The sequence below is a fragment of the Ideonella sp. genome (assembly GCF_041914305.1).
GTDB lineage: Bacteria > Pseudomonadota > Gammaproteobacteria > Burkholderiales > Burkholderiaceae_C > Ideonella.
Map to the genome: position 1 here is coordinate 55987 of NZ_JAYSDQ010000018.1, position 106314 is coordinate 162300.

General features: G+C 69.7%; 88 protein-coding genes (1 of these 88 only partly in view). 52 read left to right on the plus strand and 36 right to left on the minus strand.

Annotated elements, in window-relative coordinates; all coding sequences use genetic code 11:
* The 3 genes from ACE3SG_RS21810 to ACE3SG_RS21820 form a co-directional block, all read left to right on the plus strand.
* Nucleotides 1-557: the 3' portion of an MFS transporter gene (locus tag ACE3SG_RS21810; RefSeq protein WP_374568327.1), read on the plus strand. Its footprint begins 697 nt before the window's first position; only the last 557 of its 1254 coding nucleotides appear in the window; its start codon lies off the left edge, out of view; the stop codon is at nucleotides 555-557.
* Between the two features lie 211 nt (nucleotides 558-768).
* Nucleotides 769-3603 carry a di-heme oxidoredictase family protein gene (locus tag ACE3SG_RS21815; protein ID WP_374568328.1) on the plus strand — a complete coding sequence of 945 codons (2835 nt, stop codon included), beginning with the start codon at nucleotides 769-771 and terminating at the stop codon, nucleotides 3601-3603.
* A gap of 31 nt (nucleotides 3604-3634) precedes the next feature.
* Nucleotides 3635-4570, plus strand: coding sequence for a hypothetical protein (locus tag ACE3SG_RS21820; protein ID WP_374568329.1), 936 nt, complete (start codon nucleotides 3635-3637; stop codon nucleotides 4568-4570).
* Nucleotides 4571-4655: 85 nt separating this feature from the next.
* On the opposite strand, the gene ACE3SG_RS21825 is transcribed toward ACE3SG_RS21820, so the two are convergent.
* Nucleotides 4656-5813, minus strand: a complete 1158-nt coding sequence (locus tag ACE3SG_RS21825) for an FG-GAP repeat domain-containing protein (RefSeq protein WP_374568330.1) — start codon at nucleotides 5811-5813, stop codon at nucleotides 4656-4658.
* A 196-nt stretch (nucleotides 5814-6009) separates the two neighbouring features.
* On the opposite strand from ACE3SG_RS21825, the gene ACE3SG_RS21830 reads away from it, so the two are divergent.
* The 12 genes from ACE3SG_RS21830 to ACE3SG_RS21885 all read left to right on the plus strand — a co-directional run bounded on the left by ACE3SG_RS21830 (nucleotide 6010) and on the right by ACE3SG_RS21885 (nucleotide 20780).
* Entirely contained in the window at nucleotides 6010-6699 is a 690-nt protein-coding gene (locus ACE3SG_RS21830; RefSeq protein ID WP_374568331.1) for a TetR/AcrR family transcriptional regulator, read from the plus strand.
* Nucleotides 6696-7655, plus strand: coding sequence for an HlyD family secretion protein (locus ACE3SG_RS21835; protein ID WP_374568332.1), 960 nt, complete (start codon nucleotides 6696-6698; stop codon nucleotides 7653-7655). Before ACE3SG_RS21830 ends, ACE3SG_RS21835 begins: the two co-directional genes overlap by 4 nt.
* On the plus strand, nucleotides 7652-8590 hold the full coding sequence (locus ACE3SG_RS21840) for an ABC transporter ATP-binding protein (RefSeq protein ID WP_374568333.1): 939 nt from the start codon (nucleotides 7652-7654) through the stop codon (nucleotides 8588-8590). The genes ACE3SG_RS21835 and ACE3SG_RS21840 overlap by 4 nt, the downstream gene beginning before the upstream one ends.
* 18 nt (nucleotides 8591-8608) lie before the next feature.
* On the plus strand, nucleotides 8609-9745 hold the full coding sequence (locus ACE3SG_RS21845) for an ABC transporter permease (RefSeq protein WP_374568334.1): 1137 nt from the start codon (nucleotides 8609-8611) through the stop codon (nucleotides 9743-9745).
* A 49-nt stretch (nucleotides 9746-9794) separates the two neighbouring features.
* Nucleotides 9795-10325, plus strand: coding sequence for an ECF-type sigma factor (locus ACE3SG_RS21850; protein WP_374568335.1), 531 nt, complete (start codon nucleotides 9795-9797; stop codon nucleotides 10323-10325).
* Nucleotides 10326-10386: 61 nt separating this feature from the next.
* Nucleotides 10387-13272 carry a protein kinase gene (locus ACE3SG_RS21855; RefSeq protein ID WP_374568336.1) on the plus strand — a complete coding sequence of 962 codons (2886 nt, stop codon included), beginning with the start codon at nucleotides 10387-10389 and terminating at the stop codon, nucleotides 13270-13272.
* A 99-nt stretch (nucleotides 13273-13371) separates the two neighbouring features.
* Complete coding sequence (locus tag ACE3SG_RS21860; RefSeq protein WP_374568337.1) at nucleotides 13372-14913, plus strand: hypothetical protein; 1542 nt, start codon at nucleotides 13372-13374, stop codon at nucleotides 14911-14913.
* Between the two features lie 208 nt (nucleotides 14914-15121).
* Complete coding sequence (locus tag ACE3SG_RS21865) at nucleotides 15122-17110, plus strand: serine hydrolase (protein WP_374568338.1); 1989 nt, start codon at nucleotides 15122-15124, stop codon at nucleotides 17108-17110.
* 142 nt (nucleotides 17111-17252) lie between these two features.
* Nucleotides 17253-18527, plus strand: coding sequence for an aspartate aminotransferase family protein (locus tag ACE3SG_RS21870; protein WP_374568339.1), 1275 nt, complete (start codon nucleotides 17253-17255; stop codon nucleotides 18525-18527).
* A gap of 38 nt (nucleotides 18528-18565) precedes the next feature.
* Nucleotides 18566-19282 (plus strand): TetR/AcrR family transcriptional regulator, encoded by a 717-nt coding sequence (locus tag ACE3SG_RS21875; protein WP_374568340.1) that lies wholly within the window; start codon nucleotides 18566-18568, stop codon nucleotides 19280-19282.
* A gap of 148 nt (nucleotides 19283-19430) precedes the next feature.
* A complete protein-coding gene (locus ACE3SG_RS21880) occupies nucleotides 19431-19889 on the plus strand; it encodes a universal stress protein (protein ID WP_374568341.1) in 459 nt (152 codons plus the stop codon).
* A gap of 96 nt (nucleotides 19890-19985) precedes the next feature.
* Nucleotides 19986-20780, plus strand: a complete 795-nt coding sequence (locus tag ACE3SG_RS21885; RefSeq protein WP_374568342.1) for a ParA family protein — start codon at nucleotides 19986-19988, stop codon at nucleotides 20778-20780.
* Nucleotides 20781-20789: 9 nt separating this feature from the next.
* Here ACE3SG_RS21885 and ACE3SG_RS21890 read toward each other — a convergent pair whose 3' ends face one another.
* Complete coding sequence (locus ACE3SG_RS21890) at nucleotides 20790-21494, minus strand: hypothetical protein (protein ID WP_374568343.1); 705 nt, start codon at nucleotides 21492-21494, stop codon at nucleotides 20790-20792.
* Nucleotides 21476-21901, minus strand: coding sequence for a pyridoxamine 5'-phosphate oxidase family protein (locus tag ACE3SG_RS21895; RefSeq protein WP_374568344.1), 426 nt, complete (start codon nucleotides 21899-21901; stop codon nucleotides 21476-21478). The genes ACE3SG_RS21890 and ACE3SG_RS21895 overlap by 19 nt, the downstream gene beginning before the upstream one ends.
* A gap of 226 nt (nucleotides 21902-22127) precedes the next feature.
* Here ACE3SG_RS21895 and ACE3SG_RS21900 point away from each other — a divergent pair, with 226 nt between their 5' ends.
* From ACE3SG_RS21900 to ACE3SG_RS21915, 4 genes are all read left to right on the plus strand, one after another.
* Entirely contained in the window at nucleotides 22128-22709 is a 582-nt protein-coding gene (locus tag ACE3SG_RS21900) for a TetR/AcrR family transcriptional regulator (RefSeq protein WP_374568345.1), read from the plus strand.
* 27 nt (nucleotides 22710-22736) lie between these two features.
* On the plus strand, nucleotides 22737-23585 hold the full coding sequence (locus tag ACE3SG_RS21905) for an alpha/beta fold hydrolase (protein ID WP_374568346.1): 849 nt from the start codon (nucleotides 22737-22739) through the stop codon (nucleotides 23583-23585).
* Nucleotides 23582-24802, plus strand: coding sequence for an FAD-dependent oxidoreductase (locus ACE3SG_RS21910; RefSeq protein WP_374568347.1), 1221 nt, complete (start codon nucleotides 23582-23584; stop codon nucleotides 24800-24802). Before ACE3SG_RS21905 ends, ACE3SG_RS21910 begins: the two co-directional genes overlap by 4 nt.
* 85 nt (nucleotides 24803-24887) lie before the next feature.
* Nucleotides 24888-25298, plus strand: a complete 411-nt coding sequence (locus tag ACE3SG_RS21915; RefSeq protein ID WP_329720582.1) for a heme-binding protein — start codon at nucleotides 24888-24890, stop codon at nucleotides 25296-25298.
* 102 nt (nucleotides 25299-25400) lie between these two features.
* Here the strand turns inward: ACE3SG_RS21915 and ACE3SG_RS21920 are convergent, their stop codons facing one another.
* The 8 genes from ACE3SG_RS21920 to ACE3SG_RS21955 all read right to left on the minus strand — a co-directional run bounded on the left by ACE3SG_RS21920 (nucleotide 25401) and on the right by ACE3SG_RS21955 (nucleotide 34201).
* Complete coding sequence (locus tag ACE3SG_RS21920) at nucleotides 25401-27683, minus strand: putative bifunctional diguanylate cyclase/phosphodiesterase (RefSeq protein WP_374568348.1); 2283 nt, start codon at nucleotides 27681-27683, stop codon at nucleotides 25401-25403.
* Nucleotides 27684-27876: 193 nt separating this feature from the next.
* Nucleotides 27877-28845: a tRNA dihydrouridine synthase gene (locus tag ACE3SG_RS21925; RefSeq protein ID WP_374568349.1), complete on the minus strand. Its 969-nt coding sequence runs from the start codon at nucleotides 28843-28845 to the stop codon at nucleotides 27877-27879.
* 14 nt (nucleotides 28846-28859) lie between these two features.
* Nucleotides 28860-29366 carry a DinB family protein gene (locus tag ACE3SG_RS21930; RefSeq protein ID WP_374568350.1) on the minus strand — a complete coding sequence of 169 codons (507 nt, stop codon included), beginning with the start codon at nucleotides 29364-29366 and terminating at the stop codon, nucleotides 28860-28862.
* A 76-nt stretch (nucleotides 29367-29442) separates the two neighbouring features.
* A complete protein-coding gene (locus ACE3SG_RS21935; protein ID WP_374568351.1) occupies nucleotides 29443-30315 on the minus strand; it encodes a class I SAM-dependent methyltransferase in 873 nt (290 codons plus the stop codon).
* 44 nt (nucleotides 30316-30359) lie between these two features.
* Nucleotides 30360-31412, minus strand: a complete 1053-nt coding sequence (locus ACE3SG_RS21940; RefSeq protein WP_374568352.1) for a MerR family transcriptional regulator — start codon at nucleotides 31410-31412, stop codon at nucleotides 30360-30362.
* 40 nt (nucleotides 31413-31452) lie between these two features.
* Nucleotides 31453-32409: a DMT family transporter gene (locus ACE3SG_RS21945; protein WP_374568353.1), complete on the minus strand. Its 957-nt coding sequence runs from the start codon at nucleotides 32407-32409 to the stop codon at nucleotides 31453-31455.
* 82 nt (nucleotides 32410-32491) lie between these two features.
* Nucleotides 32492-33325: an AraC family transcriptional regulator gene (locus tag ACE3SG_RS21950; RefSeq protein WP_374568354.1), complete on the minus strand. Its 834-nt coding sequence runs from the start codon at nucleotides 33323-33325 to the stop codon at nucleotides 32492-32494.
* A 39-nt stretch (nucleotides 33326-33364) separates the two neighbouring features.
* Nucleotides 33365-34201, minus strand: a complete 837-nt coding sequence (locus ACE3SG_RS21955) for a heparin lyase I family protein (protein ID WP_374568355.1) — start codon at nucleotides 34199-34201, stop codon at nucleotides 33365-33367.
* A gap of 322 nt (nucleotides 34202-34523) precedes the next feature.
* Here ACE3SG_RS21955 and ACE3SG_RS21960 point away from each other — a divergent pair, with 322 nt between their 5' ends.
* Nucleotides 34524-35690 carry an alkane 1-monooxygenase gene (locus ACE3SG_RS21960; protein WP_374568411.1) on the plus strand — a complete coding sequence of 389 codons (1167 nt, stop codon included), beginning with the start codon at nucleotides 34524-34526 and terminating at the stop codon, nucleotides 35688-35690.
* Between the two features lie 52 nt (nucleotides 35691-35742).
* Here ACE3SG_RS21960 and ACE3SG_RS21965 read toward each other — a convergent pair whose 3' ends face one another.
* The gene (locus tag ACE3SG_RS21965) at nucleotides 35743-35967 is read right to left on the minus strand and encodes a hypothetical protein (RefSeq protein WP_374568356.1); all 225 of its coding nucleotides are present in this window, start codon (nucleotides 35965-35967) and stop codon (nucleotides 35743-35745) included.
* Nucleotides 35968-36087: 120 nt separating this feature from the next.
* On the minus strand, nucleotides 36088-37008 hold the full coding sequence (locus ACE3SG_RS21970; RefSeq protein WP_374568357.1) for a DUF808 domain-containing protein: 921 nt from the start codon (nucleotides 37006-37008) through the stop codon (nucleotides 36088-36090).
* A gap of 161 nt (nucleotides 37009-37169) precedes the next feature.
* Between ACE3SG_RS21970 and ACE3SG_RS21975 the strand changes: the two genes are divergently transcribed.
* From ACE3SG_RS21975 to ACE3SG_RS21995, 5 genes are all read left to right on the plus strand, one after another.
* Nucleotides 37170-39251, plus strand: a complete 2082-nt coding sequence (locus ACE3SG_RS21975; protein WP_374568358.1) for a prolyl oligopeptidase family serine peptidase — start codon at nucleotides 37170-37172, stop codon at nucleotides 39249-39251.
* Between the two features lie 185 nt (nucleotides 39252-39436).
* The gene (locus tag ACE3SG_RS21980; RefSeq protein ID WP_374568359.1) at nucleotides 39437-40324 is read left to right on the plus strand and encodes a hypothetical protein; all 888 of its coding nucleotides are present in this window, start codon (nucleotides 39437-39439) and stop codon (nucleotides 40322-40324) included.
* A 3-nt stretch (nucleotides 40325-40327) separates the two neighbouring features.
* Nucleotides 40328-41518 carry a hypothetical protein gene (locus ACE3SG_RS21985; RefSeq protein WP_374568360.1) on the plus strand — a complete coding sequence of 397 codons (1191 nt, stop codon included), beginning with the start codon at nucleotides 40328-40330 and terminating at the stop codon, nucleotides 41516-41518.
* 54 nt (nucleotides 41519-41572) lie between these two features.
* The gene (locus tag ACE3SG_RS21990; protein ID WP_374568361.1) at nucleotides 41573-42049 is read left to right on the plus strand and encodes a DUF4440 domain-containing protein; all 477 of its coding nucleotides are present in this window, start codon (nucleotides 41573-41575) and stop codon (nucleotides 42047-42049) included.
* 39 nt (nucleotides 42050-42088) lie between these two features.
* Nucleotides 42089-42661 carry a peroxiredoxin gene (locus ACE3SG_RS21995; RefSeq protein ID WP_374568362.1) on the plus strand — a complete coding sequence of 191 codons (573 nt, stop codon included), beginning with the start codon at nucleotides 42089-42091 and terminating at the stop codon, nucleotides 42659-42661.
* A gap of 211 nt (nucleotides 42662-42872) precedes the next feature.
* Here the strand turns inward: ACE3SG_RS21995 and ACE3SG_RS22000 are convergent, their stop codons facing one another.
* Both ACE3SG_RS22000 and rsgA read right to left on the minus strand, forming a co-directional pair.
* Nucleotides 42873-43883 carry a hypothetical protein gene (locus ACE3SG_RS22000; protein ID WP_374568363.1) on the minus strand — a complete coding sequence of 337 codons (1011 nt, stop codon included), beginning with the start codon at nucleotides 43881-43883 and terminating at the stop codon, nucleotides 42873-42875.
* Between the two features lie 208 nt (nucleotides 43884-44091).
* Nucleotides 44092-45162 (minus strand): ribosome small subunit-dependent GTPase A, encoded by a 1071-nt coding sequence (gene rsgA / locus ACE3SG_RS22005; RefSeq protein ID WP_374568364.1) that lies wholly within the window; start codon nucleotides 45160-45162, stop codon nucleotides 44092-44094.
* A gap of 354 nt (nucleotides 45163-45516) precedes the next feature.
* Between rsgA and ACE3SG_RS22010 the strand changes: the two genes are divergently transcribed.
* Complete coding sequence (locus tag ACE3SG_RS22010; RefSeq protein ID WP_374568365.1) at nucleotides 45517-45747, plus strand: RNA-binding S4 domain-containing protein; 231 nt, start codon at nucleotides 45517-45519, stop codon at nucleotides 45745-45747.
* A gap of 11 nt (nucleotides 45748-45758) precedes the next feature.
* Here ACE3SG_RS22010 and ACE3SG_RS22015 read toward each other — a convergent pair whose 3' ends face one another.
* On the minus strand, nucleotides 45759-47990 hold the full coding sequence (locus ACE3SG_RS22015) for a TonB-dependent receptor plug domain-containing protein (RefSeq protein ID WP_374568366.1): 2232 nt from the start codon (nucleotides 47988-47990) through the stop codon (nucleotides 45759-45761).
* A gap of 356 nt (nucleotides 47991-48346) precedes the next feature.
* On the opposite strand from ACE3SG_RS22015, the gene ACE3SG_RS22020 reads away from it, so the two are divergent.
* A complete protein-coding gene (locus ACE3SG_RS22020) occupies nucleotides 48347-49972 on the plus strand; it encodes a DEAD/DEAH box helicase (protein ID WP_374568367.1) in 1626 nt (541 codons plus the stop codon).
* Here ACE3SG_RS22020 and ACE3SG_RS22025 read toward each other — a convergent pair.
* Nucleotides 49882-51969: a M3 family metallopeptidase gene (locus tag ACE3SG_RS22025; RefSeq protein WP_374568368.1), complete on the minus strand. Its 2088-nt coding sequence runs from the start codon at nucleotides 51967-51969 to the stop codon at nucleotides 49882-49884. The two genes, ACE3SG_RS22020 and ACE3SG_RS22025, sit on opposite strands and share 91 nt — an antisense overlap.
* Before the next feature lie 125 nt (nucleotides 51970-52094).
* Between ACE3SG_RS22025 and ACE3SG_RS22030 the strand changes: the two genes are divergently transcribed.
* The 4 genes from ACE3SG_RS22030 (at nucleotide 52095) to ACE3SG_RS22045 (ending at nucleotide 57271) form a co-directional block, all read left to right on the plus strand.
* On the plus strand, nucleotides 52095-53192 hold the full coding sequence (locus ACE3SG_RS22030; RefSeq protein WP_374568369.1) for an oxidoreductase: 1098 nt from the start codon (nucleotides 52095-52097) through the stop codon (nucleotides 53190-53192).
* Nucleotides 53193-53307: 115 nt separating this feature from the next.
* Complete coding sequence (locus ACE3SG_RS22035; protein WP_374568370.1) at nucleotides 53308-53874, plus strand: YaeQ family protein; 567 nt, start codon at nucleotides 53308-53310, stop codon at nucleotides 53872-53874.
* 126 nt (nucleotides 53875-54000) lie between these two features.
* Complete coding sequence (locus tag ACE3SG_RS22040) at nucleotides 54001-56145, plus strand: prolyl oligopeptidase family protein (protein WP_374568371.1); 2145 nt, start codon at nucleotides 54001-54003, stop codon at nucleotides 56143-56145.
* Nucleotides 56146-56338: 193 nt separating this feature from the next.
* The gene (locus ACE3SG_RS22045; protein ID WP_374568372.1) at nucleotides 56339-57271 is read left to right on the plus strand and encodes a glutaminase; all 933 of its coding nucleotides are present in this window, start codon (nucleotides 56339-56341) and stop codon (nucleotides 57269-57271) included.
* 21 nt (nucleotides 57272-57292) lie between these two features.
* On the opposite strand, the gene ACE3SG_RS22050 is transcribed toward ACE3SG_RS22045, so the two are convergent.
* The 3 genes from ACE3SG_RS22050 to ACE3SG_RS22060 form a co-directional block, all read right to left on the minus strand.
* Entirely contained in the window at nucleotides 57293-58633 is a 1341-nt protein-coding gene (locus ACE3SG_RS22050; RefSeq protein WP_374568373.1) for a hypothetical protein, read from the minus strand.
* Nucleotides 58634-58739: 106 nt separating this feature from the next.
* Entirely contained in the window at nucleotides 58740-60476 is a 1737-nt protein-coding gene (locus ACE3SG_RS22055; protein WP_374568374.1) for a choice-of-anchor Q domain-containing protein, read from the minus strand.
* A 109-nt stretch (nucleotides 60477-60585) separates the two neighbouring features.
* The gene (locus ACE3SG_RS22060; protein WP_374568375.1) at nucleotides 60586-62280 is read right to left on the minus strand and encodes a long-chain fatty acid--CoA ligase; all 1695 of its coding nucleotides are present in this window, start codon (nucleotides 62278-62280) and stop codon (nucleotides 60586-60588) included.
* Between the two features lie 199 nt (nucleotides 62281-62479).
* Here ACE3SG_RS22060 and ACE3SG_RS22065 point away from each other — a divergent pair, with 199 nt between their 5' ends.
* The 3 genes from ACE3SG_RS22065 (at nucleotide 62480) to ACE3SG_RS22075 (ending at nucleotide 66038) form a co-directional block, all read left to right on the plus strand.
* Entirely contained in the window at nucleotides 62480-63019 is a 540-nt protein-coding gene (locus ACE3SG_RS22065; RefSeq protein WP_374568376.1) for a hypothetical protein, read from the plus strand.
* A gap of 76 nt (nucleotides 63020-63095) precedes the next feature.
* Nucleotides 63096-63629, plus strand: a complete 534-nt coding sequence (locus ACE3SG_RS22070; RefSeq protein WP_374568377.1) for a molybdopterin-dependent oxidoreductase — start codon at nucleotides 63096-63098, stop codon at nucleotides 63627-63629.
* A gap of 69 nt (nucleotides 63630-63698) precedes the next feature.
* Complete coding sequence (locus tag ACE3SG_RS22075; protein WP_374568378.1) at nucleotides 63699-66038, plus strand: ATP-binding protein; 2340 nt, start codon at nucleotides 63699-63701, stop codon at nucleotides 66036-66038.
* Nucleotides 66039-66066: 28 nt separating this feature from the next.
* Here ACE3SG_RS22075 and murB read toward each other — a convergent pair whose 3' ends face one another.
* Entirely contained in the window at nucleotides 66067-67101 is a 1035-nt protein-coding gene (gene murB / locus ACE3SG_RS22080) for a UDP-N-acetylmuramate dehydrogenase (RefSeq protein ID WP_374568379.1), read from the minus strand.
* Between the two features lie 120 nt (nucleotides 67102-67221).
* Between murB and ACE3SG_RS22085 the strand changes: the two genes are divergently transcribed.
* The 6 genes from ACE3SG_RS22085 to ACE3SG_RS22110 all read left to right on the plus strand — a co-directional run bounded on the left by ACE3SG_RS22085 (nucleotide 67222) and on the right by ACE3SG_RS22110 (nucleotide 72134).
* A complete protein-coding gene (locus ACE3SG_RS22085) occupies nucleotides 67222-67722 on the plus strand; it encodes a YajQ family cyclic di-GMP-binding protein (RefSeq protein WP_374568380.1) in 501 nt (166 codons plus the stop codon).
* A 10-nt stretch (nucleotides 67723-67732) separates the two neighbouring features.
* Nucleotides 67733-68404 (plus strand): TIGR02281 family clan AA aspartic protease, encoded by a 672-nt coding sequence (locus ACE3SG_RS22090; protein ID WP_374568381.1) that lies wholly within the window; start codon nucleotides 67733-67735, stop codon nucleotides 68402-68404.
* Between the two features lie 52 nt (nucleotides 68405-68456).
* Nucleotides 68457-68927, plus strand: a complete 471-nt coding sequence (locus tag ACE3SG_RS22095; RefSeq protein WP_374568382.1) for a hypothetical protein — start codon at nucleotides 68457-68459, stop codon at nucleotides 68925-68927.
* 152 nt (nucleotides 68928-69079) lie between these two features.
* Complete coding sequence (locus ACE3SG_RS22100; RefSeq protein ID WP_374568383.1) at nucleotides 69080-70282, plus strand: acyl-CoA dehydrogenase family protein; 1203 nt, start codon at nucleotides 69080-69082, stop codon at nucleotides 70280-70282.
* A gap of 11 nt (nucleotides 70283-70293) precedes the next feature.
* Nucleotides 70294-71427, plus strand: a complete 1134-nt coding sequence (locus ACE3SG_RS22105) for an acyl-CoA dehydrogenase family protein (protein ID WP_374568384.1) — start codon at nucleotides 70294-70296, stop codon at nucleotides 71425-71427.
* A 134-nt stretch (nucleotides 71428-71561) separates the two neighbouring features.
* Nucleotides 71562-72134, plus strand: coding sequence for a cold shock domain-containing protein (locus ACE3SG_RS22110; RefSeq protein WP_374568385.1), 573 nt, complete (start codon nucleotides 71562-71564; stop codon nucleotides 72132-72134).
* A gap of 28 nt (nucleotides 72135-72162) precedes the next feature.
* Here ACE3SG_RS22110 and ACE3SG_RS22115 read toward each other — a convergent pair whose 3' ends face one another.
* Nucleotides 72163-74136 (minus strand): sensor histidine kinase, encoded by a 1974-nt coding sequence (locus ACE3SG_RS22115; protein ID WP_374568386.1) that lies wholly within the window; start codon nucleotides 74134-74136, stop codon nucleotides 72163-72165.
* Between the two features lie 77 nt (nucleotides 74137-74213).
* On the opposite strand from ACE3SG_RS22115, the gene ACE3SG_RS22120 reads away from it, so the two are divergent.
* On the plus strand, nucleotides 74214-75350 hold the full coding sequence (locus tag ACE3SG_RS22120) for a hypothetical protein (RefSeq protein WP_374568387.1): 1137 nt from the start codon (nucleotides 74214-74216) through the stop codon (nucleotides 75348-75350).
* Between the two features lie 35 nt (nucleotides 75351-75385).
* On the opposite strand, the gene ACE3SG_RS22125 is transcribed toward ACE3SG_RS22120, so the two are convergent.
* Together ACE3SG_RS22125 and ACE3SG_RS22130 are read right to left on the minus strand one after the other, a co-directional pair.
* Nucleotides 75386-75592 (minus strand): YjfB family protein, encoded by a 207-nt coding sequence (locus tag ACE3SG_RS22125; protein ID WP_374568388.1) that lies wholly within the window; start codon nucleotides 75590-75592, stop codon nucleotides 75386-75388.
* A gap of 79 nt (nucleotides 75593-75671) precedes the next feature.
* Nucleotides 75672-75896, minus strand: a complete 225-nt coding sequence (locus ACE3SG_RS22130; protein ID WP_374568389.1) for a DUF3606 domain-containing protein — start codon at nucleotides 75894-75896, stop codon at nucleotides 75672-75674.
* A 114-nt stretch (nucleotides 75897-76010) separates the two neighbouring features.
* Between ACE3SG_RS22130 and ACE3SG_RS22135 the strand changes: the two genes are divergently transcribed.
* Nucleotides 76011-77171 (plus strand): HPP family protein, encoded by a 1161-nt coding sequence (locus ACE3SG_RS22135; RefSeq protein ID WP_374568390.1) that lies wholly within the window; start codon nucleotides 76011-76013, stop codon nucleotides 77169-77171.
* A gap of 188 nt (nucleotides 77172-77359) precedes the next feature.
* Nucleotides 77360-80179 carry a transporter substrate-binding domain-containing protein gene (locus ACE3SG_RS22140; protein WP_374568391.1) on the plus strand — a complete coding sequence of 940 codons (2820 nt, stop codon included), beginning with the start codon at nucleotides 77360-77362 and terminating at the stop codon, nucleotides 80177-80179.
* Between the two features lie 15 nt (nucleotides 80180-80194).
* Here ACE3SG_RS22140 and ACE3SG_RS22145 read toward each other — a convergent pair whose 3' ends face one another.
* The 6 genes from ACE3SG_RS22145 to ACE3SG_RS22170 all read right to left on the minus strand — a co-directional run bounded on the left by ACE3SG_RS22145 (nucleotide 80195) and on the right by ACE3SG_RS22170 (nucleotide 86757).
* Nucleotides 80195-81199: a LacI family DNA-binding transcriptional regulator gene (locus ACE3SG_RS22145; protein ID WP_374568392.1), complete on the minus strand. Its 1005-nt coding sequence runs from the start codon at nucleotides 81197-81199 to the stop codon at nucleotides 80195-80197.
* Between the two features lie 68 nt (nucleotides 81200-81267).
* Nucleotides 81268-82314 (minus strand): ABC transporter ATP-binding protein, encoded by a 1047-nt coding sequence (locus ACE3SG_RS22150; protein ID WP_374568412.1) that lies wholly within the window; start codon nucleotides 82312-82314, stop codon nucleotides 81268-81270.
* 38 nt (nucleotides 82315-82352) lie between these two features.
* Nucleotides 82353-83237 (minus strand): carbohydrate ABC transporter permease, encoded by an 885-nt coding sequence (locus ACE3SG_RS22155; RefSeq protein WP_374568393.1) that lies wholly within the window; start codon nucleotides 83235-83237, stop codon nucleotides 82353-82355.
* A 23-nt stretch (nucleotides 83238-83260) separates the two neighbouring features.
* Entirely contained in the window at nucleotides 83261-84163 is a 903-nt protein-coding gene (locus ACE3SG_RS22160) for a carbohydrate ABC transporter permease (RefSeq protein WP_374568394.1), read from the minus strand.
* A 15-nt stretch (nucleotides 84164-84178) separates the two neighbouring features.
* A complete protein-coding gene (locus ACE3SG_RS22165) occupies nucleotides 84179-85411 on the minus strand; it encodes an ABC transporter substrate-binding protein (protein ID WP_374568395.1) in 1233 nt (410 codons plus the stop codon).
* Between the two features lie 29 nt (nucleotides 85412-85440).
* The gene (locus ACE3SG_RS22170; RefSeq protein ID WP_374568413.1) at nucleotides 85441-86757 is read right to left on the minus strand and encodes a GH1 family beta-glucosidase; all 1317 of its coding nucleotides are present in this window, start codon (nucleotides 86755-86757) and stop codon (nucleotides 85441-85443) included.
* Between the two features lie 286 nt (nucleotides 86758-87043).
* Between ACE3SG_RS22170 and ACE3SG_RS22175 the strand changes: the two genes are divergently transcribed.
* Entirely contained in the window at nucleotides 87044-90256 is a 3213-nt protein-coding gene (locus ACE3SG_RS22175) for an exo 1,3/1,4-beta-D-glucan glucohydrolase (protein WP_374568396.1), read from the plus strand.
* 37 nt (nucleotides 90257-90293) lie between these two features.
* On the opposite strand, the gene ACE3SG_RS22180 is transcribed toward ACE3SG_RS22175, so the two are convergent.
* Complete coding sequence (locus ACE3SG_RS22180; protein ID WP_374568397.1) at nucleotides 90294-91466, minus strand: hypothetical protein; 1173 nt, start codon at nucleotides 91464-91466, stop codon at nucleotides 90294-90296.
* Between the two features lie 55 nt (nucleotides 91467-91521).
* Complete coding sequence (locus ACE3SG_RS22185) at nucleotides 91522-93117, minus strand: flavin monoamine oxidase family protein (protein ID WP_374568398.1); 1596 nt, start codon at nucleotides 93115-93117, stop codon at nucleotides 91522-91524.
* An 82-nt stretch (nucleotides 93118-93199) separates the two neighbouring features.
* Between ACE3SG_RS22185 and ACE3SG_RS22190 the strand changes: the two genes are divergently transcribed.
* Nucleotides 93200-94543, plus strand: coding sequence for a lytic murein transglycosylase (locus ACE3SG_RS22190; RefSeq protein WP_374568399.1), 1344 nt, complete (start codon nucleotides 93200-93202; stop codon nucleotides 94541-94543).
* Here the strand turns inward: ACE3SG_RS22190 and ACE3SG_RS22195 are convergent.
* Together ACE3SG_RS22195 and ACE3SG_RS22200 are read right to left on the minus strand one after the other, a co-directional pair.
* Nucleotides 94510-95172, minus strand: coding sequence for a CAP domain-containing protein (locus tag ACE3SG_RS22195; RefSeq protein WP_374568400.1), 663 nt, complete (start codon nucleotides 95170-95172; stop codon nucleotides 94510-94512). The two genes, ACE3SG_RS22190 and ACE3SG_RS22195, sit on opposite strands and share 34 nt — an antisense overlap.
* A 164-nt stretch (nucleotides 95173-95336) precedes the next feature.
* Nucleotides 95337-96512, minus strand: a complete 1176-nt coding sequence (locus ACE3SG_RS22200) for a sialidase family protein (RefSeq protein WP_374568401.1) — start codon at nucleotides 96510-96512, stop codon at nucleotides 95337-95339.
* Nucleotides 96513-96865: 353 nt separating this feature from the next.
* Between ACE3SG_RS22200 and ACE3SG_RS22205 the strand changes: the two genes are divergently transcribed.
* Nucleotides 96866-97498, plus strand: coding sequence for a hypothetical protein (locus ACE3SG_RS22205; RefSeq protein WP_374568402.1), 633 nt, complete (start codon nucleotides 96866-96868; stop codon nucleotides 97496-97498).
* Between the two features lie 15 nt (nucleotides 97499-97513).
* Here ACE3SG_RS22205 and ACE3SG_RS22210 read toward each other — a convergent pair whose 3' ends face one another.
* Nucleotides 97514-98680, minus strand: coding sequence for a PAS domain-containing sensor histidine kinase (locus ACE3SG_RS22210; protein ID WP_374568403.1), 1167 nt, complete (start codon nucleotides 98678-98680; stop codon nucleotides 97514-97516).
* On the minus strand, nucleotides 98670-99236 hold the full coding sequence (locus tag ACE3SG_RS22215; RefSeq protein ID WP_374568404.1) for a response regulator: 567 nt from the start codon (nucleotides 99234-99236) through the stop codon (nucleotides 98670-98672). The genes ACE3SG_RS22210 and ACE3SG_RS22215 overlap by 11 nt, the downstream gene beginning before the upstream one ends.
* Before the next feature lie 104 nt (nucleotides 99237-99340).
* Here ACE3SG_RS22215 and ACE3SG_RS22220 point away from each other — a divergent pair, with 104 nt between their 5' ends.
* From ACE3SG_RS22220 to ACE3SG_RS22245, 6 genes are all read left to right on the plus strand, one after another.
* Nucleotides 99341-100600 (plus strand): efflux RND transporter periplasmic adaptor subunit, encoded by a 1260-nt coding sequence (locus ACE3SG_RS22220; RefSeq protein ID WP_374568405.1) that lies wholly within the window; start codon nucleotides 99341-99343, stop codon nucleotides 100598-100600.
* A complete protein-coding gene (locus ACE3SG_RS22225) occupies nucleotides 100597-101283 on the plus strand; it encodes an ABC transporter ATP-binding protein (protein ID WP_374568406.1) in 687 nt (228 codons plus the stop codon). Before ACE3SG_RS22220 ends, ACE3SG_RS22225 begins: the two co-directional genes overlap by 4 nt.
* Nucleotides 101280-103718: an FtsX-like permease family protein gene (locus ACE3SG_RS22230; protein ID WP_374568407.1), complete on the plus strand. Its 2439-nt coding sequence runs from the start codon at nucleotides 101280-101282 to the stop codon at nucleotides 103716-103718. The genes ACE3SG_RS22225 and ACE3SG_RS22230 overlap by 4 nt, the downstream gene beginning before the upstream one ends.
* On the plus strand, nucleotides 103715-105253 hold the full coding sequence (locus tag ACE3SG_RS22235) for a hypothetical protein (protein ID WP_374568408.1): 1539 nt from the start codon (nucleotides 103715-103717) through the stop codon (nucleotides 105251-105253). Before ACE3SG_RS22230 ends, ACE3SG_RS22235 begins: the two co-directional genes overlap by 4 nt.
* Before the next feature lie 44 nt (nucleotides 105254-105297).
* The gene (locus ACE3SG_RS22240; protein WP_374568409.1) at nucleotides 105298-105927 is read left to right on the plus strand and encodes a MotA/TolQ/ExbB proton channel family protein; all 630 of its coding nucleotides are present in this window, start codon (nucleotides 105298-105300) and stop codon (nucleotides 105925-105927) included.
* Nucleotide 105928: 1 nt separating this feature from the next.
* The coding region (locus ACE3SG_RS22245; RefSeq protein ID WP_374568410.1) for an ExbD/TolR family protein at nucleotides 105929-106314 on the plus strand (386 nt) is incomplete at its 3' end.

Below are 106314 nucleotides of genomic sequence, written 5' to 3' on the forward strand. Positions count from 1 at the left end.
TCGTGGCGATGGCCTTCGCCTTCCCGGTGGCGCTGTTCCCGGCCATGGCCGCGGCCGATGGGCGCACCGAGTCGGTCGGCTGGCTGCTGTCGGCGATGTCGGTCGGCGCACTGGCCATCGGCCTGTTCAGCGGCTGGACCGGCAAGGTCACGCGCCACGGCCGCGCGGCCGTCATCGCGGCGGCGGTGTGGGCGCTGGGCATCGTGGCCCTGGGCTTCGCACCCAGCCTGATGTGGGGCCTGGCATGCCTGGCCGCGGCCGGCGCGGCCGACATGGTCAGCGGCGTGTTCCGCGGCACGATCTGGAACCAGACCATCCCCAACACCCTGCGCGGCCGGCTGGCCGGCATCGAGATGATCAGCTACCTGACCGGCCCGCTGATCGGCAACACACGCGCCGGCTTCATGGCCGACGCCTGGGGCGTGTCGCCCGCCATCTGGATCGGCGGGGTCATCTGCCTCGTCGGCGTCATCGCAACGGGCTTCGCGCTGCCGCGGTTCTGGGCTTATCGCAGCAGCACGGCGCAGGCCACGGCGGCGGACACCGTGGCCGCTTAGAAGTCCGTGGCAGGGGCTCAGGCGTCCTCGACCTGGTCGTGGCCTTTGCGAGAAATCGTAAGCGCCTTGCGACCTGCGCTTCACGCGGAGCCACCGGTTCGCCGCACCGCACCTTCGGAAACATTGCTTTACACCTCAGCGCCCGGCAGAGGCGTCAGAGCCTTCACCATCGGCGGCGAATTAGAACCGTTTCCAAAATGAGGAGTCCAGCATGTCGACTGAACGCGGCCCAGGTGCCGCTCGACGCACGGCAGCCGCCCATACGGCGGCCATCGTTCTTGCAGCGTCGCTCGTTGCATGCGGCGGCGGTGGCGAAGACCAAAGCGCCACGGACCAGAGCGAGGCCGACGCGGGTCGTGCCACGGCTCTCGCGGTCGGCGACTCGGCCCAGGCCGGCGATGCCGATCAAGCGAGCGAGCAGGTCGAAGCCAAGGGCCCTGGCGTGCCCATCAAGCCGGTGAAAGCCACCGCGTCGGGGCACGACGGGAACATGGTGCCGGGCAACGCCATCGATGGCAACCTGAGCACGCGTTGGGCCGGCAACAACGCCGACAAAGCGTGGATCCAGTTCGACTTCGGCAAGAAGGTCGAGCTGGGCTACTTGAAGCTGACCTGGGAGAACGCCTACGGCAAGGCCTACACGCTGCAGGTGTCCGACGACGGCGTGAAATGGAAAGACCTGCGCAAGCAGACGGCCGGCACCGGCGGCATCGAGGAGTACTTCAACCTCGGCGTGACGAACCGCTATCTGCGCCTGCAAGGCGTGACCCGCGGCACGCAGTACCCGTACTCGCTCTACGAGGTGGAGTTCAAGACGCCGGGCAGCGACAACACGCTGCCGAAGCTGGCCACCTCGGCCACGGACGTGCCCAAGACGGACGCCTACGTGCCGATGCTGCCGCTGAAGCAGCCGCCGCAGGAGTCAACCCAGTTCACGCTGGCAGACGGCACGCTCGTCACCCGCTTCGGCGTCGTGGGCCGCAGCCGCCACGCCCGCGAGCGCGGCGAAGACTGGAACGAGATCGGCTACGGGCCCAACGAGACCGTCGACGGCGCGGGCAACCCCGTGGACAAAGGGCCGGGCGCCTACCTGAACTTCGTCCCCAACTACTTCAAGAACCGCAGCTGGGGCGTCGAGATCATCGACAACAGCCGCGTCGCGGGCGTCACGAAACCGACCTTGCGCGTGAACCAGTACTACCAGCAGGCCCAGCTGGCCGGCGGCCACTCGTTCTTCCGCGGCTTCGACCGCCCGGGTGTCACCGGCTATGGCTGGATGGCGTCGGGCCAGTTGGTCGACCCCGACCTCTACGGCACCGGCCGGGCCGATTGCCCCGTCGTGGCCAAGCCGCCCAATGGCAAGCTGCTCAATGACAGTGGCCTGAACGACGGCTGCAGCGTGACGTTGGACAACTACCCCGGCCACGCCGACCTCAGCCCCGACGCCAACGGTGTGCTCGTTCCGAATGGGCAGACCATCCCTGCGCGAGCCCTGGTGGCCGGGGACGTGATCGAGTTCACCCCGTCGTTCTTCTCCACGCGTGAAGCCATGGGCTCGGACCTGGGCGGCCTGCGCTACTACACCACGGAGCTGACCTACGTGATGGGCACGGGCCTGCGTCCCTGGTATGGGGTGCAGCCGCGCTTGATGAACGCGCCGCTGCCCAGCGAAACGCTGCAAGGCGGGATCGGCTCGGTCTCGTACGACTACGCCGACAACGGCGCCTACATGTTCCAGCAGCAGCAGAACAACATCGGCATGCAGAACATGCAGCGCTTCGTGGACGGCCGGCGACTGCTGCACACGAACATGCGCACCGGCGAGCACAACGAGCCGGGCAACGACCGCTACGACCCCGCCATCGGCCTGCTGGGGCCGCGCTTCAACCAAAGCTCGTGCTTTGGTTGCCACGTCAACAACGGCCGCAGCCCTGCGCCGTCTGAAATCGGCCAGAAGCTCGACCACATGGCCCTGCGTGCGGCCATGCTCAATGCCGAAGGCAAGCAAGTGCCCCACGACCGTTACGGCGCGGCCGTGCAGATGAACGCGGCCTCTAGCGACGGCAAGCCGCAAGATTGGGGCACGGGTGTGCGGGTGAAGAGCTTCACCAACAAGGAGGTCTTGCTGGCAGACGGCACGAAGGTGGTGTTGCGCCAGCCGTTGATCGAGTTCGATGGCGACAAGCCGGCCATCTTCTCGCTGCGGGCGGCCATGCCGCTGATCGGCGGCGGCTTGCTCGAATCGGTGCTCGAGTCCGACATCCTGTCTCGCGTGCGCCAGACGCCCGACGCCGATGGCGTGAAGGGCCAGGCCAACTTCGTCTACGACCCCGAGACGGGCGACGTGCGGCTCGGCCGCTTCGGCTGGAAGGCCTCGAAGGTGAGCCTGCGCCACCAGGCCGCCAGCGCACTGCTGGACGACATGTCGGTCACTTCGCCGCTCTACCCCAGCCGCGACTGCCTGGCCGGCCCCGACACCTGCAAGACAGGAAAGCCCGATCACGGTGTCTCCGCCGAAGAGCTGCAGAAGATCGAGCAGTACCTGCAATTGCTGGCCGTGCCGGCCCAGCGCAGCCTGGTCAGCGGATTCCCGAAGGGCGTCTCGCCGCTCAAGGACCTGGATGTCAACCCCAAGCAGGTGGCCGCCGGAGCCAAGCTGTTCAGCAACACCTTGCGCTGCACCTCCTGCCACGTCGCCGAAATGAAGACTGGCAAGGGCCACCTGATGGAAGAGCTTCGCAGCCAGACCATCAAGCCGTATTCGGACTTGTTGCTGCATGACATGGGCTCGGACCTGGCCGACAACTACACCGAAGGCCGGGCCAAGGGAAACATGTGGCGCACGCCGCCGTTGTGGGGCATCGGCTACACCGACCGCGCGATGGAAGGCCAAGGCACGGTGGGCTACCTGCACGACGGCCGCGCACGCAACCTCACCGAGGCCGTGATGTGGCACGGCGGTGAAGCCACCGCTTCACGCCAGCGCTTCGCCGCCTTGTCCGCCGCGGATCGCGCAGCGCTGATGGCCTTCCTGCGTTCGCTTTGAACGGCGCGCCAAAGTCATGCAGCGCAGATGAGTGCTTGCGCATCGTCCCCCATCCAATCTGGAGAATGCGATGAAGTCATTGGTTGTGATGCTCCCGCTCCTGGCGTCGGCTTTTCTTTCTGCCTCGGCTCCGGGCGCAGCCTCGGCGGCCGCCAACCCAGAGGGCTTCACCGGCGTCTTCGGCGGCGGCCCGCTGTACATCGTCTCGAAGGGCGCTCCGGCCAACATCACCGAGTTGCAGAACTCCGGCTTCACTGAAGTCATCGTCTGGAGCGTCGAAGTCAAGACCAACGGTGATCTCAACCTGAACGGCGAGTTTCCGCTGACCTCCAACGGCGCCTACGTGGGCGGCCAGACCTACCCCGACTTCGCGTCGGACATGGCGCGCCTCAAGCAAGGCAAAGTCCGGCGCGTGACGTTCAGCATCGGCTCGTCCAATTTTGGAGACTGGCAAAACGTCGCCGCGCTCGTGCGCAGCCAGGGCACCGGGCCCGACAGCATCCTCTACAAGACCTTTGCCGCGCTCAAGGCCGCGATCCCGGCCATCGACGCCATCGACTTCGACGACGAGAACAGCTTCGATCTCCCCACCACGGTGAAATTCGGCGTCATGTTGGGGAAGCTGGGCTACCACGTGATGCCCGACCCGTACTTCAACGCCGCCTACTGGACGCAGGTCGTCTCGCAGATCAACGCGAAGCGGCCCGGCACCGTGGATGGTGTGCACCTGCAGACTTACGCTGGGGGCTCCGGCAACAGCCCGTGCCATGGCTGGGACTTCGGCAGCGTGCCGGTCTTCCCGTACGTGTGGGACCGCGACAAGACGCCCAAGCAGACGTATCAGCAGATGGATGCCTGGCATACCGAATGCGGCATCGTTGGCGGCGGCCTTTGGCTGTACGACGACTTCGTCGGCACCGGCGAAGCCGCGCAGTACGCCAAGGCCGTGAACCGCGGCGTCAAATAGGGGCATCAACGCGCGTTCACCCCGTGTCGGGTCCATTGCGGCCCGTCGCAATGACAGTTATTTGCGGGACAGGACACTAGAAGCGTCAGTCCGGTGACCAGGTGAGCACGTAGTTCGGCCCGGGCTTCTTGCTGCCGCCGTTCACCAGCAGGACCTTGTCGCCGTCCAGCGTCTGCACCTCGTGGCCGCAGCCGTCGTAGTCCTGCGTCAGCTGACCCTTGTCCCACAGGCCGTTCTGGTTGCCCCAGAACACAACGTCGGCGGCCAGGTCGTGCTGCGTGCTCTTGCAGCTCTTGTCGGCCAGCGCGACATAGATGTCAGGTCGACCATCGTGGTTGAAGTCGCCCACCGTCAGCGATTTGCCGGGCTTCGGCAGCTTGCCTTCGAAGAGTCGACTCTCGAAGAACAGGCCGTCGCCGCTGTTCAACCAGACTTCCACCGTGCTGCCATCGACCAGCGAGATCAGGTCCAACTTGCCGTCCTGGTTCAAATCTTTCAGCTGGGCCCAGATCCAATGCTTGCCCACCAGCGCCGGTGACATGAGCGCCTTGAAGTCGCCGGTTTGGTTGTTGAGAAAGAGTCGGGACGGGCCGTCGTCATTGCAGACCAGCAGGTCATCCCAGCCATCGCCGTTGATGTCGCCCTTGGCGACGCAACCCCAGCCGAGAGAGCCGGTGGCAATGGTCTGCACCTCATCGAAGTGCTGACCTTTCCGGCTGACGAACACGCGGTTGATGCTTTCGTTGCCGCCCGCGTGCTGTTCGTTGGTCAGGTAGATGTCGGGCCAGCCGTCGTGGTTGAAGTCGAAGAAGATCGGGCGGCGGCCGCTGCCGTAGCGGTCCTCCGCGCCGTTGTGGGCCATCTTCGCGAAGGTGCCGTCGACCTGCTGCATCCACAGCTCATTGGGGCCCGAGCCCGTGCCTTTGTCGGCGCCGACCGCGCAGTAGAAGTCCATCCGCCCGTCGCGATTGACATCGCCCGCGTCGCAGTCGTGCCGATCCACATGCGGTAGGACTTGCGGTGAGGCCACGTAGCCGCTGGGCGTCCAGTTCCAGATGCGGTCGTGCTCGTCGTGGCCGGTGATGAATACATCGTCGTGGCCGTCGCCGTTGTAGTCGGCCACCGCCGTCCCCCAGCCTTTGGAGGTTTCGATGTACTGGGCTTGGTAGGGCGCGGGCGCGAAGCCGGCGACCAATGCCAGCGAAACGATGCCCAACGCCAAGCGCGTGATTCTGTGCTTCATGCTTGCCTCCGTTGAAATCCCAAGCCTTTTGCTTGAGCGGCAGCATGCCACCGCATTGATGGGCGTCGGCAAGCGACCGCGGCGGCTTTGTGACGAAGCCTTTCCGGCGCCGAGACGCGGCGCGGCGCCGTCAGGCCAAGCACCGCGCCGCGGGCAGGGTCTTGTCATTTACTGGTCACTCGACCAATAATGCCCCATGCCCCGCCCTTCCCAAGGCATCGACCAGGCCCTGCTGCGCAGTGGCCTCGCCCTGCTGCCCCAGCTCGGCTGCGCCGGCCTGTCGGTGCGGCGGGTGGCTGAGCACGCGGGGGTGAACCCCGCGATGTTTCACTACCACTTCGGCAACAAGGCCGCGTTCTTGCAGGCGGTGCTGCAGCAGCTGTACGAGCAGATGTTTGCCCAGTTGTCGGCCGGTGCCAGCCGCGATGGGCCGGTGCTGGACAGGTTGCATGCCACGCTCGTCACGCTGGCCGGCTTCGTGCGCAAGCACCATGTGCTGGTCGGCCGGCTGGCCATCGATGCGGCCAATGGCGAGGCGGTGGTGCACGACTTCGTGCGCGCCAACGCGCCGCGCCACCTGGGCTTGCTGATGCAGCTGATGGCCGAGGCCGAGGCTGCCGGTGTGCTGCTGCCGGCGCCTCCACTGCAGCGCTTCGTGTTCTTGATGGGGGCGGTGCTGGCGCCGATGCTGGTCGCGCCCGCGGTGGCGGCGCTGGGCGTGGCGCCGGCCCTCGTCGGCACGGCGGTGCAGGCCCAGGTGTTGAGCGACGAAGCGATCGAGCAACGGGTTCGGCTCGCCTTGGGGGCATGGCGCGTCACCCCCACCGCATCCACCGCACCCATCGCATCCACTGCACGCGCCGCACGGCCGAGGAAGAAGACATGAATCGATTGCCCACCCGCGTGGCCGTGCTCGGCGCCCTGGCGCTGCTGGGCGCCTGCAAGGCACCCGCCGAATCGGGCTGGTCGGGCTATGCGGAGGGCGACTACGTCTACCTCGCGGCGCCGGTAGCGGGCACCTTGAAGACCTTGTCGGTTCAGGCCGGGCAACAGGTGGCCGTCGGCGCGCCGCTGTTTGCGCTGGACGCGGCGCCCGAGCAGGCCGCGCGTGCCGAGGCCGACGCGCGTGTGCTGGCCGCGCAGGCGCAAGCCGCCAACACCACCAAGGGCCGCCGCGCCGACGAGGTGGCGGTGGTGCGCGCGCAGCTCGCGCAGGCGCGGGCCCTGGCCGCGCGGGCCGAGACCGAATGGCAGCGCCAGAAGGCCCTGGTCGACCAGAGCTTCGTCAGCCAGTCGCGGCTGGACGACGCCACCACGGCCCGCACGCAGGCGCGCGACCGCGTCGCCGAGCTCGAAGCCAGCCTGCGCGTGGCCACCCTGCCCGCCCGTGCAGACGAGCGCGACAGCGCCGCGGCGCAGGTCGAGGCCGCCAAGCAGTCGCGTCAGCAACTGGCCTGGCGCGAGCAGCAAACGGTGCAGGCCGCCCCCACCGCCGGCCTGGTGGCCGACACCTACTGGCGCGTTGGCGAATACGTGCCGGCGGGCCAGCCGGTGGTCTCGCTGCTGCCGCCCGAGGCGCGCAAGGCCCGTTTCTACGTGCCCGAGGCCGCGCTGGGCGGGCTGAAGATCGGCCAGGCGGTGAGCCTGCATTGCGACGGCTGCGGCGCCCCAATCGCGGCGCAGATCAGCCGCATCGCCACGCAGCCCGAATACACGCCGCCGGTCATCTACTCGAACACGCAGCGCACGAAGCTGGTGTTCATGGTCGAGGCGCGGCCGGCACCGGCCGACGCGACACGGCTGCACCCCGGGCAACCGCTGGACGTGAAGCCCGTCAAATGAGTGATCTGGCGATCGACGTCAAGGGCCTGACCAAGCGCTACGACGGCCGCGCGGTCGTCGACAACGTGGCGCTGCAGTTGGGCACCGGCCGCATCTGCGGCTTTCTCGGCCCCAACGGCAGCGGCAAGACGACCACCATCCGCATGCTGTGCGGGCTGCTGACGCCCGACGCCGGAGAAGGCACCTGCCTCGGGCTGGACCTGAAGCGTGGCGCCTTGCAGATCAAGCGCCAGGTCGGCTACATGACGCAGAAGTTCGGCCTGTACGAAGACCTGTCGATCCGCCAGAACCTGGACTTCGTCGCGCGCCTGTTCGAGCTGGACCAGCGGCCCAAGCGCGTCGACGCTGCGCTGGAACGGCTGGGCCTGGCCACGCGGGCGCAGCAGCTGGCCGGCTCGCTCTCGGGCGGCTGGAAGCAGCGGCTCGCGCTGGCCGCCTGCCTGCTGCACGAGCCCCGCCTGCTGTTGCTGGACGAGCCCACCGCCGGTGTCGACCCCAAGGCGCGGCGCGAGTTCTGGGACGAGATCCACCGCCTGGCCGCCGAGGGCATCACCGTGCTGGTCTCGACGCACTACATGGACGAGGCCGAGCGCTGCCACGAGCTCGCCTACATCGCCTACGGCAAGCTGCTGGCGCGAGGCACCGAGAGCCAGATCATCGAGCAGGCCAGGCTGACGGTGTGGGCCGTGCAGGCCGAGAACGACCCGGCCGCCTTGACCGCGCTGCTCGAGCCGATGAAGGCCGCGCCCGGCGTGTTGAGCGTGGCCGCCTTCGGCAGCGCGGTGCATGTGGCGGGGCAGGACGCGGCCTTGGTCGAGGCCGCGATCGCGCCGTTCCGCGACCGTGCCGGCCTGCGCTGGACACGCACCGACGCGAACCTCGAAGACGTGTTCATCAGCCTGATCGGCCAGGCGCCCGACAACTTCAAGGCATGAAGCCAGGAGACCGGTGACATGAGCGCGCGCTTCTCCTGGGCCCGGATGCTGGCGATCTTCTTGAAAGAGTTCCAGCAGATGCTGCGCGACCGGCCGACCTTCGGCATGGCGGTGGGCGTGCCGATCATCCAGCTGGTGCTGTTCGGCTACGCGATAAACACCGACCCGCGGGGCCTGCCGACCGCGCTGGTCAGTGTCGACAGCGGCCCGCAGGCGCGCGAGCTGGTGGCCACCTTGCAGAACACCGGCTACTTCCGCATCAGCGCCCAGCCCGCGAACGAAGCCGAGGGTGAAGAGCTGCTGGCGCGCGGCGACGTGCAATTCCTGGTCGTGATACCGCCCGACTTTTCTCGCCGGCTGATCCGCGGCGAACGGCCGGCGCTACTGGTCAGCGTGGATGCCACCGACCCCTCGGCCTCGGGCAACGCGCTGGCGGCGTTGGCGGCCCTGGCGCCGCGCGCGCTGCCCACGTCGCTGGCCGGCCCGCCGGCCGCCCTGGCACCGAAAGAGCCGCCGTTCGACCTGCGCGTGCACCGCCGCTACAACCCCGAAGGGCTGGCGCGCTACAACATCGTGCCGGGCTTGATCGGCACCATCCTGACGATGACGATGGTGATGCTGACGGGCCTGGCGATGACGCGCGAGCGCGAGCGCGGCACGATGGAGAACCTGCTCGCCACGCCGGTGCGGCCGATCGAGGTGATGCTGGGCAAGATCCTGCCGTACATCGTGATCGGCTACATCCAGCTCGGCGTGATCCTGGGCGCCTCGGCGCTGCTGTTCGAGGTGCCGATGGTCGGCAGCCTGACGCTGCTGATGGCGATGATCGGCGTGTTCATGCTGGCCAACCTGGGCGTGGGCTTCACCTTCTCGACCCTGGCCAAGAACCAGCTGCAGGCGCTGCAGATGACGTTCTTCTTCTTCCTGCCGTCGATCCTGCTGTCGGGCTTCATGTTCCCGTTTCGCGGCATGCCGGGCTGGGCCCAGGCGATCGGCGAGACGCTGCCGCTGACGCACTTCCTGCGCATCGTGCGCGGCATCCTGCTCAAGGGCAACGGCGCGGTCGAGCTGCTGCCCGAGCTGTGGCCGATGCTGGCCTTTCTGGCCGTGGCCGGGGCTGTCGCCTTGAAACGGTACCGGCAAACCCTCGACTGAGTCGATTCCGACGCATTTCGTCACACCGCGCTGGCATACTGCCCGCGAGATGTTGGACCCCAATGCCCCGGCGCCGGACACCGCTGACGAGTTGTTCCGGATGATGTACCAGGACCTGCGCCGCCTGGCCAGTTCTCGCCTGCGCCGCAGCGAGAACATCACGATGCTCGACACCACCGCGCTGGTGCACGAGTCTTACCTGCGCTTTCAGCACCAGAGCGATCTGGGCGGCATGTCGCAGGGCCAGTTCCTGGCCTATGCGGCCCGCGTGATGCGCTTCGTGGTGATCGATTTCGTGCGCCAGCGCCACGCCGAGCGCCGCGGTGGCGACCAGCTGCACGTGACGCTGAACACCGAGGTCGCCGAGTCGGTCTCGATCAAGGACGACGACGTGATCCGCATCCACGAGGCGATCGAAGAGCTGGCCCAGGTCGACGACCGGCTGGCGCGCATCGTCGAGATGCGCTGCTTCGCCGGGCTGGACGAGCTGGCCATCGCGCAGGCGCTGGGCATCACCGACCGCACCGTGCGGCGCGATTGGCAGAAGGCCCGGCTGCTGCTGAAGGCCGTGCTGCAGTGATGGGCGCGCCGGCACCCGCTGCCCGGCGCCGATCGAGCTTCTTGACCTCTGGAGCTTCGCGGTGACCCTGCCCCGCGCCGAACTCGCCCGCCTGTCCCAGCTGCTGGACCAGGCGCTGGACCTGCCCCGCGGCGAACGCGCCGCCTGGCTGGCCGGCCTGGGCGAAGCCGATGCCACGCTGCGCCCGCAGTTGGAGGCGATGCTGGCCGACGCCGAAGACGAGACCACCGGCGGCGCCGCCGCCGGCATCGGCCTGCTCGGCGTGCTCGATGCGATGCCCGGCCTGGCCGGCATGGCCGCCGAGGCGCGCCTGGCCGAGGCCGACCCCGGCCTGCGCCAGGTCGGCCCGTATTGCCTGCTGCGCCCGCTGGGCCACGGCGGCATGGGCACGGTGTGGCTGGCCGAGCGGGTCGACGGCGCGCTGCAGCGCGCGGTGGCGCTGAAGCTGCCGCACACCTCGTCGCTGCAGCAACCCAGCCTGGCCCACCGCTTCGAGCGCGAGCGCGACATCCTCGCGGCGCTCGAACACCCGCACATCGCGCGGCTGTACGACGCCGGCGCCACCGAGTCGGGCCAGCCCTACCTGGCGCTGGAATACGTCGAAGGCCAGCCGATCACCACCTACTGCGACGAGAAGCAGCTGCCGCTGCGCGCGCGGGTCGACCTGTTCCTGCAGGTGCTCGAAGCCATCCAGTACGCCCACGCGCGGCTGGTGGTGCACCGCGACCTGAAGCCGTCGAACATCTTCGTGACCCACGATGGGCAGGTCAGGCTGCTGGACTTCGGCATCGCCACCTTGCTGGACGAAGGCGACACGCCGCGCACCCACGCCGCCACCGAGTGGGCGCATGCACCGATGACGCCCGACTACGCCTCGCCCGAGCAGATCGCGCACCAGCCGATCGGCACCGCGTCCGATGTCTACTCGCTCGGCGTGGTGTTCTACGAGCTGGTCACCGGCCAGCGGCCTTACCGCCTGCCGCGCGACACCCGCGGCGCGCTCGAAGACGCGATCCTCGGCGTCGACCCCACCAAGCCCAGCCGCATGCCGACCACCGAGACCGCCGCCGCCCAGCGCGCGCTGCACCCGGCCGGCCTGCGGCGCCAGCTGCGCGGCGACCTCGACAACATCGCGCTGATGGCGCTGCGCAAGAACCCGGCCGAGCGCTACCCGTCGGCCGAGGCCTTCAAGCAAGACCTGAAGCGCTGGCTGCGCAACAAGCCGGTCCACGCCCACCCGGGCACCTGGTGGTACCGCATGCGCAAGTTCGTGCAGCGCCACAAGCTGCCGGTGGCGGCCACCGCGCTCGCCGGTGCCGGCATGCTGGCCGGGCTGACGGTGGCGGTGGACCAGGCCGCCATCGCCCGCCGTGAAAGCCAGCGCACGAAGGCCGTGCAAGCCTTTCTGGTCGGCCTGTTCAACGAGGCCGACCCGGCCCGCGCCCAGGGCCGCGAGCTCACGGTGCGCGACCTGCTGGCGCGCGGCGAGCGCGAGCTGCAGGCCAAGCTGGGGGCCGAGCCCGACCTCAACGCCGCGCTGAGCGGCGTGCTGATCGACATCTACGACAAGCTGGGCGACAACAAGCCGGCGCTGCCGCTGGCCGAAGCGCGGCGCGACCTGATGGTGCGCAGCCACGGCGAGGGCAGCCTCGAGCATGCGCGCGCGCTGGTCACGCTGGGCCAGGTGCACAAGCAGCTGGGCCACAAAGAAACGTCGATGACGCTTCTGAAGCAGGCGCGGTCGATGCTGCTGGCCCACGAGCCCGCCGACAGCGCCGACGTGCTGCAGGTGGACCTGGGCGTGGCCGACAACCTGCTCGACCTGAACCAGCACGAGCAGGGCCGCGCGCTGCTGCAAAGCCTGCTGCCGACCGTCGTCAAGGTGCACGGGCCCGACAGCTACGAAGAGGCGCTGACCCGCGTGCGCCTGGCCACATCGCTGGCCAGCACCGGCCACAAGGACGAAGCCACCAAGGCATTGCAGGCGATGGCCCCGCTGCTCGACAAGGACTGGGTGACCGAGGGCATGGGGGCCGCCGAGCTGCGCGCCGACGTGGGCTTCACGCAGTGGCAGATGCGCCTGTTCCCCGAAGCGATCAGGTCGCTGGAGAAGGCCGTCGCCGAAATCGACCGCCTGGCTGGCCGCTACAACATCCAGTCGATCCTGGCCAGCCGCACCCTCGGCATGGCCTACATGGACAGCGGCAACTACCTGCGGGCCGACGAGGTCTTCACCAGCAACATCGAGCGTTCGAAGAAGGTCTATGGCCCCGAGGACAGCGAGACCGCACTGAACCTGTCGTTCCGCGTGATGACGGCAAACCGCGTCGGCGACAGCGAAGGCGCCGAGGAGCAGGCGCGTGAATCGGTTCGACTGGCGCAGGCCCAAGGCTCGTCGCTGTCGGCGTCCGAAGTGCGCGGCTTCATCCGCCGCTACGGCTCGGCACTGATCATGAACAACAAGCCGGCCGAAGCGCTGCGCTGGTTCGACCAGCTGTCGGCGCAGGAGCTCGCCGCCGGCCAGAAGGACACCCGCCACGCGGCCACGCTGATGCTGCGCGCCGGTGCATTGAATGCGCTGGGCCGTGGCCAGGAGGCTGCCGCAGCGGGCGAGGAATCGATCACCGCCTGGCGCGAATCCGGCGCCTCGCTGGGCTCGACCGGCCAGGTGGGCCTGGCGCGCGCGCAGCTGAACACCGCACTGGGCTGGCTGACGGCGGGCGAGCCGGCCAAGGCGGGGCCGCTGATCGACAGCGCCGAAAAGCTGCTGCGCGAGCACCACACCGCCCCGCATCCCGAGCAGCAGCTCGCCTCGCTCGCGCGCGCGCAGTGGCTGCGCGCCACGGGGCATCCGGCCGACGCCGATGCGCTCGAACGCCAGGCGCGTGCCCGCTACCGAGAGCTCGCCGGCGCCGACGCCCCGCTGCCGCTGCGCGTCGTTCTCTGACGGCGGCGTGCCGACTGGCGTGCGGGCGCCACACACCGCCCGCACCTGTTGCAAGCCTGCATTGCCCGCCGCGCCGGGGGCCCACAGAATGCCGGCCCCATGCGACACACCACCCTCCATCCCCTGCTCGCCGGATCCGCCGCGCTCGCGCTGACCCTGGCTCTCCCATCCACCAGCCACGCCAACGATGGCCGCAACCGCTATGAGAGCGGCGTCCCTGCCGAGCTGGTGCACCTGCATGCGCCGGTGTCGGCCCAGGCCGGCTTTCGCGTGCTCGCCAGTGACATGCCCGGCGGCGCCGATGGTGACCCGCGTTTTCGCTGGGCCACTCGCCCCGCCGTGGCGTTGACACGGTTGGCCGCGCGCCGCACGGTCGAGGCGCTGGGCACCAGCCCGTACCCGCTCGCGATCTTCGACCTGACCTCCGAGAACGCCGACACGCCGATCGAATTCGGGCCCGAGGGGCCGCGCGGCAGGCACCCCGGCGGCTCGCACGACGGCGGCTACAACCTCGACCTGGGCTACTACCTGACAAGCGAGCAAGGCCGCGTCGAGACGCCCGACCCTGCCGCCTGCACCGACCACTTCCGCCCCGGCACGCCAGCGGGCGCCACGCCGGTCGAAGACGACATCTGCCACGGCCCCGCGGACCGGCTGGACACCGACCGCCAGGCGCTGTTCATGCTCGAACTCGTGCGCAGGCACAGCGAGCGCTTCGACGGTGAGTTGCTCGAAGCGATCGGCATCGACGCCCAGGTGCGGCTCAAGGTGCTGGCGCGCGCCAACGAATGGGCGCGTGCCAAGCGCTTCGGTGTGACCGCGGCGCGCGTGGCCGAGATGGAGCGATTGTTCGCCTCCAGCCCCTACGAGGGCTGGGCCCATTCGCACCACCACCACATCCACGTACGCCTGCTGCCGATGGACCCGGGCGGCCGGCACTCTGCGCACCTGACCGCGCTGGTGCAAGAGGACCGGGCGCTCGAAGCGCGCCTGCTGGCGCAGCCGGGTGCCGAGCCGGGCGCGGCGGCCGATGGTTGCACGCTGGTGACCGAGTTGGCGTCCCAGGCCCTGGCGAGATCGCTGGACCTGCAGATCGTCGGCACCGAGCCGCGCTGCCTGCTGGCCGGTGCGGGCCAGCCCAAGCCCGCGGGCGCCGCGCTGAAGGGCCTGCGCTTTCGCGTCAACGGCGGCGACTGGGCCGCGCCGGAAGACCCGCTGGCGCCGATGCACCACGTGGTGGACGCGCCGGCGAGCCCGACCTTCTCGACCCTGGTCGCCGAAGCCGAGCTGACCTTTGCCGACGGCCACCAGCGCATCCTCAAGCGCACCGTCGCACTGCCGGCGCAACCGGCATGGCTGCGCGTGCGGGTCGATGCCTCGCACTTCGTCGGCCATGCGCGCACCGAGGGCAGCCAGATGCTGCTGTCGCTCGAGCACCCGCCGGTCGACGCGGTGCTGGTCGATCACATCGACTTCCTCGTCCGCCGCCAAGGTGCGGCAGCACCCGAGCGCGTGAAGGCCGACCCGAAGCAAGCCTCGGTGCCGGTGTCGGTGCAGGACGCGGCCACGGTCGAATCGGTCGAAGCGGAAGTGGGGCTGTCGCGGCGGGTGCGCCTGCGCGTGCCGGTCTTCGTACGCTGAGCGGGCGGGGCCTGCGGGGGCGGGGCTGAGCTGGGGTCTGGGCGGCGAGGGGTGGCCAGCCCCCCCCAAACGAGGGGCCTAACCGTAGGGGGTTCGGCGTGTCCGGTGGCGACGTGGCGTCACGAATTGTTAGGTAGGGCCGCACGAAACAACGCATCGGCTCCCACCCTCAACCCCCGCAGTTCAATCAAGACATCTGGAGAGACACATGAAGACCCGCTTCAACCAGCCCCGCCCGACCCTGCTGCTGGCCGCCCTGGCCGCTGCCGCCGGCCTGATGGCACAAGGCATCGCCCGCGCCCAGGATGCCGACGAGATGGCCCTCGACGACCAGTCGATGGTGCAACCCGAATCGCTGGACACCAGCGCGCTGACCGATGACCACTCGGTCAACACCCCGACCGGCTGGTGGACGTACACCGGCGTCACCGCCGACCAGATCGGCACCTACATCAACCAGAACAATGCCCGCCTGACGGACATCGAGGTCTACTCGGTCACCAGCGGCGTGCCGCGCTTCTCGGTGCGCATGGTGGCCAACAGCGGCGCCTACGCGGTGCCGGGCTGGTGGTGGTACTACGGCCTGACGGCAGCGCAGGTCACGTCCTACGTCAACGCCAACAACGGCCGCCTGATCGAGGTCGAGCCGTACGACATCGGCGGCGGCGTGATCCGTTTCGCCGTGGTGATGGTGTCCAACACCGCCGGTGCGGCGCGCGCCTGGAGCTACCTGATGGGGGTCAGCTCGGCGCAGATCACCGACCACATCAACAGCTCCGGCCACCGGATGATCGACATCGACAGCTACACCGAAGGTGGCGTCAAGAAGTACACCGCGGCCTTCGTCGCCAACACCGGCACCGATGCGAAGAGCTGGCAATGGTGGATCAACCAGACCCCGGCCTCGATCGCCAGCAAGGTCGCCTCGTTCAAGGGCCGCATCGTCAAGCTCGAGCGCCAGTCGAACGGCACCTACAACTTCATCCAGGTCAAGAACACCGGCAGCGACGCCTCGGCCTGGTGGTACCAGTACGGCTTCGGCTCGATGGCCGACCTGAACAACTACGGCCTGCAAGTCGCCTCGCGTCCGATCGACATCACGACCTATGTCGACGGCAACGGTGCGCGCCGCTACGACGCGGTCTTCATCGACAACGCCAACGCCTCGACCCGCCGCATGCGTGACCTGCTGGGCAAGACCTTCCTGGACGGCAGCGGCAACCCGACCAAGGGCATCTTCGAGTCGTACCTGAAGCAGGTCAACGGCTCGGTCAAGGTCGACCTGAACGGTGGCCGCCGCGCCGAAACCGCCAGCTCGCTGAAGTCGCTGCACCTGCTGCACTCGATGAAGCAGGTCCAGCTGGGCCTGGACACGCTGCCCTCGGCCTTCACGTACTACGAGTACGACATGAACGCCGGCAAGGACGCCTGCCCGGATCCGTCCAAGGAAACGGCCGCCAACAAGCGCACCAACTACAACTTCGAAACCGGCCTGGACGAGATGATGCGCATCTCCGACAACCGCACGACGCGCGGCACCGTGCTGCGCTACGGCGGCACCTTCACGCCGTTCAACAGCACGGCCACCGCCTCGGGCCTGACCGGCACGACGCTGCGCCACAACATCGGCTGCGCCTACTGGAACTTCACGACCGGCAAGTACGACCCGACGAACCGCCGCAACGACACCACCGCCGCCGACCTGGCCCACATCTACGAAGGCGTGTGGAACTCGACGCTGCTGAACAACACGAACTCGGCGCGCAGCGAGTTCCTCGAGTCGGCCAACCCCGGCACCGGCGCCAGCGCCGCGCTGCAGGCCATCATCAACGACGAAGCCGCCAAGCAGGGCAAGTCGGCGGTCGCCGCGCAGTTCGGCTCGCTGATCAAGACCTGGGGCAAGGGCGGCAGCTACGGCACCTGCCTGCCGGACGCCAACGGCGCCTGCGGCCAGAAGGTGATCATCCGCTCGGGCACCGGCATCATCGAGCTGCCGGTCAAGAGCCGCACCGGTGCCACCACCTACCGTGACTTCGTCTTCGGCCGCCTGATCTCGGACACCCCGGTGCCGTGCTGGGAAGACTACGACACCCCGGGCACCAACTGCCAGGCCGACGTGGACTTCACCAACGCCTACAACACCGGCGCCAACGAGCTGTACCGCGACGAGATCCGCGACGCGCTGAAGACCTGGTAATTCGACAACGACAGTTTCTCGCTCCTCCCAACCGATTGCGCCCGGCCCTGCCGGGCGCTTTTTTTCGTCTTGGCGCTGCCAGCTTGTACACCGTACAATGAATTCATGAACGATGGCCAACCATGCCATCCGGGAGAGCGCCATGGACCTTGCCGACCGCCTGGGCGCGCTGCGCAGCGCCTTCGTTGCCCGCCACCCGGCCAGTGCCGCCCAGTACGAAACCGCCTGCGCCCACCTGCCCGGCGGCAACACCCGCTCGGTGCTGTACTACGAGCCTTTCCCGCTGGCCATCGTCAGGGGCCAAGGTGCCCGGCTGTGGGACGCCGACGGCCACGAATACACCGACCTGCTGGGTGAATTCACCGCCGGCATCTACGGCCACTCCAACCCGGTGATCCGCGCCGCCATCGACGCCGCGCTGGACCAGGGCATCAACCTGTCGGGCCACAACCTGCTCGAGAGCCGGCTTGCCGGGCTGGTCAGCGCGCGCATCACGTCGATGCAGCGGCTGCGCTTCACCAACTCGGGCACCGAGGCCAACCTGATGGCGCTGGCCGCCGCGATCGCCTTCACCGGCCGGCGCAAGGTGCTGGTCTTCAAGGGCGGCTACCACGGCGGCGTACTCAGCTTTGCCAACGGTGGTGGCTCACCGATCAACGTGCCGCACGAGTTCATCGTCAGCCGCTACAACGACCTGGCCCACGCCCGCGCGCTGATCGACGACAACGCCGCCCACCTGGCCGCCATCCTGGTCGAGCCGATGCAGGGCGCCAGCGGCTGCATTCCCGGCGAGCCCGATTTCCTGCGCGGCCTGCGCGACGCGGCCCACACCGTGGGTGCGATGCTGATCTTCGACGAGGTGATGTCTTCGCGCCTGTCGCCGGGCGGGCGGCAACAGCTGTTGGGCATCACGCCCGACCTGACCACGGTGGGCAAGTACATCGGCGGCGGCATGTCGTTCGGCGCCTTCGGCGGCCGGGCCGACGTGATGGCGCTGTTCGACCCACGCCGCCCCGGCCACCTGCCGCACGCTGGCACCTTCAACAACAACGTGCTGTCGATGTCGGCCGGCATCGCGGGGCTGAGCCAGCTCTACACCCCCGAGGCCGCCGTGGCGCTGAACCAGCGCGGCGACGCGTTGCGCGAGCGCCTGAACGCGCTGTGCCGCGCGCACGGCGCCGAGCTGCAGTTCACCGGCCTGGGCTCGCTGATGAACGTGCACGCCACGGCCCGGCCCATCCGCAACGTCGAAGACCTGCCGACCGATGGCCAGCCGCTGCGCGACGCCTTCTTCTTCCACCTGCTGGAGCAAGGCTTCTACACCGCGCGGCGCGGCTTCATCAGCCTGTCGCTGCCGTTGACCGACGCTGACCTGGACCGCTTCGTTCAAGTGGTCGAGCGCTTCGTCGTCGCCTGAACGAAATGGCTGGTCTCGCCGCGGCGGCCAAACGGCCGGTGAAGAAGCCTGTTGTCGCCGCGAAGGAGCCGGCCGCGCCGGCGCTGAGTGGCGAGCGCATCGTCGAGGCGGCGCTGGCGCAGATCACCGAGCGTGGGGTCGAGCGCTTCAGCCTGCGCGATGTGGCGCGCGTGCTCGGCGTCTACCCCACGGCGGTGTACTGGTACTTTCGCAGCCGCAACGAGCTGCTGGCGGCCGTCTGTGCCCATGCGCAGCGCGACATCGTGCCGCCGCCGCGCCAAGGCGACTGGCAGGCCTGGCTGCGCGAGCTGTTCCGGCGCTACCGCCGCGCGATGCTGCACCAGCCGCACCTGGCGCAGCTGGTGGGCGCGCAGATGTTGTCCAACGCCAGCCTCGACCTGACGCTGGTCGACAGCATCCTGCACATGCTGCAGCAGGCCGGTTGCCCCGACGATCACATCGTCGACCTGTACAACGCGGTGGTCGCGGGGCTGTGCGGCTTTGCCACGCTCGAGCTGGCGCCACTGCCCGCCGAAGACCCCGACGGCTGGGCCGCCGACCTGCAGCGGCGTGTGCGCCAGATCCCGGCGATCGAGCACCCGGTGCTGGCCCGCCACCTGCCGCGCATGGCCGACCACGCGTTCATCCTGCGCTGGACGCCGGGCCAGCAGCGGCCGCTGGACAGCGGCTTCGAGGCCTATGTCGAGGTCTTCGTGGCCGGCTTGGCGGCGCGCATCGCCCAGGCCCGCACCTGACGAGCGAGCTTGACGCCATCTCTTGTGGTGGCCTCGGCGCAGGCCTATGATGGTTTGGCAGACCGCCCGATGCCGGACCGGTCGGTTCGAGGGATACGAGAAGGCGATGAGCCCCAAGGCGCGCCCGGCACATCGAACCGGAGTTGTCATGATGTTCAAACACATCCTGCTGCCCACCGACGGTTCCCGGTTGTCCGAGATCGCCATCTTCAACGGCATTGAACTGGCGCGCCAGCATGGCGCGCGCGTCACCGGCCTGCACGCCATGCCGGAGTTCCACCTGCTCAGCTACCGCGCCGCCGCGATCGACGAGACGCGCGACCACTTCGCCCAGGACGCGCAGGACCACGCCCAGCGCTACCTGGACTTCGTGCGCCGCACGGCCGAAGAGGCCCGCGTCGAGTGCGCCACCGTCTCGGAGTTGAGCGACCACCCGCACGACGCGATCTGCAAGGCCGCTCGCCGCCTGGGCTGCGACCTGATCCTGATGGCTTCGCACGGCAAGCGGGGGCTGATCAGCGCGTTGCTCGGCAGTGAGACCCAGCGGGTGCTGGCGCACAGTGAGGTGCCGGTGCTGGTCTGGCGCGCGCCGCCGGCGAGTCCGTAGCAGCCGCTGTTGTCGCGGCGCAGCACGACCCGGCTACCGGGTGGTGGTGACTTGTTTGTGCGGTGCACAATCAAGCCTCATCCCTCGGAGCCTGCCATGCGTCGTGTCGTGTTCAACCAAAAAGGTGGTGTCGGCAAGTCGACGATCACCTGCAACCTGGCTGCCATCGGTGCGGCCGCCGGCCAGCGCACGCTGGTGGTCGACCTCGACCCGCAGGGCAACTCGACCCGCTACCTGCTCGGCGCCGACACCGACGCGCTCGAAGGCGGCGTGGCCGATTTCTTCGACCAAACGCTGAAGTTCAGCGTACGCGCCAAGACCACCGACGACTACATCGTCGAGACGCCGTTCGACAACCTGCACCTGCTGCCCTCGCAGCCCGAGCTCGAAGAGCTGCACTCCAAGCTCGAATCGCGCTACAAGATCTACAAGCTGCGTGACGCGCTGGCCGCGCTGGACGACCAGTACGACGCGATCTGGATCGACACGCCGCCAGCGCTGAACTTCTACACCCGCTCGGCGCTGATCGCCGCCGAGGGCTGCCTGATCCCGTTCGACTGCGACGATTTCTCGCGCCGCGCGCTGTACGCGCTGATGGACAACGTGCAGGAGATCCAGGCCGACCACAACCCGGCGCTGAAGGTCGAGGGCATCGTCGTCAACCAGTTCCAGCCGCGCGCCAACCTGCCGCAGCGCACCGTGCAAGAGCTGGTCGACGAAGGGCTGCCGGTGCTGCAGCCCTACCTCGGCGCGAGCGTGAAGGTGAAAGAGTCGCACGAACGCGCGCTGCCGATGATCCACCTCGACGCGCGCCACAAGCTGACGCAGGAGTTCGTGGCCCTGCACGCGGCGCTGAACTCGGCGCCTGCCCCGAAGAAGCGCCGCGGCTGACGCCTTCTTTCAGCGGCGGTCGCGCCACCCCACCCAGCCCCAGCCTGCCAGCGCCAGCACCAGCAGCGTCACCGCGCCCCCGGTCGCCTGCGGCAGGCCCCAGCCCATCAGGCCTGCGCCACCGGCCACGACGCCCAGCATGCCGGCCAGGCCCATCAGCGGGCCCCAGCCGCGCGGCCGACCACCCGGCGCCCAGGCCAGCGCCAGCCCACTCAAGCCGCCGACGAAGGTGCCCATGTGGAACAGCGCGTCGAACAGGGCGCGGGCGCCGGCGTAGGCCGCGGCGGCGTCGGGGCCGCCCAGCGCCAGCGGCGGCAAGACCTGGCCGACCAGCGTATCGACGACCAGGAACACCAGCCCGACGATCGCCAGCGCGTACCAGCCCGCCGCGGTCTGGGCGGGTTGCCCGCGCCGCTGCGCCAGCATCAAACCGGCCACCGCCAGCACCACGTCGCCCGGCATGCCGGCCCAGCTGGCCAGCAGCATCCAGCCGGCCGCGGCGGGGGTGGCGGCGCGCGCGGCGTCGAAGCTCGCCGCACCGGCCGGCATCGCCGCCAGCGGGCCGGCCAATGCGTAGCCGACGCAGGTGACCAGCACCATCAGGGCGCCGATCAGCAGCAACAGGTAGGCGGCGTGGCCGGCTGTGGCGGCGGGGGCTTCAGCCACCCGGTGCGCCGAGAGCGCGGTGTTCAACGTCAGGCGGGCTGAGTCCATGTTTCGGCCTCCGGTTGGTGGATGGTGCGCAGCTCGATCCGCCTCGGCCGGATCACCACCACGCTGTACAGCGGGCTGTCGACGCTGCTGACGTGGGCCTTCAGGCCGTCGAACCAGAAGGCCTCGCGCTCTTCGGCGCTGGTCGACACCTCGGCCTCGCCGTCGATCTGCAGCCAGCGTTCGCTGCGCGGGTCCGTTGCGCCCAGCGTGGCGTGCACGCTGGGCTGGGCCGCGATGTGGCCGACCTTGCGCGAGTTGAGGTGGGTGGCGAATCGCAGGGTCAAGGTCTCGTCGAGCCGGCCCACGACGGGCCGCACCCAGGGCAGGCCGCGCTCATCGAGCGTGGCGATGTGGATCAGCTGCAGCCGCTGGCCCAGCTCGAAGATGCGTTGTTCCAGATCGGTCATCGTTGAAGCCCTTGGTGAACAGAGCGGGTAAGGATCAGGTTAAGTTAACGTCGATAACATACGGTCAAATGTTATGGTTGTCAACATGAGCCGCCGACAGCCGCCCTCGCCCCCGATCACCAAAACGACGAAGCCGGCCCGACCAGCCACTCCCGCTCGAAAGGCGGCCGCGAAAACAATCCCCGACAAGCCGGCCTACCACCACGGCGACCTGGCACGTGCCTTGGTGCGCTCGGCCACCGCGTTGATTCAGCAAGGTGGGCCCGGCGCCCTGACCTTGCGCGAAGCGGCGCGCCTGGCCGGCGTCAGCGTGGCGGCGCCCTACCGCCACTTCGCCGACCGCGAGGCCTTGCTCGCGGCCGTGCTGGCCGAAGGCTTCGACGGCCTGGCCGAGCACACCGACCGCGCGCGGCGCCAGGCACCCGATGCATTGGCCGCCCTGCGTGCGGTGGGCCTGGCTTATGTCGAGTTCGCCGTCGCCAACCCGTCGGTCTACCGGCTGATGTTCGGGCCCGAGTGCGACAAGCAGGCGCACCCCGGCCTGATGGCGTCGGGCCAGCGGGCGTATGGCGTGCTGGTGCAGGCCGTGCGCGACGCACAGGCCGCGGGCGCCGTCCAGCCGGGCCCGCCCGAAGTGGTGGCGCTGGCGGGCTGGTCGATCTGCCACGGCCTTGCATCACTGCACGCCGACGGCCTGCTCGAAGGCCGCCTGCCGTTGACGGTGGCCCAGGCCGCCCAGCATCTGGTGGATATGCTGTTGGCCGGCGCGGCGCTGCCGCCACCCAAGGCAGCGGCCCGGCGCCGCTGACGCTGTTCAACCTCGCTCGGAGAACCCATGCGCATCGAGATCGCCCCTGGCGTGCGCCTGTTTGTCGACATCGACGGCTTCGGCCTGGTGCCCGATGGCCCGGCCATGCGCGACAAGCCCACGCTGGTGCTGCTGCACGGCGGCCCCGGTTTCGACCACACCGGCTTCAAGCCGGCGTTCTCGCAGCTGGCCGACATCGCGCAGATCGTCACCTACGACCACCGCGGCCACGGCCGCAGCGACCCGCGCCCGGTCGACGAGTGGACGCTGGACACCTGGGCCGACGACGTGGTGCGGCTGTGCGACGCGTTGGGCATCGACCAGCCGATCGTGCTCGGCCAGTCGTTCGGCGGCTTCGTCGCCCAGCGCTACCTGGCGCGTCACCCGGGCCACCCGGCCAAGGTGGTGCTGTCGTCGACCTCGCCGGCCTTCAACCTGGCGCGCAAGCTGCCGGTGTTCGAGCGCCTGGGCGGGCCGGCGGCGCGCGAGTTGGCCGAGACCTTCTGGCGCCACCCCACCGAAGCCAACACCGAGCAGTACCTGCGCGAGTTGCACCCGCTGTACAACACCCGCCCACCCGCCAGCGCAGACGGCCGGCAGAGGGCGCGCTACCGCCTGGACATCCTGCGCCACTTCATCGTCCACGAAATGCACGGCATGGACCTGGCCCCCGGCCTGGCCGCCGCGCGCTGCCCGGTGCTGGTGATGGCCGGCGCGCACGACCCCGTGTGCCCACCGGCCGACAGCGCCGACATCGCCGCCGCGCTGCCCACCGGCCTGGCCGAGCTGCAGGTCTACCCCGACAGCGGCCACGGCGCCTGGCGCGACGAGCCCGAGGCCGCGTTCGCGGCGCTGCGGCGCTTCATCCTCGCGTGACGGCAGTTTCGCGGCGCATCGCGATCGTCGGCCTGGGCACCGCCGGCCAGGCGGCGGCGATCGCGCTCGGCCGCCAGGCGCCCGACGCCGAGATCACCGTCTTCGAGCAGGCCGGCAACCCCGGCCCGGCCGGCGCCGGCTTTCTGCTGCAACCGACCGGGCAGGCGGTGCTCGCACGCTGGGGCCTGTTGGCCGAGGCGCAGGCGCTGGGCGCGCGGGTCGAATGCCTGCGCGGCCACAACCAGCACGGCCGCCTGGTGATGGACATGCGCTACGACCACGGCGCACCGCACCTGCAAGGCCTGGGGTTGCAGCGCGGCGCGCTGTTCGAGCTGCTGCAGCGCCACCAGCCCGCCCGGCTGACGCTGCGCGCCGGCTGCACCGTGACCCGGCTCGACAGCCAGACCGGCGAACTGCACGGGCAGGCCGGGCGCCGCTGGGGCCCGTTCGACCTCGTCGTCGTCGCCGACGGCTCACGCTCGGCGCTGCGCGAGCGGCAGTTCGGCGCCGCCTGCGCGCGGCCCTACCGCTGGGGCGCCTGGTGGTGCCTGGTGCCGGCCGAAGGCTGGTCGGCGCAGAACGAGCTGAACCAGCGCTACCGGCTGGCGCGCCAGATGGCCGGGCTGCTGCCGGTGGGCCGGCACCGCGCCGATCAACCCGACAAGCTGTGCCTGTACTGGAGCATGCCGGCCGACCAGCCGCCGCCGCCCGGGGCCGATTCACACAGCGTTGCGCAGGCGCTGGCGCCGCTGTGGCCCGAGGCCGCGGCCCAGCTGCGCGCGCACCCGCCCAGCCCGCTGGCCCACGCCACCTACCGCGCGGTGAACCTGCCGCGCTGGCACGATGGCCGCGCCGTGTGGATCGGCGACGCCGCACACGGCATGAGCCCGCAGCTCGGCCAGGGCGTCAACATGGCGCTGCTGGACGCGATGCAGCTGGCCGACAGCCTGGGCCCGACGCTGGCGCTCGACCGGCTGCCCCACTTCGAGGCCACCCGGCGGCGCCATGTGCGCTGGTACCGCTGGGCCAGCCATGGACTGACCCCGTTGTTCCAGTCGAATGCCGACCTGCTGGCGCGGCTGCGCGACTTGGTGTTCACGCCGGCCAGCCGCACGCCCGGTGTCCAGAGCCTGTCGCGCCGCCTGCTCAGCGGCACGCTGGGCCTGCCCGCCGGGACCTTCGACACTGGTGCACTGCAACAAATTGATTCAGCTTGAGGGTTGGCATCTTCAATGCTTGTCACGGCATTGGCGATACTCTGCCGCTTTGCCCGTCACCTCTCATCGACCCCTATTTTTCGCCATGCAAAACAAGCCCTACCTCGAACACGCCGACGTGCGGAAGATTCTCGAGGCCGCCCGCGCCGAAGCCTGGACGCACCACTGGACCGTGTCGATCTCCGTCGTCGACGATGGCGGCCACCTGCTGGGCTTCTACCGGCTCGACGGCGCGCCCGCACTGAGCTCGGAAATGGCCACCGCCAAGGCCCGCACCGCCGCGCTGGGCCGGCGCGAATCGCGCCACTATGAAGAGATGATCAACCAGGGCCGCACGGCCTTCCTCAGCGCGCCCAACCTCAGCGGCATGCTCGAAGGCGCGGTGCCGATCATCCTGCACAACCATGTGCTGGGCGCCGTGGGCGTCAGCGGTGTGAAGTCGAACGAAGACGCCCAGGTGGCGCGCGCCGGCGTGGCCGCGGTCGCCCCGGTCTGAGACCCGGGTTTCATCAGGCCAGGCGGGGGCCCACCTCGCCCACCCAGGGGCGTCGGCGATGCCCCTGTTTTTTTGCCCGGCCGCCTCAAGCGGGGCCCCGGGTCAGGGCGAGGTCGCTTCGGTCGCCGGCAGCGACCGGCGCAGCCAGGTCACGGCTTCAGCCGCCGGCACCGGCCGGCTGAAGTAGTAGCCCTGGAATTCGTCACAGCCGGCGTGGCGCGCGGCGTCGGCCTGCTCGGCGGTTTCGACGCCTTCGGCCACCACCTTCAGCCGCAGCGCACGCGCGAGCTGGCACACCGCGCGGACGACGGCCTGCGCATCGGCCGCCGGCATCGGGTCGATCAGCAGGCGGTCGATCTTGACCACCTGCAGCGGCAGGCTGCGCAGGATGTTGAGCGACGAGACCCCGGCGCCGAAGTCATCGAGCGCGACCTGCAGGCCCAGCGCACCGAACTCGGTGATGCGCTCGCGGGCCTGGTCGAGGTGGGTCGCGGCCGCGGTCTCGGTGATCTCGATCGTCAGGAACTGCGGCGGCACGCGGTGCAGCGCCATGCTGCGCGCCACGAGGCCGGCGAAATCGGGGTCCAGCAGTTGCAGCGGTGACACGTTCACCGCCACCGGCACCACCGGCTCGCCGGCGGCCAGCCAGGCCGCGACCTGCGCACAGGCCTTGTCGAGGATCAGCGCGCCGAGCGCGCCGATCAGGCCGGTGCGTTCGGCCGCGGGGATGAAATCCGCCGGGCTGACCAGGCCGACGCCGGGCCGCTGCCAGCGCACCAGCGCCTCGAAGCCGGTCAGGCGGCCGTCGGCAGCCGCGATCTTGGGTTGGTAGACGAGCAGGAACTCTTCGTTGTGCAGGCCGGCGCGCAAGGCCTGCTCGGCCTTCAGCGAGGCGCCCGAGCCGCGCACGAAGCCGGCGTCTGCCAGGCGCACCGACAGGCCCGGCACGCGCTTGGCCTCGTGCATCGCGGCCTGCGCGGCGCGCAGCAGCGCCTCGGGCGCGCGGCCCGATTCGGGGTGCAGCGCCAGGCCGATCGAGACATCGACATAGAAGCGGTGGTCGGGCAGCTCCAGCGGTTGCAGCAGGCGCTCGCGCACCTGGCCGGCCAGCGCCAGCGACGCCGCCTCGGCCCCGCCCTCGCCCGCCGGCAACGGCAGCAACAGCGCGAACTCGTCTTCGCCCAGGCGCATCGCCTCGGCCGGCGGCGGCGCCGCCTCGCGCAGGGCACGGGCCAGCGCGCGCAGCACGTCGTCGCCGACCGATGGGCCATGGGCTTCGTTGAAGAGCTTGAAGCGGTCCACGTCCATCAGCAGCAGGCCGAAAGGCTGGCCCAGCTCGCACAGGTGGGCCAAGCGGCTCAGCAGCGCGCTGCGGTTGGGCAGGCCGGTCAGGCCGTCTTCGGTGGCCTGGCGCAGCAGCGCCGCGGCCGCGGCATGGTGCTCGGTGTCGTCGATCACCACCACCTGCTCGGCCGGCCGGCCATCCCATTCGATGCGCCAGGATGCGAAGCGCAGGTACATGTGGCGGCCATCGTGGCGAATGCGCGGGCCCTCCCACTGGACCTGGTCGACCTGGCCGGTGACGATGGCGCGGTGGCGCGACCGCGAGCGCTCGCGGTCGGCGTCTTCGACATGCTTGCTGCGCCACGGCAGCGGAAAAGGCGTGCCGCCGGGGTGGTTGTAGATCACCCGCGCCGCGTTGTTGGCGTAGGGCACGTGGTCGTCCTGGATCACGATCACGCCGAAGTGCGACTTCTCGGTCATGCGCAGGTACTGGTCGCGCAGCCGCTGGGCGGCCTCGCCGCTGCGGCGCAGCGCCGCATACAGCAGGCTGAAGCCCAGGCCGACCCGCAGCACCGTGCCCAGGCTGGCCTGCATCGCCAGGCCCGATTCGCCAAATGCCACGAACCAGAACTGGTTCAACCCGAGGATCACCAGCAGCAGGCCGCTCAGGCGCTCGGCCCGCTGGTTCGGCCACAGCCAGCGCGCCGCCACCAGCCCGACACCCAGGTTCAGCACGCCCGACAGCGCCTGCCCGGCGCGCGGCTCGAGCGGCAAGGCGACCAGGTAGATCACCACCAGCACCGCGGCAAAGCCCGACAGGCTGCGGCGCGACAGGCTGCGCCCGGCCAGGCCTGCGGCGCCGATGGCCAGCAGCACCAGCGCACCGGCCACCGACGCGACCAGTAAGGCGGCCGCCGGCCACGACGCGAGGCCCTGGCTCTTTTGCCACCACAAGAAGGCCGGCGGCACCAGCACCTGCACCAGCGTGGCCAGGCCCAGCGAACGCAGGAACATCTGCTCGCGATGGCGGCGCCAAGCCAGCACCAGGGCCAGGCCAACGATCAGATTGACCAGCGAATTGATCAGGAAGGGGTAACCCATGTCCAACGACGGCAGCGGCTCAACTTCGGCTGCTCGACCTCTATCGGCCGATTTGCCCGTGATTCAAGCGCCAGGCCCCGGCAGTCGGGTTTTCATGCCGGGATAGCGCCATCCGACCGGTGGCCCATGCGGCCCCCGAGCGGGTCAAGGTCGGTGTCAACGTTGTCATTGTGGGGCCGCGAGTGTGTCGGGTTCAGCCCAGGCTGTACAGGGCCTGGCGCATCGCCGCGGCTTCGTTGACCGTGCGCAGTTGCTGGTAGGCAGCTTCGGCCTCGGGGAAGCGCCGGCGCAGGAAGTTCAGCCACTGCTTCAGCCGGCCCGGCCGGTGGCGCGGCGTGATGTGGTGCTCGATGCCGGCCCAGAACACGCGCAGCAGCGCCAGCAGATGGGGCCATTCGAGTGCCGCCGGAACACCCGCTGCCTGCACCGCCGCCGGTTCGCCCAGGGCCGCCCGCAGCGCCAGGGCCAGGCCGGGGTCGGCGACCATGCCGCGGCCGAGCATCAGGTTGGCGCACCCGCTGACCTCGCGGCAGCGCAGCGCGTCGTCGACCGTCCAGATCTCGCCGTTGGCCACCAGCGGCACGTCGACCGCCTGACCCAGCTCGGCGATGCGCTCCCAGTAGGCCGGCGGGCGGTAACCGTCGCGCTTGGAGCGGGCGTGGACCACGATCTCGCCGGCCCCGCCATCGGCCAGCGCCTGCGCGCATTCTTCGGCGCGGCTGTGGTCTTCGGTGCCCAGGCGCATCTTGGCCGACACCGGCAGGTGGGCCGGCACGGCGCGCCGCACCGCGGCCATGATGCGGTTCAACAGTTCGGGGTCGTCCAGCAGCGCAGCGCCGCCGCCATGGCGGTTGACCACCTTGGCCGGGCAGCCGAAGTTCAGGTCGACCCCGGTCGGCCCGAGCGAGGCCAGGCGCGCCGCGTTGTCGGCCAGGCACGCCGGGTCCGACCCCAACAGCTGGCCGCGCACCGGCACGCCCGCCGGCGTGTTGCCGCCGTTGGCCAGCTCGGGCATCACGCGAAAGAACACCCGCTCGGGCAGCAGCGTGTCGGTGACGCGGATGAACTCGCTGACGCAGCGGTCGATGCCGCCCACCCGCGTCAACATGTCGCGCAGGTGGTGGTCGAGCAGGCCCTCCATCGGGGCCAGGAGCAATTGCATGGGCAGACGCCGGGTCAGCGCTCGCGGCGCTCGGGCTCGGTCACGTGCAGGAAGCGGGTGAAGGTGTCTTTCGGCGGCTGCACGTCGGCCTGGCGCATCACGTTGCCGACCGCCCCGCGGTGGTAGCCGCCGTGGGTGATCACGTGGGCCAGCATCTCTTCACGCGTCATGCAGCCCTTCAACCCGTCGGTGAAGGTGAAGCTGACCGGCTCGCGCAGGCGCTCGGGCGACAGCGTGGCGACGTGGTCGATGTACCAACGGTCGGTCTCGGCGACCGCCGCCTGCAGCGCGTCCAGCGTCGGCGTCTCGGTGGTGTTGGTGCCGGTATGGCCGTGCGGCGTGCCCGACAGATGGCCGACGAAGATGCGGTCGACCACGTAAATGTGGTTCAGCAGCCGGATCGCCGTGTGGCGCTGGGCCGCGTGGGCCTCGGCGTCGACCTGGCGCAGTTCGGCGAACAACTCGGCGTTGGCCCAGGCCTTGTACTGGAACAGGGAAAGCAGCAGCGTTGAAGTGCTCATGTCGGTGCGGAGCGAAGGTGGGCCACGCATTGTGCAGCGTGCGCCATCGCCCCCACCGGCCGTGGGCCTGGTTGGGCTACCGGCGTGCGCACATGATGCGCACGCCCCCGCCGGTACGCAGGCCGTCTTTGCGGCGGGCGAAGTAGCGCGGGTTCAGCTCGTCGGCGCCCAGGTCGTCGGTCTGCGTGAAGCCCAGCTCGCGCAATTGCCGCGCCAGCGCGGCCGGGTCGAAGCTCGACAGCCAAGGCTCGCCCATCGCCGCGATCTGCTGCGACACCACCTCGTGGATCGCGCGCTCGACCGGGTTCAACTGCTCGGCCGGCACGCGGTAGTCGAAGACGATGCCGCTGCCCGCAGGCAGCGTGGCCACGTCGGCCAGCGTCTTCATCACTGCCTGCGGCGTCAGGTATAGCGTCACGCCGAGCCAGGCCAAGAACACCGGCTGGTCGGTGCGCAGGCCGGCCGACCGCAGCGCCGCCAGCAGGTCGTTGCGCTCGAAGTCGACCGGCACGAAGGTGGTGTCGCCCACGTCGAGGCCGGCGGCCTGCAGCGCGCCTTGCTTCCAGCGCTGGGTCGACGGGTGGTCGACCTCGTACACGCGCAAGCCCTGCGCAGCATGCACGTTGCGCGCGGCAAACGTGTCCAGCCCGGCGCCCAGCACCACGTACTGGCGCAGGCCCGCGGCCACGCTGCGCGCCAGCTCGTCTTCGGCCACGCGGCTGCGGGCCACCAGCGCGGCGCGCAGGCCACGCGACATCGGGTCGTTGCAGACGAAGGGGTCGGCCCGCAGCGCGGCGGCCGCCTCTTCGCCCAGCAGCGGCAGCGCCAGCGGGTCGTCGAGCACCACCGGCTCGTCGAGCAGCGCATGCACGGCGCGCAGCGTGGCCACGCGCAGCGCGGTGCGGCTGGGCTCGCCGCGGTGGATGATGTTGGCGTTCGGCGTGTTCATCGTTCGTGCTCCTGAATGGCTGTTCGAGGGCGCACTGTGCGGGCTCACGCGGCGTGAGGGTCAAGCGCGGCGCTGGCTGCGTGAGGCTCCAGCGCGGCGCCTGCCGCGAGTGCCTGATGGATGTACTCGCGCACCTCGGGCGGCAGCACGGCCCCGGCGCGCAGCAAGGGCTCGTTGGCATGGGCCTGCATCAGCCGGGCGCTCAGCGCGGCGTCGTTGCGGGTCAGGCGCGCCAGCAAGCGGCGCCAGGCGTGGACCACCGGCTGCGCCGCCAGGTCGTCGGGGGGTGTGCCGGCGCGCCGCAGCGCATCGACCTGGGCCGCCAGCGCCGCCCAGTCGGCCTGCAGCGACTTGTCGAGCCGCTCGATGTCGTCGGCCGACAGGTACTTGCGCAGCGTGGCCAGGCGCAGCTCGACGGCCTGGTCGATGTAGTGCAGCGTCGCGCGGTCGATGCCGGCCCGGTTGCGGTGGCTGACCGGCTGTTCCTCGAGCATCTGGCGCCAGCGTTTGAGCAGCCGCATGTCGCCACGCATCCAGCGCATCGTCAGGTCCATCCAGCGGCGGGCCAGCGGTTGCAGCGACAGTGCATCGGTCGGCACGCCGGCCTGCATCGCGGCCTTCACCTCGGCCACCAGCGGTGGCCATTCGGCCTCGGTGCGCGCCCAGTCTTCGAACAGGCGCTGGATCTCTTCGGCGCTGAAGTACTGCGCACAGGCGTTCATCAGCGACAGCCCGCCCAGCCAATCGTCCAGTCTCGGCTGGCCGCCGGTGGCCAGCAGCGAATGCATCAGCGTCAGCTTCGAGCGCAGCTGCCGGCTGCGCTCGATCTGCTCGTCGAGCGCAGCGATCTGGCGTGCAATCAGCGCCGGCAGCGGCGTGCCGTGGTGCGCATCGAGCAGCGAGGCAATCTCGGCCAGCGTCAGCCCCATGCCCCGCAGCGCCTGGATGCCGTGCAGCCGCGCCACGTCCTGGTCGTCGTACAGGCGGTAGCCCGAGCCAGACCGGGCCGACGGCTGCAGCAGCCCGATGCTGTCGTAGTGGTGCAGCGCGCGCACGGTGAGCCCGCTGCGCCGGGCCAGCTCTCCTACTTTCAGCAAGCGCGCTCCTGTCGGGTTCGGAACCGCGCAGTATCAACCCTTACGCAGCGTGAGGGTCAAGCCGCTGGCGGCGCGGTGGCTTGGCCGAGGGCGCCGCCAGCACCACGGCGAGCAGCACACAGCCCAGCCCCGCCCACTGCGCCAGGCGGATCGGCTCGCCCAGCCACAGGGCCGACAGCAGCAGCGCCGAGACCGGCAGCCAGGCGGTGGCCAACGAAGCCCGCGTGCCGCTGGTGCGGGCGCTGCCGGCATACCAGAGCAGAAAGCCGCCGACCGTGGGCACCCAGGCGTAGTAGGCGATCACGCCGAGGGCCCGGGCGTCCAGCACCGACGGCGAGGTGTAGATCATCAGTGCCGCCGGCACCGCCGACAGCACCAGGCCGCCGGCGCTCATCAAGGTCGACATCGCCAGCGCCGGCACCGGGTTGGCCAGGCGCTTGTTGGCGAGGATGAACAGCGCCTCGCAGCCGATGGCCGCCAGCACCAGCGCGATGCCCAGCCAACGCTGCGGTGCGGCGGCATCGGCCGCGCCCGGCGCGGCGGCCACCACCATCACGCCGCCTGTGGCCAGCACGACCGACACCGCCAGGCGCCAGCCCGGCCGTTCGCCGAGGAACAGCACCGACACCAGCGCCGACACGGCCGGCAGCGTGCCGGCGACGATGCCCGCATCGGCCGCGCCGCAGCGCCTGACGCCCTCGATCAACAGCACCATGTAGCCCACGCTGCCCGCGGCAGCCTGCAGCAGCAACAGCACACCGTCGCGCCAGCCCACGCGCGGCCAGCGGGCGCCGGCCCGGTGCATCAGCAGCAAGAACACCGGCAACGCCGCGGCATGACGCAAGGCCGTGGCGAGAAAGGGCTCGACGCTCTGGCCGATCAGCTGGCTGGCGACCACGGTGCTGCCGACCAGCCCCATCGCCAGGCTGCACAGCCACTGGCCCTTGACAGACTCTCGGGGCTCGCGCGATGCGAGCGGTTCAAACGGTACGGACATGCAAGACCCTTGAAAGACATTCCAGGGTCCGCAGTCTCGCGACGCAACGCGCCGCGGTCTTGAACGTGGTTGCAGCGGGCGGTCAGCGCCCGGCGGCCTGCTGCCACGCGCCGGGCGTGTAGCCGAAGTGGCGGGCGAAGGTCCGCGTCATGTGGCTCTGGTCGGCAAAGCCGCTGGCCGCCGCGGCCTCGGCCAGGCCCGCGCCGAGGCGGATCAGCCCCCTCGCCCGCTCGGCGCGCTGCTGCAGCAGCCACGCGAACGGCGTCAGGCCGAAGACCTTCTGGAACTGCCGCAGCAGCTGGAACTTGCTCAGCCCGGCGAGCGCGGCGAGCCGGTCCAGGCTGGGCACGTCCAGCGGGTCGTCGGCCAGGCGATCGCGCACGGCCAGCATGCGCTGGGCCGCCAGCCCGACCGGGGCGTCACGCCGCACCACGTTGGCGTGGCCTTGCAGCAGCAGGCCGCAGGCGTGGGCCAGCGCTTCGTCGCAGGCCAGTGCATCGGCGCCGGTGGTAGCGCCGGCGTTCCAGCGCGCCAGCCGGTCCAGCAGGCGGCGCATGGCCTGGCCCAGACGAGGGTCGCGCAGCACCGGCCGGGTCAGCGCCAGGTCGGCCGGCGCCTCGACCACCGAGGCCACCACCTGCGGCTCGAGGTAGACCATGCGCCAGCGCCGCGAGTCGGCGCCCAGTGGCCGGCCATCGTGCACCTCGCCCGGGTTGGTGGTGATCAGGTCGCCGGCAAAGGCCTCGACATCGCCCTGCCCGCTGGCCGAGCGCTGCGCGCCCTGCTCGACCACGCCCAGCCCGAAGCTGGCGTGCCAGTGCCGGCCGAAGTGGCGCGCGCTGTCGATCCAGGTGCCGTGCACGCCCGGCCACGGCGAGCCGAGCACGACGCTGTGGTGGTGGGGGGCGGCGGCCATGGCGCGCATGATGCCCGAGGCCCGGGCCCGCGGCGCCTTCTACTGCTTCTTGATGGCGCTCGGGCAATCCTTCTTGGCCGTCTCCGTCACGCACCAGTCGGCAAACAGGACGGTCTCGTCACGCAGGTACGACTTGTTGTCCAGGCTGCGGTAGATGCCCCATTTGCCGCGGTTGTAGGAGGCCCCGGTGCGCCAGGTGTCGAGCGTGCCGCTTTTCCACGACAGCAACGACGCGCCATCGCTGAGCCTGCGCAGGGTCACCTGGATGCTGCCGTTGTCATCGTTCAGGATTCGAACGTACGCCTCGACCCAGGTATTGATGAACGGCGCCAGGTTGACCTCGGCCTTCACCCCGCTGTTGGACGACCCGGTGTAGATGACCTGCAAGGTGCTCGGGTTGCCGAAGCGCGGCGTGAGCGTGAGGATCGGCGAATCGTCGTCGCCACCGTAGGCCTTGACCTGGTGGATGTGCGTGAAGCTGGGCGATGGCTGGAAGCCGCTGGGCAGCTTGAACTTCCAGCGGTAGTAGGCGGTTTCGCCGCGCGTGTGCTGCTGGGTGGGCGAGCCTTCGGGCGATGTCTTGATCTCCACCCGTTGGCGGTCGGTGGCGCTGCAGCGGTCGTCGTCGAGATCGCGGTGGATGTCGAAGGCGAACACGTACTTCTTCAGCTCGCTGTCGAGGGCTTCGCGCACATGCCGCACGTTGTGCTTGCAATCGGGCACCTCGATCCCGAACTTCTTCGACTCGATCAATTCGTAGGTGTTGCCGACACCATCGGCACTCAAGGTGACGGCGGCCTGGGCAGCGCATACGCCGAGCAGCAGGGCGGCGCCGACGCCATGGCGCGCGTTCAAGAAGCGGGTGGTGTCTTTCATTGACGGACCTTTGGTTGGGTAGGACGGGGGCGCCCTGAGAGGAGACGCCGACCATCCCGATGCTTCCGGCCAGCCTCTGGGCCGTCAACGCGCGGATGTAACGACTCGCCCGCCAGGCCTGCACGCCCATCGCCAGCCGCGCTGCGGGGGGGCCGCCGGCGAAAACGCGCGGCCGCGGCGGCTGCCTTCACCACAACTCGACACAGCGGCACCGCACGAATATTCATGCGCCCGACCACCGGCGCCGCCGCTGGCACGGCACATTGACCCCAGCCGCCAGGCGCGCGACGATTGGGCCATGAGTGAGAACACGCTGCCGCCGCTGCCCACGCCGTCGCCCGCAGGGGCCCAACGCTGGCGCGACCCGCGCCGCTACCTGTGGCTGCTGAGCCCGTTCTTCGCCTTCGCCGCCGCCTGGCACCTGGTGAACTTCTGGCGCAGCGGGGCCGAGTTCTGGCTCTGGCTGCTGCCGTCGGTGATGTACGGCGTGATCCCGACGGTTGACGCGCTGCTCGGCCCGGACACCCGCAACCCGCCGGACGGCAGCACCACCGCGCTCGAAGCCGACAACTACTACCGCGCGATCGTCGTCGCGTTCATCCCGTTCCAGTACGCGGCCACGATCATCGGCTGTGCGCTGGCGGCCACGGCGCCGTTGTCGGCCACCGGGTGGATCGGGCTGGTGCTCACGGTCGGCGGCATCAACGGCGTCGCGATCAACACCGCGCACGAGCTGGGCCACAAGCGGCCACGCTGGGAGCGCTGGCTGTCACGCGTCACGCTGGCGCCGGTGGCCTACGGGCATTTCTACACCGAGCACAACCGCGGCCACCATCTGCGCGTGGCCACGCCGGACGACCCGGCCAGCGCGCGCATGGGCGAGAGCTTCTGGGCTTTTCTGCCGCGCACGATGATCGGCAGCGTGCGTTCGGCTTGGCACATCGAACGTGGCAGCTTAGCCGGCCGCGGGCTGCCCGCCTGGCACTGGCGCAACGAGGTGCTGCAGGCCTGGGCGATGACGCTGGTGTTGTTCGGCGCACTGGCGTGGGCCTTCGGGCCCAAAGTGCTGCTGTTTCTGGCCGTGCAGGCGTTCTACGGCGCGTCGCTGCTCGAGGTGGTGAACTACATCGAGCACTACGGCCTGCTGCGCGCGCAACGGCCAGACGGGCGGCGCGAGCCCTGCAACGTGACGCACTCGTGGAACTCGAGCCACGTGCTGTCGAACCTGTTTCTGTACCAGTTGCAGCGCCACAGCGACCACCACGCCCACCCGGGCCGCCGCTACCAAGCCTTGCGCCATTTCGCGCAGAGCCCGCAACTGCCCTCGGGCTATGCGGCGATGCTGTTGCTAGCCTATGTGCCCCCGCTGTGGTTTCGGGTGATGGACCCGAAGGTGCTGGCGCACTATGGCGGCGATGTGAGCCTGGCCAATCTGCACCCGCCGCGTCGCTCGGCGCTGCTGGCGCGATACGCCCGCGGTGGCGGGTGAAGGCCTCAGGCGCCGCTGACGGCCTGGCGAGCCGCCAGGCCGGGTCAGGGTGTCAGTGCGAGTAGTCCGGCGTGACGGCCGGGGTGGCGTATTCGAAGCCGATCACGGCACGGGCGTAGAAGTAGTTCTCGCGCGCACGCTCGCTCAAGGCGTCCAGGTCGACCTGGCCGTGTTCATTGCACGGGAAAACCATCGCGCGGCCTTGGTTGAACAAGGATTGGAACCGCAGCTCGTAACGCTGTTGGGCTGACGGCGTGGTTTCGATGCAGATGTCCATTTGAGGTCTCCACAGGCACCTGGAGGTTCCGGGTGTATGGCTTTAACTCTAAGCACCCAGGCTCCGGTTGACAGCGGACGGACGCCGATCGGATGTGTCGGCGCCAGGCGTGACGTCTTGTCAGCTTTTGTCCGACAAGCGGCGGCGCAGCGCCCCCAGCCCCAACACGCCCGCGACAACCACGAAACCGGCCGCGACACCGGTCAGCGCATCGGCCAGCGCCGTCACCAGCCAGCCCACCGACGGCAGCGCCGCAGTAGCAGACTCGATCGCATGGTGCAGCGCCGGAAAGCCATGCACCAGGATGCCGCCGCCGACCAGGAACATGGCCGCGGTGCCGACCACCGCCAGCACCCGCATCAGCTTGGGCGCCGCGGCCAGCAGCAGCGCCCCCACACGCTGCGACAACGCGCCCGGGCGCTTGCTCAGCGCCAGGCCGGCGTCGTCCAGCTTGACGATGCCGGCGACGATGCCGTAGACACCGATCGTCATCACCACCGCCACCAGCGCCAGCACGCTGGCCTGGGTGGCCAGCGCGGTGCCGGCCACGCTGCCGAGCGTGATAGCGATGATCTCGGCCGACAGCACGAAGTCGGTGCGCACCGCGCCCTTGATCTTGTCTTTCTCGAACGCCACCAGGTCGGCCTCACCGGCCAGCAGCGCCTGCGTCAGCTCGGTGTGCTCGGCCAGGTCTTCGGCCGCGCTGTGCAGCATGCGGTGGGCCAGCTTCTCGGCGCCTTCGAAGCACAGGTAGGCGCCGCCCACCATCAGCAGCGGCGTGATCAGCCACGGCGCCACCGCGCTGATCGCCAGCGCCGCCGGCACCAGGATCGCCTTGTTGACCAGCGAGCCCTTGGCCACCGCCCAGACCACCGGCAGCTCGCGGTCGGCCGTCACCCCGGTGACCTGCTGGGCATTGAGCGCCAGGTCGTCGCCCAGCACGCCGGCAGTCTTCTGGGCCGCCACCTTGGTCAGCAGGGCGACATCGTCGAGCACCGTGGCGATGTCGTCGATCAGGGCAAGCAGGCTGGCAGCGGCCATGGCAGAGCTGAGGCAAGTGGCGAAACGCGGCATGTTAGGGCCTGCCGGCCACGAGGGGTAAAGTGCCGCGGCGCCGGCGCCACCCGACCCGGCGAGCCCCTCACGAATGACGCCATCCGCGTGTTGACGTGATCACCCGAAGTGACGACACGAGCCTCCACATGACCCCTGCCTTGCTTCCCCGCCCGATCGGCGGCCTGGCCGCGCTGGCCGCCGCCGCGCTGATGCTGGCCGCCTGCGCCAACTCCGGCCCCTCTTCGGCCACCGCCGCTGCGCCATCGCCGGCACAAGCCGCCTCCGCCGCGGCCGCGGCCGACACGCTGGCGCCCAACGCCAACCTGCATGTCGAAGGCATCCCCCCGGTGCCGCGCAGCCTGGTGCAGGCGGTCGACAAGTACACCGACTTCCGCGGCCACGGCTTCGTCGACTGGCACCCCGGCAAGCGCGAGATGCTGGTGACCCACCGGCCGGCCGGCGGCAGCACGCCGCAGCTGTTTCGCGTGGCCAGCCCGCTGGCCGAGCCCGAGAGGCTGACCGACTTTGCCGACCCGGTGACCAGCGCGCAGTACGAGCCGCTCGAAGGCAAGTACATCGTGTTCGAGCGCGCCAGCGGCGGCAACGAGGTCAACCAGCTCTACCGCATGGCGCTGGACACGCGCGAGACGACGCTGCTGACCGACCCGGACCAGCGCCACAACCTCGAGACCTGGCTGCACGAAAAGCGCGGCGTGGCCAGCCGGTTGTTGTACACCTCGGTGCCGCTGGACCGCACCGCCGCCGGCGGCGCACGGCCGACGATCGACACCACGCTGTGGCTGATCGACCCGCTGCAGCCCGCGGCGCGGCGCAAGGTCACCGAGCTGCCCGGTGGCGGCTGGAACGCGGCCAGCGTCTCGTGGGATAACAAGCAAGTCGCACTGACCAACTACGTCTCGGCCAACGAGTCGCAGATCTGGCTGCTCGACCTGGCCACCGGCAAGCGCCGCCAGCTGCTGCCGGCACCGGGCAGCAAGGGCCGCGCCACGCACCTGGCCGCGGGCTTCTCACGCGACAACAAGGCCTTGTTCTTCACCAGCGACCGCGCCGGCGAGTTCAACGAGCTGCAGCGTGTCGACCTGGCCTCGCGCAAGATCACCCGCGTGACCAACCACATCTCGTGGGACGTGGCGGGCAGCAGCCTGTCGGAAGACGGCCGCCTGGCCGCGCTGAACGTCAACGAAGACGGCCAGGGCAAGCTGCACCTGATCGACACCCGCAGCCTGAAGGAAGTGAACGTGCCGGCGCTGCCGGCCGGCAACCTGGGTGGCCTGCACTTCCACCCCAAGCGCGGCGAGCTGGCCTTCGGCCTGAACGGCTCGGCCGGCCCGAGCCAGATCTACAGCCTCGACCCCGCCAGCGGCAAGGTCGAGCAGTGGACCCGCGCCTACGCCCCGGCGGGTGTCGACCCGACCCGCTTCGCACCGCAACAGCTGGTGCGCTGGAAGAGCTTCGACGGCCGCACGATCTCGGGCCTGCTGACGCTGCCGCCGGCGCGCTTTGGCGGCAAGCGGCCGGTGCTGATCAACATCCATGGCGGGCCCGAAGGCCAGTCGCAGTTCGGTTTCCTGAACCGTAACAACTACTTCATCGAGGAGATGGGCATCGCGATGATCCAGCCCAACGTGCGGGGGTCCACCGGCTACGGCAAGACCTTCCTGGCGCTGGACAACGGCATGCAGCGCGAAGACTCGGTGAAGGACATCGGCGCATTGATCGACTGGATCGCGACGCAGCCTAACCTCGATGCGTCACGCATCGTGGTGGTCGGCGGCAGCTACGGCGGCTACATGAGCCTGGCGGTGTCGACGAACTACGCCGACCGCATCGCGGGCTCGATCGACGTGGTCGGCATCTCGCACTTCGTGACCTTCCTGAACAACACCGAGAGCTACCGGCGCGACCTGCGCCGCGTTGAATACGGCGACGAGCGCGACCCGGCGATGAAGGCCTTTCTCGACAAGATTTCGCCGCTGACCAACGCCGCGCGGATCACCAAGCCGCTGTTCGTCGTGCAGGGCCGCAACGACCCGCGCGTGCCGTGGACCGAGGCCGAGCAGATCGTGCAGCGCGCGCGCGCCAACGGCACACCGGTGTGGTACCTGCGGGCCGAAAACGAAGGCCACGGCTTTCAGCGCAAAGAGAACGCCGACTACCAGTTCTACGCCACCGTGCTGTTCCTGAAGGACACGCTCAAGCTGCCCTGAGCGTCGGCTGACGCTCCCTTCTGCCGGCCGGGCTTCTCGGCCGGCAGAGCAAACAACGCGCCCGATGGGCGCGTTTTGCATTGCGGGAATTCCCCCGTTTTCCCGGCTCCTGCTCAGTCGCATAGTGTGCGGGCACGTTTTCGAACGAGCGTGCTTTTTTCTAAAAACTACTGCAGGAGACGGTCATGGCGAAGCGCATCGTGCGTGGGGTGTCGTGGTTCGTGTTGTTCGCAGCGGGGTTCTTCGCCCTGGCACATGCGACGAACTACTCTCTGTGGATCAACGGCCGCACCGGCGGCGGCCAGCTCGGCAATCACGCCGATTTCAGCTACTGGGGACCAGCGACCACCAACGCCGGGGTCAACAAGAAATCGGTCAACTGGGACGGCTACAACCACGTCTCGGACCAGAACTACCTCGTGCGCGACGCGCTCGACTGCTACTGCACCGGCCAGAACTGGTGCTACATCGCGGTCCACAGCGCGGGCAACCTGCAGATCGGCTACTCGCTGGCGATGTACGGCGGCACCAGCCGGATGGTCAAGAACGCGACCCCGAACAGCCAGGGCCAGTGCGGCAACCTCAATGGCAGTTCGCAGACCGGCTGGAACATCAAATGGGTCGACGTCAGCGGCGGCGCGGCCGGCGGCTCGGAGCTGGCCGACGCGGGCGACTGGGCGCTCGACGAGCCGCTGGTGTCCGACCTGAAGACCAGCACCGCGCGTGCGATGTACGACCACAGCTCGACCCGCGCGACCTGGTTCAACATGTACGCCGGCGCCAGCGGCACGGTGTATTCGTTCGTGCTGCCGGGGCAGGACGACGAGGTCGTCGCCTACCACTCCAGCGGCGGTGTCTCGGGCAGCGGCAACGGCTCGTTCTGCAACCCGAGCGACTGGTTCTGCAACGACCTGACGCTGGGCACGGCCAAGAACGAAGGCGGCCGCGCGAAGTGGGCCTACCACACCGTCGCCTACCGTGACAGCACCGAGAGCTACAACCACTACACCAGCGGCAACTGGGGCGGCATCACCGGCCGCGTGCGCGCCGACATGGAAGCCAACGCGCGTTAAGCGATGCGCCCCCGCCGCACCGCCGCCGCGCTGGCGACGCTGGGGCTGGGCGCGGTGCTGCTGTGGTGGGCCTCGGGCGACAGCCCGCAGGCCGCCGCGGCGCCGGCCGCCGTCGCAGCCCCCGAGCCCGCACCACCAGGGTCCCACGCTGCCACCCCCGCATCGGGCGCGCCAGTGGCCGACCGCAGCGCCGCGCGTGAGCTGTGGAAGCAGCGGCTGGACCGGGCACGCCGCGCGCTCGACAGCTACCGCCACGCCACCCGCTACCCGCACGACTCGCGCCCGTTGGCCGAGCACCCCGACCAGGTGCACCCCAACGAGCCGGTCGCCACCGAGCGGCCGCTGCGCGAGCCTGGCGGCCCGGCGATCGAAGGGTTGACGCTGCGCACGACGCAGGAGCGCGTGTACTCGCAGGGCGACGAGAGCGTGCTGTTCACCGTGGCCGCGGTCGACGGCGAGGGCCGCACCTTGCCACTGCAGGTGCCTCGGGCGATGGCCCACGAGGGCGCCACCGGCGCGCGGCCTTCGCGCGTGGCCCCGGTGACGGTGCAGTTCACCGACGACGGCCGCGGCGGCGACACCGTGGCTGGCGACAACGTGCTGAGCTTTCGGCTGCAGCCCGCGCGCGACGGCTTTGCCGAGCTCGACGGCGTGATCCGTGTCGAGCTGGCGCTGCAATCGGGCGAGCACCCGGGCTACGCGTTCTTCGACGTGATCCACTCGCCCGGCTCGCCGGCCACCTGGGGCGCAGGCGTGCGCGAGGCGGTCGAGGCGGGGTCGTTGAGCCTGTACCTGCCGGCCCAGGTGATGCAACCGGGCCGTTATGTCGTGACGGGCCGTGTCGACGACGCCGATGGCCGGCCGCTGGCGCTGCTGAACTTCAACGAAGAGCTGGGGGTGGGCCCCACCGAGTTCAAGCTGCAGGTGTTCGGCAAGCTGCTGCGCGACATGCAACCGACCTTTCCGCTGGTGCTGCGCGATGTCGACGCTTTCCTGCTGAAGCCCGACACCTTTCCCGACCGGGCCCTGATGCCGCGCCGCATCGGCACGGTCCACCGCACCAAGCCCTACCCGCTGGCCGCGTTCTCGGCGGCAGAGTGGAGCAGCGAAGAGCGCAGCCGCTACCTGGCCGAGTACGGCAAGGACGTGCAAGAGGCCGAAGACCACCTGAAGGAACTGGGGTCGGGCCCCTGATGCGCAGGGGCGGGAACTGGTACAACCGCCGCACCGTTCACCCCCCTCGTTGCCATGCCGACCCCCTTTCGATTCCTGGCCCTGCTGGGCCTGGCGCTCGGCGCGATCGCGCCCCTGCATGCCCAAGCTGCATCCGGCGGCGCTCCCGACCCCGAGCAACTGCGCAAGGTCGTCTCCGACACCGAACGCGCCTTCGCCAAGACGATGGCCGACCGCGACTTCGCCGCCTTCGCCAAGTTCCTGTCGGCCGACGCGGTGTTCCAGGGCAGCAAGGGCTCGCTGCGCGGCCCCGAGGCCGTGACCGCCGCGTGGAAGAAATTCTTCGACGGCCCGCAGGCGCCGTTTTCGTGGGAGCCCGACAACGTCGAGGTGATGACCACCGGCGAGCTGGCGCTCAGCAGCGGCCCGGTGCGCGACCCCAACGGCAAGCTGGTCGCCCGCTTCAACTCGGTCTGGCGGCAAGAGGCGCCCGGCGTTTGGCGCATCATCCTGGACATGGGCAACGACGCTTGCGAATGCGCCAAGCCTTGACCCGACGACCCTGCCCATTCTTGTTTGCGAGACCCGCCGATGAACACCGCTTTGTTTGCCCGTGGCCATGCGCTCAGCGCCGCCGCCTTTTGCGTCGCCAGCCTGGCAGTACCGGCCGCCCAGGCCGCCTTGGCCGTGGGGGCCGCCGCCCCTGATTTCAGTGCCGACGCCGCCCTGGGCGGCCAACCGTACCGCTTCGTGCTGGCCGACGCGCTGAAGAAAGGCCCGGTGGTGCTGTACTTCTACCCCAAGGCCTTCACCAGCGGCTGCACGGTCGAGGCACACCAGTTTGCCGAGGCCACGCCCAAGTTCGCGGCCCTCGGCGCCACCGTGATCGGCATGTCCAACGACGACATCGACACGCTGAAGAAGTTCTCGGTCGAGGCCTGCCGCAACCAGTTCGCGGTGGCGGCCGACCCGGGCGCCAAGATCATCAAGCAGTACGACGCGACGATCGCGGTGGTGCCCAACATGGCCAACCGCATTTCGTACGTGATCAGCCCGCAAGGCAAGGTGCTGCTCGCCTACGCCGCGATGGACCCGGACGGCCACGTCAACGCTGCGATGAAGGCCGTGGAGCAGTGGAAAGCCAGCCAGCCGGCCAAGCCCTGACCAACGCAACCGCCGGCCCCGCGAGCCGGCTTCGAAAAGACTGAGTGGCGGGTTGGCACACGCGTGCCAACCCGCCATCAGCTCCTCCCCTGTGGCAGTCTTCGCTGCCTGTCGTGCGGCCACCGCTCCCGGGTCAGCCGCCGATCTCAACCGGTCGCTTCAATGCTTGTTCTGGCGACCTTTGTCTCCCCGGCACCTCACGCGATCACGATCAGTTCACGGCCGCCAGCTCCTGGTAGAAGATGCCGTTGTCCAGCGTCACGAACAGCAAGCGGCCGTCTGCGGACACCTTGGTGCGGCCTTCGCCGAATGCCCCGTTGCCCTGCCAGTCGAAGTTGCCCGGCACGGTGAAGCGGCGCCGCTCGGTCATCGTCTTGCGGTCGTACTCGGCCACGAAGTTGCTCTGCGCGAACGGGAAGTACACGACGTCACCGGCGGGCGCATAGGCCGCACCGATCGGCGTCTGCCCGGCATACGTGCCCACCGACGGGAAGGTCTTCTTGGCGTCGTCGATGAACGTGCCGGCGTAGGTCGGCACGGACATCTGCGACCCGTTGGGCGCGATCGCGATCTCGAACAGGAACCAGTTCGTCGTGTTCGACGACTGGTAGCTGCTGTCGCCGGTGACGTAGCGGCCGTACGGCCCGCTCGAGATGTTGCCCTCGGCGACCGCCACGTAGCGGTGGGTGGCGCTCGGGCTGACCATCGCCGGCACGCGCAACTCGCCCAGTTGATCGCTCAGCCCGGTGACCGGGTCGTAGCGGCGCAGCGGCGTGGTGCCCGAGCCCTCGAACAGGCTGGTGACGAGCAGCTTGCCCGCAGCGTCGTAGGCCACCGTGTAGGTGCCACCTTCGTAGAACGCCAGCGGGAACGACACGCGCTTGGCCTTGCCGGTCTTCAGCGTCACGACGTCGACAAAGTTCTCGTCCGTGCCGCGAGACGCGTTGGCCACCGCCAGCTTCTTGCCGTCGGCCGAGATGTCCAGGCCCATCGTCGAGCCACCCAGCGCCAGCGGCGACAGGAAGCTCTTGGTGCTGAAGTCGAAGCGCCGCACCTGCGGGCCGCCGCTGATGTAGAGCACCTGGCTGCCAGCGTCGAACGCGATGTCGACGCGGCCTTCGGCGGGGATGAAGCCGCTGGCCAGCGTGTCGGCTTGCGCCGAGCCGGCCAGCACCAGGGCGAGCGCCGCCAGGCCGCGGATCCAGGGGGTTGATGTCGTCATGTGTTTTCCTTCCATGTCACCGTCGATGCACGGCCCCGGACGAGGCCGCGCCACACCGACTCACCCGCCCGGCCCAGGGGCGGACGCGGTCGCCCCAACGGCGACGTCTCCTCCCTCTCCTCCTCAGTCGGCATGGCAGGTCAGTCAGTGCAGAAGACAGTGTAGGCAGCCAGTGGCTCAGTCGATGAGCCACCAAAAAGCCGTGCTGTCAACCGCGCTTGCCGCGGCTCACGGCCTTGGCCTCGCGGCCACGCGTCTTCCACTCGCTCAGCAGCTTGTGCTTGTCGAACACCGTCATCTCGTGGCGCCGGGCCTCGCGTTGCAGCTTGTGGTAGCTCAGCAGCCGCCCGGCGGGCACGGCCGAGCGCACCGCGCAGCCGGGCTCGTCCTGGTGTTGGCAATCGCGAAATCGGCACAGCGGCGCCAGGCTCGAGATGTCTTCGAAGACCTCGTCGAGCTGGGCCTCGTCGGCGTCGAGCTGCAGACCACGCAGCCCCGGCGTGTCGATGATGCAAGCGCCGCTGGCGCAGCGGTGCAGCGAACGCGCGGTCGTGGTGTGGCGCCCGTGCTCGTCGCCATGGCGCACGCCGCCGGTGTCTTGCGCCGCGCCGGTCAGCCGGTTGGTCAGCGTGCTTTTGCCGGCCCCGCTGGAACCCAGCAGCACCAGTGTCTGGCCCTCGCTCAGCCACGGGGCCAAGGCGTCGGCGCTGGCCGCGTCGAGGCCGTTCAGCGCCAGCACGTCGACACCGTCGCTGGTGTGGCGGCGCACCGCGTCGATCCGGGCCCGGGGGTCGGTGCACAGATCGGCCTTGCTCAGCACGACCAGTGGCGACACGCCGGCCAGGCGCACCAGCGCCAGGTAGCGGTCGAGCCGGCGCAGGTTGAAGTCCTGCCCTGCGCCCATCACCAGCAACGCGGTGTCGACGTTGCTGACCAGCGTCTGGCGTTGGCCGCTGCTGTCGCGCCGCACCAGGTGGTTGACCGGCGGCACGCGGGCCGCGGCCCAGAGTGAATCGCCCAGGTCGCCGCCGGTGCGTGCCGCGACCCAGTCGCCGACTACCAGCACCTCGCCCTGCATCTGCAAGGCCAGGCGCAGCGTCGGCCAGACCTGGGCCACGCGCTCGTTGACGCCGTCGTGCAGGCGCAAGCGGTCGCGCTGCACCTCGACAACGCGCATCAGCCGGTCGCCGGCTTCGGTTTGAAGGTTGAACATCTGCGCCACCAGGCCTTGGGTCAGGCCGATGCCGCGCAGGGTTTGAAAGTCGATCGTGTCGAACATTGCTGTGGGTGATCCGCGTGGAGACAAACGGGGGCCACAGCGCGGCCGAAATTCGGGCGCGCATGCAGCAGCCTGGCCCGCAGGCCAGAGCAATTCAGGGTTTGGGTGCGGATCGCCCGGCAGCAGAGGCCGGGGGCGCTGAGCTCAGGCCTGGTTCAGGCCGTGGCAGCTGTCAGCGCAGGAAAGCAGCGTGATGCTGGCGAACCGCGACGAGGGTGTTGGTGACTTCATCCATGGCAGCCTCCTCGGGTTGGTGGGCACGAGCGCAGGATTGCGCTGGCAAGGGGCGCACTGTGCGACGAGGCAACGTGGCCTGTCAATCCCCCTTGCGGCGCCCGCGCGACAATCGCGCCGATGGACACCATCGACTTCGAACTGCGCGGCGATCACATCGCGCTCGACGCCTTGCTCAAGGCCACCGGCCTCGCCCCGAGCGGGGGCAGCGCACGGCAGATGATCGTGGCCGGTGAGGTGCAGGTCGACGGCCAGGTCGAGTTGCGCAAGACCGCGAAGATGCGCGCCGGCCAGGTGGTGCAGGTGGGCGGCGCGAACGTGAAGGTTCTGGCCGCCCCTGCCGCGGCGTAGCGCTGGGCGCGCTACAGCTTCAGCTCCAGCTGCACGCGCCAGTTGACGAAGCTCGGCGACAGCGTCTCGGCCTGCTCGGTGCCGACCAGGCTGACGGTGTCGGTGTCTTGCTGCAACAGGTTGCTGGCGGTCACGCGCACCCGTGTCGCCGGGTTGATCGTCCACAGCACATAGGCGTCGAGCACCCGCTTGGCCGATTGCACCAGCCACTGCGCGTCCGACAGGCGGGTGGTGTAGCCGGGCGTGTAGTTGATGTTGCCGCCGGTCGTCACCGGGGTGCCGGGCCAGCGATAGTCGGCACCGAAGTTGGCGGTGCCGCCGGGTTGCGAGTCGAGCCGGTTGTCGGGGCCGGGCACGCTGTCGACCTTCGAACGGAACAGGCTGACGTTGGCGCGCAGGTCGACCGGCGGTGCCTCGTTCACCAGATCGCTGAGCCTGAACTTGGCCTCGAGCTCGATGCCTTGCGTGGTCGCGTTGCCCACGTTCTGCGGCCGGGCGACCCAGCGCCGATCGGGGAACCAGGGCACGTCTTCCAGCGTGGTCAGTGTGCGCATCTGGTCGCGGATGCGGCGGTGGAACACGTTCGCGCTGAACAGGCCACCATGGGGCAGGTAGTGCTCGTAGGCGAGGTCGATGCCGGTGGCCAGCTCGGGCCGCAGGTCGGGGTTGCCGGTGCGGTCGGGGCTGGTTTCGCTGTTCTGGGCCGAGATGTTCAGGCGCCCCATCAGGCTCTGCAAGGTCGGCGAGCGGTAGCTGCGCGTCAGGCTCACACGAACCTGGTCGCGGCTCTTGGGCTCGGGCTTCCACACCGCGTGCAGCAGCGGCGTCCAGACGCTCGATCGGTTGCGATCGGTCTGCGCGTCGCGGCCTTCGCCTTCGGTGGTGATGCCCTCCCAGCGCAGCCCGGCGTGCGCGGCCCATTGCGGCGTGAGGGCCCACTCGTCTTGCGCATACAGCGCCAGGCGCTGGGTCGATGCGCGCAGGTTGTCGACGAGGTCGAGGCCCGCGTCCGTCTGCACGGTGTGGCTGTCTTCTGCGCGACGCGCCAGGTCCACCTCGCTGCCAGCCACGAAGCTGTTCGCCTCGCCCACCGTCAGCGCGTATTTGCCGTTCAGGTGAAGCGTCCGCTCGCGCGCATCGGTGTGCTCTTCGAGGGTGGAGACCCGCGCATCGTTGGCGAAGAAGTCGCGCGCCGAGTCGAACTTCGACTGCGACGCGCCGACGCCCCCGCGCCATTCCATGCGGCCCTCACCCAGGCGGTGGCGCCATTGGGCGTTCAGCCGCGCCAGCGTGAAGCCGCCGTCGGAGTCGCTCTCGCTGCGTTGATAGCGGGGGTCGGGCGGGGGCGAGCTGCCCGCAAACACCGACGAGCCCCTGCCACCACCTTGCGAGAGCACCAGCAGCGGCATCAGCATCAACGAGCCGCCGTCGTCCAGCGCCCATTGCAGCCGCCCGTTGGCGTTCAGCCGCTGGCGCCGGTCGGACGACTGCCCCTGCTCGACCTTCTCGAAGCCCGGTGAGGTCGTCGTCACGACGCTCTCGTCGTCTCGGCGGAATGCCACCGCGTTGATCGACACGTTGTAGCTGAGGTCGCCCCACTTGTCGTCGCGCGTCCATGACACGCCCGGCGAGACGATGCCGTTCTCGAGCCCGAAGCCGAGCTTCAGGTCGTTCAGCCGCTTGCGAAAACCTTCGCGGGTGATGATGTTGATCGTGCCGGCGATCGCGCGGGCGCCGGTCTCGGCGGTGGGTGCGCGCTGGATCTCGATCCGCTCGACCATCTCGGGGTCGATCGAGTCGAGCGACAGGCCGCCTTGCACGCGCTCGCCGTCGAGCAGGATCTGCGTGTAGCCACTGCCCAGCCCGCGCATGCGGATCGCCCCGCCGCGGCCTGGCTTGCCGCCGATCGTGACGCCGGGCAGGCGCTGAAGCATGTCGCCCAGCGACGCGTCACCGAAGCGCTCGATCTCGTCGCGGCCGACGATGATCTTGGCCGCCGTCGACTGCCGGCGCTGCTCGCTCTCACTCTCGCGCGCGCCGGTCACCTCGACACGCTGGGCATTGGAGTCCGGCTTGGCCGGGGTCGACGCGGCGGGCGCTGGCGCCAGGGGCGCGGTCTGCGCGCTGACGCCGTGCGGCGCCATCAGCGCCGCGGCAACGCCGCCGGCCAGGCGCAGGGTCGACAGGGCCGACAGTGGCGAGGGGCGCGGGCGGGCGGTGGGGGCGATTGAGGCGGCGGACATTTCGGCGTGGTCCGCCCGGCACGCGAGACGTGTTGGGGGCATCGGGCGACAGGATGAAGCGTGGATTTTGTGTGAATGTGTCTGGGCGCTGTTCGAATCACTCACACAACATCGGGGTTTACGATATACTTCGCGGTTGCACTGAGGCTGCCAAGCCCATTGCACGCAGTTCATCCCCTCTGACCTCCCCTCTGGTGAGTCGGCCGCTTGAAGAACATTCAAGCGATATGCCTCACCCATGTTGAAAGTCCTCGCGCCTGAATTGATTTCAGGTGGCAGACAAGCGGTCGGCGGCGATGTTTTCATTAGCCCCACCGCTGCCCGTACCGCTCAAGGTCCGGTGGCTAGGACTTTTCATGACTTTCGAATCGCTCGGCCTCGACGAGGCCCTGTTGCGCGCGCTCAAGGCGGCCAACTACGAAAACCCCACCGACGTGCAAGCCCGCGCCATTCCGGCCGCATTGGCTGGCAAGGACCTGCGCGTGTGCTCGAACACCGGCAGCGGCAAGACCGCGGCCTTCGTGCTGCCCGCGCTGATGAAGGTGATCGAGGCCCGCAAGGACCCGGCGCAAAAGCCGCAACGCGGCGTCGTGCGTGGCCCGCGCATCCTGGTGCTGGTGCCCACCCGTGAACTCGCGATGCAGGTCTGCAAGGCCGCGTCCGACTACGGCCGCCATGTGCAGTTCCTGTCGGTCACGACCGTCGTCGGCGGCGTGCCCTACCCGGCCCAGCTGAAGGCGCTGCGCAGCCCGCTGGACATCCTGGTCGCCACCCCCGGCCGCCTGATCGACCACCTGGGCAGCGGCAAGGCCGTGCTCGAGAACGTCGAGATGCTGGTGCTGGACGAAGCCGACCGCATGCTCGACATGGGCTTCATCGAAGACATCGAGCACATCGCTCAGGCCCTGCCCGAAAAGCGCCAGACCCTGATGGCCAGCGCCACCTTCGACGGCGAAGTCGGCCAACTGGCCCAGCGCCTGCAGCGCGCCGACGTCGAGCGCATCCAGATCACCGGCCACACCGCCAAGCACGAGAACATCGCGCAGCAACTGATGTGGGCCGACGACCTCGACCACAAGCACGCGCTGCTCGACTCGCTGCTGACCGATCGCGAGGTCGACCAGGCCGTCGTGTTCACCAGCACCCAGATCGACGCCGACCGCCTGGCCGATCGCCTGCACGAGATGGGCCACAAGGTCGCCTCGCTGCACGGCGGCATGCCGCAAGGCCGCCGCAACCGCGTGCTGCAGGGCCTGCGTTCGCGCCAGCTGCGCATCCTGGTGGCCACCGACGTGGCCGCGCGCGGCATCGACGTGCCGACCATCAGCCACGTCATCAACTACGGCCTGCCGCTGAAGGCCGAAGACTACGTGCACCGCATCGGCCGCACCGGCCGTGCCGGCCGCTCGGGCCGCGCTGTCACGCTGGCCGAGCGCCGCGATGTGCCGATGATCCGCCGCATCCAGCACTACACGACGCAGCCGATCCCAGTCGCGACCGTTGAAGGCCTAGAGCCGCAGCGCCCGGCGCCCGAGACGATGCAGCGCCCGCCGCGTGGTGGTGCCCCGCGTGGCAATTCAGGCGGCGGCTACGGCCGTGTCGGCGACTACTTCAACAACCACCGTGGTGGCCCGCGCCACAACGACCGTGGCCATGCCGGTGGTGGCTATCACGGCCATCAAGGCCAGCAGGCCCAGGGTGACCGCTTCGGCGGCGATCGCCGCCCGCCGGCCGACCGCAGCCCGTTCGAGCGTCGCGAGCGCCCCGCGTTCGACCAGCAGCGCCCCGCCTTCGAGCACCGCGAGCGCCCGGCTTTCGAGCCCCGCGGCGACCGCCCCGGCTTCGTGCGCGCCGAAGCGCCGCGCCAGGACCGTGCGCCGCAGCGCCCGGGTCACGCGCCGGCCAAGTTCTCGCCTTCGAGCAAGCCGCGCTTCGACAACAAGGGCTCCAGCGCCGGCAAGCGGCCGCGGAAGTCGGTGTAAGCCTGCTGGGGCGGCACCGTGTCGCCCACAGCATAGATGTGGCGGTGCAGGCGCGCCGCCACTTCTGCATCGAAGGGGTTCCCCACCTCTTCAAAGGCGCCGAACGCATCGGCGTCCAGCACCTCGGCCCACAGGTACACGTAGTAGCCGCAGGCATAGCTCGAGCCGGCGAACACGTGCTGGAAGTGCACCAATCGGTGCCGCATCCCCACCGCCGGCGGCATGCCGAGCCGGGCCAGCTCTTCACGCTCGAACACGCAGATGTCGTCCGGCGCCGCCTCGTCGGTGCGCGCATGCAACGCCAGGTCGACCAGCGCACTGCCCAGGTAGCTCACGGTGTCGTAGCCCTGGCCCCAGCGCTGCGCCGCCTGCAACCGGTCGATCAGCGCCTGCGGGATCGGCTCGCCGGTCTGCCAGTGGTGCGCATGCCGGGCCAGCACCTCGGGCTGGCTCAGCCAGTGCTCGAACAGCTGCGACGGCAACTCGACGAAATCGCGCAGCACCTGTGTGCCGGCCAGCCGGTGGTAGGTGACGTTCGACAGCAGCCCGTGCAGGCCGTGGCCGAATTCGTGGAACAACGTGCGCGCATCGTCGAACGACAGCAGCGTCGGCTCACCGGGGGCGGCCTTCGCGAAGTTGTTGTTGTTGACGATGATCGGCGCCGGCACGCCGCGGTTCTTCGACTGGTAGTTGAAGTCGCTCATCCACGCGCCCGAGCGCTTGCTCTGGCGCGCGAAGTTGTCGTGCAGGAACAGGCCGGCGCTGCGGCCCGAGCCGTCGAACATCTCGTAGGCCTTCACGTCCGGGTGGTAGGCCTTGACCTCGGGCCGCGGCTCGAAGCGCACGCCGAACAGGCGCTGCGCACAGTCGAACAAGGCCTGCACCATGTTGTCGAGCGAGAAGTACGGCTTCAGCTCGGCCTCGTCGATCGCGTAACGCGCCTGCCGCACTTTCTCTGACCAGTAGCGCCAGTCCCAGGCCTGCGGCTCGCCCTGGACCTGGTGCGTGCGCATCATCGCGATCAGCGCCTGGCGCTCGCGCTCGGCCGCCGGCAGCGCGCGGCGCCAGACCTCGGTCAGCAGCTGCCGCACGGCGCCCTGCTCGCCGGCCATCGTGTCGGCCAGCGCGTAGTCGGCGTAGCTGGCGCAGCCGTGGGCCGCGGCCTGCTGCTGGCGCAGCTGCAGGATCTGCCGCGTCAACGCCCGGTTGTCGGTCGCGCCGGCCGATTCGCCCCGCTCGACCCAGGCGCGCCAGGCGGCTTCGCGCAGATCGCGCCGCTCCGAGAAGGTGAGGAACGGCACGATCAACGAGCGGTTCAGCGTCACCACGTGGCTGCCCTCGGGCAGGCCGCGCTCGGCCGCGGCCTGGCGCGCGGCGGCGCGCACGAAGCCGGGCAAGCCAGCCAGATCGGCCTCGCTGTTCAGGTGCAGCAGGTAGCTCGACTCGTCGGCCAGCACGTTCTGCGCAAAGCGGGTCGTCAACGTCGCCAGCTCTTGCATGATGGCCGAGTAGCGCGCCTGCGCGGCAGCGTCGAAGCGGGCGCCGGAGCGCACCGCGTCTTCGTGCAGGCGCTCGAGCAGGCGCAGGGCCTCGGGCGTCAGGCCCAGGCTCGCGCGCTGGGCGTGCAAGGCGTCCAGCCGCTTGAACACCCCGGCGTGCATCTTCACCGCGCTGTCGTGCGCGGCCAGCGGTGCGGCCATGTCGCGCTGCACGGCCTGCAGCGCCGGCGAGGTCTCCGACGCTGTCAGGTTGCCCAGCACCGCCTCCAGCCGATACAGCAGCGCGCCGGCGCGGTCCACCGCGGCCACGGTGTTGTCAAACGTGGGTGGCTCTTGCTGCGCCCCGATCGCGTCGAGCTCGGCCAGGTGCTGGCGCATCGCCTCGGCCAGCGCCGGCGCAAAGTGCTCGGGGCGGATCCGGTCGAACGGCGGCAAGCCGAAGGGCCCGGTCCAGGTGGCGAGCAGCGGGTTGGGGGTCGAGGCAGAGGTCGAAGGCATGGGCGGCGGCGGATGTCAATCTGATGACGGGGATGATGCCATCGGGCGTGCCGACCGGCCCTCGCCAATCACCCCAGTGCCCGCCCGGCTTCCCGCCGGCACGGCCCGGCCCGCAAAATGCCCGCATGCCCACCCCCACCTGGCCCCCGGTCCGCACCGGCCTGATCGGCTTCGGCTACGCCGGCCGCACCTTCCACGCCCCGCTGTTGCGCACCACGCCCGGGCTGGCGCTGGTGGCCGTGGCCAGCTCGCAGGCCGCCGCCGTGCAGGCCGCGCTGGGGCCGCAGGTCGCGGTCGAGCCCGACGCCGCTGCGCTGCTGCGCCGCGACGACATCGAGCTGGTGGTGATTGCCACGCCGAACGACAGCCACCACCCGCTCGCGCTGGCCGCGCTGCGGGCCGGCAAGTCGGTGGTCGTCGACAAGCCCTTCGCGCTGAGCGCTCACCAGGCCGATGAGCTGGTGCGCGAAGCCGAGCAGCGCGGCCAGTTGCTCAGCGTCTTCCACAACCGCCGCTGGGATGGTGACTTTCTGACCGTGCGCCAGTTGCTCGCCAGCGGCCAACTGGGCCGCATCGTCCACGCCGAGCTGCATTTCGACCGCTTCCGCGCCCAGGTGCGCGAGCGCTGGCGCGAATCGACCGCGGCCGGCGGCGGGCTGTGGATCGACCTCGGCCCGCACCTGATCGACCAGGCGCTGCAGCTGTTCGGCCCGCCCGAGACGCTCTACGCCGACATTGCTGCGGTGCGCGACGGCGCGGTGGCTGACGACTGGTTCCATGCCCAGCTGCGTTATGTCGACGGGCTGCGCGTGACGCTGCACGCCAGCGCGCTGGCCGCCCACGCCGGTGCGCGCTTCGTGTTGCACGGCACGCACGGTGGCTACCGCAAGTGGGGGCTGGACACGCAGGAAGACAGGCTCAAGGCCGGTCAATTGCCCGACCCCGCCGCCGACCCCGACCGCGACGACGACTGGGGCGCCGACCCGCAGCGTGGCGCCCTGGCGCTGTGGCGCACCGGGGCGCCCGGCGACGCGCTGGAAGACCGCCTGCTGCCCACGCTGAACGGCCGCTACCCCGCCTACTACCGAGCCATTTGCGCCGCGCTGCGCGGCCAGGCCCCCAACCCGGTACCGCCGCGCGAGGCCCTGGCCGTGATGCGCTTGCTCGACCTGGGCCGGCGCAGCGCCGCTGAGCGGCGCGAGTTGCCCGTCGACATGGAATGAAGCCCGGCGTGCCCGAAAGTGCAGCCCGCCTCAGCTTGACGGCCGGCCCGTTGGAGGCCCGCTGGCGGCCGGTTGATACCATCCGCCGCCCCACGCCTTCTCGTGGCCCCGCACCATGGCCCTCAAATCCACCATCTTCAAGGCCCAGCTCCAAATCGCCGACATGGACCGCGCGCTCTACGCCGACCATGCGCTGACGCTGGCCCGCCACCCCTCGGAAACCGACGAACGCATGATGATGCGGCTGCTGGCGTTCGCGCTCGCGGTGCCGGCCGACACCGACCACGGCGCGCTCGAATTCGCCGCCGGCCTGGCCGACCCCGACGAGCCCGACCTGTGGCAGAAAGACTTGACCGGCGAGCTGAAGCAGTGGATCGAGGTCGGCCAGCCCGACGACCGGCGCCTGGCCAAGGCCTGCGGCCGGGCAGACAAGGTGCGCATCTGGTCGTACAGCAGCTCGACCCCGATCTGGTGGAGCGGCATCGAAAACAAGGTCGCGCGCCTGGCCAACCTCGAGGTCTGGCAGATCGACGCCGCCGAAAGCCAGGCCCTGGCCGCGATGGCCGAACGCAGCATGCAGCTGCAGGTGACCGTGCAAGAAGGCCATCTCTACGTCGGCAACGGCCGCGATTCGGTCTCGCTGGAACCAAGGCGCCTGAAAGAGATCCAGACACGGCGATGAAACGCCGATCGGGCGCTGACGGATCTTGATCGGTCGGTCGCCGGTGCTGGCCTATCATCCGCCGCGCCGGCCCGACCCGATGGGCAGGCACCTTCGCCACCCGCGACCTCCACCTCTCGCCTGTCCATGCCAAATCAACTGCTCACCACGCTCGCCGCCGCATTGATCGGCGCCGCGGGCTCTTCCGCCATGGCCCAGACCCCCAGCCCCACCACGCCCGCTACCGCCACCGCGGCCGCCGACCCCTACCTGTGGCTCGAAGACGTGACCGGCGACAAGGCCTTGACCTGGGTGCGCGAGCGCAACGCCGTGTCGCGCCCGGCACTCGAAGCCCACCCCGATTTCAAGGCCAACCGCACCCGCTTCAAGGAAATCCTCGACTCGAAAGAGAGCATCCCGGTCGCCACCCACCAGGGCGGCTGGCTCTACAACTTCTGGCGCGACGAGCAGCACCCACGCGGCCTGTGGCGCCGTGCCACGCTGGCCGAATACCGCAAGCCCCAACCCGCGTGGGACGTGGTGCTCGACCTCGACGCGCTGGCCAAGGCCGAGAACGAGAACTGGGTCTGGGCCGGCTCGAACTGCCTGGGCGGCGCGTCCACCCGCTGCCTGATCTCGCTGTCGCGCGGCGGCGCAGACGCCTCCGTCGTGCGCGAGTTCGACCTGGCCACCCGCAAGTTCGTCGAAGGCGGCTTTGCGCTGCCCGAGGCCAAGAGCTCGATCGACTGGCTCGACGAGAACACCACCTTCATCGGCACCGATTTCGGCGCCGGCTCCCTCACCGATTCGGGCTACCCGCGCGTGATCAAGCGCTGGAAGCGCGGCACGCCGCTGTCGGCCGCCGTCACCGTCTACGAAGGCAAGGCGACCGACGTCTCGGCCTTCGCCTCGGTCGACCACACGCCCGGCTTCGAGCGCGTGGTCTTCGGCCGCTCGCCCGACTTCTTCAGCACCGAGATGGCGCTGTGGCAAGGCGACAAGGCGGTCACGATCGACAAGCCGGCCGACGCCCAGCTCGCCTTCTGGCGCGACCTGGTGATGATCGAGCTGCGCAGCGACTGGGCGGTCGGTGGCGGCACCTGGCCGCGCGGCTCGCTGCTGGTGGCCGACGCCGCCGGCTACCTGCGCGGCGAGCGCAAGCTCACGGCCCTGTTCACGCCGACAGCCACACGCTCGCTGGCCGGCTACTCGACCACCCACAGCCAGGTGCTGCTGAACGTGCTGGACAACGTCTCCGGCCGCGCCGAGGCCTGGCACCGCGATGCCAAGGGCGGCTGGGTCAAGAAGGACATCGTCGCGCCCTACCCCGGCACGCTGCATGTCACCGGCCTGCACGACCCGCAGGTCAAGAACGACCCGCTGGGCGAGAGCTTCTTCGCCAGCTACACCGACTTCCTGACGCCTGACACGCTCTCGCTGGGCAGCACCGCCAGTGACGCACTCGAGAAGCTGAAGGCCCGCCCGACCTTCTTCGACGCCACCGGCATGAAGGTCGAGCAGCGCTTCGCCACCTCGAAGGACGGCACCAAGGTGCCCTACTTCGTCGTCTGGCCCAAGGGCGCCAAGGCCGACGGCAGCAACCCGACGCTGCTGTACGGCTACGGTGGCTTCGAGGTCTCGATGAACCCGTACTACTCGGGCGCCATCGGCACCGGCTGGTACAGCAAGGGCGGCGTCTTCGTGCTGGCCAACATCCGCGGCGGCGGCGAGTTCGGCCCCGGCTGGCACCAGGCGGCGATCAAGCAGAACAAGCAGAAGAGCTACGACGACTTCATCGCCGTGGCCGAGGACCTGATCGCCACCAAGGTCACCGACCCGCGCCACCTCGGCATCGAAGGCGGCAGCAACGGCGGCCTGCTGGTCGGCGCGGTGATGGTGCAGCGGCCCGACCTGTTCAACGCCGTGGTCTGCCAGGTGCCGCTGCTCGACATGCGCCGCTTCAACCAGCTGCTGGCCGGCGCCAGCTGGATGGGCGAGTACGGCAACCCCGATGTGGCCGAAGAGTGGGCCTGGATCTCGAAGTACAGCCCCTACCAGAACGTGAAGGCCGGCGTGAAGTACCCGAAGCCGCTGATCATCACCAGCACGCGTGACGACCGCGTGCACCCCGGCCACGCCCGCAAGATGGCCGCCCGCATGATCGAGCAAGGCCACCCGGTGCTGTACCACGAGTACATCGAAGGCGGCCACAGCGCCGCGGCCGACAACGCCCAGCGCGCCGACCGCCAGGCACTGGAGTTTGCGTACCTCTGGCAGCAGCTGGGCCGTTGACCCGGCCAGTCTCTGCACCATGCAAGGCCCCGCGAGGGGCCTTTTTCATGGGCTGACGGCATCGGGCGCACGCCCCGCCGCGAAAACCCGTGGCCGCCGCGGTGCGCCCGGGCTGCCTGCGGCTTGGGCAACAATCCGGCCGCGCGCGCCACATCGCGCCATCCCGATCGAACCGCCCCTACCAAGCGCCCCCGTGAGCAGCATCGAATTCGTCGACTACCAAGCCATCCTCGACCAGATCCATGCCGAGGTCCAGCCGCTGCTGGGCCGGGGGCAGGTGGCCAACTACATCCCCGAACTGGCCAAGGTGAGGGGCGACCACTTCGGCATGGCCGTGGTCACGCTGGCGGGCGAGGTCTTCACCTGCGGCGACGCGCGCACCGCGTTCTCGATCCAGTCGGTGTCGAAGCTGTTCGCGCTGACGCTGGCCTACCAATGCGAAGGTGATGCGCTGTGGGCCCGCGTCGGGCGCGAGCCCTCGGGCTCGGCGTTCAACTCGCTGGTGCAGCTTGAAACCGAGCAGGGCAAGCCGCGCAACCCGTTCATCAACGCCGGCGCGCTGGTCGTCACCGATGTGCTGTGCACCCGTTTCGTGAACCCCGAAACTGCGCTGGTCGAGTTCGTGCGGCGACTCACCGGCAACGCGACGATCCAATACGACGACCGCGTCGCACGCAGCGAGCTGGCCACCGGTTTTCGCAACCGTGCGATGGCCAACTTCATGCGCAGCTTCGGCAACCTGGTGAATCCAGTCGACGACGTGATCGACGCCTATTGCCGCCACTGCGCCATTCGCATGGACAGCGTGGACCTGGCCCGCGCGGTGGCCTTCCTGGCCAACGGCGGCGTCAACCCATGGAACGGCGAGACCATCATCGACGCCAGCTCGGCCAAGCGCTTGTCGGCGCTGATGCTGACCTGCGGTACCTACGACGCGGCCGGCGACTTCGCCTACCGCGTCGGCATCCCGTGCAAGAGCGGTGTCGGCGGCGGCATCATCGGCCACATTCCAGGCCGGCTGGGCGTCTGCGTCTGGTCGCCCGAGCTCGAACCCTCGGGCAACTCGCTGGCCGGCAGCCACGCGCTGGAGCGCTTCACGACGTTGACGGGGCAGTCGCTGTTCTGAGGACGGGCGCCGACACCGGCGTCAGGGCAGCGGCGGCACCGCGGAAAAGAGCTGCAGTTCGCCGTTGGCGATGACCACTGCCAGCGCCGTATCGAACGCCGCGTAGATCGTTGCGCTGTCACTCGATCGCTGCCCCTGCAACAGGCCGCTGTTGGCACCAGCCACCGGCGACATCGAGGCAGATTCGTCCACGGTTGTCGAGCTCATCGTGGTCCAGGCCGCGAGATAGTCGGTGGTCGATAGGTATGCCCCGCCCCAATCGCCCCTCGTGTTGGTCCCGAAGGCGCCGAGTTGATCCGCGCGGTCCTGGACCGCGATGCCCACCTGCAGACCGTGGAAGTCGGGCCCCGTGTCGGCGCGAAGGAAGACGAACGAGCTGCCGGACTTCGCCACCTGGAACGTCTGGCTGTCGCCGTGGATCGCGTCGACCCCGGTGAAGATGCCGTCGACGACGGTCAGGTCATAGTGGTGCATCGACGCGGCGGGGCAGTTCTCTGCAGAGAGAAGCGAGTCGGCACACGTCGTCAACGTATTTCCCTCGAACCAGGCCGCGAACGCGCGCGCCTGGCGAGAACCCCCACCGGTGAAGTCACTCGCAAACATGTTGAACGAGAGCCCGTCGAGCTCTGCTGCGGCCGTAACGAAGCGGCGGGCAGCGATGAAAGGCTCACGCCCGCCACCGGCATCGATCTGGCCAATCAACACGTCGAGCCCTGTGCCGACCCGGACGCCGCTCGACGACAAATAGCTGCCATCGTCCAGCTTGTGGATCGGCGAGGTTTCGCCATCGTCCAGCGTCAAGGTGTTGCCCATCATCTCCAGCGTGACGTTCGAAAGACCACCCCCGCTGCCGTAGAGGCGATAGGTGCCGGACCGCGCATCAGCCACCACGGTGCCATGGCCCGTGGCACTCGGGCTGCCAGTACGGCGCACCGACTGGACGCTGAAGGCATTCTCGAAAGTCGAAGTCACGGTGTAGTAGACAGCCACCGTCACGTCGAAGGTGAGCGAGCTGCCCGCGGGCATCACCGGCGTGGTCCATGGGCCCGGCGTCAAGTCCGGGCAGGTGGCGCCACCCCGGGCGCTGCAGGTCGCCGAGCGGAAGCCCGTCTTTGCATAGTCCAGGGCCTCCAGGAACTCGACATCCCTTACCTCGTGCGAGGAGGGGTTGGTGACCGTGATCAGGAAGTGCGAATCCCCGCCACGCGTGGCTGCTGTCACATCGGTGGATGTGACTGTCAGCTCCATCGGCGGCGGCGGGTGCATCGGCCCATCACAGGCGGAAAGACCCGCAGCGACCACGGTCATCGCGACGCACGCGCGAACGGCGCGCAAACCTGCGCGCCAGAACATCGAATCCATTTCACCCTCCCTCAGGTCCGCGTCAGCAGCCCCCTCGACATTGGGGGGCCTTTTGCGCGGCGATGGGGGAGGATCTTAGCGGGCGCCCCTGACAGCGGCGGGGCGCTCAAGGCACCAGCGCTTCGTACGCACCGATGTCGTAGGCGCCCAGCTTCGGCCGGCGGCGTGATTCCAGATCGTCCTTGACCAGCGCAGAGACGGCGCTGCTGCTCGCGTTGATGGCCGGGCTGCCGGCGCGCAGGTGGAAGTCGCTGCCCGCGACGACGAACTTCGGGTCGGCCACCACGGGCGCCTGCGCAAAGCCAGGCACAGCCTCCACGCCGCCGAACCACAGGTCGTTGCTCCAGCTGCCTTCGGCGCCACCAAAGCCCACCGAGCCGCCGGTGTAGCGGGTACCCGGCGCCGGCTGCAGAATGTTGTTGACGAAGTCGACCGAGCCGGCCTTGAGGTTCCAGTCGTTCGACAGTGCGCCGTAGAAGCCCGAGGCACCCTTCAGGCTGGTGTTGTAGAAGGTGTTGTTGTAGACCTTGGCACCCTTCAGGTCGACGCTGTTGATGCGCAGGCCCGAGTACTGGGTGTTGAGCACGAGGTTGTCGAACACCGTGATGTTCTTGCCGCTGCCATCGGCCAGATTGATGCCGTGCTTGCCGACGCCATCGACGACGTTGTGGTGGAAGCTGACGTTGTTGGTCACCTGCGAGAAGCCGCCGTTGGTGTAGATCTGCAGCCCGTTGCCGCCGGTGATGCGCTCAAAGACGTTGAAGCCGATGTCATAGCGGCCGTCGTCGTCGATGTAGATGCCGTGGTTCTCCAGCGGGTTGGTCGGCCGGCCCTGGGCGCAGGCGATGTCGTGGATGTGGTTGCCGCGGATCACCACGCCCAGGCCCTCGCCGCTGATGCCCGCGGCCTTGGCGTTGCCGGGCGCGGCCAGCGTCGAGGGCCAGGGGCCGATCTCGTTGTTCGTGATCTGCCACGGGCCGGCGCTGTACTGCAGGTTGATCGGCGCGGCGTCGCTCTTGGCGGTCGCGTCCACCTCGAGGCGCAGGTTCGAGATCGCGATGTACTCGCCCGAGACACCGCGAATGGCCGACCAAGGCCCCTGGATGCCGCCGCGCTGGTTGGCCGGCGTCAGGTAGTGGACATCCTCCGGTGCGTTGGCGCCGATCGGGCCCGGGTAACGCGTGATGTGGATCCAGCCGGTGCCTGCGGCGCCGGTGGGCGCCGAGCCCTTCTTGCCCGGGTCGTTGCCAAAGCGAAGCCAGGTGCCGTCGATGCCCAGCGTGTCCTGCCAGGTGCCGCCGCGCAGCACCACCTGATCGCCGGCGCGCAGTGCGCCATAGGCACCACCGGCGTTGTTCTGCAAATGGCGCCAGGGATGGTTGATGTCATTGGCGACCGCGGTGGCGTCGTTGCCGTTCAATGCCACGAAGAGAACGCGGCCCGGATTGGGGGTGAAGGTGACGTCGGCATTGCTGGCCACGCCGTCCACCGACACACGCACCGGCCAGGCTTGCCCGGCCGCCTTGCCGCCGAGTGCGCCCACCTGCACGGTCAGTTGCTGCAGGCCCAATCGACCGGCCACCTGCGATGGGCCCAGGCTGCGGTAGTTGGCCACCTCGATGCCGCCGATGGTGACCTTGGTGCGGGTGCCCAGCCCGTCGGGGCTGCCGAGATGGCGGCCGAAGATCGACAGATAGGCGCCCTGGTTGCCCTCGCCGCCGCTGACCGGGCCGCTGGGCACGTCGGTGAAGACGACGCGCGGAGCGGTCGCGCCGGCCGCCATGGTCATCGACACCATCGACACCGCGGCCAACCAGCCGCGCCATACGCTCGACACCCGCATGAGTCCTCCCCAATGGCCGGTTATGGCCGGGGCACCATGCTAGGCGGGGTCGGCTCTTGCCGGCGTACCAGGGTGTAAGCGTTTCCGCAGCAGGGATGCGCAGCGATCGTCAGGCCTTGGCCTCGGCCTCCTGCAACATCCGCCACATCACCTTGCCCGAGCCCGACTTGGGCAGCACGTCGGCAAACTGCACGATGCGCGGCACCTTGTAGGCGGCCATGTGCTCGCGGGCCCAGTCGATCACGTCCTGCTCGCTGACCCTGCCCTTGGCATCGGCGCGCAGCACGACGATGGCCTTGACGGTTTCGCCGCGGTAGGCATCTTTCGCGGCGATCACGCAGGCTTCGGCCACCGCCGGGTGGCCATAGAGCAGCAGCTCGACCTCCGACGGCCAGACCTTGTAGCCGCTGGCGTTGATCATGCGCTTGAGGCGATCGGTCAGGAAGAAGTAGCCGTCTTCGTCCATGCGGCCGAGGTCGCCAGTGCGAAAGTACTGGCGGCCGTTGCGCTCGACGAAGGCCGCCTCGGTCGCGTCGGGGTGCTTCCAGTAGCCCTTGAAGACCATCGGGCCGCTGGTGACGATCTCGCCGGTGTCACCCACCGGCACTTCTTGCAGCGTTTCGGGGTCGACCACCATCGAGTCGACGCCGAAGATCGGCATGCCCAGGCACTGCAGCTTCGCGCGCTCGGGCGGGTTGGCGTGGCTCGGTGCGGCGGTCTCGGTCAGGCCGTAGCCTTCGGCGAAGCTGAGGCCGAATTCGTCGAGCAGGCGCTGCGCCACCGCCTCGGGCATCGCCGCGCCGCCGCCCGACAGGTACAACAGGCTCGACAGGTCGAAGCTCTTGTAGTTGGGGCTCGCGAACAGGTCGATGATCATCGTCGGGATGCAGGTCCAGTGCGTGACCCTGTAGTGCGAGATCAGCCGGCCGGCGAGTTCGCGGTCCCAGCGCGGCAGCAGCACCATCGTCAGCCCGCACATCACCGAGCCGATCACGCCATACATCATCCCGGTGATGTGGAACATCGGCACCACCGCCAGGCTGATCGACTCGGCGCAAGCGTAGCCCCACAGCGCGCCGCCCACCGCGTTCGGCAGCAGCGTGCGGTGGGTGTGAATGCACCCCTTGGGCAGCCCGGTGGTGCCCGAGGTGTAGGGCAGCAGCGCCATGTCGTCCACCGTCGCTTCGGGCGGGCCGGCGGGTGCCAGGCCCGCGGCGAAGGCCTCGGCCCAGCGCGTGGCGCCGACTGGCAGCGCTGGGTCGGCACGCAGCCATTGCTCGACCGCCGGCTGCGGCGTCAGGGCCGGGTCGATGGTGGCGGGCAGCATGTCGGCATAACGCGTCACCAGCACGGCCTTCAGGCGTTGGGCCTGCGGCAGCCGCGCATCGGCCTCGGCCACGATGCCGGCCAGGTCGGCGGCGCAGATCACGACCTTGGTCTCGGGGTCGGTGATGTAGTGGCCGAACTCGTCGACCCGGTTCATCGGGTTGACCGGCACCACCACCGCATCGGCCCGCATCACCGCGTAGAACGCCACCAGGTACTGCGGGCAGTTCTGCAGGAACAGCGCCACGCGGTCACCCTTGCGCACCCCTTGCGCCTGCAACCAGCCGGCCAGCGCCTCGGCCTGCGCCTTGAGTTCGGCATAGCGCATCGGCTGGCCGAGAAACCAGGTGACCACCTTGTTCGGGTAGCGCGCCGCCGACACCTCGAGGTTGAACCACAGCGTGGTCTCGGGCACGGTCAGCTCCAGCGGCAGACGGCGCGGCCAGTGCGTCAGGTGCGGGCGATGGGCAGGGATCATGGTGGGCAAGGGTCTGAATGGAGGGCGGGCAACACGAAGGGGCACCGATCACGGCGCGACGTTGCAAGGGTATAGCCCGGCGGGCCCCGGCCCGCCACCGGGGCCACCCGAGTGACCCTTGTCACGCTGGCGACAAAAGACTCGCGGCCGACCGGCACCGGCGCTACATTCGGGCAGATCAGTCCCACCGCCCACGACGATGACGACCCTGCCTTGCGTGATCGACATCGAGGCCTCGGGCTTCGGCCGCGGCAGCTACCCGATCGAGGTCGGCTTCGTGCTGCCCGATGGCTACGCCCGCTGCACACTGGTGCGACCGGGCGACGACTGGACCCACTGGGACGACACCGCCGAGCGCCTGCACGGCCTGACGCGCGAGCTGCTGCTGCGCCACGGCCGGCCCGCCCCCGAGGTGGCCGCGCTGCTGAACGAACACCTGGGCGGATGCAGCGTCTACTGCGACAACTGGGCCCACGATTTCGCCTGGCTCGCCCGCCTGTACGACAGCGCCGGGTTGACGCCGGCCTTTCGCCTGCGCCACCTGCGCGAGCTGCTGGACGAACAGCAGATCGAGCGCTGGGACGCCGCCTGTGCCCGCGCCCGCGCCGGCTTGCGCATCGACCGCCACCGCGCCAGCAACGATGCCCGCGTGCTGCAAAAGGCGCTCGGCAGCCTGAGCGCCCCCAGCCCCCGGGCGCCCGGTGCCGCGCCGAGGCCTTCGCCACCGCGCGCCGCCTAGAATTCTTCGGACCATCGATGGATGCGGCGAGGCCGCATCGCCTTTTCGCTTCTTGCACGTCATGCCCCACCTCTTGTTGAGCCGCCGTCAATGCCTGGTGGGCCTGCTGGCCTGCAGTGCCGCGCGCGCTGCCAACACATCCAACACCGCCCCCACCGGCGCACTGCCGCCGCTGGCGCCGCCGCAAGGCAAGGTCGTCTTGTCGATCAGCGGCCTGGTGATGCACACCAACGCCCCCGACCGGGCCGACTTCGACCTCGAGATGCTGGCTGCGCTGCCGCAGCGCCAGCTCGTCACCCACACCCCTTGGCACCAGGGTGCGCAGACCTTCACCGGCCCGCTGCTGCGCGATGTGCTGGCGCAGGCCGGTGCCCACGGCAAGCTGCTGGTCGCGGTGGCGTTGAACGACTACCGCTGCGACATCCCCACCGACGACACCACGCAGTTCGACGTGGTGCTGGCGCGGCTGCAGAACGGCGAGCCGATGCGGGTGCGCGACAAGGGGCCGCTGTTCATCGTCTACCCCTTCGACACCGATGCCCGGCTGCGCTCGGACCGCTACTACGCCCGCTCGGCCTGGCAATTGCGCAGCCTGATCGTGCAGCCGTGAACCCTGCCCGCCGGCCGCTGAAGGCGCAGGCCTGCAGGCCCTGCGGGCCGATCGCGGCCATAAGACCGCATGGCTGACCACGAGCCGAGCCTGTGGGCCCGCTGGCGCCATTGGGCCGCGCGGCGGCTGGTCTGGGGCGTCGGCGTGGTGTTGATCGGCATGCTGGTCGGCACGGTCTGGTTGCAGGCCCGGCTCGACGGCATGATCGGGCAGGCCGCCACGCTGGCCGACAACAACATCACCTGGAGCTTCTTCCAGCTCGAAGCCGAATTTCACGCGCTGCAGGACGCGCTGCGCGCGATGCCGACCGACCGGCCCGCCTCGGCCGAGCAGGCCGCGCACCTGCGCGAGCGCTACGAGCTGTTCGTCAGCCGCATCACGCTGGTCGACCCCAAGCAGGTGCATGCCGACCTGCCCATCACGCCGCAGCACCTGGCCACACTGGGGCGGCTGAACGCGTTCGTGCAGCGCGCCGACCCGTTGTTGTCCGACGAGGTCAGCACGCCGCTGTCGCCAGACGACGTGGCCCGCCTGCAGGCCGACCTGGGCGAACTGGCCACGCCGGTGCACGGCCTGTCGCTGATGTCCAGCCAGGCGATGGTGCGGCGCAGCGAGCAGCGTGACCGCCAGTTGCACGAGCACCAGCGCACGACGCTGGCCCTGACCTTTCTGCAGATGCTGGCCACGGTGGGCTTCGCGCTGCTGCTGGTGCAGCAGTTGCGCGCAGCCTCGCGCCGCGAGGCCGAGCTGGCCGAGCTGGCGCGCGGCCTGGACAGCGCCCGCGCCGCGGCCGAGGTGGCCAACGACAGCAAGAGCGTGTTCCTGGCCAACATGAGCCACGAGCTGCGCACGCCCTTCAACGGTGTGCTCGGCATGCTCAGCCTGCTCGACGACAGCCGGCTCGACGACGCGCAGCGCCGCTCGCTGCGCACCGCACGCGAATCCACCGAACACCTGCTGGCGCTGCTCAACGACATCCTCGACGTTTCGCGCCTGGAGCACGGCCGCCTGACCCTGCACCTGGCGCCGTTGGACCTGGCCGCGCTGGTCCAGGCGGTGCAGACGGTGATGGCCCCGGCCGCCGAAGCGAAAGGGCTGGCCCTGACCGTGCGGGTCGAGCCCGGCGCGCCGGCCGCGGTGGTGGCCGACGGCACCCGGCTCAAGCAGGTGCTGTTCAACCTGCTGTCCAACGCGATCAAGTTCACCGACACCGGCGAGGTGACGCTGCGCGTGGTGCCGGTGGCCGCCCGGCCCGGCGCACGGGCAGTGCAGCCCGGCCAGCAGTGGCTGGCGTTCCAGGTTCGCGACACCGGCATCGGCATCGACGACGCGACCCGCGGGCAGTTGTTCGAGCGTTTCATGCAGGCCGACACGAGCGTGACCCGCGCCCACGGCGGCACCGGGCTGGGCCTCGAGATCTCGCGCGGGCTGGCGCGGCTGATGGGCGGCGACATCCATGTCGACAGCCAACCCGGCCAGGGCAGCGAGTTCAGCCTCGAGTTGCCGCTGCCGGTACTGACCGCGCTGCCGGGGCCCACCGCGGCGGCAGCGCCGGCCGCCGCCGGCGGAGCCCGCCACCTGCCGCGGCCGCTGGACGTGCTGGTGGCCGAAGACCACTCGGTCAACCGCCAGTACATCGGCACACTGCTCGAGCGCGCCGGCCACAAGGTGCGCTTTGCCGACAACGGCGCGGCGGCGGTGGCCGAGGCCGAGCGCGCGCTGCCCGACCTGGTGCTGATGGACGTGCACATGCCGGTGATGGACGGCCTGAGCGCAACGCGCGCGCTGCGGGCCATGCCGGCGCCGCTGGGCCAGGTCAAGATCGTGGCGGTGACGGCCGACGCCTTCGACGCCACGCGCGAGCGCATGCGCGAGGCCGGCGTCGATGGGCACCTGACCAAGCCGTTCCAGACCCCCGAGCTGGACGCGCTGCTGCTGCAGCTGTTCGGCCGCACCGGCCCCGCGCCGGCCGATGCCCCGCCGCAGCTGGCGGCCCGCCCCCGGCTGCCCGAGGCCGCCGACACCCTGCCCTCGCCGCCCCGCGCCACCGCGGCCACGGCCGAGCCGCCGCTGCTGGACCTGCGCACCGTGGGTGAGCTCTGCGGCCTGATCTCGCTGGCCTCGCTGCGCCCGCTGCTGAGCGGCTTCTTCGCCGATGACAGCCGGGCCTATGCCGAGTTGCTGGCCGGCTTCGCGCGGCAAGATGCGGGCGCCCTGCCCGCCTTGGCCCACCGCTTCAAAGGGGCGGCGCAATTGCTCGGCCTGGCTGCGCTGGCGGCGCAGGCCGAGGCCATCGAGCACCACCGGGGCGGCTGGTCGGCCGCCGAAGCCGATGCCGCTGCTGCCGCGCTGCGCCAGACCTGGGCCGCCAGCCACACGCTGTGCCGGCGGCTCGAATTCGTGCCCTGACTTGTCCCGCGCAGGCAGCGCGACAGCGTCAGACGATCAGCGGCTCCGGCTCCAGCCGGATGCCGAAGCGGCCGTAGACGCTCTCCTGGATCGCCTTGGCCAGCGTGACGACTTCGGAGCCGATCGCGCCGCCCTTGTTGATCAGCACCAGCGCCTGCTTCTCGTAGACGCCGGCGTGGCCGATGGCCTTGCCCTTCCAGCCGCAGGCGTCGATCAGCCAGCCGGCGGCGAGCTTGAACTGGCCATCGTCCATCGGGTAGTGCACCACGTGCGGGTCGCGGGCGATGATGTCGCGGCATTGCTCGGCCGTGACCAGCGGGTTCTTGAAGAAGCTGCCCACGTTGCCGATCTCGGCCGGGTCGGGCAGCTTGGCGCGGCGGATCGCACAGACCCAGTCGAAAACCGTGCGGGCGTCGGGCGCGTGGTTGCCGGTCTCGGCCATCTTGCGCTCCAGGTCGAGGTAGCCCAGCACCGGCTGCCAGGGCTTGGGCAGCCGCAGGCGGATGCGGGTGATCACGCTCTTGCCGGCCAGCGCATGCTTGAACAGGCTGTCGCGGTAGCCGAACTTGCACTGCGCGGCGTTCAGCGTCACGGTGCGGCCGGTCACCAGGTCGACCGTGTCGAGCGATTCGAAGCGGTCTTGCAGCTCCAGCCCGTAGGCGCCGATGTTCTGCACCGGCGCGGCGCCCACGGTGCCGGGGATCAGCGCCATGTTCTCGAGCCCGGGCCAGCCCTGGTCGAGCGTGAAGGCGACTAGGTCGTGCCAGCGCTCGCCCGCGCCAGCCTCGACGATCACCGCCCGGTCGGTCTCGGCCACGCAGTGCATGCCGCGCACCTCGACCTTCAGCACCAGCTCGGGCATGTCACGCGTCAGGATGACGTTGCTGCCGCCGCCCAGCACGAACTTGGGCGCCCGGCCCAGCTCGGGGTGGGCCAGCACCCGGCGAACATCTGCCTCGCTGGTGATGCGCACCAGCCGCCGCGCCGTGGCCGGCAGGCCGAAGGTGTTGTGCTGGCGCAAAGGCGCATCATGCTCGACGGTGATCGCGGAAGGGTCCTGCATGGCAGAATTTTCGCTGATCGGCCTGCGCGACCGCCGCGCCGGCCCCAGGGACCGGCCGCGGTTCACCCCCTTCGCAGGCTCACGGGCCCCCTTTCGACACCGTCTTCCCCACGCCAGACCATGCCCAGCTTCGACACCGTCCTCGAACCCAACCTGGTGGAATTGCGCAATGCCACCGAACAAGCCAACAAGGAAATCGGCACCCGCTTCGACTTCAAGGGCTCGGACGCCCGGATCGAGCTGGCCGACAAAGGCAAGGACAAGACGCTGACCTTGTTTGCCGACAGCGACTTCCAGCTGAGCCAGGTCAAGGACGTGCTGATGGCCAAGCTCAGCAAGCGCAATGTCGACGTGCGCTTTCTCGACCTGACCGCCAAGCCCGAAAAGCTCGGCGGCGACAAGCTCAAACTGGTCGTTCCCGTGAAGGCCGGCATCGACAGCGAGACGGCGAAGAAGATCCAATCGCTGATCAAGCAAAGCAAGATGAAGGTGCAGGCCGCCATCCAGGGCGACGCGGTGCGTGTCACCGGCGCCAAGCGGGACGACTTGCAGGCCGCGATGGCCTTGCTGCGCAAGGACGTGCCCGACGTGCCGCTGTCTTTCAACAACTTCCGCGACTGACCCGCCCCTCATGCCCCACCTGCCCCGCCGCCGCTTCGCGCTGAAACTTTCTTCGATGGCGTTGGCGCCGTGGCTGGTGGCCCCGGCCCACGCCCAGAGTGTGCTGCTGTCGGGCACCTTGGGCAGCTCGAAGGCGATCCTGGTCATCGACGGCCAGATGCGCACCGTGGCGGTCGGCCAGACGGTCAGCGGCGTCACGCTGCGCAGCATCGGCACCGACGAGGCGGTGGTGCTGATCGGTGGCAAGCCCTTCTCGGTGCGGCTGGGCGCGTCGCCGGTCAGCCTGGGCGGCGGTGGTGGCGGGGGTGGTGGCGGCGGCGAGATCGTGCTGCCGGCCGGCCCCGGTGGCCACTTCATGGCCAATGGCTCGATCAACGGCAAGAGCGCCAACTTCATGGTCGACACCGGCGCCACAGTCATCTCGATGGGCGTGGCCGATGCGCAGCGGCTGGGCCTGCGCTTTGAAAACGGGCGGCGCGGCATGGCCAGCACCGCCGGCGGCAACGCGCCGGTCTACGAGGTCAACCTCAACTCGGTGCGCATCGGCGATGTCGAGGTCTACAACCTGAGTGCCGGCGTGGTGCAGGCCAACATGCCGTTCATCCTGCTGGGCAACAACTTCCTGTCGCGCTTCAACATGCGGCGCGAGGGCGACACGATGCGGCTCGAAAAGAAACCCTGACGCGGCCTTGGGGTACCGTCACGGCCCCGACCCGCCCAACCTTCGAAGACCGATGAGACACCTTGCCCTGCTGTCGCTGGCGCTCGCCGCCGGCCCGGCCCTCGCCGAGAACGCCCCCACCCTGCAGGCTTGCCGCGCGATCACCGACGCCGCCCAACGCCTGGCCTGCTACGACGCGCTGCCGCTGCCCAGCGCCAAGGCTCCGGCCACCAGCGCCGCCGCCGCGGCCCCCACCGCCGCCCCGGCGGCCCCCGATCCGGCCAAGTTCGGCTTCGAGGCCAAATCCGTGCGCGCCATCTCGGCCGATTCGATCGACAGCCAGATCGACGGACGCTTCGACGGCTGGGGCCCGAAAGACCGCATCAAGCTCGCCAACGGCCAAGTCTGGCAGATCGCCGACGACAGCAACGCGGTGATGAACGCCACCAACCCCAAGGTCACGATCCGGCGCGGTCTGATGGGGGTGTTCTACCTGGAGTTCGAGACCTCCAACCGCACCGCCAAGGTCAAACGGGTCGAGTAAACGGCAGCCCCGTCGAGGGGAGTTTGTCGCCAGAGGGACAAGGTCAAATAGCACGATCGTGCTAGAACCCAGGGTGGGCGTAGGCTCATGTCGCACGCAGCGACGTGATGCCGCAGCAGCCAACCGCATTTCGCCTCTGGAGACAAGCCGCGATGGACCTGAACCTCACGCCGGAAGAACAGGCGTTCCGCCACGAAGTGCGCGATTGGGTGCGCACCAACCTGCCGGCCGACCTGAGCCACAAGGTGCTCAACTCGCTGCGCCTGACGCGCGACGACATGCAGCGCTGGGCCAAGATCCTCGGTGCCAAGGGCTGGCTGGGTTATGGCTGGCCCCAGCAGTTCGGCGGGCCGGGCTGGAACGCGGTGCAAAAGCACCTGTTCGAAGAAGAGTGCGCGCTGGCCGGCGCGCCGCGCATCGTGCCCTTCGGCCCGGTGATGGTGGCCCCGGTCATCATGGCCTTCGGCTCGGCCGAGCAGCAAAAGCGCTTCCTGCCCGGCATCGCCTCGGGCGAGGTCTGGTGGAGCCAGGGCTACTCGGAGCCGGGCTCGGGCTCCGACCTGGCCTCGGTCAAGACGCGCGCCGAGCGCCAGGGTGACAAGTACATCGTCAACGGCCAGAAGACCTGGACCACGCTCGGCCAATACGGCGAGTGGATCTTCTGCCTGGTGCGCACCAGCACCGAAGGCAAGCCGCAGACCGGCATCAGCTTCCTGCTGATCGACATGAAGTCGCCCGGCGTGACCGTGCGGCCGATCATCATGCTCGACGGCGAGCACGAGGTGAACGAAGTCTTCTTCGACAACGTCGAGGTGCCGGCCGAGAACCTGATCGGCGAAGAGAACAAGGGCTGGACCTACGCCAAGCACCTGCTGGCCCACGAACGCACCAACATCGCCGATGTGAACCGCGCCAAGCGCGAGCTGGAGCGGCTGAAGCGCATCGCCAAGACCGAAGGCGTCTATGACGACAGCCGGTTTCGCGACCAGATCGCGCTGCTCGAGGTCGACGTGGTCGCGCTCGAGATGCTGGTGCTGCGTGTGCTCAGCGCCGAAAAGAGCGGCAAGCAGAGCCTGGACATCGCCGGCCTGCTGAAGATCCGCGGCAGCGAAATCCAGCAGCGCTACACCGAGCTGATGATGCAGGCCGCCGGCCCGTTCGCCGTGCCGTTCATGCACGAAGCGATGGAAGCCGGCTGGCAGGGCGACCAGGCGCTCGGTGGCGCGTGGCCCGGCGGCGCCGCGCACTGCGCGCCGCTGGCCAGCACCTTCTTCAACTTCCGCAAGACCACCATCTACGGTGGCAGCAACGAAGTCCAACGCAATATCGTGTCGCAAACCGTGCTCGGCGCCTGAGGGGAAGCAAGATGGATTTCGATTTCACCGACGACCAGGTCTCGCTGCGCGACGCGGTGGCCCGCTGGGTCGACAAGGGTTTTGCGTTCGAGCGCCGGCATGGCATTGCGAAGGCCGGTGGCGCCACGCGCGAGGTCTACCACGAGCTCGCCGAGCTGGGCCTGACCGGGCTGGCCGTGCCTGACACGCACGGCGGCATGGGCTTCGGCCCGGTCGAGGCGATGGTGGTGATGGAAGAGCTGGGCCGCGGCCTGGTCAACGCGCCGCTGGCGCAAGGCGCACTGATCGCACCGGCCCTGCTGGCCCACGCGCCCGAGGCGCTGCAGGCCGAATGGCTGCCGAAGGTGGCCGACGCCTCGGCGCTGGTCGTGTTGGCGCACCAGGAGCGCGGCGCGCGCTACCACCTCGACCGCGTCGCCACGCGGGCCACGGCGCAGGGCGACACCTACCGCCTGAGCGGCGTGAAGAGCATCGTGCCGGCCGGTGACGAAGCCGACGCCTTCATCGTGCCGGCCAACCTGGGCGGCGCCGATGACGACGACACCGGCATCGCCCTGTTCCTCGTGTCGCGCGGCGCCGCCGGCGCCACGGTGCGCGGCTACCCGACGCAAGACGGCGCCCGCGCCGCCGAGCTGACGCTGGCCGACACCTCCGCGCAACTCATCACCACCGACGGCCTGGCCGCGCTGCAGCAGGGCGTCGACGTGGGCATCGCGGCGCTGTGCGCCGAGGCGGTCGGCGTGATGGACAAGCTGGTCGCGATCACGGTCGACTACATGAACACGCGCAAGCAGTTCAACGCCACGCTGTCGAGCTTCCAGGCGCTGCGCCACCGCATCGCCGACGTGAAGATGCAGCTCGAACTCGCCCGCTCGATGAGCTACTACGCCACGCTGCGCCTGAACGACCCCGAATCGCGCCGCCGCCAGGCCATCGCCCAGGCCAAGGTGCAGATCGGCAACGCAGCCCGCTTCGTCGGCCAGCAGTGCATCCAGCTGCATGGCGGCATCGGCGTCACCGACGAGTACATCGCCAGCCACTACTTCAAGCGACTGACGATGATCGAGATGCAGTTCGGCGACACGCTGCACCACCTGGGCGAGGTGTCGGCCCGCATGCAGGAAACGGCTGGCGCGTTGGTGTGATAGGCCCCCACGGCCCCTTCCGGGGCCTGCCCCCCGAGGGGGCTCGCGCAGCGGACCGGCAAAGCCGGATCCGCGCACGCCGCTTGGAGGGGGCGGCGCTGCGCGCGCCCCGATTCGCGCTATGGTGAGAGCCCATGCGCTTCACTGGCATTCTGCGCACTTGGCACGACGACCGGGGGTTTGGCTTCATTGCGCCCACGCACGGCGGGCGTGAACTGTTCGTCCACATCAGCGCGTTTCCGAACGGCGGCAGCCGCCCCACCGAGGGCGAGTCGCTGCAGTACGAGCTCGGCCGCGGCAAGGACGGAAAGCCTCAGGCGGTGCGGGTCGTACGAGCGGCAATCGGCATGCAGGCCCCAAAGGCCCGTCGACCGGCAGCAGAGCCGCGGGGGCACCGGCGCAGCTGGGTCGGCCCGTTGATGGTGATGGTGGTGCTGTTCGCGCTGGGGGTGTATGCCTACCGGCACGTCATGGACAGCCCGCACCGGCTGGCGCTCACGAGCGCGTCGCCCGCTGAAGCGACCAACAGCCAGGCGCCTGCTGCACCGGCCGGTGCCCGATGCGACGGGCGTGTGCACTGTTCGCAGATGACCTCGTGCGCAGAGGCCCAGTGGTTTCTCGCCCACTGCCCAGGCGTGGAGATGGACGGCGACCGCGACGGCACACCCTGCGAGCAGCAGTGGTGCACGGGCCCGTTCGCGAGGTAGCCCGGCCTGGGTACCTGCGCAGCGCGGGTCAGCCCAGCCGTTGCAGTGAGTCGCCCATGCCCCTGGGCTCGGCCAGCGGCAGTGGCAGCTCGAACCAGAAGGTCGAGCCGCGGCCGGGGGTGCTGGCCACGCCGATCTCGCCGCCCATGTGCTGCACCAGCTGGCGGCACAGCGCCAGACCCAGGCCGGTGCCGCCGCGATGGTCTGGCTCTTGCACGAACTCGTTGAACAGGCGCTGCGCCGCACCATCGCCCAGGCCGATGCCGCTGTCGATCACCTCGAAGCGCATGCGGCCGCCGGTGGGTTCGTCGACCTGGATCTGCACCGAGCCCCGGTCGGTGAATCGCAAGGCGTTGGCAACCAGGTTGGTCAGCACCTGGCGCAGCCGCAACGGCGCCCCGTGCCGCGCGTCGGCCACCTCGGGCCGCAGCGCCCAGCGCAAGGCCACGCCCTTGGCCTGGGCCTCGCCCTCGAACAGGCCCGCCACCTCGGCCAGCAGCTCGCGCAGGCTGAAGTACTTCAGCTCCAGCTCGAAGCGGCCGGCCTCGAGCTTGGCCAGGTCGAGGATGTCGTTGGCCAGCTCGAGCAGGCTTTGCGCCGAGGTGCGCGCCAGCGACACGTAGCGGCTTTGCCGTTCGTCGAGCTCCGACATCATCAGCAGCGAGGTCATGCCCAGCAGGCCGTTGAGTTGTGAGCGTATCTCGTGGCTGACCTGCGCGACGAAGCGGCGTTGCGGGTCGGGCGCGGCGGCCGGTGTCGGCGTGGCGCTTTCCTGGATGCGCCGCTGGGTCTCGCGCTCCTGTGTTTCGACCGCGCGCTGCAGGGCCAGCAGGCGCTGCGCATCGCGCTCGGGCGTCGCCGGCGCGCCAGCGAGTTGCCGCTCGATCTGGATCGACTGGTAGTGCGCACGGGCGCTGTTGCCCACCATCGGCGTCATCGTCGCCATTGCCTGCCGGGTGGCCAGCAAGGCGCCTTGAAAGTCGCCCAGCGCCTCTCGCGCCTCGGCGATCACCGAATGCAGCTGCAGCAGATTGGCCGGCGAGGTGCGTTCGCCGCTGTCGAGGAAGCGCTGGCACATGTCGCGCGCCTCGGCGTGGCGGCCTTGCGCGCAGCGCAGCCGGCCACGCACCCAGATGCGCATGCAGACCTGGTCGGGCCATTCGCGCTCCAGCATCGGCTCGCCTGCTTCGAGGGCCGCCTCGGCCTCGTCGAGCCGGCCCACGCCGATATAGGCCAGCGCGATCGGGGTCGCCAGCATGTGGCGCAGGCCCGGGTCCTGCGCCTGCGGCTGCGCCAGCCAGGCTTGCAGCGCCGCATAGCCGGCCTGCGGCGCGCGGCGGAAGTGGCTGGTCAGGACCTGCGAATTCAGGTTGGATGCGCGCATGGCCGTGATCCCGGCAGCCTCGAATTCGGCCTGCGCCTGGTCGTGCAGCGGCATGCCATGCTCGAGGTCGAGCAGGTTCAGCTGCAGGCAGGCGAGCTTGAATTTCGCGTTGGCCAGCGGCAGCGGGCGGCCCATGCCGCGGGCCAGCTCGATCAGCGCGTAGCTCGAGCGCAGCGCCTCGTCGAAATCGCCGCGGTGCTCGGCCAGGCGCTGCAACGCATGCAGCGTGACATAACGCTCGCGGTCAGCGCGCCCGGCCCGCTGAAGGTTGGCCTGCAGTCGCGCGCCGGCCTGGTCGAGCTGGTTGGCGGTGATCTCGACACGCGCCAAGGCGTCGTCGCACAACCATGCGGCCGGGGCGCTGCCGAGTTGCTCGCAGCGCTGGCGTGTCGTGTCGATCAGGGCCCGCAACGCCGCAGTGCCTTCGTGCCCGCGCCGAACCGCGCGGGTCAAGGCCTCCAACGCCAGCCCGAAGGCTTCGGACACGGTGTCGCCCGCCGCGCGCGCTGCCTCCACCGCCTGGTGGCACAACGCGACACAGCCCGAGGGGTCGAGTGAGAACCGATCCCAAGCCTGGTCGATCAAATCGGGCGCCGAGACGCTGACAGCTTGCGGCACGAAACCAGTTTAGTGCCGCCACCTCGGCCGTCAATGCAGACTGCCCCCGATCGCTCGACGCAGCCAGAATCAAGCCCATGAACACATTCGCCCGCGGCACCCTGGCCGCTTCTTTGGTGTGCTTCGCCGCGGTGGTGGTCGCCGCCCCGTTGCAGGTCCGTTCGTTGACGATGAAGGCGCCGCCCGGGGCCAAGGACCTGCCGGCCTACGCCTCGGGTTGGGCCGACGGCTCGGTCAAGATGCCCTTCGTGGTGTCCGACCCGCCCGCCGTCGGGGCGCGCATCACCGCCATGCTGTTCGTCAGCCTCATGGGCATGGCGCCGCCGGCCAAGCCCGGCGAATCGTTTGCGCCCCGGCCCGACCAACTGCCCGACGGCACCTCGTCGCAGGAATTCGAACTCACCCGCAACGACGCCCGTGTTCTGGCCATCGCCTTCGACATCGAGGGCTGCGGTGCGTATTGCGAGAACTACCAGCAGATCTACAGCTTCGACGCCCGCAATGGCCGCCTGCTGGCGCTCGGTGACCTGATCGCGCCGGCGTCGCTGCCAGCCGTTGCCGCGCGGGTCGGCAAGGACCGTGGGCAACGTTATGCCGATCAGCTGAAGAGCCTGAACAAAGACCTGGCCGCCGCCCGGAAGGCCCATGCCAAGGCCGACGTCATCGAGGACTTGCAGCAGCGGATCGATCTCAACCAGGACTGCCTGGACCGCGAGCAGAACCAGCCGCGCGACGCCTCGAGCCTGCACCACGCCCGCTTCAGCCTGCCGGACAACGGCCTGGTCTTGCACACCGAGCGTTGCAGCAACCACGCGAGCCGCGCGCTCGACGACGTGGGCGACATCGACACCCCGCTGGCCGCGGCAGACCTGGCGAAGTGGCTGACCCCGTATGGCAAGACCCTGGTGCTGGGCCAGGGCGATGCGCCGCCGCCGGCGTCTGCCTTCGGCCAGATCCTGCACGGCAAGATCGGCGGCGCCGCGGTCACGCTGCAACTGGACCGCGTGAACAGCGACGGCTCGCTGGCCGGCCGCTACTTCTACGAGCGCTACGGCCGCATGATCCCGCTCAACGGCAAGCGCAGCGGCAACACGCTGGCGTTGACCGAAGACGCCGACGGCAACAAGGCCGAGCTGAACCTGACAGTGCGCGGCAACACCATCACCGGCCAATGGCAAGGCAACGGCAAGACATTGCCGGTCGTGCTGGACTAGGGCCCGTGCGGCGAACGCCCGGGCGCCGTGTGCGCTCAGGCGTAGGTGTTGACGTGGCGGCCCACCGAGCCTTCGATGGCCAGCTGGGGCTGCTGCGGTATCGCCTCGATGAGGGCCAACGCCCCGGCCGCCTGCGTGTTCAGCGCCTTGCGCAAGACCAGGATCTGCACCGCGTCGCCCGTGGGGCCTTGCGAGGCCGCGGCAGTGGCGGTCGAGACGCTGGGGCTGTTGGCGATGTTCATGAGGTGGCCTGACGATCCGGTATATCGGGTTGTCGGCCGATGCGGGCCCGAGCTTGAGCTGCTTTTGCAGCGGCTGCACTCACCCGCCCGATTGCCTGCCCGCACCACCGGCGGCGAGGTAGTCCTTGATCTTGTCGATGCGGGTGCCAACCGCCTTCACGGCGTTGACCAGGGCTTCGTCGGTGGTGCCCAGGGCCTGGCTCCAGCGGTCGACCGCGGCTTTGTCGTCGATGTCGACATGGGCATGGGATTGCGGGTCGGCGGCGGCCTGGGTGGCTGAGGCGTGAGGGACGGGGTGGTTCATCGTGCGGCTCCGGTTGCCGCCAGGCCGGCAAGGCGTGTTCCCGGTGGCCGGGCACCGGTCGACTACGATGCCTGCCTTTTCTGTGTCGGTCGCGGCCGTGGACGTGAAGTGACGATGTCGAACCTGGGTCATTCGTGGTGGCTCGATTTCCTGCCCGGCCGCCTGGCCGTCGATGCGCGCGAGCGCTGGCGCTGTGTCGGCGGGGCCGCGGTCGGCATGCTGCTGACCGCCTGGCTCTGCCACTGGCTGGCGCCGCAGATGGGGGCGACCGCGGCCTGGCTGGTGGCGCCGATCGGCGCCAGCGCGGTGCTCGTCTTCTGCGTGCCGTCCAGCCCGATGGCGCAGCCCTGGGCGGTGGTCGCCGGCAACACCTTGTGCGCGCTGATCGGCGTGGCCTGCGTGCACCTGCTGGGCACGTCGGAATGGGCCGCCGGCGTCGCCGTGGCGCTGGCGATCGCCTCGATGTTCGCGCTGCGCTGCCTGCACCCGCCGGGCGGCGCCAGCGCGCTGCTGATGGTGCTGACCGGCGTGCACGAGCCAGCCTTCGCGCTGTACCCGGTGGCGGCCAACAGCATGCTGCTGGTGCTGGCCGGCATCGCCTACAACACGCTGACCGGCCGCCGCTACCCGCACGGCCAGCGGCCGGTGGTGGCCGCGCCCGGCACCGCCGAGCCGCGCACCGCGGCGAGCGACCTGCAGGCCGCGCTGGTCCGCTACAACCAGGTGCTGGACGTCAGCCCCGACGACCTGCAGGCGTTGCTGGCCGAGGCCGAGGTCGAGGGCTACCGCCGCCGCATGGGCCGGCTGAGCTGCGCCGACGTCATGTCGCGCGAGCCGATCTCGGTCGACTACGGCACGCCGCTGCAAGAGGCCTGGCGGCTGCTGCGCCAACGCCGCGTGAAGGCGCTGCCGGTGATCGACCGCGCCTCGCGCGTGATCGGCGTGGTGACGCTGGCCGACTTCATGGCTGACCCGGTGCTCGACCTGCACGACGGCTGGGTGCACCGGTTGCAGACGCTGCTGAGCCCGACCCGGACGATGCACACCGACAAGGCCGAAGCGGTGGGCCAGATCATGAGCACCGACGTGCGCGTGGCCCGCGCCGACCAGCCGCTCGGTGAGCTGGTGCCGCTGTTCGCCAGCACCGGCCACCACCACATCCCAGTGGTCGACGGCGAGCGCCGGCTGGTCGGCATCATCACCCAGTCCGATCTGGTGGCGGCGCTGTGCCGGCAGGACGCCGAGGCCGCCGCCGCCGCCGCGCAGGCAAGCTGAGAAGAAAGGCCTGCCGCGAGCGGCCACTGCTGGCTGACCCTTGGTTGCGTGCAGCCCTCGAATCGCTACACTCGTTGGCAGCGGTTCGGCAGTCGGCAACATCGGTAGTTCGCCCCTTGATCGTCCGCGGCGCGAGGGAACGGGTGACGGCGGCAAGACTGTTCCGACTTCTGTGGCTGTTGGCGCTCATGCTGCCCGCTGCCGGGCACGCGGCTGATCCGGCCGGCATCAGCCTGTCTCCCGCCGAGCAAGACTTCGTCCGGGCACAGCCCGCCATCCGCGTCCTCATCGTCGAGCGCCCGCCCTTCGAGTACTACAAGGACGGCCAGGCCAGCGGCTTCACGGTCGAGTACCTGCGCCTGCTGCTGCGCAAGATGGGCCTGACCCAGGTCACCTACGTGCCCGCCACCTTTGCGCAGGGCCTGCAGATGCTGGCCGATGGCAGCCTGGACATCGTGCCGGACATCGCCCGCACGCCCGAGCGCGAGAAGGCGATGCTGTTCACCGAGCCCTACCGGTATGCGACCAAGGCCATCGTCGCCCGGTCGGGCGCCGCGTTTCCCGACATCACCTCGCTCGACGGCCGGCGCATCGCCGTCGAATCGCACAACATCGCCGACAAGATCATCCGCGACAGCGGCATCTCGGCGACGCGGGTCGACTGCGCCACCACCAGCGATTGCCTGCGGCTGGTCTCGCAAGGCCAGGCCGACGCCTACATCGAGACCACCGCGGTGGTCGAGTACCAGATCGCGGCACATTCGATCGCCGACCTGGCGGTCGTCGGCTCGATCGACAACGCGCAGACGCCGTCGCGCTTCGCGCTGCGCAAGGACGCACCGCTGCTGGCCGCCATGCTCAACCGCGCCATCGCCAGCACCACCGTCGAAGAGCGGGCCAGCCTGGCCGAGCGCTGGATGTCGAAGGCCGCGGTCGACCTGCTGTTCGGCCGCACCGCCGGCCACATCGCCCTCAGCGCCGCAGAGCGCAGCCACCTGCTGGCCAAGCACCACCAGCTGAGGGTGTGCAGCGCGCCGGCCGGTGCGCCGCTGAGCGAGGTGACCCGCGACGGCACCCCCGTCGGCATCGGGCCGGACATCGTGTCGCGCCTGGCGCAGACCATGGATGTGCAGCTGAGCTTCGTCGCCTCGCACAATTGGAGCGAGACCCTCGAAGACGTGAAGGCGCGGCGCTGCGACCTCGTCTCGTTCGCGCAAGACACGCCCGAGCGGCGTGCCTACCTCGATTTCACGACGCCGTACGCCGTCTTCCCGATCGTGGTCGTCACCCGCAGCACGCAGCCCTACTTCACCGACATCGGGCCCCACCTGCACCAGCGCTTTGGCGCGGTCCGGGGCTTCGGCGCCCTGCCGGCCATCAAGGCCCGCATCCCCGGCATCACGATCGTCGAATATGAAGACGTCACCGACGGCCTGCGCCAGGTCCAGCACGGCGAGATCTTCGGCTTCATCGGCGCGCTGCCGATCGCCAACCGCCACCTGTTGGTCGAAGGGATGACCGACCTGAAGGTTGCCTCGCAGCTCAACGAGCGCCTGGCGATGCAGATCGCCGTGCGCAACGACGACCCTTACCTGAAGAGCCTGTTCCAGCGCGCGATCAATGCGCTGCCACCAGAGAAGCGGCAAGAGATCATCCAGCACTGGACGGCGGTGCGCTACGAAAAGGCCGTCGACACCGCGCTGCTGGCCCGGTGGGTGGGCGCGGTCGTCGCCGCTGCGGCGATGCTGCTGTTGCTGGCGCTGGCCTGGAACCGGCACCTCACGCGCCTGAACCGCGGGCTCGACCAGAAGGTGGCCGAGCGCACGCAAGAGCTGATGCAGGCCAAGCAACAGGCCGAGGCCGGCGCGCGGGCCAAGGCCGAGTTCCTGGCCAACATGAGCCACGAGATCCGCACGCCGCTGAACGCGATCATGGGCCTGTCGCACCTGGTGCGCACGGGCGGCCTGTCGCCCGAGCAGGACCGGCGCATGATGCAGCTCGAGCAGGCCAGCACCCACCTGATGGAGACCATCGGCGCCGTGCTCGACCTGTCGAAGATCGAGTCCGGCAAGTTCGTCCTGCGCGAAGAGCCGCTGGACATCGAGGCGGTGGTCGACAACGTGATCGCGATGGTCGAATGCGACGCCAAGGCCAAAGGCCTGCAGCTGAGCAGGCAGATCCCGCCCCTGCCCGCCGGCCTGGTCGGCGACCACACCCGGCTGCAGCAGGCCCTGCTCAACTACGCCGTCAACGCCGTCAAGTTCACCGGAGCGGGCACGGTCGAGATCCGCATCGAGGTGCTGGACGACGGCGACGCCGAAACCCACCTGCGCCTGTCGGTGCGCGACAGCGGCATCGGCATCGCGCCCGACCGGATGACACGGCTGTTCACCGCCTTCGAGCAGGTCGACAACGGCATCACGCGCCGCTTCGGCGGCACCGGCCTGGGGCTGTCGATCACCCGGCACTTCGCCACGCTGATGGGCGGCGAAGCCGGGGCCCAGAGCGTGCCCGACGAGAGCAGCACGTTCTGGTTCACTGTGCGGCTGCGCAAGCAGGCCGGCGCGGCGGCCATGGCCGGCGACGGCCCTGTAGCACCGGCGCGCGCGTTACCGCCCCGCGCCTTGGCGGCAACGCGCGTCCTGCTCGTCGACGACGACCCGGTGAACCGCGAAATCGGCGTGGCCACCCTGTCGAACGCCGGCATCGCGGTGGACTGCGCCACCAACGGCAGCGAGGCCGTGGCCAAGGCGGCCGCGACCGGCTATTCGCTGATCCTGATGGATGTGCACATGCCGGGCATGGACGGCCTGGAAGCCACGCGCCGCATCCGCCAGCTCACCCACTGCGCAGAGGTGCCCATCATCGCGGTCACCGCCAGCGCGTTCGCCGAGGACGAACAACGCTGCCGCCAGGCCGGCATGAACGACTTCATCGGCAAGCCGGCGCCGCCGCAGCAGCTGCAGGCGATGCTGGAGCGGTGGCTCGAGAGCCCGCGGCCTTCTTGAACAGCGCCTGCGGCCCTATGGTTTGGCCACCGAGTCGCGTTGCACGACGGTGGGCTCGAATTCGCGCGAGATCTTCAGCGTCATGCCGTAGCAGCTGTTGAGCAGCATGCGGCAGGCGTTCAGGCCCATCTCGTCGACGGGGATGTGCACGCTGGTCAGGCGTGGCGACAGGAAGGCGGCCACGTCGGTGTCGTCGTAGCCCAGCACCGACACCTGGCGCGGCACAGCGATGCCGCGGTGCTGCAGGCAGCTCAGCGCGCCCATCGCCATCTGGTCGTTGGCGCAGAACAGCGCGGTGAAGGCTTGGCCGCGCGCGAGCAGGCGCTCAACCGCCTCCCAGCCGCTTTCCGCAGTGAAGTCGCCATCTTCGACCGGCACCTGCGCGGCCTCGAGGCCGGCCTCGCCGAGTGCATCGAAAAAGCCCTGCAGCCGCTGCTTGTTGTCACTGGCCGCTGTGGGGCCGGAGACGACCGCGAACCGGCGGTGGCCCTGGTCGAGCAAGGCCCGCGCGGCCAGGTGGCCGGCGGCGCGGTGGTCGACGGTGAAGCAGTTGCTGCGCATGCCCTTGACCTCGCGGTTGACCACCGCCAGCTGCGGGTAGCCGTCGCGCAGCTGCATGAAGTCCGCATCTTTCAGCGCGGTGCTGCTGATGATGACGCCGTCGCAATCGCGGCTGATCAGAAACCGCACGCCGTCGAGCGCCTGCTGGCGCCGGTCGTCGTGGCCGCAGCCGTTGGCCACCACCATGTGGCGGTCGTACTGGCGCAGCTCGGTGTCGATCGCGTGCAGCAGCGGGCCGTAGTAAGGGCCCTTGAAATCGGGCACGAAGACGCCGATGGTGCCGGTGCTGCGCAGCGACAAGGCGCGCGCCGTGGCGCTGGGCCGAAAGCCCAGTTGCTTGACGGCCACCGCCACGCGATCGGCCGCGTCTTTCGAGAAAGAGCCCTTGCCGCTGATCACGCGCGACGCGGTGCCCACACCCACGCCTGCCAGCCGCGCCACGTCCTTGATTGTTGCCATCGTCCCTGCCCGCCGAACCCGAAGCGGTTCGCCGGCCGATCATAGAGGGACTCCGGCGGCAGTCTGGGCTACAGCCGCTCTTCGCTGCGCGGGTCGAACAGGCAGGCGCGGTCCAGGTCCATCACCACGCCGACACGCTCGCCCACCTCGGGCGGCACCGCGCTGTTGACGATCGCGGCGATCTTCTGGCCTTGCATGTCGAGCCAGACCACCTGGTGCGAGCCCATCGGCTCGACCAGCGTCACCTCGGCCGGGATGTGCGCTTCGCCGGGTGGCATGAGCGAGATGTGCTCCGGCCGCACGCCCAGCACCGCGTCGCCATCAGCGGCCGGCGCATTCAAGAAGGCCTCGCGCGGCAGCGCCGCTTCGAACGCGCCGGCACGAAAAGTGGTGCCGGCGCCCATCGCGCCGGCCAGGCGGCCGTGAACAAAGTTGATGCTCGGCGAGCCCAGGAAACCGGCGACGAACATGTTGGCCGGCCGCGCATAGACCTCGCCCGGCGCGCCGATCTGCTGGATGCGGCCACCGCGCATCACCGCCACGCGGCTGGCCAAGGTCATCGCCTCGACCTGGTCGTGCGTCACGTAGATCATCGTCGCGCCCAGCTCGCGGTGCAGCTGCTTCAGCTCGCGCCGAAGCTCGGTGCGCAGCTTGGCGTCGAGGTTGCTCAGCGGCTCGTCGAACAGAAAGACCTGGGCCTCGCGCACCAGCGCGCGGCCGATCGCCACGCGCTGGCGCTGGCCACCCGACAGCTGCGCGGGCTTGCGCGCCAGCAGCGGGTCGAGCTGCAGCATCTTCGAGGCGCGCTGCACACGCTTGGTGATCTCTTGCTTGGGCAAGCCGGCCACCCGCAGGCCGAAGCTCATGTTGCGCTCGACGCTCATCGTCGGGTACAGCGCATACGACTGGAACACCATGCCGATCGAGCGGTCCTTCGGGTCGGCCCAGGTCACGTCCTTGCCGCCGATGTGGATGCTGCCGGCGTCCACGTCGATCAGCCCGGCGATGCTGTGCAGCAGCGTGCTCTTGCCGCAGCCCGAAGGGCCGAGCAGCACGAGGAATTCGCCTTCCTGCACCGCCAGGTCGAGTTGTTCGAGGATGTTGACGGCGCCCATGCGCACGCCGAGTTGTTGGATGGAAACGCTGGACACGATCAGCCCTTTACTGCACCGGCGGCGATGCCACGCACGAACCAGCGGCCGGACACGAGGTAGATGACGAGCGGCACCAACGAGGTCAGCAGCGTGGCCGCCATGTTGACGTTGTACAGCCGCTCGCCGGTGGTGGTGTTGATGACGTTGTTCAGCTGCACCGTCATCGGCAGGTGCTCGCGGCCGGCGAAGGTCAGGCCGAGGATGAAGTCGTTCCAGATGCCGGTGACCTGCATGATCACCGCGACCACGATGATCGGCAGGCTCATCGGCAGCATCAGCTGCACGAAGATGCGCCAGAAGCCGCCACCGTCGATGCGCGCGGCCATGAACAGCTCACGCGGCACGGTGGCGTAGTAGTTGCGAAACAGCAGCGTCATCACCGGCATGCCGAAGATGGTGTGGACGAGCACGATGCCCGGCAGCGTGCCGAACAGCGACATCGACGCGAACGCCCGCACCAGCGGAAACATCAGCACCTGGTAGGGCACGAAAGCGCCGATCAGCAGCAACAGGAACAACCCGCCGCTGAAACGCGGGCGCCAGAACGACAGCGCATAGCCGTTGAGCGCGCCGACGAGGATCGACACGATCGTGCTCGGCACGACGATCGCGACCGAGTTCCAGAAGCCACCCTGGATGCCCTCGCATTGCAGTCCGGTGCAGACGGCCGACCACGCCTGCGCCCACGGCTCCAGCGTCATCTTCATCGGCAACCCGAAGATGTGGCCGAGGCGGATCTCCTCCATCGGTTTGACCGAGGTGACCAGCATCACGTACAGCGGCAGCAGGAAGAACGCCGCCGCGGTCAGCAGGAAAGCGTAGATGCCGATGCGGGCCGGGCGCGGCAGGGCGCGACGACGTCCGGAAGGCTTGACGGCAAGCATGGTGGGAGTGTCGATCACTGCGCTCATCCGTGGGCCTCTGATTTGGCACTGGCGCGGTGCCGCGCATACAGCCACGGCGCCACGACCGCCAGCACGGTGGCCAGCAGCACCGTGGACGCCGCCGACGCGAGCCCGATGTTGGCGCGGCCGAACAGGTTGTCCATGATGAACTTCGCCGGCACCTCGCTGGCCAGGCCGGGGCCGCCCTGCGTCATCGCCACCACCACGTCGAACACCTTCACCACGCCGACCGACAGCAGCACCAGCGCGGTGCCGATCGAGGGCCCGAGCATCGGCAGCACGATCGACACATAGACCCGCCAGGGCGGGATGCCGTCGATGCGCGCCGCCTTCCACAGGCTGTCGTCGATGCCGCGCAAGCCGGCCAGCATCAAGGCCATCACCAGGCCCGAGGCCTGCCAGACAGCGGCCAGCGCGATGGCGTACATCACCGCATCTTGCTGCACGATCCAGTCGAGCGTGAAGCTCTCGAAGCCCCAGCCGCGCACGGTGGACTGCAGGCCCAGCTCGGGGTTCAGCAGCCACTGCCAGACCAGGCCGGTGGCGACGAACGACATCGCGTACGGGTAGAGAAACACGGTGCGCAACACGCCCTCGCCCTTGACCCGCTGGTCGATGAAGACCGCCAGCGCAAAACCCAGCACCATGCAGCCGGCGATGAACAAGACGCCGAACAGCGCCATGTTCTGCAACGACAGCATCCAGCGCTCGGTCTCGAACAGCTTGGTGTACTGCATCAAGCCGACGAAGTTGTCGACCGGCAGCGTGCGCGAGCTGGTGAACGAGACCTTGACCGACCAGGCCATCGTGCCCAGGTAGGCCAGCAGCACGGTGGCCGCCATGGGCAGCAGGGCCGCATAGGCAGCGACATTTCGCAGCCCTCGGCCGCGACGCGAAGACGACATCAGACCTCCGAGGCGTCAGCTTTTGATGGCGCCCGCCATCGCCTTCGCCGCATCATCGACGCTCTGGTTGGTGTTCCAGAACTTGGTGATGATGTCCTGCAGCGCGCCGGCCACGTCGGGCGCGACCAGCATCTCAGAGTTCGGCAGGTGGCGCGTCGGGTCTTTCATCACCTGCAGGCCGATCTGGGCGCACAGGTCCATGCCCTTCGCATCCACGTCGGTACGGATCGGGATCGAGCCCTTCTTGTTGTTGAAGGCCACCTGGGTCGCCGGGGCGGTGAAGGTGTCGGCCAGCAGGTGCTGGGCCTTGATCTGCGCCGGGTCGGTGGTCTTCGGGAAGACAAACACATCACCCGCGATGATGTACGGCGACTTCGGCCCGAAGCCCGGGAAGCAGCCGTATTCCTTGCCCGCCGACTGGTGGGCGTTCTGGAACTCGCCCTTGGCCCAGTCGCCCATCAGCTGCACGCCGGCCTTGCCGGCGATGACCATCGAGGTGGCGTCGTTCCAGTTGCGGCCCGGTGAGCCGGCGTCGACATAACCCTTCAGTCGCTTGAACGACGCCAGCACGGCCTTGAACGCCGGGCCCTGCGCCGTCGCCGCGTCGCGGTCGCGGTAGAACTTCAGGTACAGCTCGGTGCCGCCGGCGTGCGCCAGCCAGCCGTCGAACAGCAGCTTTTCTTGCCAGGGCTGGCCGCCTTGCGCCAGCGGCACCACGCCCGCGGCCTTGAGCTTGTCCAGCGCGGCGAAGAACTCGTCAGGCGTCTTCGGCTCGGCGGTGATGCCGGCCTTGGCGAACGCCGGCTTCGAATACCAGAACCACGCCGGCATGTGGATGTTGACCGGCACCGCGTAGTAGTGGCCCTGGACCTTGACCGCGTTCAGGATCGGCGCGGGCAGCATCTTGTCCCAGCCGTTCTTGATGGCCACCTCGTCGACGTTGTTCAGCAGGCCCGCGTCGATGATGTCGTGGAACTGCTTCGAGGTGTTGAACTGCGCCGCGGTCGACGGCGTGCCACCGACGATGCGGTTGACCGCCGCGGCGCGCGCCGCCTCGCCACCGGCGATGGCGCTGTCGACCCACACGCCACCCGCGGCCTTGTAGGCGTTGGCCAGCTCTTTCAGCGCGGCCGATTCACCGCCCGAGGTCCACCAGTGGATCACCTCGGCCTTGGCTTGGGCATGGGCTGCAGTAGCGCCCCATGCCAACGCGACAGCGATGGCGATGCGGGTGGCGGTTCGGTTCATGTCGTTGTCTCCTGCTGGAATCGGAATTGTCAGGCGCGTTCGGCGCGCTGTTGAAAGAATGCCTTCAGCGCCAATGCGCTGTCTTTGGCGGTGCGTTGCTGCGTGGCGTAGTCGACATGCACGATGCCGAAGCGCTTGTCGTAGCCATAGGCCCACTCGAAGTTGTCGAGCAGCGACCAGACGAAGTAGCCGCGCACGTCCACCCCCTGCTGCATCGCCTGGTCGATCGCGGCGAAGTGCCGGCCGAGATAGCGCATGCGCTGCTCGTCGTGCACGCGGCCGCCTTGCACCCGGTCGTCGCTGGCCATGCCGTTTTCGGTGATGTAGATCGGCGGCAGCCCGGGGTAGCGCTGGTGAAACTCGACCAGCAGGCTGCGCAGGCTGTCAGGGTGGACCTCCCAGCCCATCTGGGTGCGCTCGACACCCGGTTGCGGCGTGACGACGTAGCCGTGCCCGCCGTCGCTCGCCACCACCGCGCGAAAGTAGTAGTTGATGCCGACGAAATCGGTCGGCACCGAGATCGTCTCCATGTCACCGCCGCGCACCGGCGCCACCGCGTCGGGCCACAGGTCGCGCAGTTCGGCGGGGTAGCGGCCACGGAACAGCGCGTCCAACACCCACAGGTTGTTGCTGGCGTGCGCGCGGCGGGCGGCCAGCTGGTCTTCGGCACTGTCGCTGGCCGGTGTCACGCCATTGACGTTGGCCACCAGCCCGACCGGCGCGCGGTCGTTGGCGCGCAACGCCCGCACCGCCAGGCCATGGCCCAGCAGCAGGTGGTGCATGGCCTCAACCGCGTAGCGCGGGCGGCGCAGCCCCGGCGCGTGGCGCCCTTCGGCATGGCCGACATAGGCCGAGACCCAGGGCTCGTTCAAGGTCATCCAGCCCCGCACGCGGCCGGCCAACGCGCGGCTGATCTGGTCGGCGTAGTCGGCGAAACGGTGGGCGGTGTCGCGGTTCAGCCAGCCGCCGCGGTCTTGCAGGTGTTGCGGCAGGTCCCAGTGGTAGAGCGTGGCATAGGGTGCGATGCCACGCGCGTCCAGCGCGTCGAGCAGGCGCTGGTAGAAGGCCACGCCTTTCGGGTTCAACCGCCCGTTCTCGTCGATGACCCGCGGCCAGGCGATCGAGAAGCGGTAGGCGCCAAAGCCCAGGTCGGCCAGCAGCGCCACGTCGTCTGCATAACGGTGAAAGTGATCGCACGCCACCGCGCCGGTGTCGCCGTTGGCGATGTTGCCGGGCACCGCGCCGAAGTGGTCCCAGATCGACGGCAAGCGGCCGTCGACCTCGGTCGCGCCTTCGATCTGGTAGGCCGCGGTGGCGGCGCCGAACACGAAGTCGCGCCGCCACATCGCCGAGCCGGCGGGCGGAAGAACGAGCTCAGGCGACAAGGGCAAGGCACTCCATTTGAAACCGCTTTCAGTGCGGTGAATTGTCGACACACCCCAAGATGAACGGAACGGTAAGAACCCGCGGTTTCGTTCATCTTTTGTTAAGCATTGTTGGAGCGGCGCTTGGGCGGCGTTCATCAGTATTTAACCTACTGGCAAGAATTCAATAAGGTCTTCAGAGTGCGCCCTCCGTGCGACTGGAAGCGGTTCCATCGCCGGGCACGAGCAAACCCAGCGAGGAGACAAGATGAACAAGTGGTTGACCTTGGCGGCGGCGAGCCTGGTGCTCGCGCTCAACGGCTGCGGCGGCAGTGGCGACGATGACCCCGATCCGCCCAAGCCGCTGGACGACTGGCCACACGTGACCAGCGCGATCGCGCAAGACAGCGCCCAAGAGGCGGCGATCAAGGAGATCGTCGCGAAGATGACGCTGGCCCAGAAGGTGGGCCAGATGACCCAGCCCAACATCGCCAGCATCACGCCCGACGAGGTGCGGCAGTACTACATCGGCTCGGTGCTCAATGGTGGCGGCGCCTGGCCCGGCAACCAGAAGACCGCCACCGTCGGCGACTGGCTGGCGTTGGCCGATGCCTACTGGCAGGCCTCGATGGACACCGACATGGCGGTGAAGATCCCCGTCATCTGGGGCACCGACGCGGTCCACGGCCACGGCAACGTGTTCGGCGCCACCCTCTTCCCGCACAACATCGGCCTGGGCGCCGCGAACGACCCCGAGCTGGTCGAGCGCATCGGCGCCGCGGTGGCCAGGCAGGTCGCCTCCACCGGCATCGACTGGACCTTCGCGCCCACGCTGGCCGTCGTGCGCGACGACCGCTGGGGCCGCACCTACGAAGGTTTCTCGGAAGACCCGAGCATCGTGGGCGCCTACGGTGGCCGCTACGTGACCGGCCTGCAGGGCACGTTCACGTCGTCGGGCCGGCCCACCGTCGTGGCCACAGCCAAGCACTTCATGGGCGACGGCGGCACCGACCAGGGCAAGGACCAGGGCGAGACCAAGGCCAGCCTGAACGACATGATGAACATCCACGGCGCCGGCTACTACTCGGCGCTGGCGGCCGGCGCCCAGACGGTGATGGCCTCGTTCAACAGCTGGACCTTCACCGGCACCACGAAAGACGGCAAGTCGCTGGCCTTCGCCAACGCCAAGATGCACGGCAACCAGTACCTGCTGACCGACGTGCTGAAGACCAAGATGGGCTTCGACGGGCTGATCGTGTCGGACTGGAACGGCATCGGCCAGGTCCAGTACACCGACGCGAACGGCGACACCAAGACCTGCACCAACGCCTCATGCCCGGTGTCGATCAACGCCGGCATGGACCTGGTGATGGTGCCCGACGACTGGAAGGCCTTCATCGCCAACACGATCGCGTCGGTCGAAGCCGGCGAGATCCCGATGGCGCGCATCGACGACGCGGTCACCCGCATCCTGCGCGTCAAGCTGCGCGCCGGGCTGTTCAAGATCGAGAACGGCGCGAGCGTGGCGGTCAAGCCCTCGCAACGCCCCGGCGCGGGCGACGCCACGGCGCTGGTGCACCGCGAGCTGGCGCGCGAGGCGGTGCGCAAGTCGCTGGTCCTGCTGAAGAACGACGGCGGCATGCTGCCGCTCAAGCGCGGCGAGAAGATCCTCGTCGTCGGCCGCAGCGCCGACAGCATGTCCAACCAGACCGGCGGCTGGTCACTCACCTGGCAGGGCACGTCGAACACGAACGCCGATTTCCCGAACGGCGACACGATATTGGCCGGCATCCGCGAGGCAGCTGGTGAGGACAACGTGACCTACGCGCTCGATGCCACCGGCCTCACGCTGACCGACTACAAAACGGTGATCGCGGTGATCGGCGAGACGCCCTATGCCGAAGGCGCCGGCGACATCGGCCGCACCGGCACGCTGGAACATGCCAAGCGCTACCCGGCCGACCTGGCGCTGCTCGAATCGCTGAAAGACAAGGGTGTGCCGGTCGTCACCGTGCTGCTCAGCGGCCGGCCGCTGTGGATGAACAAGGAGCTGAACCGCAGCGATGCGTTCGTCGCCGCCTTCTTGCCCGGCACCGAGGGCAAGGGCGTGGCAGACGTTCTGTTCCGCAAGGCCGATGGCTCGGTCAATGTCGACTTCAACGGCAAGCTCTCTTACTCGTGGCCCAAGGCCGCCTGCCAGGTGCCGCTGAACAAGGGCGACACCGACTACGACCCGCTGTTCGCGTTCGGGTACGGCCTGAGCTATGCCGAGCCGGGTACTGCGGTGGGCAAGACGCTCGACGAGACCACGCCCACGCTCGGCTGCGGCCAGAGCGGCAACACCGGCCCGGCAGCGACCGAGCCGCTGGAGGTGTTCAACCAGGCGCAGAGCGCGACCTTCCCGCTGTTCATCGGCTCGTCGCCGAACTGGATGAAGCCGGTCGGCGACGACCTGAACGCCAAGCTCACCACCGACGACGGCACGCTGACGCTGGAGACCGCGCAGGTCAACGTGCAGCAAGACGCGAAGAAGATCGCCTGGACCGGCCTGGCCGAGTTCAAGGCGATGGCGGCCGACCCGCAGTCACCCGGCACGCGCCACCCGCAAGACCTGATGAGCTACATCCACCCGGACGCGAAAGCGGTGCTGGCCTTCGACATCGTGATGCAGCAGGCGCCGATGGGCAGCGTGAAGATCCGCATCGACTGCGGCTACCCCTGCCGCGGCGAGCTCGACGGCAGCGCCGTGCTGGGTGCGCTGGCGCTGAACACCAAGACCACGGTCAAGATCCCGCTGTCGTGCTTTGCCGATGCGGGCGCCGACTTCGGCGCCATCGACACGCCGTTCCTGGTGCAGACCGACAAGCCTTTCGCGGCGACGTTTGCGCGCGTGCGCTGGCTGGTCAACGCCACCGGCGACGCCGACACCCACGCCTGCGAAGACTTCGCGCCACCGCCGCCGCCGCTGATCGACCCGCTGCCGGGGCCGAGCGTCACGCTGCTGGGGCCGACAGGCTTCTACGCTGACCTCGCCATCGACAGCTGGTCCAGCAACGGCACCCACGTGACCTCCAGCGTGACCGGTGGCGTGGCAGACGTGAACTTCGCGGCCGACGGTGGCAACGGCACCTTCAACTTCAAGGGCAGCGCGGTCAACCTCAGCAACTATGCGGCCGGCACGCTGCAGTTCGAGGTGGCCGTGAGCAGCTACGGCGCCAACACCCAGGGCCTGGCGATCAAGATGGAAAGCCCGGGCGACGGCTGCCGCAACGTCGACTACGTGTTGCCCGATGCCGTGAAGCCACCGGCCGACGGCCAGTTCCACACCGTGACGCTGGCCGTGGCCGACGTGGCGGGCACGAAGAACGCGCCCTGCTTCACGCTCGACAACATCGTCATCCCGTTCGGCATCTTCCCGGTCTGGGACGACCAGCAGGGGGTGGCGTTCCAAGTGCGAAACGTCGAGTTGCGGACGCCGTGAGCGAAAGGCGGGCCCGGGAGGGCCCGCCTTGCTCGCGTCAGTTCGCCGTCGGCGTCAGGATCAGCGTGTAGATCGTCTGCAGGTCCGACGGCTTCGTGGCGTGCACGAGGATCTGGCCCGATGCATTGATGTCCGTGGCGCCGTTGATGATCCATTGGGCCTGGTCGGCGGCCGGGATCAGGCTGTTCAGGTCATAGACCTCGTGGCCATCGTTCACCCACGCCCGACCGTGTGAATCGCCCATCGGCAGGTAGCCTCCGACCACCCAGCCGGCGTCGTTGATGCGGTAGGCCGAACCGTTCAAGGCGTTGGCCGGCAGCGGCAGCTGCTTCATCTCGCCGGCGCTGTAGATGAACGGTCGCACGCCGTTCGGGCCATCGGTGGTGCTGTCGCCGACCACGACATCGAAGTTATTGATGTCGAAGGCTGTCGAACCACTGCCCGTGCCCAATACACCCAGGTCCTGCACCTTCCCCTTGCGGAAGATGGCGGCATGCGATTCGCGGGTGAACTCATCGAGCTCGGCACTGCCCGCTGCGACGCCGCGCGAGTTGATGGCGACCGCTTCGCTGCCGTTGCCGCCGAGCGTCGGCAGCTTGGTCATCACGCCGTCCTTCCAGACGAAGGCCTGGAAGCCGCCGTTGGCGGTCTGGCTGCTGCCGACGACCTGGCCCTTGTCATTGATGCCGTGGGCGTAGCTGATCAGCGAGCAGCCGCCGCAGTCGTCTTCGGGGAATGCACCCAAGTCCCTGGTTTCGACGCCGTCGAACAGGATGGCGTGCGCATACGTCTGGGCCGTCGGTGAATTGCCGACGACATGGCCGAGCCGCTCGATCCCGCGGACGCTCGTGATGCTGCCTTTGGGGGCGCCGGCCAACGCCGGCACTTCGGTGCATGTCGCGGCCGCACAGACGGCACCGACGTACTTGCCCTTCTTGTTCTTGATGGTCGCCGCGATCCTGGTCTTGTTGTTGAACGAATTGCCGAACATTCCAGCGAGTTCCGGGTGCACCTGCTGCACCGTGTAGGCCGGTGCCTGCGCCAGGCTGGCGCCGCAAAGTGACATCAACGCGAGCGACGCGGCCGTCAGACGAGCCGCAATTTTGACCTGCATGGGAATCCTCCAGATTTGGGTTTGATGAGCTTCGCAGCAAGTGTCTGCGACTCTCAAGGTTATGCCGAACGGCATTTCGAATCTGGGGATGGTCAACGAGACGAAATATTGCGATCGATCACTTCTCTCTCAGCTTTTGCTGGACACCCCCTCAGCTTCGCCCCACTTCGGCCTGCCCGTCGTCAGGCGCGTCCACCGGCGGAATCGTCCGCAGCGCCATCTCGGCGCTGTTCAAAGAGCCTTCGATGAATCCTTGGTAGTCGGAATAGGCCTCGCCGACGATGTGCACGTTGCGCGCACCGCTGCCGAAGTCGAAGGCCTTGAACGACTCCATCACCTTCCACGAGCGAACGCCCGGCTGCCAGCCGTGGTTGGCCGCGCCATACGGCGCGCGCGCCCAGTCGCGGATGCCGTAGGTGATGATCGACTGCCGCACGTGCGCGGCCGCTTCTTCGAGGCTCATGTGCTCGAACATGCGGCGCGCCTGGTCGGTCAGGTTGATGATCGGGTCGCCCGCGGCCGCATCGGCCGCGGCCTGCGCCGCGGTGGCTTCAAGCGCCCGTTTCACGTCGCGCGCGATGAACAGCGCGAACGCATCGACGATGCGCGGGTTCAGGTCGACCTCGGCGCGGTCGTGGCGCTGCGAATCGGTCACGTAGTGGCGCCAGAACTCGGTCGACGGGCGGTCCATGTACAGCAGCACCATGCCATGGCCGTCATGGTCCCTGTCGCGCGGGCGGCGAAAGTAGTGCACCTCGCGTGTGGGCATGCAGTGCGCGTGCTGCTGCGGCGGCTGGTCGTAGTCCCACCAGGGCGCGTTGCTGACGAGAAAGACCTTCAACATCGGAAAGCCGTTGACGCTGTCGAGCTGCTCTTCGATGTGTGCCGGCAGGTGCGACGCCAGCTTGACCAGCGGCAGCCGCGGCAGCGCCAGGATCAGCCGCTCGGTGTGCAACTGCGTGACCCCGCTTTGCGTGCGCACGTCCAGCACCAGCGTCGAGCTGCCCAGGCCGACGGGCCGAAAGCCCAGCAGCGTGTGGCCACCGGCCAGCGTCACGTTCGGGTGGCGGCGCAGGTCGGCCAGCAGGCCTTCGCTCAGGCGAGCCGAGCCGCCCTCGATGCTGGCCAGCTCGCGGCCCACCGTCTTCAGCGCGCGCAGCCACCAGATGATCCACTCGATCGCGTTCAGGTTCTCCGGGATCATGTGATAGAAGGTCCCGGTGTCGCGCAGCTTGACCAACGCACGGTGGCTCAAGATGCCTTGCGCCGACAGCGCGTTCCAGAAGCCTGTCGCCCACAGCGGCTGCCCGTGCAGCTGCGCGTGCTTGCGCAGCCGCATGTAGTCGTCTTCGCTCAGGCTGTCGATCCAGGCCTGGTCGCCCGGCGCGCGGCCCATGATCAGCATGATCCCGCGCTGCAGCAGCTGCAGCGAATTCAGGCCCTGCTCTTCCGGCGGCAACTCGTCGTCGGGTGCCACGCTGCTGTCGGCGCTGGGGCCCGAAAACGGGGTCAGGCCGACCCCCAGCTCTTCGCACAGCGCCGCGAAGCGCGGCTGCAGCGTCGGCTCGAAACGCATCGGCCCCATCTCGGCGATGAAGCCATCGAGGTCTTCGGTCTCGATGCGCCCGCCCCAGCGGTCGGACGCTGTTTCGAGGATCAGCAGGCGGTGCCCCGCATCGGCCAGGCGCCGCGCGCAATACAGGCCGGCAATACCGCCGCCGGCGATGACGATGTCGTGTTCGGTCATGGGGCGGCATTGTCGGACTTCCGTGCCCCGGGCGATTCTCCGCACCTTCACCAGGGTCGGCGCGATGGCGACAATCAAGCCCATGCATGTTCCCGGTTTCCTGACGTCGCGCCATGGCCTGCGCCCGGTCGCGATGTTGGCCTTCGTCGCGCTGTCGAGCTGCACCTCGACGCCGCTGCCGCCGTTCGACCCGCCGGCCGCTTCACCCGTTAGTGCCGCCGCCTCGGCGGCCGGTGCAGATGAAGAGCAACGCTGGCAGCGCTTCGCCCTGTGGGTCGCCGCGCTGCGCGACGCCGCGCGCACCGCCGGCATCGGCGAGGCCACGCTGCGCGACGCGCTCGACAACGTGCGCTACCTGCCGCGGGTCGTCGAGCTCGACCGTGCCCAGCCCGAGTTCACCCGCACGGTCTGGGAGTATGTCGACACCATCGTGACCCCGCAGCGCGTGGCGCTGGGGCAAGAGCGGCTGCAGCAGGTGCGCAGCGAAGCCGACGCCGCCGCAGCCCGCTACGGCGTGCCGCCCAGCATCCTGCTCGCGGTCTGGGGCATCGAGAGCAACTTCGGCAGCAACTACGGCACCACGCCGACGATCGACGCGCTGGCTACGCTGGGCTTCGACGGCCGGCGCGAGAAGTGGGCGCAGTCCGAGTTGATCGCGGCGCTGAAGATCCTGCAGAACGGCGACATCGCGCGCGCGCAGATGATCGGCTCGTGGGCAGGTGCGATGGGGCAGACGCAGTTCCTGCCGTCGAACTTTCTCGCCTATGCGGTCGACGCCGACGGCGACGGCCGGCGCGACATCTGGGGCAGCATGGCCGACGTGCTGGCCTCGACCGCGCACTTCCTCGCCCGCTCGGGCTGGCAGGCCGGCGTGTCGTGGGGCGCCGAGGTGCGCTTGCCCGACGGGTTCGATGTGGCGCGTGCCGATGCGTCGGTGAAGCAGCCGAGCGCGCAGTGGGCGGCCGAAGGCGTGCAGACGATGGACGGCTCGCCGCTGCCGGTGTTCAACGACGGCATGGTCTTGCTGCCCGCCGGCGCGCGCGGGCCGGCGTTTCTGGTCGGGCCGAACTTTCGCGCGATCCTGCGCTACAACAACTCGACCAACTACGCGCTCGCAGTGGGCCTGCTCGCACAGCGGCTGGACGGCGGCGGCGGCGTGCAGGCCGCGTGGCCGCGCGAGTTGCAGGCCCTGTCGCGCAGCCAGATGCAGGCGCTGCAGACCAGCCTGAGCGCGCGGGGCTTCGACAGCGGCACGGCCGACGGCATGATGGGCCCAGCCACCCGCAGCGCGCTGTGGCGCTACCAGCGCAGCGTCGGCCTGCCGGCCGACGGCTACCCGACGCTCGAGCTGCTGCAGCGCCTGCAGGAGCCGCCGGCGTCAGCCGAGCCGGATCAGAGCGGCGCCGCCAGGTCCATCGTCCAGTAGGTGCGGTACTGGCTGCTGGCCGATTCGGCGCAGGCCACGCCCAGGTCGACGTAGCGCGGGTTCATGATGTTGGCGCAGTGGCCCGGGCTCTCGATCCAGCCCTTCATCACCGAGGCCGCGTCGTTGTAGCCAGCGGCGATGTTCTCGCCCGCAGCCGACCAGCGGTAGCCGGCATCGGTGATGCGGTCGCCCATCGAGCTGCCGTCGCTGCCGGTGTGGCTGAAGAAGTCGTGCGTGGCCATGTCGCGCGAATGGCCGGTGGCCGCGCGCTTGAGCGCCTTGTCCCAGGCCACCGGCTTGGTGGCCGCGTACCAGGTGCTGCCGCAGTAGCGGCCGGTGGCGCGGTAGCTGTTGGTCAGCTTGACGAACTCCTGGCGGAACGGCTTGGTGCCGCTCTGGCTGCAGGTGGCCGAGGCCAGCGTCGAAGCCTCGGCCGGCGCGGCGGCGACGGCCTCGCCCGACTGCACCGCGGCGTCATCCACGCCACGCACCAACGCCGGCGGGTCCGACGAGACCACCGGCCCGATCGGGGCGGCCACAGCGCCCCACGGGGCCAGCCCACAGGCCGCCGCCAAAGCGGCAGCGGCCAACGGCCGGATGGAAAACGGGCACGGTGTGGGCAGGCGCATGGCTCTCTCTCGATGGATGCGAAAAATGACGGCCGGATGATCACATCGCCACGGCCGCATGCACGGTAAGCAACTCTTGAAAATGGAAACCGAAGGGCAAGCGCCCGCACGTCAACGGTCGCGCTCTGCGCGGGGCTGGCCGCCTCGGGCACCAAGTCTGTCCCTCAGGGCCTCGTCTTGCCGGAGCGAATGGTCAACTGCGCCTGCTTCCCCGTTCCCAGGAAGGCTGCATGCAGGCTGCGCCCCGACCAGGTCTGGCTCAAGCGCAGCGCGCCGCCCTGCGGCGGCGTGGTCAGGTCGTTGCCCAATGGTTGCGGCTGCCCGAAGCTGAGCCCGCCGTCCGGTGAGAAAACAACCCATGGCTGATAGCGAAGGTGTTCGGGGTCGCTGCGTTGATCCAGCCAGGCCACGGCCACCTCGCCCTGCGGGCCGACGCTGATCGTCAGCGAGGTCTGGTCACCCGTCACGGTGGCGATAGGTCGGGCTTCGGTCCAGTGCACGCCGGCGTCCTCGGAGCGAGAGAGTACGACCGTGTTTTGCATGCCGGTCGACATGAGAGAAGCAAAGTAGAGGGTGCCGCCTCTCGGCCCATTCGTCGTATCGATGGCCAGCGCGCCGCCAGTGCCGCCGGCGGCCAAGCCCAGCTCGTGCCAGGTCGCACCGCCATCGTCTGAGCGGGCCAGGGACGCTGCGTCGTTCAGGAAGAGTCGGCCGCGCCTGTCGATGGCAAGACCCGTGGCGCTGGACAAGGCCGGTATCTTGGCGATGGACCAGCTTCGGCCGTCGTCGCGCGAAATGGCGACGTGTGGTTCCTGACCCTCTTCGCTGCTCGTCGAGTGGGCGATGTAGACCGAGCCCTTGTAGGGGCTCTTCGGGTGGTGGTCGGCCGGGATCAGCGCGTCGCGCGCATGAAAGTGTTCCAGGCTGAACAGCTCGGTCCACGTCCAGGTTTGGCCATCGTCTTCTGAACGCGCCACGAAGAGCCCTTCGTTGGGGCCGTCGTAAGCCGAAGTGGCGGCCAGCATGGCGCCCGTTTCGCCAAACGCGATCGAAGGCTCTTCGATCAGAAAATAGGACTCGGGCGGAAACGGAAGACAACGGGGAACCCAGTGCAGGCCGCCATCGTCCGAGTAGTGCACAGCGTTGCGTGACTGGCACCGGCTGGCCACACCGCCAATGGCCAGGCGGCCAGGCTGCGCGGGATCGGCCGAGATCGGTGTGCGCCCCCACGGGTCCGCCTCTTTGTAGACCAGAACGTCTTTCGCCCCGGCGGACGAAGCGACGAGCGCGACAGCGGATAGCGCGAGCCTTCGGACGAGTGAAGACGTGGTTGCTTTCATGTTGGTTCCCGGTTTACGTGAAAGTGAAGATCGGGATTATTCGGGCGCCAAATTACAGTTCCACTAACGCGTTAGTTGTTGAGCACATTGTTGATCTTTCTGACTCGTTCCACCCAGCGACAGCACACCGCGGTCGCCCGTCCAGGCCAGCCCACCCGTCTGCGGAACCGATCACTTCTTCATCGACGGCCACCCGGCCCACCCGCCGATCGGCAGGCCATGGCCCGCATGAACGCGAGAACCGGTGGACAGCCGGCAGCTGGCGCCGGCCGCGCCCGTTGAGCAAGACCCGCCGGTGCCAAATTTCCCTCTTGACGCCGCCCGCCCGGCGCCGCATCGTCCGTGGTGTGAACATGCTGCAACTCATCGACGACCTCCGGCGCCAGGTGCCGGACGGCGCCCCCGTGGGCACGCGGGGGCAGGCGACGTCGGTGGTGTCGACCGGGCGCGGCACGCACACGGTGGTGATGGCCGCGCGCATCGATGCGCAGGGCCGCCGGCGCGAGCAGTTCTGGTGCGATGGCACACGGGTCGAGCAGCATGTGCTGCTGCGGCTGACCTGTGCCGAGGTCGAGTGTCCGCACGCGGTGGCGGTGCGGGCCCAGTGGCAGGCCTGTCACCAGCAGGGGCCGGCCAAGCCGGTGCCCCAGCGGCCCGGCCAGCGCGCGCTGATGCAGGAGATCCCGGTCAACTTCGGCGGCCACCAGCTGGTCGCGCGGCCGGCGCGGTTTCCGTGCCTGACGCCGTGCCCGCACCACGCCCATCCGCCGCTGACGATCGACAAGACCGGCTTCGACCTGTTCGAGGACGGCCAATGCCTGGCCGGCGGCGTGATCGAGCGCAACGGCGTGCGCCAGCCGCGCCTGCCGTCGGTCGGCGCGGCCGAGGCCTATGTGCTGGCGCGGCAGATCGAGACCCGCGTTGCGCTGGGCGAGGCCAGCAAATCGTCGCGGCCGAAACGCGGGCCCAACCGCAAGGCCAGCTGAGCCGCGCGGGGCCCGTCAGAAGCTCAGCACGAACGCGGCCCCACCCTCCAGCGGCCGCACATGGCGCACGCGGCCGCCCATGCCGTTGACCAGTTGCCGCACCACCGTCAGGCCGATGCCCTGGCCGCCTTCACGCGCGCTGAAGAACGGCAGGAAGATCTGCCGCTCCAGCCCCGCGGGCACGCCGGGGCCGTTGTCGCGCACGCTGATCTGCAACCGCCCGCCGCGGCCCTGGCGGGCCTGCACCCACAGGCGCGGCGCGGCCACGTCGGCCGTGGCCTGCTCGGCGTTGTTCAGCAGCGCCAGCAGCGCCTGTTCCAGCTGCCCTTCGTCGGCTTGCAGGCGCAGGCTGGGCGAGGCCAGCTCGAACGTGGCCTCGCCACCACGGGCCGCCCAGCCCGGCCCGACGGCCTGCTGCAGGCGGGCGAAGAGCTCGCGCAGGTCGACCGGCGCCATCTCCGGCGCCGGCCATTGGCTGACACGGCGATAGGTGCGCACGAAGGTCGACAGGCTCTCGGCGCGCTGCGCGATCGCATCTAGCGCCAAGCGCAACTCACCCTCGGCGCCTGGCTCGCTGAGCAACACCTGCGCGGTCTGGCTCAGGCTCTTGATCGGCGTCAGCGAGTTCATGATCTCGTGCGTCAGCACCTGCACGAGCTGCTGCCAGGCCAGCAGCGATTCGGTCTCCAGCTCATGCTCCAGCGGCACCAGCACGAGCAGGTTCTGAGCCTGGCCGTCCAGCGCCAGGGGCTGGCGCCGCAACTGCCAGCGCTCGCTGCCACGCTCGGTGTCCAGCACCACCGGGCCGCTGTGCATGGCGCCGCGCAACAGGGCGCGCAAGGCCGCGTGGTCGCGCACGCCGCCGGGCGCCTCGAGCCGGCGCGCGCGGCTGCTCAAGGGCAACAGGCGTTCGTCGACCTGCACCCACGCGGCGACCGGCAGGTGCTCGAGCTGGGCCTGCAGCACCGCCAGGCGGTGGCTGTCGGCCGACGGCGGCGCCTCGGGGGTGGCGGCCAACGGCGCCGGCCGGCGGCTCAACGGCCAGGCCAGCCCCAAGCCGGCCAGGGCGAGCACGGCGGCGCCCACCCAGGCCCGCGCCGACGGGCCCGCCGCCCGGGCCACCGCCCCGGCCGCCAGCCACAGCACCGCCGCGCCGATCACGCGCAGGCGATCAGAGGCCATGCTTGTCCAGCCGCCGGTACAGCGCCGCGCGCGACAGGCCCAGCAAGCGGGCCGCCTCGCTGAGGTTGCCCTGCGCCTCGGCCATCGCCGCCAGCACCGCGGCGCGCTCTTGCGCCGCCAATGAGCGCACCGGCTCGGCCACCGGCGCCGGGGGCTCGCCATCTGGCACCGGCGACAAGCGCTGCAGCGCGTCGCGGCAGGTGGCCACCAGGCGCACGTTGTCCCAAGGCTTGGTGATGAAGTCGAACGCGCCGCGCTTGAGCGCCTGCACCGCCAGCTCGATGTCGGCATAGGCGGTCATGATCACCACCGCGGGTGCCGCCGGGCGCGCCAGCACCTCGTCCAGCAGGCGCAGGCCTTGCGCGCCGTCGGTGCGGCCGGGGCCGAAGTTCAGATCGAGCAGCAGCAGCGCCGGGCGTTGCCTGTCCAGCGCAGCGGCCAGCTCGGCCGGGCGGCGCAGGCAGGTGACGGGGGCGACCCGGCGCTGCAGCAGCAACTGGGCCGCCAGGCCGACATCAGGGTCGTCGTCGAGCAAGAGGATCGTGGGGTCGGGCACGGCACGCATCTTCGCAGCCCCGTGCGGCCGCGCGCCAGCGGGGTGTCCGGAAGCGGACAGGGGGCTTGGCAGGCGCCGCGCCAGGCCCGACGCTGCGAAGCCTGATGACCGCGCCCTCACCTGCCCCCGCCACCCACCGCGTGCCCAGCGGCGCCGCGATGGACCGCACGCTGCCGCCCACGCGGCGCGTGGCGTGGCGCATCGTCTTGCCGGCGCTCGCGCTGGCCAGCGCCGCGGCACTGGCCTGGTGGCGGCCATCCAGGCTGCAGACGATCCACACGCCGCAGCTGGCCGTCGTGCACGCCGGCGAGTTTCGCGACGAGCTGGCGCTGCGCGCGCGGGTCGAGCCGATGCGCTCGGTGCAGCTCGATGCGCCCGAGGCCGGCCGTGTCGAGGCGGTGCTCGCCCACGATGGCGACAAGGTCGGCGCGGGCGCGCCGCTGTACCGCCTGCACAGCCCCGAGCAAGAGCAGTTGCTGATGCAGCGTGGCGCCGAGGTCGCCCAGCAGATGGCCAACGTCTCGGTGCAACGCAGCGCGCAAGCCGAGCGCCTGGCGCAGAACCGGCGCGAGCTGGCGCAGTTGCAGGCCGCGCAGCAGCAGGCCGAGGCCGACCACCAGCGGCAGCAGCAGCTCGCCGCCGCCGGCTTCGTCTCGCCCGCCGCGCTGGAGCAGGCCGAGCGCCAGCAGCGCCTGGCCACGCAATTGCTGGAACAGGCACGGCACGACCAGCGTGTCGAGGCCGACACCCAGCAGCAGTCGCTCGACGAGATGGCGCGCGCGGTGCGCGGCCTGCAGCGTGGGCTCGACCTGCTGGGCCGCTCGCGCGAGCGGCTGCTGCAGCGCGCGCCGATCGCCGGCCAGTTGAGCGGCTTCCAGCTGCAGGTGGGTGCCAGCGTCAAGCCGGGTGACCGGCTGGGGCGCATCGACGACCCGGCCGGCGGCCTGCAGCTGGCCGCCGATGTCGACGAGTTCTACTTGCCCCGGCTGCATGCCGGCCAGGTGGCCACCAGCGCCAACGGCGAGCTGGCGCTGGCGCAGACACTGCCCCAGGTGCAAGGCGGCAAGGTTCGTGTGCTGCTGCGCTGGCCCGGCAACGCCCAGCCACCGGCCGGCCTGCGCCCGGGCCAGGCGGTGGACCTGCGGCTGCAGCTGGACAAGCCGGCGCCCGCGCTGCTGCTGGCCGAAGGCCCGGGCGTGCAGGCCACGCTGTATGTGCGCGACGGCCACGAGCTGCACCGCCGCCAGGTCCAGCTCGGCCGCCGCGCGGCCGGCCAGGTCGAGGTCGTCGCTGGGCTGCAGGCGGGCGACGAGGTGCTGATTTCCCAACCCCCTTCCGAAGCCGAACGCTTCGCCTTGCCATGATCGAACTCAAGCAACTGACCAAGCGCCACCGCGCCGGCGATGTCGAGACCACCGCGCTCGACGCCATCGACCTGGTCGTGGAAGCCGGCGAATACGTCGCGATCACCGGCCCGTCGGGCTGCGGCAAGTCGACGCTGCTGGGCCTGCTGGGCCTGCTCGACCGGCCCACCAGCGGCAGCTACCGCCTGCAAGGCGAAGACGTGACCGCCAAGAGCCCGCGCGAGCTCGCCGCGATCCGGCGCGGGCGCATCGGCTTCGTGTTCCAGAGCTTCAACCTGATCGACGAGCTGAGCGTGCATGACAACGTGCAACTCGCGCTGCGCTACGGCACGCTGGCCGAGAAAGCCCAGCGCGCCCGCGTGGCCGAGGTGCTGGAGCGCCTGGGCCTGGCCCACCGCGCCGCCCACCACCCGAGCCAGCTCAGCGGCGGCCAGCAACAGCGCGTGGCGATCGCCCGCGCCATCGCCGCGCGGCCGGCACTGTTGCTGGCCGACGAGCCCACCGGCAACCTCGACAGCGCCCACGGGCAAGAGGTGATGCACCTGCTGCGCGAGCTGAACGACGAAGGCGCGACGCTGGTGATGGTGACCCACAGCACCGAGCACGCCGCGCTCGCCTCGCGCAGCGTGCGCCTGCTCGACGGGCGCGTGCTGGTCGATGCCTGTGCGGAGCTGGCGGCATGAGCCTGGCCCTGCTGAAAGACGCCTGCAGCGGCCTGCGCCATCGCCGCACCGCGATGCTGGTCTCGGTGGCCGGGCTCACGCTGGCGTTCACCGCCAGCCTGATGGTCGCGCTGCTGGCGATCGCGCTGTCGTCGCTCGACCCGACGATTCCCGAGCCCGACCGGGTCGTGGTGCTCGATTTCAAGGGCAACCCACCGGGCCAGCCCAGCCCGTGGTTCACCGCGTCGCCGCTGTCGTTCGGCACGATGCTCAAGCAACGCGGCGTGCCGCTGGACCTGATCGCCCGCACCACCAACGACGGCATGGACGTATCGGTGGGCGACCGGCTCGAACAGGTCTTCCCGCTGCTGGCCGACCCCGAGATCGTGCCGCTGTTCGGGCTGAAGGCGCTGGCCGGCGACCTGCAGGCCACGCTGGCCAGCCGGGATGGCGTGGCCGTCACGCCGCGCCTGGTGCGCCGGCTCTGGGGCGCGCTGCCGCCGCGCGAGGCGATGGGCAAGACGCTGGACGTGCGCGGCGTGGTCTACACCGTGACCGCGGTGATCCCCGACCTCGACCCGCGCAGCCCGCTGGACAACGGCGCGATGTTCGGCCAGCCGCACGACCTGATCGCCGGCTACGACTCGCAGGCCAACTCGAAGACCGAGGCCGAACGCCGCGCGCTGTATTTCGTCAATGGCCGTGTCTACGCGCGGCTACAGCCGGGCCGCTCGGCCGACCAGGTGGGCGGCTGGATGCACGATGCCTTCACCACCAGCCCGCTGTACCAGGACCTGCCCCCCGACTGGCGCACCGGCCGCGAGGCGGCATACTTTCGCGGCCTGCCGCTGACCCGCCTGCCCTTCGAAGGCGACTTCAACGAGATGACCTGGATGCTGGCCACCGCGCTCGGCGCGGCCTGCGCGCTGCTGCTGATGCTGGCCGCCTTCAACCACATGAACCTGCTGACCGCCGGCCTGCTGCAGCGCCAGCGCGAGACCGCGCTGCGCCGCAGCCTGGGGGCCGACGGCAGCGCCCTGCTCAGGCTGTGGGCGCTGGAGGCGCTGCTGCCGCTGCTGGCGAGCGCTGCCTGCGCGCTGCTGCTGGCGTGGTGGGTCGCACCGGCCGTGGGCAGCTGGATGAACCTGCCGGCCGCGCTGCCATTGGCCGACCCGCTGCCACCGCTCGCCCTCGGCGGCCTGGCCGCGGTGGTGCTGCTGCTGTGGCCGCTGACGCTGGCCGGCCCGGCCTGGCTCGCGCTGCGCCGCCCGCCCGCGCCGGCGCTGCAAGGCCGCACCGCGAGCGAAGGCCCCTGGGGCCGGCGTGTGCGCCAGGGTTTGCTGGCGGTGCAACTCGGCGGCGCGCTGATGCTGCTGTCGCTGGCGGGCGTGCTCGCCGCCCAGCAGCAGCACCTGCTGCATGCCGACCGTGGCTTCGACACCCACAACCGCCTGTGGCTCGGCGTGATGATCAACCCCGAGCTGGTGCCGAACCTCGATGCGTTCACCGCCGCGCTCGATCACCACCCGGCCGTGCAGCACTGGGCCATGAGCGACATGCGGCCGGCGCGCGACACCTCGGGCGGCCGGCAGGACCTGGTCGTCAGCCCCAGCCGGCACAAGCAGGTGCTGCGCCTGACCACAGCGTCGCCGAGCTTCTTCGACACCTGGGGCATGACGGTGCTGGCCGGCAAGCCGCAGGTGGGGCGCGGCGAGACGGCGATGGTGATCGATGCCAAGGCCGCCCGGCTGCTGGGCTTTGCCGACCCGCAGGCCGCCGTCGGCGCGCAGCTGCGGGGCGGCGGTGGCTACCTGCAAGAAGGCGACGAGCTGCGCCGCGTGGTCGCGGTGGTGAAAGACGTGAAGCTCGAATCGGCGCGCGACCCGGCGATGCCGCAAGGCTTCTTGCTGAGCGACAAGCCGCAGTGGGACCTGAGCATCCACGGCACCGACCTGGCCACGCTGCACCAGGCGGTCGAAGAACTGTGGGCCGCGCTGGGGCCGAAGGCGCCGCATGTGGTCCAGTCGGCCGACGAGCAGCTGGGCGAGGTCTATCACCAGGAGGCGCAGTTCGCCACGATGCTGGCCGCGGTGGCGCTGCTGGCCGTGGGCGTGGCGGTGTCCGGCGCGTATGCCTTGGTGGCCGACACGCTGCGCCGCCGGCGGACCGAGCTGGTGCTGCACCGCCTGCACGGCGCCAACAACCTGGCGATCGCACGCCAGGTGATGGCCGAGTTCGCCGGGCCGGTGCTGATCGCAACGCTCATCGGCCTGCCGCTGGCGGCATGGCTGGGCGAGCTCTACCTCGCCGGCTTCGTCGACCGGGTCGGCAGCGGCATCGGCCTGGTCGCGCCGCTGCTCGCCGCCAGCGCTGCCACGGTCGTTGTCACCGCGTTGTCGGCCGTGCGCCATGTGCGGCTGGCATTGGCACTGCAACCGATCGAGGCGCTGCAGTGATCCACGGCCAGAAGACCTTTCGCGTCAGCGACCGCCTGCTCGACCGCTTGCGGCGCCGGCTCGCCGAGCACCCCTACCTGCCCGGCTCGCTGGTGCTGCACGGCGGGCTCGTGCTGCTGTTGCTGAGCCTGCCGGGCCTGGGCGAGAACGAGCGCGCGCGCTCGGCCGCCGCGGCGGTCGCCCGCACCCGGCAGCAGATGGACCAGACCGAGGCACGCGAGCTGCGCCGGCGCGTCGAGCGCATGCAGGCGATCCGCGACCGGCTGGCCGATGCCGCCGGCGACACGCCGCCACCGTCTGCCGACCTGAGCGACAGCTCGCCGCAGGCCCTGGCCGCCCAGGCCGAGGCGCTGTCGGCCTCGATCGACGAGGCGCAACGCAAGCTGCGCGCCGCCGCCCTCGCCCGGCTGGCCGACATGCCGCTGACCGACGCGATGCGCACGGTGCAGGCGATGGCGGCGTCCGAGCCCAAGCCCGAGCCCGGCGCGACACCGGCCGAAGCCATCGCCAGGCTGGAGCGCAAGGCCAAGGACGCGCTGCAGGCCCAACGCGCGCAGCTCGAAGCCCAGCGCGACGGCGTGCGCCTGGGCAGCGCCGACCCGCGCAAGTACGGCCCGGCGCCCGTCACCGCGGCGTCGGCGCCGGCCAACCCGGCCTCGGGCTCCACCGGGCAGACGGTGCAGGCCGACGGCATCCCGCGGTCGCGGCTCGAACAGGTGAAGGCCATGATGCGCAACGGCAAGACCCAGGGCCGCCATGGCATCGCCGGCGTCGAGGGGGGCCGCTCGGTGAACCGTGAAACGGTGCGCGGGGTGGACGGCGGCTGGATCGCCAAGGCCGACGACCTGGCGCCCATCGCCGGCCCGTCGGTGATCGTGCCCGGCGGCAGCCTCGATCTCACCGGCAAGAGCACGCACCAGGTCGGCTCGGGCACGACCGGCGAGGTCAACCTCGTGCGCCACCTGCAACCCTCGCAGGTCGAACCCACCACGCTGCGCACCGGCGCGGGCCGCGTGATCGGCCCCGGCGGCGCATTCGCCACCCGCGTCTACCTCGACAGCTGGTACGTCATCGGCCCCTTCGCCGCCACCGGCGCCGCGCCGATCGACACCGTGCACCCGCCCGAAGACGACGTGGACCTCGACGGCATCTACACCGGCATGGGCGGGCAGCCGGTCAGCTGGCAGTACGCCAGCCGCGGCTTCTACCCGTTCATCCCGCCCGATCGCGCGGAGCGCGCGGTGTACTACGCCTACACCGAGCTGCGCCTGGACGAGGCACGCGACATCTGGCTCGACATCGCCGCCGACGACGACTCGAAACTCTGGCTCGACGGACGCCAGATCTGGACCGGCGCCCCCGGCGACAAGCCCTGGTTCCGCCCGCCCTACTACCTGCCCGACGAGCAGGTCGCCAGCCTCGCGCTGGCCGAGGGCCACCGCCGCGTGCACCTGGAGCGCGGCACCCACCGCCTGCTGGTCAAGCTGTTCAACGACCGCGACCGGGCGTTCTTCTCCGTCGTGCTGGCGCCCTGACGCCCCCACCCCCTTTCCCCTCTTCATTTCACGAAGGCCTGACCGTGCAGTTCAACTTCTTCCAACAACTGGCCGCCGGCGGCGCCGGCATCTGGGTCATCGCCGCGCTGTCGGTGCTGGCGATCGCGGTGGCGCTCGAGCGCTTTCACCGCTTCCGCCCGGCGGCGGTGGTGCCACCGGCGCTGGCCGACGAGGTCGTGCCGCTGTGGCAGGCCGGCCGCTTCGACGAGCTGGAGCAGGCGCTCGTCAAGCACGACAGCGTGTTCGCCCGCACGCTGCGCTTTCTCGTGGCGCACCGCAGCCGCTGGTCGGCCGAGGTGCTGGCGGCGCGCGCCGGCGAGGTCGCCTCGCGCTCGCTGCGCGCGCAGCAGCAACGCGCCTACCCGCTGGCGGTGGTGGCCACCGTGGCGCCGATCGTCGGCCTGCTCGGCACGGTGGTCGGCATGATCGAGGCCTTCCACGTGATCGCGTTCACCGGCGGCATGGGCGATGCCTCGCTGCTGGCCGGCGGCATCTCGAAGGCGCTGGTCAACACCGCCGCGGGCCTGGCGGTGGCGTTGCCGTCGCTGGCGCTGCACCACTTCTTTCGCCACCGGCTGGTGACCTGCGGCCTGGCGCTCGAAGAGCAACTCGAACACGTGCTCGACGCCTGCGTGCGCCCCGGGAGCCACTGACATGCGCATCGACCTTGGCGACGACGAGCAGCCCGAGATCAGCCTGATCGCGCTGATCGACTGCATCTTCTTCCTGCTGATGTTCTTCATGGTGGCCACGTCGTTCAAGCACCAGGACGACAGCAAGCCCCTGAAAGAACTGCCGATCACGCTGCCGCAATCGGCGATCTCGCTCGACAAGGCGACCGCCGCGCCCGACCTGCTGGTGCTCGGCGTCGACGCGAAGGGCGGCGTGTACTGGGGCCGCGAGCGGGTGACGAAAGTCGTGCTGCGCGAGCGCCTGCACGCCGCCGCCGCGCGCAACCCGGCCCAGCCCGTCCGCATCGACGGCGACACCCAGGCCGCCTACCAGGAGATCGTGCACCTGCTCGACCTGTGCCAGTTCGA

Coding starts and splice junctions, on each gene's coding strand:
- ACE3SG_RS21905 (WP_374568346.1), top strand. CDS start 22,737: ATGCGCATCGAGATCGCCCCTGGCGTGCGCCTGTTTGTCGACATCGAC.
- ACE3SG_RS21850 (WP_374568335.1), top strand. CDS start 9,795: ATGTTGGACCCCAATGCCCCGGCGCCGGACACCGCTGACGAGTTGTTC.
- ACE3SG_RS21945 (WP_374568353.1), bottom strand. CDS start 32,409: ATGTCCGTACCGTTTGAACCGCTCGCATCGCGCGAGCCCCGAGAGTCT.
- ACE3SG_RS22060 (WP_374568375.1), bottom strand. CDS start 62,280: ATGATCCCTGCCCATCGCCCGCACCTGACGCACTGGCCGCGCCGTCTG.
- ACE3SG_RS21830 (WP_374568331.1), top strand. CDS start 6,010: ATGCCCCGCCCTTCCCAAGGCATCGACCAGGCCCTGCTGCGCAGTGGC.
- ACE3SG_RS22040 (WP_374568371.1), top strand. CDS start 54,001: ATGCCAAATCAACTGCTCACCACGCTCGCCGCCGCATTGATCGGCGCC.
- ACE3SG_RS21825 (WP_374568330.1), bottom strand. CDS start 5,813: ATGAAGCACAGAATCACGCGCTTGGCGTTGGGCATCGTTTCGCTGGCA.
- ACE3SG_RS22160 (WP_374568394.1), bottom strand. CDS start 84,163: ATGTCGTCTTCGCGTCGCGGCCGAGGGCTGCGAAATGTCGCTGCCTAT.
- ACE3SG_RS22175 (WP_374568396.1), top strand. CDS start 87,044: ATGAACAAGTGGTTGACCTTGGCGGCGGCGAGCCTGGTGCTCGCGCTC.
- ACE3SG_RS21950 (WP_374568354.1), bottom strand. CDS start 33,325: ATGGCCGCCGCCCCCCACCACCACAGCGTCGTGCTCGGCTCGCCGTGG.
- ACE3SG_RS21985 (WP_374568360.1), top strand. CDS start 40,328: ATGCGCCCCCGCCGCACCGCCGCCGCGCTGGCGACGCTGGGGCTGGGC.
- ACE3SG_RS21980 (WP_374568359.1), top strand. CDS start 39,437: ATGGCGAAGCGCATCGTGCGTGGGGTGTCGTGGTTCGTGTTGTTCGCA.
- ACE3SG_RS21895 (WP_374568344.1), bottom strand. CDS start 21,901: ATGACCGATCTGGAACAACGCATCTTCGAGCTGGGCCAGCGGCTGCAG.
- ACE3SG_RS22020 (WP_374568367.1), top strand. CDS start 48,347: ATGACTTTCGAATCGCTCGGCCTCGACGAGGCCCTGTTGCGCGCGCTC.
- ACE3SG_RS22135 (WP_374568390.1), top strand. CDS start 76,011: ATGTCGAACCTGGGTCATTCGTGGTGGCTCGATTTCCTGCCCGGCCGC.
- ACE3SG_RS21995 (WP_374568362.1), top strand. CDS start 42,089: ATGAACACCGCTTTGTTTGCCCGTGGCCATGCGCTCAGCGCCGCCGCC.
- ACE3SG_RS22095 (WP_374568382.1), top strand. CDS start 68,457: ATGAGACACCTTGCCCTGCTGTCGCTGGCGCTCGCCGCCGGCCCGGCC.
- ACE3SG_RS21835 (WP_374568332.1), top strand. CDS start 6,696: ATGAATCGATTGCCCACCCGCGTGGCCGTGCTCGGCGCCCTGGCGCTG.
- ACE3SG_RS21955 (WP_374568355.1), bottom strand. CDS start 34,201: ATGAAAGACACCACCCGCTTCTTGAACGCGCGCCATGGCGTCGGCGCC.
- ACE3SG_RS21880 (WP_374568341.1), top strand. CDS start 19,431: ATGATGTTCAAACACATCCTGCTGCCCACCGACGGTTCCCGGTTGTCC.
- ACE3SG_RS22170 (WP_374568413.1), bottom strand. CDS start 86,757: ATGTGGCGGCGCGACTTCGTGTTCGGCGCCGCCACCGCGGCCTACCAG.
- ACE3SG_RS22220 (WP_374568405.1), top strand. CDS start 99,341: ATGACCGCGCCCTCACCTGCCCCCGCCACCCACCGCGTGCCCAGCGGC.
- rsgA (WP_374568364.1), bottom strand. CDS start 45,162: ATGTTCGACACGATCGACTTTCAAACCCTGCGCGGCATCGGCCTGACC.
- ACE3SG_RS22000 (WP_374568363.1), bottom strand. CDS start 43,883: ATGACGACATCAACCCCCTGGATCCGCGGCCTGGCGGCGCTCGCCCTG.
- ACE3SG_RS22120 (WP_374568387.1), top strand. CDS start 74,214: ATGAACACATTCGCCCGCGGCACCCTGGCCGCTTCTTTGGTGTGCTTC.
- ACE3SG_RS21870 (WP_374568339.1), top strand. CDS start 17,253: ATGGACCTTGCCGACCGCCTGGGCGCGCTGCGCAGCGCCTTCGTTGCC.
- ACE3SG_RS21915 (WP_329720582.1), top strand. CDS start 24,888: ATGCAAAACAAGCCCTACCTCGAACACGCCGACGTGCGGAAGATTCTC.
- ACE3SG_RS21840 (WP_374568333.1), top strand. CDS start 7,652: ATGAGTGATCTGGCGATCGACGTCAAGGGCCTGACCAAGCGCTACGAC.
- ACE3SG_RS22025 (WP_374568368.1), bottom strand. CDS start 51,969: ATGCCTTCGACCTCTGCCTCGACCCCCAACCCGCTGCTCGCCACCTGG.
- ACE3SG_RS22205 (WP_374568402.1), top strand. CDS start 96,866: ATGCTGCAACTCATCGACGACCTCCGGCGCCAGGTGCCGGACGGCGCC.
- ACE3SG_RS22030 (WP_374568369.1), top strand. CDS start 52,095: ATGCCCACCCCCACCTGGCCCCCGGTCCGCACCGGCCTGATCGGCTTC.
- ACE3SG_RS22125 (WP_374568388.1), bottom strand. CDS start 75,592: ATGAACATCGCCAACAGCCCCAGCGTCTCGACCGCCACTGCCGCGGCC.
- ACE3SG_RS21815 (WP_374568328.1), top strand. CDS start 769: ATGTCGACTGAACGCGGCCCAGGTGCCGCTCGACGCACGGCAGCCGCC.
- ACE3SG_RS22015 (WP_374568366.1), bottom strand. CDS start 47,990: ATGTCCGCCGCCTCAATCGCCCCCACCGCCCGCCCGCGCCCCTCGCCA.
- ACE3SG_RS21965 (WP_374568356.1), bottom strand. CDS start 35,967: ATGGACATCTGCATCGAAACCACGCCGTCAGCCCAACAGCGTTACGAG.
- ACE3SG_RS22145 (WP_374568392.1), bottom strand. CDS start 81,199: ATGGCAACAATCAAGGACGTGGCGCGGCTGGCAGGCGTGGGTGTGGGC.
- ACE3SG_RS22065 (WP_374568376.1), top strand. CDS start 62,480: ATGACGACCCTGCCTTGCGTGATCGACATCGAGGCCTCGGGCTTCGGC.
- ACE3SG_RS21990 (WP_374568361.1), top strand. CDS start 41,573: ATGCCGACCCCCTTTCGATTCCTGGCCCTGCTGGGCCTGGCGCTCGGC.
- ACE3SG_RS22200 (WP_374568401.1), bottom strand. CDS start 96,512: ATGAAAGCAACCACGTCTTCACTCGTCCGAAGGCTCGCGCTATCCGCT.
- ACE3SG_RS22130 (WP_374568389.1), bottom strand. CDS start 75,896: ATGAACCACCCCGTCCCTCACGCCTCAGCCACCCAGGCCGCCGCCGAC.
- ACE3SG_RS21885 (WP_374568342.1), top strand. CDS start 19,986: ATGCGTCGTGTCGTGTTCAACCAAAAAGGTGGTGTCGGCAAGTCGACG.
- ACE3SG_RS22225 (WP_374568406.1), top strand. CDS start 100,597: ATGATCGAACTCAAGCAACTGACCAAGCGCCACCGCGCCGGCGATGTC.
- ACE3SG_RS21925 (WP_374568349.1), bottom strand. CDS start 28,845: ATGCAATTGCTCCTGGCCCCGATGGAGGGCCTGCTCGACCACCACCTG.
- ACE3SG_RS22105 (WP_374568384.1), top strand. CDS start 70,294: ATGGATTTCGATTTCACCGACGACCAGGTCTCGCTGCGCGACGCGGTG.
- ACE3SG_RS21930 (WP_374568350.1), bottom strand. CDS start 29,366: ATGAGCACTTCAACGCTGCTGCTTTCCCTGTTCCAGTACAAGGCCTGG.
- ACE3SG_RS21890 (WP_374568343.1), bottom strand. CDS start 21,494: ATGGACTCAGCCCGCCTGACGTTGAACACCGCGCTCTCGGCGCACCGG.
- ACE3SG_RS21935 (WP_374568351.1), bottom strand. CDS start 30,315: ATGAACACGCCGAACGCCAACATCATCCACCGCGGCGAGCCCAGCCGC.
- ACE3SG_RS22075 (WP_374568378.1), top strand. CDS start 63,699: ATGGCTGACCACGAGCCGAGCCTGTGGGCCCGCTGGCGCCATTGGGCC.
- ACE3SG_RS22100 (WP_374568383.1), top strand. CDS start 69,080: ATGGACCTGAACCTCACGCCGGAAGAACAGGCGTTCCGCCACGAAGTG.
- ACE3SG_RS22010 (WP_374568365.1), top strand. CDS start 45,517: ATGGACACCATCGACTTCGAACTGCGCGGCGATCACATCGCGCTCGAC.
- ACE3SG_RS22090 (WP_374568381.1), top strand. CDS start 67,733: ATGCCCCACCTGCCCCGCCGCCGCTTCGCGCTGAAACTTTCTTCGATG.
- ACE3SG_RS22110 (WP_374568385.1), top strand. CDS start 71,562: ATGCGCTTCACTGGCATTCTGCGCACTTGGCACGACGACCGGGGGTTT.
- ACE3SG_RS22190 (WP_374568399.1), top strand. CDS start 93,200: ATGCATGTTCCCGGTTTCCTGACGTCGCGCCATGGCCTGCGCCCGGTC.
- ACE3SG_RS21970 (WP_374568357.1), bottom strand. CDS start 37,008: ATGGCCGCTGCCAGCCTGCTTGCCCTGATCGACGACATCGCCACGGTG.
- ACE3SG_RS22085 (WP_374568380.1), top strand. CDS start 67,222: ATGCCCAGCTTCGACACCGTCCTCGAACCCAACCTGGTGGAATTGCGC.
- ACE3SG_RS22055 (WP_374568374.1), bottom strand. CDS start 60,476: ATGCGGGTGTCGAGCGTATGGCGCGGCTGGTTGGCCGCGGTGTCGATG.
- ACE3SG_RS21920 (WP_374568348.1), bottom strand. CDS start 27,683: ATGGGTTACCCCTTCCTGATCAATTCGCTGGTCAATCTGATCGTTGGC.
- ACE3SG_RS22195 (WP_374568400.1), bottom strand. CDS start 95,172: ATGCGCCTGCCCACACCGTGCCCGTTTTCCATCCGGCCGTTGGCCGCT.
- ACE3SG_RS22230 (WP_374568407.1), top strand. CDS start 101,280: ATGAGCCTGGCCCTGCTGAAAGACGCCTGCAGCGGCCTGCGCCATCGC.
- ACE3SG_RS22155 (WP_374568393.1), bottom strand. CDS start 83,237: ATGCTTGCCGTCAAGCCTTCCGGACGTCGTCGCGCCCTGCCGCGCCCG.
- ACE3SG_RS21975 (WP_374568358.1), top strand. CDS start 37,170: ATGACCCCTGCCTTGCTTCCCCGCCCGATCGGCGGCCTGGCCGCGCTG.
- ACE3SG_RS22150 (WP_374568412.1), bottom strand. CDS start 82,314: ATGGGCGCCGTCAACATCCTCGAACAACTCGACCTGGCGGTGCAGGAA.
- ACE3SG_RS22210 (WP_374568403.1), bottom strand. CDS start 98,680: ATGGCCTCTGATCGCCTGCGCGTGATCGGCGCGGCGGTGCTGTGGCTG.
- ACE3SG_RS22185 (WP_374568398.1), bottom strand. CDS start 93,117: ATGACCGAACACGACATCGTCATCGCCGGCGGCGGTATTGCCGGCCTG.
- murB (WP_374568379.1), bottom strand. CDS start 67,101: ATGCAGGACCCTTCCGCGATCACCGTCGAGCATGATGCGCCTTTGCGC.
- ACE3SG_RS22165 (WP_374568395.1), bottom strand. CDS start 85,411: ATGAACCGAACCGCCACCCGCATCGCCATCGCTGTCGCGTTGGCATGG.
- ACE3SG_RS21865 (WP_374568338.1), top strand. CDS start 15,122: ATGAAGACCCGCTTCAACCAGCCCCGCCCGACCCTGCTGCTGGCCGCC.
- ACE3SG_RS21860 (WP_374568337.1), top strand. CDS start 13,372: ATGCGACACACCACCCTCCATCCCCTGCTCGCCGGATCCGCCGCGCTC.
- ACE3SG_RS21845 (WP_374568334.1), top strand. CDS start 8,609: ATGAGCGCGCGCTTCTCCTGGGCCCGGATGCTGGCGATCTTCTTGAAA.
- ACE3SG_RS22035 (WP_374568370.1), top strand. CDS start 53,308: ATGGCCCTCAAATCCACCATCTTCAAGGCCCAGCTCCAAATCGCCGAC.
- ACE3SG_RS22140 (WP_374568391.1), top strand. CDS start 77,360: ATGCTGCCCGCTGCCGGGCACGCGGCTGATCCGGCCGGCATCAGCCTG.
- ACE3SG_RS22050 (WP_374568373.1), bottom strand. CDS start 58,633: ATGGATTCGATGTTCTGGCGCGCAGGTTTGCGCGCCGTTCGCGCGTGC.